This is a genomic window from Pseudomonas glycinis (assembly GCF_054871425.1).
Window position 1 is genome coordinate 338,290 of sequence record NZ_JBTYHF010000006.1, and the last position, 99,056, is coordinate 437,345.

General features: G+C 59.1%; 103 protein-coding genes (1 of these 103 running past the window's edge). 53 read left to right on the forward strand and 50 right to left on the reverse strand.

The window, feature by feature from the left end; genetic code table 11:
* Window positions 1-740, reverse strand: the 5' portion of a protein-coding gene (locus ACYSTU_RS16775; protein ID WP_474320338.1) for an SDR family oxidoreductase. Its footprint begins 25 nt before the window's first position; only the first 740 of its 765 coding nucleotides appear in the window; the start codon lies at window positions 738-740; the stop codon falls past the left edge of the window.
* Window positions 741-856: 116 nt separating this feature from the next.
* Here ACYSTU_RS16775 and ACYSTU_RS16780 point away from each other — a divergent pair, with 116 nt between their 5' ends.
* The 4 genes from ACYSTU_RS16780 to ACYSTU_RS16795 all read left to right on the forward strand — a co-directional run bounded on the left by ACYSTU_RS16780 (window position 857) and on the right by ACYSTU_RS16795 (window position 4,933).
* Window positions 857-1,801 (forward strand): GlxA family transcriptional regulator, encoded by a 945-nt coding sequence (locus tag ACYSTU_RS16780; protein ID WP_016774277.1) that lies wholly within the window; start codon window positions 857-859, stop codon window positions 1,799-1,801.
* Between the two features lie 436 nt (window positions 1,802-2,237).
* A complete protein-coding gene (locus tag ACYSTU_RS16785) occupies window positions 2,238-2,597 on the forward strand; it encodes a DUF6124 family protein (protein ID WP_136493627.1) in 360 nt (119 codons plus the stop codon).
* Between the two features lie 138 nt (window positions 2,598-2,735).
* Window positions 2,736-4,277, forward strand: a complete 1,542-nt coding sequence (locus ACYSTU_RS16790) for a T6SS phospholipase effector Tle1-like catalytic domain-containing protein (protein WP_499000178.1) — start codon at window positions 2,736-2,738, stop codon at window positions 4,275-4,277.
* The gene (locus tag ACYSTU_RS16795; protein ID WP_264364952.1) at window positions 4,277-4,933 is read left to right on the forward strand and encodes a DUF2931 family protein; all 657 of its coding nucleotides are present in this window, start codon (window positions 4,277-4,279) and stop codon (window positions 4,931-4,933) included. The genes ACYSTU_RS16790 and ACYSTU_RS16795 overlap by 1 nt, the downstream gene beginning before the upstream one ends.
* 435 nt (window positions 4,934-5,368) lie before the next feature.
* On the opposite strand, the gene ACYSTU_RS16800 is transcribed toward ACYSTU_RS16795, so the two are convergent.
* Both ACYSTU_RS16800 and ACYSTU_RS16805 read right to left on the reverse strand, forming a co-directional pair.
* Window positions 5,369-6,328: an EamA family transporter gene (locus ACYSTU_RS16800; RefSeq protein ID WP_499000181.1), complete on the reverse strand. Its 960-nt coding sequence runs from the start codon at window positions 6,326-6,328 to the stop codon at window positions 5,369-5,371.
* A 168-nt stretch (window positions 6,329-6,496) separates the two neighbouring features.
* A complete protein-coding gene (locus ACYSTU_RS16805) occupies window positions 6,497-7,423 on the reverse strand; it encodes a LysR family transcriptional regulator (RefSeq protein ID WP_499000184.1) in 927 nt (308 codons plus the stop codon).
* Between the two features lie 112 nt (window positions 7,424-7,535).
* Here ACYSTU_RS16805 and ACYSTU_RS16810 point away from each other — a divergent pair, with 112 nt between their 5' ends.
* The 8 genes from ACYSTU_RS16810 to ACYSTU_RS16845 all read left to right on the forward strand — a co-directional run bounded on the left by ACYSTU_RS16810 (window position 7,536) and on the right by ACYSTU_RS16845 (window position 13,445).
* Window positions 7,536-8,288: a 3-oxoacyl-ACP reductase family protein gene (locus ACYSTU_RS16810; RefSeq protein ID WP_071171903.1), complete on the forward strand. Its 753-nt coding sequence runs from the start codon at window positions 7,536-7,538 to the stop codon at window positions 8,286-8,288.
* Between the two features lie 7 nt (window positions 8,289-8,295).
* Complete coding sequence (locus ACYSTU_RS16815; RefSeq protein ID WP_499000351.1) at window positions 8,296-8,892, forward strand: NADPH-dependent F420 reductase; 597 nt, start codon at window positions 8,296-8,298, stop codon at window positions 8,890-8,892.
* 82 nt (window positions 8,893-8,974) lie between these two features.
* Entirely contained in the window at window positions 8,975-9,340 is a 366-nt protein-coding gene (locus tag ACYSTU_RS16820; RefSeq protein WP_221761470.1) for a nuclear transport factor 2 family protein, read from the forward strand.
* A 107-nt stretch (window positions 9,341-9,447) separates the two neighbouring features.
* Entirely contained in the window at window positions 9,448-9,750 is a 303-nt protein-coding gene (locus ACYSTU_RS16825; protein ID WP_024012559.1) for an ArsR/SmtB family transcription factor, read from the forward strand.
* Window positions 9,751-9,814: 64 nt separating this feature from the next.
* Complete coding sequence (locus tag ACYSTU_RS16830) at window positions 9,815-10,789, forward strand: zinc-dependent alcohol dehydrogenase family protein (protein WP_041480565.1); 975 nt, start codon at window positions 9,815-9,817, stop codon at window positions 10,787-10,789.
* Between the two features lie 28 nt (window positions 10,790-10,817).
* Window positions 10,818-11,159, forward strand: a complete 342-nt coding sequence (locus ACYSTU_RS16835) for an antibiotic biosynthesis monooxygenase family protein (RefSeq protein ID WP_024012561.1) — start codon at window positions 10,818-10,820, stop codon at window positions 11,157-11,159.
* A 164-nt stretch (window positions 11,160-11,323) separates the two neighbouring features.
* The gene (locus ACYSTU_RS16840; protein ID WP_499000191.1) at window positions 11,324-12,025 is read left to right on the forward strand and encodes a DUF695 domain-containing protein; all 702 of its coding nucleotides are present in this window, start codon (window positions 11,324-11,326) and stop codon (window positions 12,023-12,025) included.
* 274 nt (window positions 12,026-12,299) lie between these two features.
* Entirely contained in the window at window positions 12,300-13,445 is a 1,146-nt protein-coding gene (locus ACYSTU_RS16845) for an ATP-binding protein (RefSeq protein WP_499000193.1), read from the forward strand.
* A gap of 39 nt (window positions 13,446-13,484) precedes the next feature.
* Here the strand turns inward: ACYSTU_RS16845 and ACYSTU_RS16850 are convergent, their stop codons facing one another.
* Window positions 13,485-15,341, reverse strand: a complete 1,857-nt coding sequence (locus ACYSTU_RS16850; protein WP_056784851.1) for an ABC transporter ATP-binding protein — start codon at window positions 15,339-15,341, stop codon at window positions 13,485-13,487.
* 299 nt (window positions 15,342-15,640) lie between these two features.
* Here ACYSTU_RS16850 and ACYSTU_RS16855 point away from each other — a divergent pair, with 299 nt between their 5' ends.
* The 3 genes from ACYSTU_RS16855 to ACYSTU_RS16865 are packed head-to-tail and all read left to right on the forward strand — an operon-like array spanning window position 15,641 to window position 17,528.
* Entirely contained in the window at window positions 15,641-16,291 is a 651-nt protein-coding gene (locus ACYSTU_RS16855; protein ID WP_499000197.1) for a hypothetical protein, read from the forward strand.
* The gene (locus ACYSTU_RS16860; protein WP_024012566.1) at window positions 16,291-16,719 is read left to right on the forward strand and encodes a phage holin family protein; all 429 of its coding nucleotides are present in this window, start codon (window positions 16,291-16,293) and stop codon (window positions 16,717-16,719) included. The genes ACYSTU_RS16855 and ACYSTU_RS16860 overlap by 1 nt, the downstream gene beginning before the upstream one ends.
* On the forward strand, window positions 16,716-17,528 hold the full coding sequence (locus ACYSTU_RS16865) for a DUF3618 domain-containing protein (RefSeq protein WP_223630308.1): 813 nt from the start codon (window positions 16,716-16,718) through the stop codon (window positions 17,526-17,528). The genes ACYSTU_RS16860 and ACYSTU_RS16865 overlap by 4 nt, the downstream gene beginning before the upstream one ends.
* A gap of 54 nt (window positions 17,529-17,582) precedes the next feature.
* Here ACYSTU_RS16865 and ACYSTU_RS16870 read toward each other — a convergent pair whose 3' ends face one another.
* Window positions 17,583-18,689, reverse strand: a complete 1,107-nt coding sequence (locus tag ACYSTU_RS16870; RefSeq protein ID WP_499000202.1) for a M20/M25/M40 family metallo-hydrolase — start codon at window positions 18,687-18,689, stop codon at window positions 17,583-17,585.
* Between the two features lie 499 nt (window positions 18,690-19,188).
* Window positions 19,189-20,082: a LysR family transcriptional regulator gene (locus ACYSTU_RS16875; RefSeq protein WP_476308369.1), complete on the reverse strand. Its 894-nt coding sequence runs from the start codon at window positions 20,080-20,082 to the stop codon at window positions 19,189-19,191.
* Window positions 20,083-20,213: 131 nt separating this feature from the next.
* Between ACYSTU_RS16875 and ACYSTU_RS16880 the strand changes: the two genes are divergently transcribed.
* Complete coding sequence (locus ACYSTU_RS16880; protein ID WP_499000205.1) at window positions 20,214-21,425, forward strand: MFS transporter; 1,212 nt, start codon at window positions 20,214-20,216, stop codon at window positions 21,423-21,425.
* Window position 21,426: 1 nt separating this feature from the next.
* Here the strand turns inward: ACYSTU_RS16880 and ACYSTU_RS16885 are convergent, their stop codons facing one another.
* The gene (locus ACYSTU_RS16885; RefSeq protein WP_110599120.1) at window positions 21,427-21,585 is read right to left on the reverse strand and encodes a DUF2986 domain-containing protein; all 159 of its coding nucleotides are present in this window, start codon (window positions 21,583-21,585) and stop codon (window positions 21,427-21,429) included.
* Window positions 21,586-21,713: 128 nt separating this feature from the next.
* On the opposite strand from ACYSTU_RS16885, the gene ACYSTU_RS16890 reads away from it, so the two are divergent.
* The 3 genes from ACYSTU_RS16890 to ACYSTU_RS16900 all read left to right on the forward strand — a co-directional run bounded on the left by ACYSTU_RS16890 (window position 21,714) and on the right by ACYSTU_RS16900 (window position 24,262).
* Window positions 21,714-22,211: an anti-virulence regulator CigR family protein gene (locus tag ACYSTU_RS16890; RefSeq protein WP_016774302.1), complete on the forward strand. Its 498-nt coding sequence runs from the start codon at window positions 21,714-21,716 to the stop codon at window positions 22,209-22,211.
* Between the two features lie 153 nt (window positions 22,212-22,364).
* Window positions 22,365-23,339, forward strand: a complete 975-nt coding sequence (locus ACYSTU_RS16895; RefSeq protein ID WP_499000209.1) for a quinone oxidoreductase family protein — start codon at window positions 22,365-22,367, stop codon at window positions 23,337-23,339.
* Window positions 23,336-24,262: a LysR family transcriptional regulator gene (locus ACYSTU_RS16900; RefSeq protein ID WP_217850111.1), complete on the forward strand. Its 927-nt coding sequence runs from the start codon at window positions 23,336-23,338 to the stop codon at window positions 24,260-24,262. The genes ACYSTU_RS16895 and ACYSTU_RS16900 overlap by 4 nt, the downstream gene beginning before the upstream one ends.
* Before the next feature lie 237 nt (window positions 24,263-24,499).
* Here the strand turns inward: ACYSTU_RS16900 and ACYSTU_RS16905 are convergent, their stop codons facing one another.
* Entirely contained in the window at window positions 24,500-24,976 is a 477-nt protein-coding gene (locus ACYSTU_RS16905) for a PA2171 family ribosome-binding persister protein (protein ID WP_499000211.1), read from the reverse strand.
* Between the two features lie 80 nt (window positions 24,977-25,056).
* On the opposite strand from ACYSTU_RS16905, the gene ACYSTU_RS16910 reads away from it, so the two are divergent.
* A complete protein-coding gene (locus ACYSTU_RS16910; RefSeq protein ID WP_177434000.1) occupies window positions 25,057-25,212 on the forward strand; it encodes a hypothetical protein in 156 nt (51 codons plus the stop codon).
* Between the two features lie 19 nt (window positions 25,213-25,231).
* Here the strand turns inward: ACYSTU_RS16910 and ACYSTU_RS16915 are convergent, their stop codons facing one another.
* Complete coding sequence (locus tag ACYSTU_RS16915) at window positions 25,232-25,447, reverse strand: PLD nuclease N-terminal domain-containing protein (protein ID WP_016774306.1); 216 nt, start codon at window positions 25,445-25,447, stop codon at window positions 25,232-25,234.
* 171 nt (window positions 25,448-25,618) lie between these two features.
* Here ACYSTU_RS16915 and ACYSTU_RS16920 point away from each other — a divergent pair, with 171 nt between their 5' ends.
* Complete coding sequence (locus ACYSTU_RS16920) at window positions 25,619-26,746, forward strand: saccharopine dehydrogenase family protein (RefSeq protein WP_499000215.1); 1,128 nt, start codon at window positions 25,619-25,621, stop codon at window positions 26,744-26,746.
* A 1-nt stretch (window position 26,747) separates the two neighbouring features.
* Window positions 26,748-27,245: a DUF2269 family protein gene (locus ACYSTU_RS16925; RefSeq protein ID WP_122601640.1), complete on the forward strand. Its 498-nt coding sequence runs from the start codon at window positions 26,748-26,750 to the stop codon at window positions 27,243-27,245.
* Here ACYSTU_RS16925 and ACYSTU_RS16930 read toward each other — a convergent pair.
* Window positions 27,228-27,680 carry a thiol-disulfide oxidoreductase DCC family protein gene (locus tag ACYSTU_RS16930; protein WP_056784876.1) on the reverse strand — a complete coding sequence of 151 codons (453 nt, stop codon included), beginning with the start codon at window positions 27,678-27,680 and terminating at the stop codon, window positions 27,228-27,230. The two genes, ACYSTU_RS16925 and ACYSTU_RS16930, sit on opposite strands and share 18 nt — an antisense overlap.
* A gap of 51 nt (window positions 27,681-27,731) precedes the next feature.
* The gene (locus ACYSTU_RS16935) at window positions 27,732-28,652 is read right to left on the reverse strand and encodes an AraC family transcriptional regulator (protein ID WP_499000219.1); all 921 of its coding nucleotides are present in this window, start codon (window positions 28,650-28,652) and stop codon (window positions 27,732-27,734) included.
* Between the two features lie 87 nt (window positions 28,653-28,739).
* On the opposite strand from ACYSTU_RS16935, the gene ACYSTU_RS16940 reads away from it, so the two are divergent.
* Window positions 28,740-29,708, forward strand: a complete 969-nt coding sequence (locus ACYSTU_RS16940) for an oxidoreductase (protein ID WP_499000222.1) — start codon at window positions 28,740-28,742, stop codon at window positions 29,706-29,708.
* Window positions 29,709-30,199: 491 nt separating this feature from the next.
* Window positions 30,200-31,609, forward strand: a complete 1,410-nt coding sequence (locus tag ACYSTU_RS16945) for a DUF1254 domain-containing protein (protein WP_499000225.1) — start codon at window positions 30,200-30,202, stop codon at window positions 31,607-31,609.
* A gap of 26 nt (window positions 31,610-31,635) precedes the next feature.
* Here the strand turns inward: ACYSTU_RS16945 and ACYSTU_RS16950 are convergent, their stop codons facing one another.
* Entirely contained in the window at window positions 31,636-32,511 is an 876-nt protein-coding gene (locus ACYSTU_RS16950; RefSeq protein WP_041480547.1) for a LysR family transcriptional regulator, read from the reverse strand.
* Window positions 32,512-32,609: 98 nt separating this feature from the next.
* Between ACYSTU_RS16950 and ACYSTU_RS16955 the strand changes: the two genes are divergently transcribed.
* Window positions 32,610-33,779 (forward strand): mandelate racemase/muconate lactonizing enzyme family protein, encoded by a 1,170-nt coding sequence (locus ACYSTU_RS16955; protein ID WP_024012582.1) that lies wholly within the window; start codon window positions 32,610-32,612, stop codon window positions 33,777-33,779.
* Window positions 33,780-33,882: 103 nt separating this feature from the next.
* Window positions 33,883-35,190, forward strand: coding sequence for a C4-dicarboxylate transporter DctA (dctA, locus tag ACYSTU_RS16960; RefSeq protein WP_125926098.1), 1,308 nt, complete (start codon window positions 33,883-33,885; stop codon window positions 35,188-35,190).
* 47 nt (window positions 35,191-35,237) lie between these two features.
* Here dctA and ACYSTU_RS16965 read toward each other — a convergent pair whose 3' ends face one another.
* The 10 genes from ACYSTU_RS16965 to xylA all read right to left on the reverse strand — a co-directional run bounded on the left by ACYSTU_RS16965 (window position 35,238) and on the right by xylA (window position 47,608).
* Window positions 35,238-35,642, reverse strand: coding sequence for a DUF1850 domain-containing protein (locus ACYSTU_RS16965; protein WP_499000229.1), 405 nt, complete (start codon window positions 35,640-35,642; stop codon window positions 35,238-35,240).
* Window positions 35,639-37,666 carry a TRAP transporter permease gene (locus tag ACYSTU_RS16970; RefSeq protein ID WP_499000232.1) on the reverse strand — a complete coding sequence of 676 codons (2,028 nt, stop codon included), beginning with the start codon at window positions 37,664-37,666 and terminating at the stop codon, window positions 35,639-35,641. Before ACYSTU_RS16970 ends, ACYSTU_RS16965 begins: the two co-directional genes overlap by 4 nt.
* Before the next feature lie 71 nt (window positions 37,667-37,737).
* On the reverse strand, window positions 37,738-38,688 hold the full coding sequence (locus ACYSTU_RS16975; RefSeq protein WP_499000235.1) for a TAXI family TRAP transporter solute-binding subunit: 951 nt from the start codon (window positions 38,686-38,688) through the stop codon (window positions 37,738-37,740).
* A gap of 83 nt (window positions 38,689-38,771) precedes the next feature.
* Window positions 38,772-40,055, reverse strand: coding sequence for a C4-dicarboxylate TRAP transporter large permease protein DctM (dctM, locus tag ACYSTU_RS16980; RefSeq protein ID WP_041480541.1), 1,284 nt, complete (start codon window positions 40,053-40,055; stop codon window positions 38,772-38,774).
* Window positions 40,052-40,684 carry a TRAP transporter small permease gene (locus ACYSTU_RS16985; RefSeq protein WP_110599141.1) on the reverse strand — a complete coding sequence of 211 codons (633 nt, stop codon included), beginning with the start codon at window positions 40,682-40,684 and terminating at the stop codon, window positions 40,052-40,054. Before ACYSTU_RS16985 ends, dctM begins: the two co-directional genes overlap by 4 nt.
* 62 nt (window positions 40,685-40,746) lie before the next feature.
* On the reverse strand, window positions 40,747-41,742 hold the full coding sequence (gene dctP, locus ACYSTU_RS16990) for a C4-dicarboxylate TRAP substrate-binding protein DctP (RefSeq protein WP_024012588.1): 996 nt from the start codon (window positions 41,740-41,742) through the stop codon (window positions 40,747-40,749).
* 549 nt (window positions 41,743-42,291) lie between these two features.
* Window positions 42,292-43,428: a sugar ABC transporter permease gene (locus tag ACYSTU_RS16995; protein WP_016774325.1), complete on the reverse strand. Its 1,137-nt coding sequence runs from the start codon at window positions 43,426-43,428 to the stop codon at window positions 42,292-42,294.
* Window positions 43,429-44,985: a D-xylose ABC transporter ATP-binding protein gene (gene xylG, locus ACYSTU_RS17000; protein ID WP_499000240.1), complete on the reverse strand. Its 1,557-nt coding sequence runs from the start codon at window positions 44,983-44,985 to the stop codon at window positions 43,429-43,431.
* Between the two features lie 157 nt (window positions 44,986-45,142).
* On the reverse strand, window positions 45,143-46,144 hold the full coding sequence (gene xylF, locus ACYSTU_RS17005) for a D-xylose ABC transporter substrate-binding protein (RefSeq protein ID WP_016774327.1): 1,002 nt from the start codon (window positions 46,142-46,144) through the stop codon (window positions 45,143-45,145).
* A 147-nt stretch (window positions 46,145-46,291) separates the two neighbouring features.
* Window positions 46,292-47,608 carry a xylose isomerase gene (gene xylA, locus ACYSTU_RS17010; RefSeq protein ID WP_016774328.1) on the reverse strand — a complete coding sequence of 439 codons (1,317 nt, stop codon included), beginning with the start codon at window positions 47,606-47,608 and terminating at the stop codon, window positions 46,292-46,294.
* A gap of 175 nt (window positions 47,609-47,783) precedes the next feature.
* On the opposite strand from xylA, the gene ACYSTU_RS17015 reads away from it, so the two are divergent.
* The gene (locus ACYSTU_RS17015) at window positions 47,784-48,959 is read left to right on the forward strand and encodes a XylR family transcriptional regulator (RefSeq protein WP_016774329.1); all 1,176 of its coding nucleotides are present in this window, start codon (window positions 47,784-47,786) and stop codon (window positions 48,957-48,959) included.
* A gap of 12 nt (window positions 48,960-48,971) precedes the next feature.
* On the opposite strand, the gene ACYSTU_RS17020 is transcribed toward ACYSTU_RS17015, so the two are convergent.
* Complete coding sequence (locus ACYSTU_RS17020) at window positions 48,972-50,138, reverse strand: MFS transporter (RefSeq protein WP_223630323.1); 1,167 nt, start codon at window positions 50,136-50,138, stop codon at window positions 48,972-48,974.
* 95 nt (window positions 50,139-50,233) lie between these two features.
* On the opposite strand from ACYSTU_RS17020, the gene ACYSTU_RS17025 reads away from it, so the two are divergent.
* Window positions 50,234-51,127 (forward strand): LysR family transcriptional regulator, encoded by an 894-nt coding sequence (locus tag ACYSTU_RS17025; protein WP_499000245.1) that lies wholly within the window; start codon window positions 50,234-50,236, stop codon window positions 51,125-51,127.
* A gap of 48 nt (window positions 51,128-51,175) precedes the next feature.
* On the opposite strand, the gene ACYSTU_RS17030 is transcribed toward ACYSTU_RS17025, so the two are convergent.
* Window positions 51,176-51,952, reverse strand: coding sequence for an SDR family oxidoreductase (locus ACYSTU_RS17030; RefSeq protein ID WP_499000247.1), 777 nt, complete (start codon window positions 51,950-51,952; stop codon window positions 51,176-51,178).
* A gap of 208 nt (window positions 51,953-52,160) precedes the next feature.
* Between ACYSTU_RS17030 and ACYSTU_RS17035 the strand changes: the two genes are divergently transcribed.
* On the forward strand, window positions 52,161-53,069 hold the full coding sequence (locus tag ACYSTU_RS17035; RefSeq protein WP_499000249.1) for a LysR family transcriptional regulator: 909 nt from the start codon (window positions 52,161-52,163) through the stop codon (window positions 53,067-53,069).
* Window positions 53,070-53,079: 10 nt separating this feature from the next.
* On the opposite strand, the gene ACYSTU_RS17040 is transcribed toward ACYSTU_RS17035, so the two are convergent.
* A complete protein-coding gene (locus tag ACYSTU_RS17040) occupies window positions 53,080-54,519 on the reverse strand; it encodes an HD domain-containing phosphohydrolase (RefSeq protein ID WP_499000253.1) in 1,440 nt (479 codons plus the stop codon).
* 88 nt (window positions 54,520-54,607) lie between these two features.
* On the opposite strand from ACYSTU_RS17040, the gene ACYSTU_RS17045 reads away from it, so the two are divergent.
* Window positions 54,608-55,381, forward strand: a complete 774-nt coding sequence (locus ACYSTU_RS17045) for an alpha/beta fold hydrolase (RefSeq protein ID WP_313872141.1) — start codon at window positions 54,608-54,610, stop codon at window positions 55,379-55,381.
* 26 nt (window positions 55,382-55,407) lie between these two features.
* Window positions 55,408-56,952, forward strand: coding sequence for a GMC family oxidoreductase (locus ACYSTU_RS17050; RefSeq protein WP_499000257.1), 1,545 nt, complete (start codon window positions 55,408-55,410; stop codon window positions 56,950-56,952).
* 35 nt (window positions 56,953-56,987) lie between these two features.
* Here the strand turns inward: ACYSTU_RS17050 and ACYSTU_RS17055 are convergent, their stop codons facing one another.
* Window positions 56,988-57,929, reverse strand: a complete 942-nt coding sequence (locus tag ACYSTU_RS17055) for an aromatic alcohol reductase (RefSeq protein ID WP_499000260.1) — start codon at window positions 57,927-57,929, stop codon at window positions 56,988-56,990.
* Between the two features lie 93 nt (window positions 57,930-58,022).
* Between ACYSTU_RS17055 and ACYSTU_RS17060 the strand changes: the two genes are divergently transcribed.
* The gene (locus tag ACYSTU_RS17060) at window positions 58,023-58,481 is read left to right on the forward strand and encodes a winged helix-turn-helix transcriptional regulator (RefSeq protein ID WP_016774338.1); all 459 of its coding nucleotides are present in this window, start codon (window positions 58,023-58,025) and stop codon (window positions 58,479-58,481) included.
* An 11-nt stretch (window positions 58,482-58,492) separates the two neighbouring features.
* On the opposite strand, the gene ACYSTU_RS17065 is transcribed toward ACYSTU_RS17060, so the two are convergent.
* From ACYSTU_RS17065 to ACYSTU_RS17080, 4 genes are all read right to left on the reverse strand, one after another.
* Window positions 58,493-58,906: a PaaI family thioesterase gene (locus ACYSTU_RS17065; RefSeq protein ID WP_499000263.1), complete on the reverse strand. Its 414-nt coding sequence runs from the start codon at window positions 58,904-58,906 to the stop codon at window positions 58,493-58,495.
* Window positions 58,907-59,025: 119 nt separating this feature from the next.
* The gene (locus ACYSTU_RS17070) at window positions 59,026-59,967 is read right to left on the reverse strand and encodes an AraC family transcriptional regulator (protein ID WP_499000266.1); all 942 of its coding nucleotides are present in this window, start codon (window positions 59,965-59,967) and stop codon (window positions 59,026-59,028) included.
* A 284-nt stretch (window positions 59,968-60,251) separates the two neighbouring features.
* Window positions 60,252-61,076, reverse strand: a complete 825-nt coding sequence (locus ACYSTU_RS17075; protein ID WP_499000269.1) for an oxidoreductase — start codon at window positions 61,074-61,076, stop codon at window positions 60,252-60,254.
* A 188-nt stretch (window positions 61,077-61,264) separates the two neighbouring features.
* On the reverse strand, window positions 61,265-61,597 hold the full coding sequence (locus ACYSTU_RS17080) for a hypothetical protein (RefSeq protein WP_122610114.1): 333 nt from the start codon (window positions 61,595-61,597) through the stop codon (window positions 61,265-61,267).
* 209 nt (window positions 61,598-61,806) lie between these two features.
* Here ACYSTU_RS17080 and ACYSTU_RS17085 point away from each other — a divergent pair, with 209 nt between their 5' ends.
* The gene (locus tag ACYSTU_RS17085) at window positions 61,807-62,193 is read left to right on the forward strand and encodes a MerR family transcriptional regulator (protein WP_016774345.1); all 387 of its coding nucleotides are present in this window, start codon (window positions 61,807-61,809) and stop codon (window positions 62,191-62,193) included.
* Between the two features lie 70 nt (window positions 62,194-62,263).
* Entirely contained in the window at window positions 62,264-62,656 is a 393-nt protein-coding gene (locus ACYSTU_RS17090) for a carboxymuconolactone decarboxylase family protein (RefSeq protein WP_016774346.1), read from the forward strand.
* Between the two features lie 37 nt (window positions 62,657-62,693).
* On the opposite strand, the gene ACYSTU_RS17095 is transcribed toward ACYSTU_RS17090, so the two are convergent.
* On the reverse strand, window positions 62,694-63,608 hold the full coding sequence (locus ACYSTU_RS17095; protein WP_499000273.1) for a LysR family transcriptional regulator: 915 nt from the start codon (window positions 63,606-63,608) through the stop codon (window positions 62,694-62,696).
* 157 nt (window positions 63,609-63,765) lie between these two features.
* Between ACYSTU_RS17095 and ACYSTU_RS17100 the strand changes: the two genes are divergently transcribed.
* Window positions 63,766-64,776 (forward strand): zinc-dependent alcohol dehydrogenase family protein, encoded by a 1,011-nt coding sequence (locus tag ACYSTU_RS17100; protein WP_499000276.1) that lies wholly within the window; start codon window positions 63,766-63,768, stop codon window positions 64,774-64,776.
* Between the two features lie 47 nt (window positions 64,777-64,823).
* Here the strand turns inward: ACYSTU_RS17100 and ACYSTU_RS17105 are convergent, their stop codons facing one another.
* Window positions 64,824-65,519, reverse strand: coding sequence for a glutathione S-transferase (locus ACYSTU_RS17105; RefSeq protein WP_197890407.1), 696 nt, complete (start codon window positions 65,517-65,519; stop codon window positions 64,824-64,826).
* 141 nt (window positions 65,520-65,660) lie between these two features.
* Between ACYSTU_RS17105 and ACYSTU_RS17110 the strand changes: the two genes are divergently transcribed.
* Window positions 65,661-66,236, forward strand: a complete 576-nt coding sequence (locus tag ACYSTU_RS17110; protein WP_476308423.1) for a TetR/AcrR family transcriptional regulator — start codon at window positions 65,661-65,663, stop codon at window positions 66,234-66,236.
* Here the strand turns inward: ACYSTU_RS17110 and ACYSTU_RS17115 are convergent.
* Both ACYSTU_RS17115 and tspO read right to left on the reverse strand, forming a co-directional pair.
* Window positions 66,194-67,177 carry an alpha/beta hydrolase fold domain-containing protein gene (locus ACYSTU_RS17115; protein ID WP_499000281.1) on the reverse strand — a complete coding sequence of 328 codons (984 nt, stop codon included), beginning with the start codon at window positions 67,175-67,177 and terminating at the stop codon, window positions 66,194-66,196. The genes ACYSTU_RS17110 and ACYSTU_RS17115 overlap by 43 nt on opposite strands.
* Entirely contained in the window at window positions 67,174-67,617 is a 444-nt protein-coding gene (gene tspO, locus ACYSTU_RS17120) for a tryptophan-rich sensory protein TspO (protein WP_016774353.1), read from the reverse strand. Before tspO ends, ACYSTU_RS17115 begins: the two co-directional genes overlap by 4 nt.
* A gap of 163 nt (window positions 67,618-67,780) precedes the next feature.
* Between tspO and ACYSTU_RS17125 the strand changes: the two genes are divergently transcribed.
* Window positions 67,781-68,017, forward strand: coding sequence for a DUF6555 family protein (locus ACYSTU_RS17125; RefSeq protein WP_185757840.1), 237 nt, complete (start codon window positions 67,781-67,783; stop codon window positions 68,015-68,017).
* Window positions 68,018-68,059: 42 nt separating this feature from the next.
* Here the strand turns inward: ACYSTU_RS17125 and ACYSTU_RS17130 are convergent, their stop codons facing one another.
* Both ACYSTU_RS17130 and ACYSTU_RS17135 read right to left on the reverse strand, forming a co-directional pair.
* Complete coding sequence (locus ACYSTU_RS17130) at window positions 68,060-68,971, reverse strand: magnesium transporter CorA family protein (RefSeq protein WP_499000283.1); 912 nt, start codon at window positions 68,969-68,971, stop codon at window positions 68,060-68,062.
* A gap of 3 nt (window positions 68,972-68,974) precedes the next feature.
* Complete coding sequence (locus tag ACYSTU_RS17135) at window positions 68,975-70,555, reverse strand: RimK family ATP-grasp domain-containing protein (protein ID WP_499000286.1); 1,581 nt, start codon at window positions 70,553-70,555, stop codon at window positions 68,975-68,977.
* 94 nt (window positions 70,556-70,649) lie between these two features.
* Between ACYSTU_RS17135 and ACYSTU_RS17140 the strand changes: the two genes are divergently transcribed.
* A complete protein-coding gene (locus ACYSTU_RS17140) occupies window positions 70,650-71,744 on the forward strand; it encodes a GNAT family N-acetyltransferase/peptidase C39 family protein (RefSeq protein WP_499000289.1) in 1,095 nt (364 codons plus the stop codon).
* 10 nt (window positions 71,745-71,754) lie between these two features.
* Here ACYSTU_RS17140 and ACYSTU_RS17145 read toward each other — a convergent pair whose 3' ends face one another.
* Window positions 71,755-73,326 (reverse strand): sensor domain-containing diguanylate cyclase, encoded by a 1,572-nt coding sequence (locus ACYSTU_RS17145; RefSeq protein ID WP_499000354.1) that lies wholly within the window; start codon window positions 73,324-73,326, stop codon window positions 71,755-71,757.
* A gap of 160 nt (window positions 73,327-73,486) precedes the next feature.
* Here ACYSTU_RS17145 and ACYSTU_RS17150 point away from each other — a divergent pair, with 160 nt between their 5' ends.
* Window positions 73,487-73,918 carry an HhH-GDP family DNA glycosylase gene (locus ACYSTU_RS17150; protein WP_217863642.1) on the forward strand — a complete coding sequence of 144 codons (432 nt, stop codon included), beginning with the start codon at window positions 73,487-73,489 and terminating at the stop codon, window positions 73,916-73,918.
* A 22-nt stretch (window positions 73,919-73,940) separates the two neighbouring features.
* On the opposite strand, the gene ACYSTU_RS17155 is transcribed toward ACYSTU_RS17150, so the two are convergent.
* The 4 genes from ACYSTU_RS17155 to ACYSTU_RS17170 form a co-directional block, all read right to left on the reverse strand.
* Entirely contained in the window at window positions 73,941-74,081 is a 141-nt protein-coding gene (locus ACYSTU_RS17155) for a hypothetical protein (protein WP_185757841.1), read from the reverse strand.
* A gap of 12 nt (window positions 74,082-74,093) precedes the next feature.
* Complete coding sequence (locus ACYSTU_RS17160) at window positions 74,094-74,414, reverse strand: hypothetical protein (protein ID WP_143170127.1); 321 nt, start codon at window positions 74,412-74,414, stop codon at window positions 74,094-74,096.
* Window positions 74,415-74,448: 34 nt separating this feature from the next.
* On the reverse strand, window positions 74,449-75,330 hold the full coding sequence (locus ACYSTU_RS17165) for a manganese catalase family protein (RefSeq protein WP_016774362.1): 882 nt from the start codon (window positions 75,328-75,330) through the stop codon (window positions 74,449-74,451).
* A gap of 280 nt (window positions 75,331-75,610) precedes the next feature.
* A complete protein-coding gene (locus ACYSTU_RS17170) occupies window positions 75,611-77,149 on the reverse strand; it encodes a methyltransferase regulatory domain-containing protein (RefSeq protein ID WP_499000293.1) in 1,539 nt (512 codons plus the stop codon).
* Between the two features lie 338 nt (window positions 77,150-77,487).
* Here ACYSTU_RS17170 and ACYSTU_RS17175 point away from each other — a divergent pair, with 338 nt between their 5' ends.
* Window positions 77,488-79,407, forward strand: coding sequence for a tyrosine-protein phosphatase (locus ACYSTU_RS17175; RefSeq protein ID WP_499000297.1), 1,920 nt, complete (start codon window positions 77,488-77,490; stop codon window positions 79,405-79,407).
* 36 nt (window positions 79,408-79,443) lie between these two features.
* Here ACYSTU_RS17175 and ACYSTU_RS17180 read toward each other — a convergent pair whose 3' ends face one another.
* Both ACYSTU_RS17180 and ACYSTU_RS17185 read right to left on the reverse strand, forming a co-directional pair.
* Entirely contained in the window at window positions 79,444-80,571 is a 1,128-nt protein-coding gene (locus ACYSTU_RS17180; RefSeq protein WP_499000300.1) for a mechanosensitive ion channel family protein, read from the reverse strand.
* Window positions 80,572-80,736: 165 nt separating this feature from the next.
* Window positions 80,737-81,720, reverse strand: coding sequence for a helix-turn-helix transcriptional regulator (locus tag ACYSTU_RS17185; protein ID WP_499000303.1), 984 nt, complete (start codon window positions 81,718-81,720; stop codon window positions 80,737-80,739).
* A gap of 185 nt (window positions 81,721-81,905) precedes the next feature.
* Here ACYSTU_RS17185 and ACYSTU_RS17190 point away from each other — a divergent pair, with 185 nt between their 5' ends.
* Window positions 81,906-82,730: an AraC family transcriptional regulator gene (locus tag ACYSTU_RS17190; RefSeq protein ID WP_129998497.1), complete on the forward strand. Its 825-nt coding sequence runs from the start codon at window positions 81,906-81,908 to the stop codon at window positions 82,728-82,730.
* 71 nt (window positions 82,731-82,801) lie between these two features.
* On the forward strand, window positions 82,802-83,188 hold the full coding sequence (locus tag ACYSTU_RS17195) for a cupin domain-containing protein (protein ID WP_499000306.1): 387 nt from the start codon (window positions 82,802-82,804) through the stop codon (window positions 83,186-83,188).
* 311 nt (window positions 83,189-83,499) lie between these two features.
* Here ACYSTU_RS17195 and ACYSTU_RS17200 read toward each other — a convergent pair whose 3' ends face one another.
* Entirely contained in the window at window positions 83,500-83,892 is a 393-nt protein-coding gene (locus tag ACYSTU_RS17200; protein WP_039758866.1) for a helix-turn-helix domain-containing protein, read from the reverse strand.
* 214 nt (window positions 83,893-84,106) lie between these two features.
* On the opposite strand from ACYSTU_RS17200, the gene ACYSTU_RS17205 reads away from it, so the two are divergent.
* The gene (locus tag ACYSTU_RS17205) at window positions 84,107-84,568 is read left to right on the forward strand and encodes a Rid family hydrolase (RefSeq protein WP_039759017.1); all 462 of its coding nucleotides are present in this window, start codon (window positions 84,107-84,109) and stop codon (window positions 84,566-84,568) included.
* Here ACYSTU_RS17205 and ACYSTU_RS17210 read toward each other — a convergent pair.
* The gene (locus ACYSTU_RS17210; protein WP_125926186.1) at window positions 84,565-85,572 is read right to left on the reverse strand and encodes a LysR family transcriptional regulator; all 1,008 of its coding nucleotides are present in this window, start codon (window positions 85,570-85,572) and stop codon (window positions 84,565-84,567) included. The genes ACYSTU_RS17205 and ACYSTU_RS17210 overlap by 4 nt on opposite strands.
* A 287-nt stretch (window positions 85,573-85,859) precedes the next feature.
* Window positions 85,860-86,471 carry an LbetaH domain-containing protein gene (locus ACYSTU_RS17215; RefSeq protein ID WP_499000310.1) on the reverse strand — a complete coding sequence of 204 codons (612 nt, stop codon included), beginning with the start codon at window positions 86,469-86,471 and terminating at the stop codon, window positions 85,860-85,862.
* 110 nt (window positions 86,472-86,581) lie between these two features.
* Between ACYSTU_RS17215 and ACYSTU_RS17220 the strand changes: the two genes are divergently transcribed.
* Window positions 86,582-86,881 (forward strand): hypothetical protein, encoded by a 300-nt coding sequence (locus ACYSTU_RS17220; RefSeq protein ID WP_499000312.1) that lies wholly within the window; start codon window positions 86,582-86,584, stop codon window positions 86,879-86,881.
* Window positions 86,882-86,924: 43 nt separating this feature from the next.
* On the opposite strand, the gene ACYSTU_RS17225 is transcribed toward ACYSTU_RS17220, so the two are convergent.
* The 4 genes from ACYSTU_RS17225 to ACYSTU_RS17240 form a co-directional block, all read right to left on the reverse strand.
* Window positions 86,925-87,827, reverse strand: a complete 903-nt coding sequence (locus ACYSTU_RS17225) for a bestrophin family protein (protein ID WP_056784990.1) — start codon at window positions 87,825-87,827, stop codon at window positions 86,925-86,927.
* Window positions 87,828-87,915: 88 nt separating this feature from the next.
* Complete coding sequence (locus ACYSTU_RS17230; RefSeq protein ID WP_499000316.1) at window positions 87,916-88,458, reverse strand: P-loop NTPase family protein; 543 nt, start codon at window positions 88,456-88,458, stop codon at window positions 87,916-87,918.
* 84 nt (window positions 88,459-88,542) lie between these two features.
* Complete coding sequence (locus ACYSTU_RS17235) at window positions 88,543-89,853, reverse strand: NTP/NDP exchange transporter (RefSeq protein WP_499000319.1); 1,311 nt, start codon at window positions 89,851-89,853, stop codon at window positions 88,543-88,545.
* Between the two features lie 57 nt (window positions 89,854-89,910).
* The gene (locus ACYSTU_RS17240) at window positions 89,911-90,957 is read right to left on the reverse strand and encodes an SDR family oxidoreductase (RefSeq protein ID WP_425643269.1); all 1,047 of its coding nucleotides are present in this window, start codon (window positions 90,955-90,957) and stop codon (window positions 89,911-89,913) included.
* A 146-nt stretch (window positions 90,958-91,103) separates the two neighbouring features.
* Between ACYSTU_RS17240 and ACYSTU_RS17245 the strand changes: the two genes are divergently transcribed.
* From ACYSTU_RS17245 to ACYSTU_RS17285, 9 genes are all read left to right on the forward strand, one after another.
* On the forward strand, window positions 91,104-92,036 hold the full coding sequence (locus ACYSTU_RS17245; RefSeq protein WP_499000322.1) for a LysR family transcriptional regulator: 933 nt from the start codon (window positions 91,104-91,106) through the stop codon (window positions 92,034-92,036).
* Window positions 92,037-92,552: 516 nt separating this feature from the next.
* Complete coding sequence (locus ACYSTU_RS17250; protein ID WP_499000325.1) at window positions 92,553-93,446, forward strand: hypothetical protein; 894 nt, start codon at window positions 92,553-92,555, stop codon at window positions 93,444-93,446.
* 37 nt (window positions 93,447-93,483) lie between these two features.
* Window positions 93,484-93,852 carry a hypothetical protein gene (locus ACYSTU_RS17255; RefSeq protein WP_499000327.1) on the forward strand — a complete coding sequence of 123 codons (369 nt, stop codon included), beginning with the start codon at window positions 93,484-93,486 and terminating at the stop codon, window positions 93,850-93,852.
* 14 nt (window positions 93,853-93,866) lie between these two features.
* A complete protein-coding gene (locus ACYSTU_RS17260) occupies window positions 93,867-94,271 on the forward strand; it encodes a hypothetical protein (protein WP_499000330.1) in 405 nt (134 codons plus the stop codon).
* Between the two features lie 354 nt (window positions 94,272-94,625).
* Window positions 94,626-96,164, forward strand: coding sequence for an AAA family ATPase (locus tag ACYSTU_RS17265; RefSeq protein WP_499000333.1), 1,539 nt, complete (start codon window positions 94,626-94,628; stop codon window positions 96,162-96,164).
* Window positions 96,165-96,995, forward strand: a complete 831-nt coding sequence (locus tag ACYSTU_RS17270; protein ID WP_499000336.1) for a hypothetical protein — start codon at window positions 96,165-96,167, stop codon at window positions 96,993-96,995.
* A 286-nt stretch (window positions 96,996-97,281) separates the two neighbouring features.
* Entirely contained in the window at window positions 97,282-97,560 is a 279-nt protein-coding gene (locus tag ACYSTU_RS17275; protein ID WP_499000338.1) for a hypothetical protein, read from the forward strand.
* A 257-nt stretch (window positions 97,561-97,817) separates the two neighbouring features.
* Window positions 97,818-98,390: a hypothetical protein gene (locus tag ACYSTU_RS17280; RefSeq protein ID WP_499000341.1), complete on the forward strand. Its 573-nt coding sequence runs from the start codon at window positions 97,818-97,820 to the stop codon at window positions 98,388-98,390.
* A gap of 199 nt (window positions 98,391-98,589) precedes the next feature.
* Complete coding sequence (locus ACYSTU_RS17285; protein WP_028237301.1) at window positions 98,590-98,967, forward strand: Ltp family lipoprotein; 378 nt, start codon at window positions 98,590-98,592, stop codon at window positions 98,965-98,967.
* Window positions 98,968-99,056: the final 89 nt, after the last annotated feature.

The following is a 99,056-nucleotide window of genomic DNA, read 5'->3' on the forward strand; positions in this document are numbered from 1 at the left end:
AGCAGCGACAGGTTGAATTGCTCGATCAACCCGTGCTCGTTCGCGCCCTGGTTGGCTCGCAGCGGCAAGACTCGATCAACCAGCACTTCGGTGGTGGCGGTTTCCAGCTTGATCAGGGTTTCCTCGATAAACTCGCCCAGCGGCATGGCGCGCTCGTCGCCGCTCTTGTGAATCAGGTCGGTATCAACCCAAGGCGGCGCGATTTCCAGGACCTTGACGCTGGTGTCGCGCAGCATGAAACGCTGCGACAGCGAGTAGGAATGGATAGCCGCTTTGGTCGCTGAATACAGCGCCGTGGTCGCCAGCGGCAGGTAGGCCAGTACCGAGCTGTTGTTGATGATGTAGCCCTCGGGCTGGCGCTTGAGGTGTTCGACGAACGCCGCGCTGACGCGCACTGGGCCGAGCAGGTTGGTCTGCAACAGACCGACGGCCTGCGCATCGTCGTAGTCGCCGGAACCCGCGTTGTCGAAGGGCATGATCCCGGCGTTGTTGATGATTACATTCAACGACGGATGGCGGCGGATGACTTCGGCGGCGACGTCCTTGATCTGCCGCGCATCGTTGATGTCCAGCTGCACGGTGTCGATACCCGGATTCGCTTGGGCAATCTCTGCCAGCAGGGTCTGGCGACGACCAGCGATGATGACCTTGTTGCCGCGCTGATGCAGGGCCTCGGCCAGTGCGCGGCCGATGCCGGAAGTGCCGCCGGTGATGAAGATCGTGTTCGCTTCAAGTTTCATGAGCTGCGTCCCGCGAGTGGATTGATTGGTATGCAAGCCATGATGGAGAAAACCTGCTCCGACCTGAATGACGTATGTGGTAGTGTTTCAGGACATTCAACAAACGGAGCGCGACCATGCATCGAGTCGGCTATCTGCTCTCGGAAGGTTTTCAGGTCATGGCGCTGGCGACCCAGTCGGTGTTCGAGTTCGCCAACATCGTCACCGGCAAAGCCGTGTACAAGGTGCAAAATTTTTCCCAGGCCGGCGGCATCGTCAGCTCCTCGCTGGGCTTGCACGTCGATACGTTGCCGCTGACGCAAGCGGGGCTGGCCGACAGTTGGCTGGTGGCTGGCACGCTGACACCGCTGACGCCGCCCGGTGCTGACGTGCTGCACAGCGTGCGCGGGCTCGCCGACGGCGCACGCCGCGTGGCCGGCATCTGCACCGGCTCGTTCGTACTGGCGCAGGCCGGAGTGCTGGATAACCGCCGCGTGACCACGCACTGGGCGTTCGCCCCGGCGCTGCGCAGGATGCATCCATCGGTGAATGTCGAGGACGACCGCATCTTCATCATCGACGGCCCGGTGTGGACATCGGCGGGCATGACCGCTGGTGTCGACATGGCGCTGGGTATGGTCGAGAAGGATCTGGGCAGCGAAATCGCCCGCTCGGTCGCCCATCGACTGGTGATGCATCAGCGTAGGTCCGGAGGGCAGTCGCAGCATTCGGAACTGCTCTCGCTGTCGCCCAAATCCGACCGCATTCAGAGTGCGCTGGATTACGCGCGCAAGCACCTCAATCGCCCGCTGAGCGTCGAAGAACTGGCCGAAGTGGTGCACCTGAGTCCGCGGCAATTCACCCGCGTGTTCACCGCCGAAACCGGCCAGTCTCCAGCCAAGGCGATAGAGAGCCTAAGGCTGGAAGCAGCGCGTTTGCTGATCGAGCAAAGCAGTCACAGTCTGGATGTGGTTGCCAGAGAAACCGGGTTTCGTGACCGCCGGCACATGCGCGAGGTGTTCATGCGCGGCTTTGGCGTGCCGCCGCAGGCGGTACGGCGGGATTCGCGGCGGATGGTGTGAGGCTCGTGTTGGTTAATCAACGTCCCAATACCAAGGAGCGAGCCTGCTCGAGATGACGTCAGCTCATTCACCACTACATAAACAGAAAACCCTCAGCCCGTTTAAACAGTAACTCCAGCCTTAAGCAAACGGCTACAACGCCTTGCGTCATTCCCTACGACTACGCCAGAATCCGCCGGCTTGTGCGTCTGCCGTTCCCTCCGTAACTTGATTCCTGTCACTGCTCATCAGTGATCGGGTCTGCAAGCCCGTCGGAATCAGTCGCATAGCCCTGCCAAAGGACACTTGTTCGTGTCCGCTCAATGGCGGCTTTGTGCGGGAGACCTTCGGGTCTGCCGGGTTCCTGATTTCCCGGTCTTGCAGACCCGCACACAGCTGCCACCCATCATCTGCAAGTGATGTTGGTAGCTCCAGACGAATAATCAGGAGTTTCACCATGTTCAAAGTCACACCCAATCCCCCAACCACCGACCCCGCATCGCCCTACGAAACCAGCGCCTCGAAAAAGCTTCACGAAGCCGCCGAACGCGCCCTCGATCACTACCTCGGCCCGGCAGACATCCTGGCCAGCACCAACACCCCGGAACAGATGTTCCTCGCCAACCCGAAATACGACACCGAGTCCCTGCTGGCCAATGCCAGCGAATCCCTCGGCTCGGCCACCACCATGCTCTACGACTTCGCCGCGCTGCTCGACAACCCGCGCCGCAAAACCCTGCTAGGCATCGCTCAGGTCGTCATGCTTGGCGAGATCGCGGTAAATCAGGCTTTGGATAAAGTCGAAATAGCCAAATGACCCGCAATGCGACGAGCGCAAAACCTCGTCGCAATCCCCGGGCGCGCCATGGCTGGCACACGGCCACGGCTTGCACCACCCGGGCTCGACTGTCACCCTTCGGGCCGTTCTTCAAGGATCAGAACAAGGAATCAAGGATTGAGTGGTTACGTTCCAAACCCGCCGAAAAACTACCGCTACGAACAAGCCAAACCCGTCGACCTACACGCCCAGCATTGGGCCGAGTATGAGAAACACGGTAAAGAGCCCGCGCGCGAGCCTGAGAAGATAGGCATTGCGTTGAGGATCGGGGTTTTCTTTGATGGCACAGGCAACAATGCGAACAACTCTGCTGCGGGGTTGTTGTGCGGCGCTCAGCATCCGATTGCGCCTGAGGATATACCAGCTAGCTGTATGCCTTACATGAGTGACCCGGATAGTAGTTATGGCGCCGGGCCTACGAATATCAGGAAATTGTTTTCTCTGTATAAAAAGACCCAGAAAGCCGAAGGCGATGGCTTTCTTAAGTACGTCTCAAGCCCAATATATGTCGAAGGTATAGGCACTGAAAGCAATCAGATGGATAGTGCTGTAGGTGCTGGAACGGGGCGAGGTGAGACTGGTGTTACGAGTCGCGTACAAGCGTCCTTCACGCAGATAAAACAAGCTATCGAAGAGGCACTGCAAGAGAACCCCGACAGTGAAATTGCGTCCCTGACGTTCGATACATTTGGCTTCAGTCGTGGGGCTGCTGCTGCACGGCACTTCGCAAATGAAGTGGTGCGGGGTAAGCAAGGAGCTTTAGGAGATCTCCTAAACCGGAACGCCGCAGATTTCAGTCGCACCTTTGATAATAAATACGGAAACGGCATCAAAATGGGTTTCATCGGGCTCTTTGACACGGTGCCCTCAATTGCCGGCTTCACCAATCTTGGCCGGGTGAAAAGTCCTATAGCTCCCGGTGTGAGGCTTTACCTGGACCGTCAATACTTCACGGATGTCGTACATCTCGTAGCGCGTGATGAGTGTCGCGCTAATTTTGCGCTCAGCCGAGTGAAGCCCGCGCACCCTGAGTACACTCTTCCCGGGGTTCATTCGGATGTTGGCGGCAGCTATCTTGATGAAGTAGAGGAACGCGTGCTTGTCAGTCCGATGCAAACTCTCGATGTACCTCGGTACGTAGACGTTTCAACGACGTCGATTTATCACGACGCCGCGCGCGTAAAAAGCGAGTGGCTTGCTAAAGGATGGCCTGCGCATCTGCTGGATATTGTCACCCCGGCTTCCTTCGAAATTCCGCAGGAGCATCAAGACAGGCTTTCACCGGGGCAGAAGCGCGTATATGCCGCTCTACAATTGAAACGTCCGGTGAGTGGTAAACTTTCGAGAGTTTATTTAAGAGTCATGTATCAGCTGGCAAAAGAAAAGGGTGTTCAATTCATTGATATACCGGAAGATGACGAATACTCCGTGCCGGCAGAGCTGCAACCTCTTTGTGACCGATTTCTCACCGGAAACTACAGAACAACTGCTGAAGAAGAGGCTTTGCTCAAGCTGAAGTACATTCATACCTCTGCAAACTGGAATCATCCCCTTGGAAGAAGAGACGGGAGCGGTATTGATGCTGTTTACATCAACGCCCCGACGGAAGACGCGATCCGTGTACAACATCCTCACGTAGCTGATTGGAAGCTCTGGTAATGAAGTCTGTAATCGCTCTGCTTGTCGCCTTATTGTTAATGGGCTGCCAGAGAGGAGGTTTCGAAAGTGGGGAAAATGACCCCAAGTCTCCTTGGTGGCAAATAGGGTTCGTTGAGCCGAATTACATGAAGATCTGGGTTGAGGACAGCTCGGTGCTGGATATCAATAACAGAATGTTTTTCAGAGTCGGTGGAAAATCCGCTCCCGGAGGCGAACCAGAAGATGGGACGGAGTCTGCCCGTGGTTGGGGAACAGTCGGTGGTTCTGGAGTTATGGTTACCGGTGCTGACCTTCCTCGAATGATTTTTGTCCGTTGGCAGTCGATATCGGAGCAGAAAACCTATAAAGGCTTCATAGAGATTCCAGAGGAAGCGAGGCAACTGATGGTGCAGTCCACACATCAGCGGTGCCCGAAGACTCCCGAAAGAACCGCACGTTACTCCGCAACGCTGCTTGTGGGGCTCGCCCCGGGGGGAGTGCTTCAAGCGTGGGTCAGGGACTCCTGCCACCGCCCGATAAAAGTCTCCCATGCTCAAGGCGAACTCGAACCTCTCGGCCCGGAGCAGGGCAAGCATGGCGGGCGCTATGCCTATCCCGTGAGTGAAAAGGCCAAGCGTTACATTGATAAGTTCGGCATCCCGTACGGTAGTTGGTAAATGACGTTGATGGAGCGCCATCTACTTTTCAGGCGCCAGACCGTTTCAATTTCGCTGAGTCGAATTAGCGGGGCGGCGTCTTGAGAATAGAAAAGGCCGACCGTTTCGATGATGTCGACTACGACGCAGGCTATGAGTATCGAGGGTTCAATTACCTGATTCTGGATGGTGTCGATCAGTTTCTCGTCAGAACTTACGATGACCAACCCGGTAGCGCGACGGTTGTACGCCCTGCCATGACCACAAGCACCAGACTCAGAACGCTGGCGGAATTCTTACGAACGGAGCTGGAGGTAACTGCGATTTATCTCTACAAGGGTGAAATAGGAAGCTATGCCCAGGTAGACCTAGAGAGCCTGCAATTCTGCTGATCCGGTATCGAGCCGGGAGCGATAAGCAGGACTCGCCAACCATGAGTCCCGCCACCACATCCCCTCAAACCTCAGCCTTCACCCCAACCTTCACCGGCACTTTGCGATACGTCAGCAAAACAATCCCGCTCACCACAATCACTCCACCGACGATCTGCCCTCTGCTGAGCATTTGATCCAGCACAATCCAGCCCATCAACAACGTCGCCAGTGGTTCGATATTCATCACCGGGGCGTTGCGTGGCATGTCCAGTCGGGGTACGGAGATGAACAACACAATGAAGCCGGTCCCATAGAGTACGACAAGCGTGGCAAGGGCCAGCCAGCCGGTTGAGGTGGCGGGGAGGTTGAGTCCGCCGGGGAGGGCACCGGTCAGGCCGGCCAGGTTGACGCTGCTGAAGACGATGAAGATGGTCAGCAGGCTGCGCACCGAGCCGCGCACTTGCGACAGTTTGTGGTCGGTGATCCACAGCGCGCAGGCGAAGACGCTGGCGGCGCAGAAGGCGAGTGCGACGCCCAGTAGCCATTCCGGGCCGACGCTGGCGCTGTCTGACAGACGTCCGGGAACGTCCAGCACGAACACCAGCCCAACGAGAATCAAGCCCATCAACATCGCGGTGCGCGCGGTTGGGCGTGGGCCGCCCAGCGCCCAGGTCAGCAAGGCCAGCAGGATCGGAAACACGTTGGCCACCAGCAGCGCCAGAGCGACCGGGACCCGCGCGACAGCGGAGTACAGACACAGGCTCTGCGCAGTAATCAGCAGGCCCAACAACAGTTGCCAACGCCACGCGCCCGTCGGCAGGCGCAGGCTTTGCCGCTGCCACAGGACGAGAATGGCCAGCACCAGCAAAGTCCCGCCCGAGCGCATCAGAATCGCCAGCAATACGCCCGCGCCGTCATCAAAAGCCACCCGTGCCGCGACGTGGTTGCCGGCGAACGCACAGCCCATGCACAACAGAATGATCACGGCGAGATAACGGGGGAAGGGTGGCGGTACGGTTGGCGCAAAATCAGGACGGGACATGGCAGCTCTCAAAAATGATAGCCACTCGGGGTGGCTCAGGTTTTTATTATGTTGTCGTACAACTGCCAAGTTTGTACCGTAATCAAGTAGAGGCGGCAAGCTTGAAAGACTTTATAAACCGCTTAGGCGTGGTGCTACTTCGGATTTAGAGGTCGTATGACTTGCCTTTTAAGCCCGAGCATCGAAAAGAGCGGCCCACCCATCCGCTCGAGCCTGACCGACCAGAAAATCCACAAACGCCCGGGTTTTGGCCGGCAACAGTTTCTGGCTGGAAAAGTACAAATAGATCTGCCCCGCATCGACATGCCAACCCGGCAAAACCCTTTCCAGCGTGCCGTCCTGCAGATAAGGCAGCACATCCGGAACCGCCAACAGCGCAACCCCCAATCCCAAGCGCGCGCACTGACACAGCGCTTGCGGATCGTTGACCAACAGGCGCGGCGCCAACTCCAGCGGTGCTCGTTGCCCGTCGGGGCCTTGCAGCATCCAGCTGCGCACCTTGCCGGTCTGCACCGAGCGCATGGCCAGATGATCCAGCGTCGCCAGCTCTTCGATGTGCCGGATGCGCTTGTGTGCCGAGAGGTATTCCTTCGATGCCACCAGAATCAGATGCGCCGGGGCGATGGCCCTGGCCACCACACCTTGCGCCAGCTCGATGCCGCCACCGATGGCCGCATCAAACCCGTCCGCGATGAGATCGACCTGGCGATTGTCGACGTGCCATTCAGGGGTCACGGCGGGGTATTGCTTGAGAAACTGGGGCATCAGCGGCAACAGAAAATCCCTGGCGAAACCGGGTGCTGCGCTCAGACGCAAAAGGCCTGAAGGCTCTCCGGCATTGCCGGCCACATCGGCAATCGCCGCTTGAACAATTTCCAGTCCCGAACCGACGTTGGCCAGAAAGCGTTCTCCCGCTTCGGTCAGCGTGAGTTTGCGCGTGCTGCGCTGAAACAAGCGTACGCCGAGGTTGGCCTCCAGTTGCGCGACATTGCGACTGACCGCCGCGGGAGTCAGGCCCAGGCGCCGCGCCGCCGCAGAGAAGCTTCCCGCCTCGGCGCTGCGCACGAATGAGAGCAAATTGCCTAAGGTTTCCATCTGCGCACCTTCAACGAATAATTGAAAGTGATTCTAGTGGGCTTCCACTACTGGTGGAAGATCAAAAGGCGTTTCATAGCCTCATCAACTCCAACCACCCAGAGGCTCGACCATGAACACTTCCACGCTTCCACTGACCGGCAAAATCGCCATCGTGACCGGTGGCTCACGCAGCATCGGCGCAGCAATCGCCAAGCGCCTCGCGGCAGATGGCGCCACCGTCGCTATCACCTACAACGCATCGCCAGATCGCGCCGAAGCGGTGGTGCAGGAAATCGTCGCGGCGGGCGGCCAGGCTGTGGCGCTGGCGGCCGATGCGGGCAATCCCGAGGCTGTACGTGCAGCGATTGCCGAGGTTGCACAGCGTTTTGGCAAGATCGACATTCTGGTGAACAACGCTGGTATCAGCCTGCTCGGTGCCCCCGAGGACATCGCCTTTGAGGACTTTCAACGCATCCTTGCGGTGAACGTGACCGGCGTCTTCGTCGCCACTCAGCAAGCGCTCAAACACATGGGGCAGGGCGGTCGCATCATTCACATCGGCAGCTCGATGGTGCAATACGCTGCGTTCGCTACCGCCTCCGTCTACACCCTGAGCAAAGGTGCGCTGACCGGTTTCAGTCGTGGACTGGTGCGCGATCTTGGGCCGCGCGGCATCACTGTGAACACCGTCCATCCTGGCCCGACCGACAGCGACATGAACCCGGCCGACGGGCCCATTGCGGACTTCCTACGCCCGAACATCGCCATGGGGCGGTACGGCGAGGGCAAGGATGTTGCCAGCGCGGTGGCGTACCTGGCCAGTGCGGACGCCGGGTTTGTCACCGGCGCAGAATTAATCGTCGACGGCGGCTTCACAGCGTAAGGAGAGCATCATGACTATCAGCATCATTGGTACAGGCTCCATCGGCACCGCCATCGCTCGGTTGCTCGTCAACGCAGGCCTGCCGGTCAGTCTGGCCAACAGCCGTGGGCCGCAGAGCCTTGCCGGTTTGGTCGACGAATTGGGTCCACTCGCACAAGCGGTGACGGCTCAGCAAGCCAGTCAGGCGGACATTGTTTTTCTGGCGGTGAACTGGTCGAAGATCCCCGACGCGGTACGCGATCTCGGGCCTTGGGATGGACGTATCGTGATCGACGCCAACAACCCGATCGAGGCACCACTGTTCAAGCCGTTCGATCTGGGCGGCCAGCCGTCTTCGCAAGTGGTGGCGCAGATGCTGCCCGGTGCGCACATGGTCAAGGCCTTCAACCATTTGCTCGCGGCTCTGCTGAGCGATCCCTCCGCCGAGGGCGGCAAGCGGGTGCTGTTTTATTCCGGTGAAGATGCCGCGAGCAAAACCAAAGTTGCAGAGCTGATTACTCAACTGGGTTTTTACGGCATCGACCTGGGCGGTGTGCAGCAGGGAATGCTTGCACAGTTCCCGGGCGGACCGCTGCCAGCCTTGAACCTGGTCAAACATGGTTGACCGCTGAGCTCGGGCAACCGGGCTTCACATACCAATCGAGGATTCAAAAATGTCTGGCTCAGATTCGCGAAATATCAATGACGTGGAAAACTACGACGCCTTGCTGCGGGCCAACCTGCAGCGCGTGTTCAACGAGCGCGATGCACAGAAGCGCATTGCGGCGGTGCAGGAGCTTTTTGCAGACACACCGACGATGTACGAACCGACTGGCACCGTCACCGGGCGGGCGGCGATTTCAGAGGTGGCCGGTGCGTTGCTGGATCAGTTCGGGGCGGACTTCGCTTTTGTTCCCGAGGGGCCGGCGGTTGGGCATCATGGCTTGGGTTACCTGCGCTGGCATGCGGGCCTGAGCGCTGGGTCAACTGTTGTCAGCGGTGTCGACGTGGCGGAAATCAGCGAAGGGAAAATCGTGCGGTTGTGGGTGTTGCTGGATGCGCCCCAAGGCTGAGCCGCACGGCAGGGTGGCAAATCGGATCCCGTTGCCGCCTGTCGCCGACTGCCAATCAGATCAATATCGCGCATTGACATATCGAAAAATCTCGATATCCTCGGCGCATGGAACTGATCGAAATCTTCAAAGCCCTCTCGAACCCGACGCGCCTCAAGATCCTTGAAGGCCTGAAGGATCCCGTCAAGAATTTCCCCCCGCAGGATGAGGGTGACGTTCTCGTCGAGGGTGTCTGCGTCAGCAGCATCCAGGAAGGTATCGGCCTGTCGCAGTCTACGGTGTCGAGTTACCTGGCCACGTTGCAGCGAGTGGGGCTGGTTGAGGTGCGGCGCATCGGTCAATGGACCTACTACAAACGCAATGAGGCTGCTATCAGCGCGCTTGCAGAGATCATAGGGAAAGAGCTGTAAATTTTTTTTACTCTAGGATATCGAGAATTCTCGATATCCCTCTTTATCGATACGAGGTTTTGCCATGAAAGCGATGATTTTGAAATCCTTCGGCGGTCCTGATTCGTTCGAACTCAGCGACGTTCCAAAACCGGTTCCGCAAGCGGGCCAAGTGCTGGTCCGAGTGCACGCTACTTCCATCAATCCGCTGGATTATCAGGTTCGGCGCGGTGACTATCCCGATCTGGTGCCGCTGCCGGCCATTACCGGTCACGACGTGTCGGGCGTGGTTGAAGCCATCGGGCCGGGCGTCAGCGCTTTCGCGCCGGGCGACGAAGTCTGGTACACCCCGCAGATATTCGACGGGCAGGGCAGCTATGCCGAGTACCACGTGGCTGCTGAAAGCATCATCGCCAGAAAGCCTGCATCGCTGAGCCACCTTGAGGCGGCTAGTCTGAGTCTGGTCGGCGGTACGGTTTGGGAAGCGCTGACCGTGCGCGCCGTGCTCCGCGTTGGCGAAAGCATTCTGATCCACGGCGGCGCGGGCGGGGTCGGCCATGTGGCGATTCAGGTGGCCAAAGCCATGGGCGCCAGAGTGTTCACCACCGTGCGCGAGGCCAACGCCGACTTCGTCCGCAGCCTGGGTGCCGACGTGGTGATCGATTACACCCAAGAGGACTACGTCGAAGCGATCATGCGCGAAACCGCCGGGCATGGCGTTGATGTGGTGTTCGACACCATCGGCGGCGATACCCTGTCTCGCAGTGCCGACGCGCTTGCCCAGCTTGGCCGCGTCGTCTCGATCGTCGACATCGCGCAGCCACAAAACCTCGTTCAGGCCTGGGGCAAGAACGCCAGCTACCACTTCGTTTTCACCCGGCAGAATCGCGGCAAGCTCGATGAACTGAGCGCGTTGGTCGAGCGCGGCCAGTTGCGGCCCCATGTTGGCGCGGTCTATTCCCTCGCCGACATCCCGCTCGCCCACGCTCGACTGGAGAGCGCCAACAACGGTCTGCTGGGAAAAATCGCCATCGCCGTCGAGCCTTCACTCATCGTCTGAATCCGCTCACTGATTTTGGAGAAACATCATGGTTTACGAGATCGCTGTGCTGCCCGTTCACCCGCATCAGACTGAAGCCTTCCGACGCGCATTTGCCGAAGTCGAACCGTTGCTCACCCGCGCCAAGGGATATGGCGGCCACATGCTGGCGCAAGGTATTGAAACCCCCGAGCAATTCAATTTGATCGTGCGCTGGCAATCGCTTGAGGATCACTCGCCGGGGTTTGAAGAAAGCGAAGACCACCAGCGCTTCATGCTGGGTCTGGAGGATTATTTTTCCGCAGAGCCGAGCGTGTATCACATTGAGGGTGGTGCTTTTCCGGGTGGCGATTTTGGCGTACCGGGCAACGGTGCCAGCGTAGGCATCTGAGGGAGTATGTGGCTGTTCATCACAAGCGGCTGTGGCTGGTCGAGCACTGTTTGTGATGAGTTGCCACTTTAATTCCGCTTTGGCCTGTTCATGGGCCAGGGATGGCAGGCAAAATGCGCCGTTTTCCATATGTCTTGTACTACAGCTCATCCAAGGAAGGCCACTTGAAAGTCACTCCCCACGCTTCCCTGCGCCCTGAAATCTGGCCAGCCGTTGTTTTATTGGTGCTGGCAAGCCTGATCACGACCGGCTGCACGCGCTCCCATACTCCAAAACCGGTAGAGCGCGATCCTTGTCTGGATGCCGGTCCAGCGCATACAACGGCCTACGCCAAATGCATGAGCGAGCGGAAAGAGCGCCAAGCTGAAGCGCTCAGAATATTGCTCAGTGATGATCCTGCTGACAATCCGCAACGGCAAGTGGCCGTGCCAGGCGACAGCGATTTCCAACCGTCTGATTTTCCTGACGAGCCAATGCCAGCGAGTTTTCGCATGCCTTCCGACTTGAATCTCAAGGATACCCAGGCATTTCCTTACAAGGCTCGCATCAGCTGGAAATACGTGTCGGATCGCTTCCTGCCGAGTTCGAAGGAATCCGCGCGGATGATGCAGGTGGACCGCCTGATTAAGGCGGCCGTAACGGCGGATGGGTTCGCAAAGTGGGGGTGCACGGTCACCGGCGGAAAGCGTCAGGTGTGGGTTTTCTACACCCTGGACGACGCGGCCTTTGTCAGCCGTGTGCAGGCAGCTCTGGCGCAGACCGGGCCTTATCCGATTGAATTCAGCAGCCGTAAACAGGCAGATGTCAGTGCTGAGGTGCCGAACACCAAGCAAACTCGACTGACGCCCAAGCGATGCCTGGAGTAAAGACTCTCAACGGATAACCTCTTAAAACGGACTTCTCTCATCGCAAGGAGTCCGTAGCCGTAGTCGCTTCAGAGGCGTTCGTTGCGGGCGCAGCGATCATCTCATGCCGACCGCAACCTCTTCAGCACACCGATTTTCCTCCAACGTTAGCCCAGCGCTTTGGTGGTAGGCTGCATCCCCTCAGCCGTACTTTCTGTACTCCTGAATTGCCCTTTCCGAAATCTGCGCCGGCTCAGCTGCTGGCGTTGATGGATTTCCCCTGCGGACTACAGCCATGCGCCTGCCAGATTTCATTCTCGAAAACCTAGAGCCGATCCTGCAGGCCTGGGAAGATTTCGCCCGCACCATCGAGACACCAGGTGCGGAACTCGATAACGTCGCACTGCGCGATCACGCCGAGCAGATGTTGCGCGCCATCGTGATCGATCTGCGGACCAAGCAGACCATGAGCGAACAAATCGCCAAAGCCCAGGGCCAAGCGCCGCGCGACGATGAAGAAACAGCTGCGGAAACCCACGCGGTGACGCGGTTGATGGCCGGTTTTACCATCGATCAGATGGTGTCGGAATACCGCGCGCTGCGCACCAGTGTGCTGACCCAATGGCTGCGTCAGGTCAAGGATGGCAAATCAGTGAATGTCGACGACATGACACGCTTTCACGAAGCCATCGATCAGGCGCTGGCCGAGTCGATTGCCAGCTACTCGCGCGCCGTCGAGGCGTCGCGCAACGTGTTTCTGGGGATTCTCGGCCATGACTTGCGCACGCCGCTGGGGGCGATTCTGCTCGGTGCGGATATGTTGCGTCGTACCGAAGCCACCGACCCGCGCACCGGCAAAGTGGCCAGGCAGATCTACGCCAGCGTGCAGCGCGCCAGCCAGATCGTGGGCGACCTGCTGGATCTGACGCGTTGCCAGATGGGGCCGGGGATTCCGGTGAAAAAATCCCTGATCGATCTCAGCCCTGTGTGCGAGCGGGTGATCGAGGAAATCCGCGCCTTTCATCCGCAGGCCAACGTGCGGTTCGATGCGACGGAAGCGGTGATGGGAGCGTTCGATGGCGCCAGGATGGAACAGGTGTTTTCCAACATCATCAGCAATGCGGTGACCCACGGCGATAATCAGTTTCCGGTTACGGTTGCACTGGAAGCGCGGGAGGATTGCGCGGTGTTCACCGTACATAACGGCGGCGAACCGATCCCGGAGGATGTATTGCCGTTCATCTTCAACCCGATGGGGCGCTTCTCGCAGCGCTCCGTGGTTGATCACGGGCCGGTTGCCGGGCTCGGTCTAGGCCTGTTTATCGCTTCGGAAATCGTCGCCTCGCATGCCGGCTCGATCGAGGTCAGCTCTGACCTGGAAGGCGGAACCGTGTTTCGCGTAAAGCTTCCGGTTAATACCGAAAGCCCCGTCACCATCTAGGCCAATCGATGGAGGGCCGGCCCCGGCCCTCCAGCCTGATCACTCCTCCATCACCTCAACCAAACCCCGATCCTCACCCAGAAAGCCGCCGCTCTGGTGCTGCCACAACCGCGCATAGGTGCCGTTCTTCTCGAGCAGTTGCGCGTGGGTGCCTTGTTCGATGATGCGGCCTTCGTCCATGACGATCAGCCGGTCCATCGCTGCAATGGTCGACAAGCGGTGGGCGATGGCGATCACGGTTTTGCCCTGCATCATTTCATCGAGGCTTTCCTGAATCGCGACTTCAACTTCGGAATCCAGTGCGCTGGTGGCTTCGTCGAGCAGCAGGATCGGTGCGTTCTTCAGCATCACCCGGGCGATGGCGATGCGTTGTCGCTGGCCGCCCGAAAGCTTGATGCCGCGTTCGCCGACCAGCGTGTCGTAACCGCTGTGGCCCTGCTTGTCGCTCAACTGGCTGATAAAACCATCGGCCTGAGCGTTCACCGCCGCGCGGTGGATGTCTTCGTCGGTGGCGTCCGGGCGACCGTAGGCGATGTTGTCGCGGATCGAACGGTGCAACAGCGACGTGTCCTGGGTGACCATGCCGATCACGCTGCGCAGGCTGTCCTGGGTGACCTCGGCTATGTTCTGCCCATCGATGCGGATCTCGCCGCGATCAACGTCATAGAAGCGCAGCAGCAGGTTGATCAGTGTCGACTTGCCTGCACCGGAGCGGCCGACCAGACCGATTTTTTCGCCGGGGCGAATATGCAGGGTCAAGCCGTCGAGCACCTGTCGTTCGCCGTTGTAGTTGAAGCTGACATTGTCGAAAACCACCTCGCCGCCGGCCGGCTCCAGCACTTTGGCATCCGGCGCGTCCTGGACTTTCGGGCCGCTGGTCAGCGTGGCCATCCCGTCCTGGACGGTGCCGATGTTTTCGAACAGCGAAGTCATCTGCCACATGATCCAGTGCGACATGCCATTGATGCGCAGCGCCATGGCGGTGATCGCCGCGACGGCGCCGGTGCCGACTTCGCCCTGATGCCACAGCCACAATGCATAACCGCCAGCGCCGAGAATCAACGCCACCACCAGCGCCTGATTGACGATTTCGAACTGGCTGACCAGCCGCATCTGGCGGAATCCGGTGAGCTTGAAATCTTCCATTGCCGCACGGGCAAAGTGCGCTTCACGCTTGGAGTGCGAGAACAGTTTGACCGTGGTGATGTTGGTGTAGGCGTCGGCAATCCGCCCGGTCATCGACGAGCGTGCATCGGCCTGTTCTTGGCCGACTTTGCCCAGACGCGGGACGAAATACACCATCGCCAGCCCGAACAAAACGATCCACGCCAGAAACGGCAGCATCAGCTTCAGCGCAAAGCCACCAGCCAGCGCAATGATCGCGATGAAGTACACGCCAATGCCGGGGAGGATTTCGATCAAGGTGAACAGCACCTCGCGCACCGACAACGCAGTCTGCATGACCTTGGTCGTCACCCGGCCGGAGAACTCGTCGGAGAAGAACGACAGACTTTGCCGCAGCATCAACCGGTGAAAGTCCCAGCGCAGGCGCAGCGGCAGATTGATCGCAAGGATCTGGTGCTGGACCATCGTGCGCAGCGCCACTAGTCCGATGCTGACTACCAGCACAATGCCGATGCCCCACAACACGCGGCTTTCCTCATCACCAGCAGCGCCGCCGGATTGCCAGGTCGAGAGCAGATCCACCACTTGCCCAAGGAACGAAAACAGCCATGCCTCGTAGATCGACACGCTGGCGCTGAGCAGGGCGAAGGCCAGAATGTAGCCGCGCGCGCCCCGGGTGCACGCCCACAAGAAGCGCATCAGGCCGACTGGCGGTGGCGGCGCCTCGTCGGGCGGGAAGGGGTCGAGCCTTTCTTCAAACAGGCGAAGCATTGCGGTCTCCGAAGTGATCAGGGTGTGGGGATTCTGCCATCTATCGGCGTTGTTGCGGGTTTCAGCGTCGTGTTGCAGATAAATGCTTGTGCCTTGTCTTGACCGCAGCCAGGCGCAGAAGCTCAACGCAATCGTGCCAAGCGCAACCTTTCGTCGCTGATCCAGACCTGATGTCGCACACTCATCAACCTCTTTGAACTCTCGCGCAAGCTGCTCCGTCATCTTCTATGTGGGGGCTCGAGGCAATGTTGCCGTGTAGCTCCGTTTTTCCGTTTTCAAGTCAGAACGCGAGGGGCCACATGAATACTCAAGACAGCAGGGCAGGCTTTGAATCAGGTGATCCGAACAGCAAGCCTGGACAGGGTTTTGAACATTTGAAGGACGACGTCAACGAAGCAATTGGCGGCGCGCGGCAACAGGCCGACGCGCAATTCGGACAGTACCGCGACACCGCGGCCGAACAGATAGAAGCATTGGCCCAAGGCGCAAAGAGCTTCGTCTCGGAGTTGCACGACAAGGACACGCTGGGCATGTCCGACTACCTGACGGACATGGCGGATTCCATGACCGGGCTGGCGGGCAACCTGCGCGGCAAGAGTGCCGAGCAGTTGCTGCACGATGCGGCGGATCTGGCGCGCAGCAATCCGGGGCTATTCATCGCCGGCAGCATCGCCATCGGTTTCGGCCTGTCGCGGTTTCTCAAAGCCGGCACGGCCGCAGCAGCGACGGTCAGCGCCGAGCACGATCCGGCGGCGGGCACGACATCGACGCCACCGCCAGCCGATTACGGTGCGCAGCGACCCTATGAATCGTCAGTACCGTCATCGGCCCACGCCAATCCGGGACTGGCCACCGGCATCACCCCGACCTCGCCCAGTGACAGCGATCACCCCGCTGATTTTGCCGCGGCTTCCGTACCGCACGCACCCGACGCCAAAGGAGAACTGTGATGAACAGAGATGAATCTGATCTGAGCGGGGCAAGGCCCCTCGGCCAAACGGATGACGCTTCGGTGGTCGGTCTGTTGCGACAACTGTCCCGAGAGGTGCCAGCGTTGTTCACCAAGGAACTGGCATTGGCAAAAGCCGAACTGCAGAACAGCCTCAGCACGCTGAAGGCGGGCATCGGTGCGGTTGCCGGTGGTGCGATCGTGTTCCTCGCCGGCTTTATTATTCTGCTGATGTCGGCGGTGTACGGCCTGAGTATGTTCATGGCGCCATGGCTGGCCGCGCTGATCGTCGGCGTGGTGGTGATGATCATTGGCTTCGCCATGCTGCAATCCGGGAAGAAGCAATTCGAGCCATCTCACTTCAAACCTGATCGCACCCTCGACGCCTTGAACAAGGATCAGGAAGCGCTGCGGAGGAAAGTCTCATGAAAAGCGAACTGGATATCGAAGCGGAAAAAAGCCCGGAGCAGATCGAGCGCGAAATCGATGCGCAACGCGCGAGCATCGGCAACATCGTCGATCAACTCGAGAGCAAATTCACTCCCGGGCAAATGATCGATCAGGCCTGGGGAATGATGCAGAGCAACGGCTCGACGTTCTTCACCAACCTCGGCACCAGCGTGCGCAATAACCCGGTACCTGCGGTGCTGACTTCCGTGGGGCTGCTCTGGCTGATGATCAGCCAGAATCGCCCGCCAGTGCCGCAACCGACCTATCGCAGCGGGCCGGATCAGGACAAGGCCGGCGAGTGGGCCGACGGTTTGGCCGACGGCATCGACAGCGCCCGCGCGCATTTGCATTCGACCACTGACTCACTGAAGGACGGCTACCAGACGCTGAAAGGCAAGGCCAGCCACCTCGGGGAAAACGTCGGTGCGGCGAAGGAAAATTTGACCCATGCGATGCATGACGCCAGTGATCGACTGTCGCGTAATTCGCAAGTGCTCGGCCAGCAATTCAGCCACCTGCTCAAGGAGCAACCACTGATGGTGGCTGCCGCCGGGGTTGCGCTCGGTGCATTGCTCGGCGCGGCATTGCCGACTACGTCCACTGAACAGCGCTACATGGGCCGTACCAGCGCTGGCATGGTCGACAAGGCCAAGCAGAAAGCTCAGGAGGGATACGAAGCCGTTCGTGACACGGTGACTCGGACCACTGAACAAACCGAAGTGGAGACCAAGCCGGAAACGGCGCGGCCTTCGTCTTCCGATTTGTCACAGGGGTTGGGTACTTCTTGATGGTGAAAAACAAGGGAGGCCTGCAATGGGCCTCCCTTTTTATTGGACTGCGGGTCAGGTCGATACCTCATTCTGCAGGCCTTTCAAATATTCGACCAACGTCTGCGCGCACGCTTCAATCGCGCCATCCACGACCAGTTCGAACCCATGGGTATTCTCGGTCGGGATTGCGATGCATCCGGCCTGGGCGCTGATGCCTGAGCTCATCACCGCGCTGGCGTCGGAGGCGAAGTCCACCAGCAGGGCGAACTGTGGATCGAAGCCGCAACGCTTTGCTGCGTCGGCCAAGGCCATGACCACGCCGCGCGAGTAATAGCCTTTCTGGTCGCCGGTATCGATGATCGGGTCGACGCTCAATCGCGTTGCGTACTCGCTCATCACCGGGCCGACTTCCACCGCGATTGTGGTGTCGCCGGGCAGGTGCGCAGCGGCGTACATTGCGCCGGCGTTGCTTTCTTCTTCGAGGGTGGTGAAGACAAAGTAGGTGTCGTGCGCCAATTCGGTCGGGCTGCGCTTGAGTTGCTCGGCGGCCTGGAGCATGGCGACGACAGGCGCGCGGTCATCGAGAAAATGCGCAGCGGTGGCATCGCCGACCCGGAACGGCGTACGCCAGTGCTGGCTGAGCACAACCCGAGTACCAGGACGCACGCCCATGTTTTGCAGAGCTTGCGGGTCGTGGCGGGTGATGATGTGCACGTCTTTCCACTCCACCGCGCCGCTCATCACATCCTGGCCCTGCGGCGAACCTGTGGTGGCGTGCATCGAGCCGAATGAGAGCACGCCGGGCAGGGTTTGCGCATCGCCGAGAATATCCACCGGACACACTCCGAAATTCACCGGATTCGCACCGCCGAGGGCAACCACCCGCAACGTACCGTCCGGCTCGACGCGTTTGACCAGCATGGCGATCTCGTCCATGTGGCCCATGATGCGCACAGCGTGCTCGCCGTCCGGATCGGGTTCGCGGCCCTTGAGCAGGCCGATGACATTGCCGGCCCGATCGGTCCAGACCTCGTCGCAATGGCGCCGCAGTTCTTCCATGCAGATCGCCCGGACCTCGTCCTCCTGACCGCCGGGCCCGCGTGCCATGAGCAAACGGCTCAATAATGTTTGGGTGGATTCCTGTGTGTTGCGCGGCAAAGGCGTTTGGTTATCCGACATGCATGCTGACCCTCCTTGCATCGGCGGACGTGTATCGACCGCTCAGAATTTAGGGGGCAGGTTGGCGGGAAAATTCAGATGGGTTGAAGCCTTCTGTTCACCTGCATTCCCTGTGGGAGCGAGCTTGCTCGCGATATCGGTGTGTCATTCAACGTGGATGTATCTGATCTGGCGCCTTCGCGGGCAAGCCCGCTCCCACAGGGATTTTGGTTGCGCTGAAGATTGTGGCCTTGCACCGGACCATTGTGGGAGCGAGCTTGCTCGCGAAAGCGGTGTGACAGGCGATGATGATTTTGAATGTGCCGGCGCCTTCGCGGGCAAGCCCGCTCCCACAGGGATTTTGGTTGCGCTGAAGATTGTCAACTTGCCCGGACCATTGTGGGAGCGAGCTTGCTCGCGAAAGCGGTGTGACAGGCGATGATGATTTTGAATGTGCCGGCGCCTTCGCGGGCAAGCCCGCTCCCACAGGGATTTGAGTTGGATTGAAGAGTTGCGTTTGTCAGCGGTTGTATTTCAGCGCTTCGACAAACGCTGCAAACGCTGCGGAGCTCTGGCGTCTGTTCGGGTAATACAAGTGATAGCCCTGAAACGTTGGGCACCATTCTTCCAGCACTTCCACCAATCGCCCGTCGGCCAGATACGGCGCGACCAATTGTTCGGGCACGTACGCCACGCCGATGCCGTCCACGGCGGCGTTGAGCACATGCATGATGCTGTTGAACACCAGTTGCCCGTCGACCTTCACGCTGAAGTCCTGACCCTGGTGCGCAAACTCCCAGGCGTAAATCGCGCCGGCCGGTTGGTGGCGGATGTTGATGCAGGTGTGCTCCGTCAACTGGTGCGGCGTGGTGGGTGCCGGGTGGCGAGCGAAGTAACCTGGCGAGGCCACCACGGCCAGGCGCCAGTCCGGGCCGATGCGCACGGCGATCATGTCTTTGCTGATCGATTCACCGAGACGGATGCCTGCATCGAAGCGTTCCTTGACCACATTGGTAAATCCGTAATCGACGTAAAACTCCAACGTGATATCCGGATAGTCCTGCAAAAACTTTGCAAGCATCGGCCGAATGCACAACTCAATCTGATCGTCCGTGCAGGAAATCCGGATCGTACCGCTGGGCTTGTCGCGCAATTCGCCGAGGGCTTCGAGCTCGGCGCTGATCTGCTCGAACAGCGGCGCAATTGAGTGCATCAAGCGTTCGCCAGCCTCGGTCGGCGAGACATTGCGCGTCGTACGAGCGAGCAAGCGGATACCCAGACGCTGCTCCAGCGCGCGCACCGTATGACTCAGCGCAGACGGCGTGACGCCGAGGCGGGCGGCAGCCTTGGTGAAGCTTTGCTCCTGGGCCACCGCCAGAAAGGCCTGCAGGTCGTTGACTTTGGCGTTGCTCATTGCTGAATTTTTCTCAAAAGCACATGAAGATTACCGCTACTAATCAAGTTAAGCCTGATCCGTCAAGCTTTGCAGCCTGAGTAACGGGGCAGAAGTGCCTCGATGATTTCTTCTTCAAGACAGGTTTTCGCATGACGGCTCAAGTAATCGACACCCCGACAGCCCAGCCCATCGAAGCGTCCACTGACGGCGAACAACCGGCGTACTGGAGCGGTGTGTTCGCGATGACCTTGTGCGTCTTCGCCCTGATCGCCTCAGAGTTCATGCCGGTCAGTCTGCTCACGCCAATGGCTACGGACTTGCTTATCAGTGAAGGCCTGGCCGGCTATGGCATTGCCATCTCCGGCGCGTTCGCGGTGCTGACCAGCCTGACGATCAGCAGACTCGCCGGCTCGATGGATCGCAAGCGCCTGTTGCTGCTGTTGACGGCGCTGATGTGCGCCTCCGGTTTGGTGGTGGGTCTGGCGCCCAATTACACGGTGTACATGATTGGCCGCGCATTGATCGGTGTGGTGATTGGCGGCTTCTGGTCGATGTCAGCGGCGTTGGCCATGCGTCTGGTGCCGTCCGCCAGCGTGCCCAAGGCATTGGCAATTTTTAACGGCGGCAATGCCCTGGCGACCGTCGTGGCGGCGCCGTTGGGCAGTTATCTGGGCAGTGTGATTGGCTGGCGCGGGGCGTTTTTCTGCCTGATACCCGTGGCTTTGATTGCGCTGCTTTGGCAGTGGATCAGCTTGCCCGCGCTCCCGGCCGCGCCACGCAAAGCCAGCGCAGCCAATGTCTTTGCGTTGTTCAAAAGCCGCCGGGTGGCGTTGGGCATGCTCGGCGCAGGTCTGTTCTTCATGGGCCAGTTTGTTCTGTTCACCTACTTGCGACCGTTTCTGGAGACCGTGACCCGGGTCGACGTTTCGATGCTGTCGATGATTTTGCTGGTCATCGGTATGGCCGGGTTTATCGGCACGGTGATCATCGGGTCGGTGCTGAAGTCAGGTCTGTACAGAGTAGTGATCGCCATCCCGCTGTTAATGGCGATCATCGCGGTGGCGCTCATAGGAATGGGCGGTTCAGTGGTCGCGACGTTCGTGTTGCTGGGCTTGTGGGGATTGATCGCCACGGCGGCGCCGGTAGGCTGGTGGTCGTGGCTGGCGCGCACGCTGCCCGACGATGCCGAAGCAGGCGGTGGGCTGATGGTGGCGGTGGTGCAGTTGTCGATTGCCTCGGGTTCTACCATCGGTGGTCTGCTGTTCGACGGCAGTGGCTATCGGCTGACGTTTTTCGCCAGCGCGGCATTGCTGGTGCTGGCGGCGCTGATGACCTGGCTGACGTCGCGGCAAAAAGCCTGACTCAGCTCTCGGTATTTTCCACTGAAGCCTGCGCGGCTTCGTCTTCCAGCTTCAGGCGATCAGCCTTGCAGATGTATTTGGGCTTTTTCGGCGCCAGTTTGGCGTTGGCCTTCTTGGCTTTTTCCTTGAACAACTGCTGCAGCTTCTTTTGGCGATTCATGATTTTTCGATCGGGGGTGGAGAGGGTGGGAATCCTGACGCAAGGCCGAGTGGTCAGCAAGAAGAAATCCACTAAGCTGAGCACATTCGCCCATACTCTAGAGCATCCCCCAACCGAAGGAATCGCACATGAGAAAAGCTCGCAGATTGATTACCGCGTTGTCTTGCCTCGCGCTGGTAATCGGCAGCACGACGGCACTGGCCGACCCCGGCAATGGCAAGGGGCAGGGTGGTCAGGGCGGCCAGGGGAACGGCAAGGGCAAACCGCAAAACATGCAGGATCACGGCAAACAGGGCGGGGGCGGCCAAGGCAATGGCAACAAGGGCCAGCAACACTCTGGCAATGGTGGCGGCCCGAGTTTCGATCGCGGCAATATTCTCGGCATCATCGATGGTTATCGCGGCGAATACTGGAATCCGGGGCCGCCGCTGCCGCCGGGTATTCAAAAGAATCTGGCGCGGGGTAAACCCTTGCCCCCGGGCATCGCCAAGAAGCTGGACGGGCGAATGCTCGAACATCTGCCTCGTTATGACGGCTACGAATGGCGACAGGCGGGCACTGACCTCATTCTCGTTGCGCTGGCCACCGGGCTGATCTACGAGGTGCTCAACGGCGCGTTCGATTGATTGTTGAAAGAGGAGCGGCAGCACGTGCCGCTCCTTTTTTATGTGTGTATTGCTGCAGCCTTTGCAGCAATGAACTGCATTCAGGCTGGGTTGTTCGTTAAATGCTGCGCTTTCAGACTGAGCTCAACGCTTAACAAATGAATGGAGATGACCATGGCCAACGCAATCCGCTTCACCGCAACGGGCGCACCGGATGTCCTGCAATTGCACGCTGTCAGCGAACAGGCCCCCGGGTCCGGCGAGGTCTGGCTGGAGCAAGCGGCGGTGGGCGTCAATTACCTGGATGTCAGCCAGCGCAAAGGTGCAGTGCCCGTGGCGTTGCCGTCGGGGCTGGGGCTGGAAGGCGCGGGTCGGGTGGCGGCGGTCGGTGCCGGTGTGAGCAATGTCCGCGTCGGTGATCGGGTCGCTTACGCCACCGGCCCCTTGGGCGGTTACGCCTCGGCGCGGCTGTTTCCGGCAGAGCGGCTGGTGAAGATCCCCGATGAGTTGTCGTTCGAAGATGCGGCGGCGGTGTTGTTTAAAGGCATCACCGCGCAGTATCTGCTGAAGGCGACTTACCCGGTCGGGCCGGGCACGACAATGCTGGTTTACGGCGTCGCGGGAGGTCTGGGGGAAATCATGGTGCCATGGGCCAAACACCTTGGCGCAAGGGTGATCGGTGTGGTGTCGAAGCAGGCCAGTGTCGACAAGGCGCGCGCGTCCGGTTGTGACGAAGTACTGGTGTTCGATGCCGAGACTCTCGCCGCCGATGTGGTGCGTATCACCGAGGGGCGCAAGGTCGATGTGGTATATGACCCGATTGGTCGGGTGTCTTTTCAGGCCTCGCTGGACAGCTTGCGCCCACGCGGATTGATGGTCTCGTTCGGCGCGCAGACCGGCGCGCCGGCGGCGGTGGAAATGGCCACGCTGAACGCCAAGGGCTCGCTGTTCCTGACCCGTCCGTCGCTGGCCGCGCACACCGCCACGACAGCTGAATATCAGGAGCGCGCGCAAGATGTGCTGGCCGCTGTTGCCGCCGGTATCATCACGCCGCAAATTCGCGCGCGTTATTCATTGGCTGACGCGGCACAAGCGCACGCCGATCTTGAATCGGGCCGATCATCAGGGGCGATCATTTTAAAACCATGAATCTGGATGTTCTGAGCAACCCGCACAGCGATGAGATCGCTGCTTTCCTGGCCGTCGCCGCGCAAGGCTCGTTTGTCGCGGCGGGGCGTTTGTTGCAGCGTCATCCGACCATCGTTTCCAAGCGCCTTGCGGCGATGGAAAAGCGACTGGGCGTGCGGTTGGTGGAGCGCTCGACGCGACACGTGCGTATCACCGAGGCTGGCCTGCAACTCGAACAGCGCCTGCGCGCAGCCGTCGAGTTGATGAACGAAGCGCAGCAGCAAGCGGTGCAGGGCGCCAGCGAAGTGCGCGGCACCCTGCGCCTGGCGTTGCCGGCGGCGATGGGGCGCTTGTGGCTGGGGCCGCTGCTGCCGGAATTTCTCAAGGCCCATCCGCAGGTTTCTCTGGTGGCCGATTACAGCGAAGGCCTCGTCGACATCATCGAGCAGGGCTTCGACGCGGCTATTCGCATCGGCGAGCTTGAGGACAATCGGCTGATCGCGAAGAAGCTCAGTGACCATCGACGGATTCTCTGCGCATCGCCGGCCTACATCGAGGCCCACGGCATGCCGCAAACCCCGCAGGACCTGCTGCAGCACAATTGCCTGCGCTTCAGCGGGCTGGCGTCTTTCCCGCTGTGGCGCCTGCATCGCGGCAACGAGGTGCAGACCATCACGCCACACGGCAACCTGACCGCCAGCGACAGCGAATCCCTGCTCGCCGCCGCCCGCGCCGACGCCGGCATACTCGGTGCCGGCGACTGGCTGATGAGCCGCGATCTGGCGGCAGGACGGCTGATTCACGTGCTGCCCGACTGGCATCTGGATTCGGCGGGCGGCGTCTATCTGGTCAGGCCGTCATCGCGGTTTCCAGCGGCGGCGGTGGTGGCGTTCAAGGAGTGGATCGAAGCGAAATTCGAGACCGGGCCACCTTGGGCGGTTTGAGCACAACCTGCATCAAGACCGACACTGACCCTGTGGGAGCGAGCCTGCTCGCGAAAGCGCAGTGTCAGTCATGGATGATCTGGTTGACCTGACGCCTTCGCGAGCAGGCTCGCTCCCACAGGTTTCGTGGCTTGCTCAGAAACTCCCGAACGCCAAATATCCAATGTGAGAGCGAGTGCCAATTTGGGCGCACAAAAAAGCCCGGCATCGCTGCCGGGCTTTGGTGTCTTCAGCGCTTTACGCGGCGATCTTGTTGGCCGCCATTTCCTTTTTGTGGTTTGCCTTCATGGCTTCCATTTGCGCACCCAGCTCCTCGAGTTTTGCCTTGCCCAGAAGCTTCTGCGCTTTCGGGAACATTTCCTGTTCTTCCTCTTCGATGTGGTGCTCCAGCAATTCCTTGACCACTTTGACCCGACCGGCAAATTCCGGGGTGCCTGGATCGGTTTCTTTCAGATCAGGCAGTACCAGCGAATCCACGGTGCGGTGCTCTTCCTTGGCTTCGTAATACATGATGTCTTCTTCCTTGCTGCCGGCTTCCTTGAACGCAGGATAGAGAATCTCTTCTTCGAGGCGGGTGTGGATGGTGATTTCCATTTCCAGTTTGCCCAGCAACTCGACGCGTTTTTTCAGCGCGCGGTCGGTGGACTCACTCAGTTGGCTGAGGATGGCTTTGACTTTTTCATGGTCGGCTTTGAGAAGGTCGATAGCATTCATTTTTGAGGCCTCTGCTTTTCACGGATTGAACACAGCGTTCTTTTTTTCGCCCTGCTGTGTATTCAGGAAGAGGCTATCGCATGACTCATGCCAACTCGCCGATCAAGCGCAACCCTTCTAAATCAAGGGCTGGCATCGAAGCAGGCACAATGCTTTCGTGCAGCCTGCAAGAAATCCGCGCGGCGGGCATTGCATATAACAAGCCCGGCAAAAGCCGGGCTGCGGGTGATGCTTGAGACGGGCCTGCGTCGTTGGTTAGCGGCTGGCCTGGGAAGGCGAGCCGCGACCGATATGCTTGGGCCCCGCCAACGCCCAGGCGATCAGGCCGAACAGCGGCACGAACACGATCAGCACGATCCACACGCCTTTATTGCTCGATTTCCCCTCGCTTTTGCGCACCCGGTTGATGGCCCAAAGCTCGATCAGCACGAGAATGACCGCCAATACGATCCACACGGTTTCGATTTGCATAGGCTTAACTCCTGATGGTCTGTGCGTTAGGCGGCGAGAGGTGCGTTGGGTTCATTCTTTTTGCCTGGGACGAGCGGACGCGGTGATACCCGGTTGCAAAATAAATGTCTGGTCGCCGCTGCGCCCTATATCCTCTGCGCCACACGTTTGGGCTGGAACAGGGACAGGGCAATGGCATTCAGGGTGATGGTCGTCGGTGGTTACGGCAATTTCGGCAGTATCGTTTGTCGGCATCTGGCGCTCATGCCAGAGATTGAGCTGCTGCTGTCGGGCCGCAATGCACGCAAGCTGCAACACAAGGTCGAAGAGCTGCAAGCGCAGTCGGGCCGAGCTTGCGAAGGCTGGTGCGGTGATGCGATGGGCGCGGATTTTCAAGCGGCGTTGCGCGCGTTGAATATTCAGTTGGTGGTGCACACCGGCGGGCCGTTTCAGGGGCAATCCTACGCAGTGGCTGAAAGCTGCATCAGCGCCGGGGTCAATTACTGCGATCTGGCTGACTGCCGCACCTTCGTCAACGGCATCGATGTGCTCGACGCCCGCGCCAGGGAGGCGGGTGTGGCCGTGCTCAGCGGTTGCAGTTCGGTGCCGACCTTGTCTTCGGCGATCATCGATCAGCAGCGCTCACGTTTTGCGCGAATCGACTCGATCGAGCATGGCATTTCTTCCTCGGCAAAAATGCCGGGGCTGTCCACGGTCGAAGGCGTGCTCGCCTACGCAGGCAAACCGATCAAACAGTTGAAGAACGGCCAGGCTCACGAAGTATTGGGTTGGCTCGATCTGACCCTGCGCAGCATGCCGCAACTGGGCAAGCGGGTGCTGGCCAATGTCGATGTGCCGGACATGGATATTTTCGCACGCCGCTATGGCGCACAGACGCTGCGCTTCAAGGCAGGCGCCGGCCTGAAGCTCGGCGGTGTCGCCAACGCCTTGCTCGCGCAAGCCTTGCGCTTCGGTCTGGTGCGCGATCATGCGCGCTGGGCGGCGCGCCTGCATCGACTGGGAACGCGGTTCGAACGCTTCGGTGATGGCAAGAGCGCGATGTACATCGATGTTCGCGGTGTCGACGTCGACGGCCAGCCGCTGAGCATGACCGCGCAACTCACCGCACTGAATGACAAAGGCCCGGAAATCCCCAGCTGCGCCGCCGTCGCCCTGGCAATCAAAATGGCGCGGGGTTATGCACCGCAACCTGGCGCGCGGCCGTGTGTTGGCGAAATCAGCGTCGATGAATATCTGGCGGCGATCAACGATCCGGCAAACTTGAGCCTTTCGGTTCAATTCTCCGAGGGACAGCGTTGAGATGCTCTATCTCTGCCTGAAGTACCTGCACGTCATTGCGGCGATTTTCCTCTTTGGTTTCGGCATGGGCTCCTACCTGTACCTGATCGCCGCCAGCCGCAGCGGCAACCCGCAAGTGATCGCCCATGTCGCACGAATGGTGGTGCGCTTTGATACGTGGATCACCACGCCGGCCGGGTTTGTGCAGGTCATTACCGGCTACCTGCTGATGCGGCTCTCGGGGCTTTCGATGAGCACCGAATGGCTGCTGACTTCGCTGATCATTTTCTTCTGTGTCGGCGCGTTGTGGCTGCCGGTGCTGGTATTGCAAAAGCGTTTGCAGAGCATGGCGCTGAGCGCGGGCGAAGGTAGCCTGCCTCTGGATGATCGCTACGCGAGCACGTACCGCTGGTGGTTCTGGATGGGCGTCGCCGGGTTCGCCGGAATGTTTGTCATCGTGCTGATGATGGTGACGAAGATGACGCCGCTGCAACTGATCGGGTCAGCCGTGGGCTTTTAGAAAACGGCTTTCATGATCCGCAGTCGGCAGCAGACAAGTGTCGTACTTGCCGAACAGCCGATAGCGGTTCAGCGCGATGCGATCGTAAGCCCAGTCGCGCAGACGACGCGGGAAGATGCGCAGCAGTTTCAGCGGCTGCCAGCGCATTGGCAGTTGCCCGACCACTTCCAGGAATGCATCTGATCGCTCCCAATAATTGCGGTCGCGGATCACCGCCATGGTGTCGAACTCGTCCAGGGGCAAACCGGCCCACGCCAGCAAGGCCTGGCCCTCGGGCGATTGCACGGTCGCCAGACGCACATGGCGCTGGTGGTCATGGCGAATCAGAAACCGCGCCCAGCCGTTGCACAGTTTGCACACGCCATCGAACAGCACCACGGTTTCGCCGGGCTTGAGCAATGGCGCGGGGGTGGGGCGGGTTTTCATGGCAGGCATCGGCGGATGTCCTTGGCGGCGGGTGTCGCGATCATAACCTCGATCGTTGGGCTACAGGAGTGGATCGCGCCGGTATTGCCCCGGCGATATTCCGTGCACGCGGCGGAATGCAGCGCCAAACGCCGCGTCGGACAGATAGCCCAGTGAAGCAGCAACGGTCGCCACAGTGTCCCGGCCATTGCGCAAGCGAAACGCGGCGACGCGCATCCGCCAGCGCGTGGCGTACTCGACCGGCGCTACACCCATGCAATTTTTGAATAACGCGGCGAAACCCGATCGCGACATGCAGGCCATCTCGGCCATTTGCGTCAGGCGCCAAGGTTTTTCCGGGGCACCGTGAACGGCGCGTAAGACGCCGGCAATCGCCGGTTCCCGTAGCCCGCCCAGCCAGGCCAATTGTTCGGCATCCGCGCTGTTGATGTGATGGCGCAGCGCATGGATGAAGATCAGCCGCAGCAGGTCGTTGCACATCGCCTGCGAGCCGGCCTGATGGGATGGCCACTCGCGCTCCAGTTCATCCAGCAGCCAACCGAACGACGAGGCGCCTGTGGCCTCGGCGCGAATGATCAGCGAGGTCGGCAGCACGTCGAGCAGTTCGGTTGCACCGGGTCCCGATAGCGACACACTGCCGCCCAGCAACTCGACTTCCTCGCCGACGCCAAAGGTCGCCGAGGCGCCGTCATGGGCAAAAACCTCCGCTGCATTCACCGCCTCGATGTCGGGGCCGCTGGCCAGAATGAACGGCGTGCGCGACACCACAAAACAGTCGCCGGCCTGCAACAGGCGCGCCGGCACGCCTTGCATGCGCAGCCAGCATTCGCCTCGTCGCACAACGTTGAATTTAAGTTCGATGGGTTGGAAACGCAGCGCCCAGACACCGCCCGCTTGCAAGCGAACCGAGCAGGCTGCGCGCAGTTCCGAGAGTGCCAATACGGCAGAAAGTGGGTCGCCAGCAGGATTTTGGATGATCACGACAGAAACCTGGATTTATCAGACTGGTTCATCCCGAGAGCTTAGCCAAGAATGAAGGCCTTCGATAGCTCACTCAGGATTACGCCCATGGCCACGCTTCAACAACCTGTGCAATCACCGTTCAACGCCGCCAGCACAGCGGCTGAAGTCATGGCGGGCATCGATCTGCGCGGGCAGCTCGCTGTGGTCACCGGCGGCTATTCCGGCCTCGGTCTGCTGACGGTAAAAAGCCTCGCGGCGGCAGGGGCGCAAATTATCGTGCCGGCCAGAGATACCGCGCGAGCTGAGGCTGCATTGGCTGGAGTGGACGGTGTCCGCGTGATGCCCATGGACCTCATGCAGGCCGAGTCGGTGGCGGCGTTCAGCCACAGCGTGGTCAGCGCGGGTCAGCCAGTGTCATTGCTGATCAACTGCGCCGGAATCATGGCCGCGCCGTTGCTGCGCGATGCCGATGGCCATGAAAGCCAGTTCGCGACCAACCATCTCGGTCATTACCGCCTGACCTGCGGCCTCTGGCCCGCGCTGGTCAAGGCTGGACAGGCGCGGGTGCTGTCGGTGTCATCGCGCGGGCATCAGATTGCCGGAGTCGACTTTGATGACATCGATTTCCTGCAACGGCCGTATGACAAATGGGTCGCCTATGGCCAGTCGAAAACGGCCAATGCCTTGTTCGCCATGGCGCTCGATCGTCGCGGGCGCAGTCATGGCGTTCGCGCGTTTTCATTGCATCCAGGGCAGATTCTGACGGATCTGGCACGGCACTTGAGCACGGCGGAACTTGCCGCATTCGACGCCGTGGATGAACACGGTCGACCACGGTTGGATGCCCACAACGGGCTGAAAACGCTGGAGCAGGGCGCGGCGACGGGGTTGTGGTGTGCGACAAGTGCGTTGCTTGCGGATTTGGGTGGCGTGTATTGCGAAGACTGCAATGTTGCGCCGATCAATGAACCGGAAGCAGGCCGCAAGGGTGTTGCGAAATGGGCGGCGGATGCTGAGCTGGCTGAGCGACTTTGGGCGGTTTCGGAGCTATGGACGGGGCTCACGGTCGCATAAATCGAGTCAAAGGCCAAAAGCCCCTCACCCTAACCCTCTCCCGGGGGGAGAGGGGACTGACCGAGGTGTTCAGTAGAAATTCGCCGACCTGAAATACCGGGTCGAACTCAGGTTTTGAACAGCACCCAAATCGGCTCTCTTATTCTCCTCGGAGGGAGAGGGGACCGACCGAGTGGTTTAGCAGAGAAATTCGCCGACCTGAAATACCGAGTCGAACTCAGTTCTAGAACAGCACCCGAATCGGCTCCCTCTCCCTCGGGAGAGGGCTGGGGTGAGGGGCTGCCGCGCCGCCGGAATCAAGTCGACCCCAAAAAGTGCTCGTCACCCGCCTCTGAACGGGGCGGCTTTTCGATCCGGCCATCCAGCTGTCGCCCACATGAATATTCCCGCGCATCAGTTTGACGGCTGCCGACTCTGTGCCTACGGTTCTTTCACGCCTCAGTCAATCGGCCGGTTTTCGGCACGTCGATCTCCGTGAAAGGATTCTGATCATGTCCCCACCTCGCAAGCTGCTGTTTTGTGCCCTGCCACTCTGTGTTGCACTGGGCGGCGTGATGCCGGCGCAGGCCGCGGCACCGGATTTGCTGCTCAGCACGCCGGCGACACCCGACGCTGTCGAAAAAGGCATGCACGCCGATGGCTACAGCCTGGCGATTTCGGCTTACAACTGGGGTTATCCGCTGGTGCGCATGGAACGGGTAGCGCGCGAGTACACCAGCGTTCCGAGTCCCAAGCCCGCCACCAGTTATCGCGCCGGTCTTAATCAGATCGGCTGGGCCACAGCTTTGGCCTCACCGTCGGCCAAGGACATGCCCACCGCCAACAACGACACCTATTACATGAGCGCCGTGCTTGATCTGACCGAGCCCTACGTACTCAGCGTGCCTGATACGCAGGACCGTTATTACGTGGTCGATGTGTTCAACATGTGGCAGGAACTGGAGCACTACGTCGGGCGGCGCACTACGGGCACCCGGGCCGGCAAGTTTGTGCTGGTGCCGCCGGGCTGGACAGGCGAGTTGCCCAAGGATGCCAAGCGCCTTGACGTTTCGACCGGAAAAATCTGGTTATGGGGCCGCATGCAGGTCAAGCAGGGCGAAGACGTTGCACCGATTCTGGCGTTGCAGAAGCAGTTCAGTGTCGCGCCCCTCAGCGGCAAGGCACCGGCCGCCCAGACCCTGCCAGCATTACCGCAGACGGAAGATTCGCTGGGCTTCTTCACGGAACTGGCCGCGGCATTGAAGGATAACCCGGTGAAGCCGGCCGACGCGGCGTTGTTCGTCCAGTTCGCCCGTATCGGTCTGACCGACAAAGGCTTCTCGCCGGAAAAACTCGATCCGGCCACGCGCAAAGGCCTGGAAGAAGGTTTGAAGGTCGCGCCGTACGTGGCCATTGCCTCGCTGGCCAGCACTTCGTCGATTCGCAACGGCTGGAACTGGGTGACCGGTCTCGACAGCTTCGGCTACAACTACCCATTGCGCGCGATGGTCGCGGGGCCTTATCTCGGCGGCCAGGGTGAACGCGAAGCGATGTACCCGATCCGCTTCACCGATAGCAAGAATCAGCCGCTCACAGGGGCTCATCGCTACGAAATCAAGCTGGCCTCAGCGCCGCCGGTCGACGCCTTCTGGTCGCTCACCATGTACGACGCCAACGACAAAATGCTCGTCGACAACCCGATCAACCGCTACAAGGTCGGCACCGACACCCAAGGCCTGAAGGTCGCCGCAGACGGCTCGATCACCATTCCGATCTCGCATGACAAGCCAACAGGCGAGCACGCAGCCAACTGGTTGCCGGCGCCCAAGGGCGGCTTTTATGTGCTGTTGCGCCTGTATCAGCCCAGGGAAGATGTGCTGTCCGATAAATGGAAGCTACCGCAGTTGAACCGGGTGGATTGAGCATCTGCCCGTTATCGCTAGCGGTGTCAGCCGCCCAGCTTCGCCCAGAATTCCTCGGCCGAAGGGCTGATCGGTGCCGTCGGGCGAGTCAGGTGTATTTCCAGTGGAATATCCCAACTTTCATCCAGTGCCCTGACCAGACGCCCATCAGCCATTTCCTGTTCGGTCAGGCTTTTTGGCAGCCAGGCCACGCCTTTGCTTTCCAGCGCCATCGACATCAGCACTGCGGCCAAGTGGCTGCTGAACAACGGTTTCAAGTGCAGATAATCAGCCTTGCCATGCAACCTGTGGGCGACGATTCGGCCCAGGCCCGATTCGTGGGTGTAGGCCAGATAGGGCAGGGTTTCAGGCGACGTGCCGAACTGTGCTGAAGCACTCGCCAGCGGCACAAGTACGTCCTCGCCAACCTTCTTGCCAATGAACTGATCCGGCGCCAGTAACGGCGGAACGTCGGGGTGGCGATGGCATAGCAGGAACTGCACCTGGCCATGAATCAGCATCTGTTCGCACACGGCCATGCTGTCGGAATGCAGGCGAACCGCATCGATCGGCGCGCCACTTTCGGCGCTGCGCAACCAGCGTGGGAAGAAGGTGAATGACAGCGAATGAGTGGCGGCGAACTGCAAGGTTTTCGCCGCCATGCCAGCCACTTCCTGGGCCTCGGAGCGCATGCGGTAAAGGCGTCTTGCCGCTTCCTGGGCGCTGGGCAGAATCTGCCGGCCGGCCTCGGTCAACGTCGCGCCTTGCGGGGTGCGCACGAACAATTCGACACCCATCCAGTTCTCCAGCGAGCGCACTCGGCGACTGAACGCCGGCTGCGTCACATGGCGCGCTTCGGCGGCCCGGACAAAGCTGCCGTACTCGGCCAGTGCTGAAAAATCCTCAAGCCAAACCAGTTCCAAGGGCAATGCCTCCTGTGCATAGGGCGCGGCATTAATAGCATTGGGCGGGTGTCGTCGCAAAGCATAACGTTGGGTCACCACAACAAGAGGAACCCGTCATGCGTATCGTCGATATCCGTGAAAAAACCGTCTCCATTGCTTCCCCGATCGCCAATGCCTACATCGATTTTTCGAAGATGACCTGCTCGGTCGTCGCGGTCATTACCGACGTGATTCGCGACGGCAAACCGGTCATCGGTTACGGCTTCAACTCCAACGGTCGCTACGGCCAGGGCGCGTTGATGCGCGACCGTTTTCTGGCGCGGATCACTGAAGCCGACCCGGAAACCCTGATCGATCACGAGAACAATAACCTCGATCCGTTCGCCATCTGGAAAACCCTGATGACCAACGAAAAACCGGGCGGCCATGGCGAGCGTTCGGTAGCGGTCGGCACCATCGATATGGCGGTGTGGGATGCGGTGGCGAAGATCGAAGGCAAGCCGCTGTATCGCCTGCTTGCCGATCGTTATCGCAACGGTGTGGCCGATGACAAAGTCTGGGTGTATGCGGCGGGTGGTTATTACTACCCGGGCAAGGACCAGAGCAAACTCAAGGCCGAAATGCAGAGCTACCTGGACCGTGGCTACGACGTGGTCAAGATGAAGATTGGCGCGGTGCCGCTGGACGAAGATATCCGCCGCATCGAAGCGGTGCTCGAAGTGGTGGGCGACGGCCAGCGCCTGGCGGTCGACGCCAACGGCCGCTTCGATCTGCAGACCGGTATCGCCTACGCCGAAGCGATCAAGAAGTACAACCTGTTCTGGTACGAAGAAGTCGGCGACCCGCTGGATTATGCGCTCCAGGCTGAGTTGGCCAATCACTACGAACTGCCGATGGCCACCGGCGAAAACCTGTTCTCTCACCAGGATGCCCGCAACCTGTTGCGCCACGGCGGCATGCGCCCTGACCGCGACTACCTGCAATTCGACTGCGCGCTGTCCTACGGTCTCGTCGAGTACATGCGCACGCTGAAAGTGATGGAAGAGCTGGGTTGGTCTTCGCGCCGCGTGGTGCCGCATGGTGGTCACCAGATGTCGTTGAACATCGCCGCCGGTCTGCACTTGGGCGGCAACGAATCGTACCCGGACGTGTTCCAGCCATTCGGCGGGTTTGCCGATGGCATTCGCGTGGAAAACGGCTACGTCGGGCTGCCGGATATCCCGGGTGTCGGCTTCGAAGCCAAATCTGCGCTGTATGCCGTCATGCGCGAACTGGGCGAGGGCTGATTCGGTTTCACCTGCGGCCTCGTTTTGCCGAGGCCGCAGCTTCAGGCGTCATCCTCGACGCCAAAGCCACATGCCCACCACAACAATAAAATGAGGTGCTTCCGTGGAAACTTCAAAATCACGCTGGTACAGCCAGCTCTATGTGCAAGTGCTGATCGGCATCGTCATCGGCGCTGCCATCGGATACTTCGTGCCCGACATCGGCGCCAAGCTGCAGCCGTTTGCCGACGGTTTCATCAAGCTGATCAAGATGCTCCTGGCGCCGATCATTTTCGGCACGGTGGTGGTCGGCATCGCCAAGATGGGCAGCATCAAGGAGGTCGGACGGATCGGTGTGAAAGCGCTGATCTACTTCGAGATTCTTTCCACCATCGCTCTGGTGGTCGGCCTGATCGTAGTCAATGTGGTCAAGCCCGGTGCCGGCATGAACATCAACGCCGGAACCCTCGATGGCAGCGCTGTCAACAAATACAGCCAGGCGGCGAGCGAGCAGGGCGGTCTGGTCGAGTTCTTCCTCAATATCATTCCGCATACCTTCCTCGGCGCTTTCTCCAATGGCGTCATGCTGCAAGTGATTCTGTTGTCGGTGCTGATGGGCGTCGCCTTGGTGCAAATGGGCGAAACCAGCAAACCGCTGATCAACACCATCGATCTGTTCCTGCAAGGTCTGTTCAAAATCGTCGCGATGGTCATGCGTCTGGCGCCGTTGGGCGCGGGGGCTGGCATGGCGTTCACTATCGGTAAATACGGCATCGGCACTCTGCTGTCGCTGGGGCAGTTGCTGGTCGCGCTGTACATCACCACGCTGATTTTCATCGTCGTTGTTTTGGGGGCGGTGGCGCGATGGTCGGGCATGCCGCTGATGCAGTTTTTGCGTTATTTCAAAGATGAAATCCTGATCACCCTGGGCACCTGTTCGACCGAAGCGGTGCTGCCGCGAATGATGGTCAAACTGGAAAAGCTCGGCTGCAAGAAATCCGTGGTCGGCATGGTCCTGCCGACGGGCTACACCTTCAACGCGGACGGCACCTGCATTTACCTGACCATGGCGGCGATCTTCATCGCCCAGGCGACCAACACGCCGCTGACCTTCATGGATCAGATGATTCTGCTCGGCGTGTTCCTGCTGACCTCCAAGGGCTCGGCCGGTGTGGCGGGGGCAGGATTCGTGACCTTGGCGGCCACGCTCACCACCATTCACTCCATTCCTCTGGTGGGCCTGGTGTTGCTGTTGGGCATCGACCGCTTCCTCAACGAGGCGCGAGCGGTGACCAACCTGATCGGCAACGGCATTGGCACCATTGCCATTGCCAAGTGGGACAACTCCTTCGATGTCGAAGCGTGCGAGCGGGAAATCGCCGCCATGAAGCACGCCAAGGCCGAACGTAAATCGTTGCTGGCGCACAAGTAATCCGCGAAACGTGGCGATGTTGGCGACAGCTCGCCACGGCTTCCTGGCTAACCATCATGCGATGACGAAGTCATTTCGCAACCCCACAGCTGCAAAAACGGCTGGCTGATCCTGGCCGGCCCAACCCATCGGCTGACCAATTCGCACTTGCCATCCATGCATAACTGGTAATCACCGGCCTCCGGGGTTCGGCCCAATTGCAGTGGTTGCAGCGGCGGCAAGTGGCGTCGGAAATGCCAACTGCCGTTCTCCAGCCGGGCATCGTCGGGTATTTCCATGCCCGCGCCGTTGCCGCGAACCCTGGCCTGCTCAAGAACCAGCCCTTGGGCCGTGACGCGGTAGTCTTCCTCCCAGCGGATCTTTTCGATGCTGTGGTTCCATGCCAGGGTGAAGTTCGCTACCGGCAACTGTGCCCAGATACTGCCGGCCAGACCCAGGCACAAGCCGATCATGCATTGGCCGTTGCTGCGCGCCGCGAGCGCCAGACGTGTTGCACGATTACCAGAATCCCGAGTGCGAAGCCGATTTCATCGGTCACCGGCAGTGCCACGATCAGCAGGGCGCCGGCGCCGAGACTGAGCACCCGTTCCCAGATCAGCATTTTCTGTTGCAGAAAACCGGTAGACGCCATGCCCCAGAGACCAACCGCCAGAAGAGTCTTGATCAGCATGTAGGCAGTTGCCCACAAGTTGTCGCCTTGCAGCATCAGCGCCGGGTTGTAGACCGCCATGAACGGGATGACGAAACCGGCCAGCGCAATGCGCACGGCCCACAGGCTGATCTTGAAGCCGCTTTCCTTGGCGATCGGTGCGGCGGCAAAACAGGCGAGGGCGACCGGCGGGGTCAGGTCGGCGAGGATGCCAAAGTAGAACACGAACATGTGCGACACGATCAGTGGCACGCCCAGCTCCAGCAGGGCGGGCGCGGCGATCGAGCTGGTGATGATGTAGTTGGGAATGGTCGGAATGCCCATCCCCAGCACCAGGCAAGTGATCATCGTCAGGATCAGCGACAGCAGCAGGTTGTCGCGGCCGATGGCGAGAATGTAGCCAGCGAACGTCGAAGCGACGCCAGTGAGCGAAACGATGCCGATAATGACGCCGACCAGTGCGCAGGCGATGCCTACCGGTACCGCGTGGCGGGCGCCCTCGACCAGCGCGTGCAGGCAGATCAGCAGCGTTTCGCGACCGCCCTTGATGAAAGCGCAGACCAGCACCAGGACGGCAATGACCGCGAAAATCACCGCGATGCCAAGCTGGAAAAAACCTGTGCAGAGCACGCCCAGGGCAATCCAGAACGCACAGCGCAGGCCAAAGCTGTGCACCCGGAAAATGATCGCCGAGCCAAGAATCACGATGGCAGTCAATGCCAGGCCTACCATGCCCGAGAACAGCGGCGTGCGCCCGGAAAACAGCAGGTAAACCAGGACCAGCAGAGGAATCAGCAAATACCAGCGGGCTTTCACCGCGCCCCATGCGCTGGGGCATTGGTCTTTGGGCAGACCCTTGAGGTTGGAGCGCTTGGCTTCCAGATGGACCATCCAGAATACCGAACCGAAATACAGCAGGGCCGGTATCAGCGCTGCCTTGGCGATCTCGACGAAGGGCACGTTGATGGTTTCAGCCATGATGAAGGCGACCGCGCCCATCACCGGAGGCATGATCTGGCTGCCCATGCTGGAGGTGGCTTCCACGCCGCCGGCGAACGCGGCGCGATAGCCAAAGCGCTTCATCAGCGGAATCGTGAATTGGCCGGTGGTGACGACGTTGGCGATCCCGGAGCCGGTGATCGTCCCCATCAAGGCCGACGAGGCCACGGCCACTTTCGCCGGGCCTCCCAGCTTGTGACCGAACAAGCCCATGGCGAAGTCGGTAAACAGCTTGATCATGCCGGCTTGCTCAAGAAACGCGCCAAACAGGATGAACAGGAAAATGTAGGTCGCCGATACGTAGGTCGGCGTGCCGTACAGCCCTTCGGTGCCGAACGACAGTTGATTGATGATCTGGTCGAAACCGTAGCCGCGATGGGCCAGTTCGCCGGGCAGGTATTCCCCGAACAGGCCGTACGCCAGGAACAGCCCGCAAATCACCGGCAGCGCAATGCCCATCACCCGTCGCGCGGCTTCGAAGACCAGGGCAATCAATACGATGCCGATCATCAGGTCGGCCGAGGTGAGGTCACCGGAGCGCTGGATCAGATCGGCCTCGAACACCCATTGATACAGCGCGGTAGCGATGGCGGCCAGGCTCAGCAGCCAGGCCAGCGGTTGCCACGGACGGTCTGCGCCGCGTACGGGATAACTGAGAAACACCACCCACAGCAGGAAACCGACGTGCACCGCACGCAGCACCTGGCTGGAGAGAGGAGAAAAGGCTGCGGTGACGATCTGGAAAATCGAGAACAGCAACGCTACGTAAAACAGGGTTTTCGGCCAGTCTCGTGGGTTCGCGGAAATACCGTGATGCTCGTCACTCATTGGCTGCCTTCCTCATGACCACACAAAGGAATCGACGCTGCAGTGGCCGTCACGCCACTGCGCACAAGCGCTTATAAAGCGCCTTTTTCCTTGTAGTAGCGTTCGGCGCCGGGGTGCAGCGCGATCGGCAGGTTTTTCGCAGCCGCTTCCAGCTTGATGTCCTTGGCCGCCGAATGGGAGTTACCCAAGCGCCCCAGGTTTTCGAACAGCAGGCGGGTCATGTCATAGACGACGTCATCCGGCAGGTCGGCGCGGGTCACCAGAATATTGGTGATTGCCACGGTGGGCACGGCTTCGGCCTGTCCGTCGTAGGTGTTGGCCGGGATCATTGCGCTCTGGTAGGCCGGATTGCCGATTTTTGCCACCACTTCACTCGGGATCGCCACGTAGTTCAGCGGCATCACCGACGACAGGTCACGAATGGCGGCCATGCCCAGTCCCGACGATTGCAGGGTGGCGTCCAGTTGCCGGTTCTTGATCAATTCCACCGATTCGGCAAACGGCAGATATTGCACCTTGCCCATGTCCTCGTAGGTCAGGCCGGCCGCTTTGAATATCGCCCGCGCATTCAATTCAGTCCCGGATTTTGGGGCGCCCACCGAGATGGTCTTGCCCTTTAGATCGGCGAGGGTTTTGATCCCCGACTCTTTGCTGGCGACGATTTGAATGTAATTGGGATAGGCACCGCCCAAGGCGCGCAATTTGGTCAGTGGGGCTTTGAAACCGGCGTCCTCCACGCCGTTTTTGGCGTCGGCCACTGAGTCGCCCAAAGCCAGGGCCAATTCGCCGCGACCGGCCTGTAGCAGGTTGAGGTTTTCTACCGACGCTTTGGTGGCCTGCACCGATGTCTTCGAGCCGGCAATACCGTCGCTGTAGATTTGCGACAGACCGACCCCGATCGGGTAGTAAACCCCACTGGTTCCGCCGGTGAGGATATTGATGAACACGGGCGCGGCCTGCGCAGCACTGCTAAGGGTCAGCGTGGCGGCGGCCAGCAGGGCAAAGCGTGTTTTGACTCGCATGGGGGCACTTCTCCGTCTTGTTATGGTTTTAAGCAGAGTGATTGCACTCTAGCCGGTCCCGGCTGAACGTGATCGTCACGACGTCAGTTCATCCCCAGCCAGTTCGGCAGCACCAGTGAGATCCATGGCACGTAAGTAATCAGGATCAGGAACAACAGCAAAATCGACAACCACGGCATTGCGGCTTTGACTGTGGCGGGCAAGGACATGCCGGTCACCGCCGAGGTCACGAACAGGTTCAGGCCCACCGGTGGCGTGATCAGGCCGATCTCAAGGTTGACCACCATGATGATGCCGAGGTGAATCGGATCGATGCCCAGTTTCATCGCGATAGGAAAAAGGATGGGCGCCAGGATCAGGATGATCGCTGACGGTTCCATGAACGCGCCGGCAATCAGCAGCACAATGTTGACCACCAGCAGGAACGTCACCGGCGTCAGGCCGGCGTCGATCACCCAGGCGGTGATTTGTTGAGGTAACTGTTCGGTGGTCAGCACGTGGGCGAACAGCATGGCGTTGGCAATGATGAACATCAGCATGATGCTCAGCTTGGCCGAGTCGAGCAGAACCTTGGGGGTCTCGCGAAAGGTCAGATCCTTGTAGACGAACAAAGCGATGAAGGCCGAATAGACGGCTGCCACTGCGGCAGCTTCGGTCGGGGTGAACATGCCCGAATAGATGCCGCCGAGGATGATCACCATCAGCAACAGGCCCCATATTGCCTGGCGTGCCGTACTCAGAAACTCGCGAAGCGTCGCACGCGGCAAGGCGGGGAGATTTTTCTTCACCGCGACGATGTAGATCGCCACCATCAACGCCGTGCCCAGCAGCAGGCCAGGCACCACGCCGGCCATGAACAGCTTGCCCACGGAGGTTTCTGTAGCGGCGGCGTAAACCACCATCACGATCGACGGCGGGATCAGGATGCCCAGCGTACCGGCGTTGCAGATGATCCCTGCGCCGAACGCCTGCGGATAGCCGGAACGGACCATCCCGGCAATCGCAATCGAGCCCACCGCAGCGACCGTGGCGGGACTTGAACCGGAGAGGGCGGCGAACAGCATGCAGGCCAGCACCGCCGCGATGGCCAGGCCGCCGCGAATATGCCCGACACAGGCGTTGGCGAAGTCGATCAGCCGGCGGGCGACGCCGCCGGTGGTCATGAAGGCCCCGGCCAGCAGGAAAAACGGAATGGCCAGCAGCGTGTAGTGTTCCGAGGTCTCGAACAGTTTGATCGCCAGCGAGCGCACCGAGTCGGGACTGAAGAAAATGATCGTCAGGGAGCCGGCCAGGCCCAGTGAGATGGCGATCGGCACGCCGATGAACATCAAGGCGAACAGGGCCACGAACAGGAAGGCAATGGTCATGGCTTGTCTTCCTCGTGTTCGGCAAGTTTCAGCGCGTCGGCCGCTTCATCGGCCAGGCCGAGGCCGGTCTGACGGTTGAGCAGGATGCGCAAGAGAATTTCAGCGAAGCGGATGAACACCAGCGCGAAGCCCAGCGGCACGATCAACCCGATATGCCACTGCATGACGCCGAAATGGCCGAGATCCTCTGCACCGATACCGGCGTTCATCAAGGTTTCGATCCATTCGAAGCTGGCGACGGCCAGCAGCCCCGCGTAGGCCAGACAGCACAGGCAGGCGAGGATGCCGATGTAACGCTGTACCGATCTGCGCGCCAGTTTGACCAGTGCGTCGACACCGATATGCCCGGCGGTGCGCACGCCATACGCCAGGCCGAAAAAAATCAGCCAGCCGAACAGCGCTTTGGTCAGGGCGGTGCTCCAGGTCATGGCCTGCGCCATGCCCATGATCTGATCGCCAACGGCGAACAGCGGAACACTGGCCGCCGGCCAATGATCGGCGAGCCAGTAAAACAGGCTGTAGAAGTTGTTGAGGATCACGTAGACAAACGTGACGAGGGTCATGGCCGCCAGAAGGAAGACGATGAAGCCTTCCTCGAAGTGTTCCCAGATTCGCCGAAGCGCTTTCATGGATGGCATCTCACGTCGAGTGAAGACGGGCAGGCGCCGACGCAGCGGCGCCTGCCTTGCGATTATTGCGCCTGGTTTGCGGCTTCGGCGGCAGAGATCAGCTCAGCGCCGATTTCGCCTTCGAACTTCTTCCACACCGGTTTCATCGCGTCGCGCCATTGCGCACGTTCTTCTGGCGTAAGCGTGATGATTTCCGTGGTTTTGGCTGCAAGGATGCGCTGTTTGTCACCCTCGTTCAGTTGCTGGGCTTCCTTGTTCACGTGGGTGGTGACTTCCACGACGATCTTGTCCAGTTCGCTGCGCACGTCGGGCGGCAGGCCGTTCCAGAATTTGGTGTTGGTGATCAGCATGTAGTCCAGTACACCGTGGTTGGATTCGGTGATGTATTTCTGCACTTCATGCATCTTCTGGCTGTAGATGTTCGAGTAAGGATTCTCTGCGCCGTTGACCACACCGGTCTGCAGGCCTTGGTATACCTCGGCAAAACTCATCTTGCGCGGATTGGCGCGCACCGCCTTGAACTGCTCCTCCAGCACCGCCGAGGCCTGCACCCGGAACTTCAGGCCGCGCGCATCCGCCGGTACACGCAGTGGCTTGTTGGCCGACAGTTGTTTCATGCCGTTGTGCCAATAAGCCAGGCCGGTGATGTTTTTGCTTTCCATGGATTTGAGCAGGCCCTGACCCTGCGGGCTCAGTTGAAAGCGGTCGACAGCGTTGATGTCATTGAAGAGGAAGGGCAGGTCGAACAACTGCACTGACTTGGTGTACTGCTCGAACTTGGCCAGCGACGGCGCAATCATCTGTACATCGCCGAGCAACAGGGCTTCCATTTCCTTGCCATCACCAAAGAGCGAGGAGTTGGGATACACCTCGACTTTGACCTTGCCCGGCAAACGTTCCTCGACCAGTTTCTTGAACAGCAACGCACCTTGCCCCTTGGGCGTCTGGTCAGCGACCACATGCGAGAACTTGATGATCACCGGGTCTGCCGCCATGGCCGGGTTCATGCTGCTTACCGCCAAAGCGCAGGCAAGTGCGCTGAACAGAGATCTGAGCATCTGGGTGATTCCTCTTGTTTTTATTGTGATGACCGCTCGACGCGCTGAACGCGTTCAAGTGCCGAGACATGTTCAAGTCTAGGCAGAAATATCTGATTTGCCGGGGAATTGACGAGAAAGGGCAAAACACTGTCAGAAGGCCCGACTGTCAACTGTCACAGGAGAAGTTACTGGCCGTCTTTCTGGGCGCGGATTACCAGCAAGCCGGCAATCAAAATCAACGCCATTCCTGCCCATGTAAAAATATCCGGGACCTCGTGGAACACCACGTAACCCCAAAGACAGGCAAAAACCAGGTAGGCGTAATCAAACGTGCCGATCAGTGCCGTGGGCGCGATTTGATAAGCCTTGGCGGTAGCGGTGTTGATGGAGATCCTATCGCCACCCGGCCACGCAGTGATAAAGGCTCACCTCCATAAAGGGTGGAAAAAAGCGCAATGAACAGGGGCGTCGTGTAAATCGCCACGGCAGCGACTGATAATGGAATCAGCGGTAATGCCGTGTAGTAGGTTACCCACATCAACAAAATCCTCCAGGTCGGCCCCGCGTTCAACGCCGCGCCGTGCGCGTACTCACATCCACCCAGACCGCCAACACCAGAATGCTGCCCTTGACGATCATCTGCCAGTAGCTATCGACGTCGAGCATGGACATGCCGTTGTCCAGACTGGTGATCACCAGCGCGCCGAGGAGGGCGCCGTAGACGGTGCCGGAGCCGCCGCGCATGGAGGTGCCGCCGATGAAGCAGGCGGCGATGGCGTCGAGCTCGCCCATGCTGCCGGCGGACGGTGAGCCGGCGGCGAGGCGTGCGGTGTTGACCACGCCGGCGAGGGCGCACATCACGCCCATGATGCCGAAGATCCACAGCTTGACCGCCTGCACATTGATGCCTGACAGGCGCGTGGCTTCCATGTTGCTGCCGACCGAATAGACCCGGCGGCCGAACACGGTCTGGCTGGTGACGTAACTGAACACCCCGAGCAGAATCAGCAACAGCAGCACCGGCACGGGAATGCCGTCATAGCTATTGAGGGTCTGAACAAAACCGGCCAGCACCGCGCCGATCACCAGCACGCGCACAACATCACGAACCAGTGAATGCGCCGCCAGGCCATGCAGGGCGCGATTGCGTCGTTGTTTCCAGGTCAGGAACACCGTCAGCACAAACAGCAGCACACCCAGGCCAGTGCCGATCGCGTGGGGCAGATAACCTTGGCCGACATAGACCAGCTCCGGCGATACCGGGGCGATGGTGGTGCCGCCGGTGATCCCCAGCAAAATCCCGCGAAACGCCAACATGCCACCGAGGCCGACGATAAATGACGGGATGCGCAAGTACGCCGCCATGTAGCCGTTGGCGAGACCGATCATCAGGCCGCACAGGGCAACCAGACTCAGATTCGCCAGCAGCGGAATGTGATAGACCACATCGAGTATCGCCGCGAGGCCGCCGAGCAGGCCGAGCAATGAACCCACCGACAAATCGATCTCGCCGCTGATAATCACCAGCACCATGCCGCAGGCGAGGATGCCGGTAATCGACATCTGCCGCAGCAGGTTGGAGAGGTTGCGCGGGGTGAGGAAGCCGCCCTCGGTCTGCCAGCTGAAGAACAGCCAGATCAGCACCACGGCGAATACCAGCGCGAGCATCTTGTAGCGGGTGAACAGTTGTTTGACCTGATTCATTTACGCGGTTTTCCGATCATTATTGTTATGGCTGCCCGGCTGGCTGAGGGCAGCGGCGAGTACCTGTTCCTGGGTCAGCTCATGGTTGACGAAATCGCCGCGCAACTGGCCTTCGCCGATCACCAGCACGCGGTCGGAGACGCCGAGCACTTCGGCCAGTTCCGATGAAACCATGATGATCGACACGCCTTCGGCGGCCAGCGCGCCCATCAACTTGTAGATCTCATACTTGGCGCCGACGTCCACGCCTCGGGTCGGCTCGTCGAGAATCAGCACGCGCGGTTTGGCCAGCAGCATCTTGGCCAGTACGGCTTTTTGCTGATTGCCGCCCGACAGGCTGGTGATCGGCAGGGACGGACTTGCGGTCTTCAGATGCAGGCGGGAGATTTCCCGGTCGATGCAGCCCAGTTCGGCTTCGGCATCGATGCGGGTCATTTTCGAATAGCTCTCGAGCACGGCGAGGGTGATGTTCTGGCCGACGCCGAGGTCAGGAATGATGCCCTGGCGCTTGCGATCTTCAGGCACCAGGCACAGGCCGGCGCGGATCGCTTTCAGCGGCGTGCGCGTGTCGATCGGTCGGCCGTCCAGCCAGACTTCGCCTTCATGACGTCCGGGGTAGGCGCCGAACAGTGCGGTGACCAGCTCGGTGCGGCCGGCCCCGACCAGCCCGGCAATGCCAAGAATCTCGCCGCGCTTGAGGCTGAAGGAAATGTCGTCGACCCGTTTGCGCTTGGGGTTGTCGACGTCGTAGCAAGTGATGTGGCGCGCCTCGAAAATCACCTCGCCAATCTCATGCGGCTCGCTGGGGTAGAGGTTGCTCATTTCGCGGCCGACCATCTGCGTGATGATCTGTGGAATGTCCATGTCGGCCATGGCGGTGGTGGCGATGTGTTTGCCGTCGCGGATCACCGAAATGGTGTCGCACACGGCGGCGACTTCATCGAGTTTGTGCGAGATGTAGACGCAGGCGACCCCCTTGGCTTTGAGGTCGCGGATGATGTCGAGCAGCACTTCGATTTCCGAGCGGCTCAGGGCCGAGGAGGGTTCGTCGAGGATCAGCAGAAGCGCCTGTTTGTTCAGGGCCTTGGCGATTTCCACCAGTTGCTGATAACCACCGCCGTACTGCGAAACCGGCAGCGAAACGTTCATGTCCGGCACTTTCAATTCACGCATCAAGGCTTCGGCGCGGTGGATCATCGCCGGGTAGTTCATGCGCCCGCCCGGCAGCGTCAGCTCATGGCCCATGAAGATGTTTTCCGTCACCGACAGGTCCGGCACCAGGGTCAGTTCCTGATGGATGATGACGATGCCGGCGGCTTCGGTTTCGCTGATCGATTGCGCCCGGAGCGGTTGCCCGTCCCAGAGGATTTCGCCGTCCCAGGTGCCATGGGGATAGACCGCCGAAAGGATCTTCATCAGCGTCGACTTGCCGGCGCCATTCTCGCCGCACAGGCCCACGCATTCACCGGGCCGGACCTTGATGTCGATGCCGTTGAGCGCTTTGACACCGCCGAAGGTTTTGACGATGCCGTTCATTTGCAGCAGATAGTCGGACATGGAAAAGGCTCGTATACCAGGAACTCAAACACCACTGAACCTGTGTGGGAGCGAGCCTGCTCGCGAAGGGGCCTTTTCAGCCAGAGCTTTACTGACTGACACTCCGCTTTCGCGAGCAGGCTCGCTCCCACAGGTCTGATCAAGATTTACGACCGGATCACTGCCCGGCAATCTGCGCCTTGGTGTAGAAGCCGTCCTGTTCGAGCAAGTCGATGTTGTCCTTGGTCAACGGCGTTGGCGTAAGCAGGATGGTGTCGACCTTTTTGCTGCCGTTGTCGTACTGCGAGGTGTAGGCCGGTTTCTCGTTGCGTGCCAGTTGCACCGAGAGCTTGGCCGCTTCGGAGGCGATGAGTTTCAGCGGTTTGTACACGGTCATGGTTTGCGTGCCGGCGATCACGCGTTTGACCGCTGCGAGGTCGGCGTCCTGACCGGAAATCGGCACCTTGCCGGCCAGTTGCTGCGCGGCCAATGCCTGGATGGCGCCGCCAGCGGTAGCGTCGTTGGAGGCGACGATGCCGTCGATTTTGTTGTTGTTACGGGTCAGGGCGTTTTCAACGATGCTCAGCGCTTCGGTCGGGTTCCATTCCTTGACCCACTGCTGGCCGACGATCTTGATATCGCCCTTGTCAATGGCCGGTTGCAGCACCTTCATCTGGCCTTCACGGAGGATCTTGGCGTTGTTGTCGGTGGGCGCGCCACCCAGCAAGAAGTAATTGCCCTTGGGCGCCGCTTTCAGCACGCCGCCGGCCTGCATTTCGCCGACCTTTTCGTTATCGAAGGAGATATAGGCGTCGACATCGGCGTTGAGAATCAGCCGGTCGTAAGACACCACTTTGATCCCGGCTTTCTTCGCCTCGGCCACGGCGTTGGTCAGCACTGTCGCGTTGAAAGGCACGATGACGATCACATCGACGCCGCGAGAGATGAGGTTTTCGATCTGCGAAATCTGCTTCTGCTCGTTGGCGTCCGCCGATTGCACGAAGACTTTGGCGTCCATTTTTTCCGCCGCCGCGACGAAGTAATCGCGGTCGCGCGACCAGCGTTCCAGACGCAGATCGTCAATGGAGAAACCGATTTTCGGGTGGGTGGCGTCGGCCATTACCGGCAGGGCCAACAACGCCAGGGCACTGGCCAACAGCGTACGTTTCAAGTTCTTCATGGTGGTGCGTCCTTTTATTTTTGTTGGAAAGACACGGCCTGACGATGAATCGGGCTGGTAGAACTGTAGAGAATCTGCCGACGCAGCAGGCACAGAATTGTCGTGCAATTGTCACAGCGTTTTTGCGTCGGCAGCTTCCCTTGGCGATCAGCGATACAGGTAACGGTTGACGATGTTTTCGAGCATTTCCTGGCGGCCGCTGACGGCTTGCGGGTTCAACTCGTTGGTAAACGCGTGCTCTGCCAGTGACTCAAGATTGAAGTCTCCTGCCATCACCGCTTGCCCGAACGGCTGACGCCAGCCGGCGTAGCGTTGGTCCTTGAGGGTTTGCAATTGATCGTTCTCGACCATCGCGGCGGCGCGTTCCAGCGACAAGGCAAGAACGTCCATGGCGCCAACGTGGCCGTGGAACAGGTCGATCTCGTCGAGGCTCTGCCGGCGCACCTTGGAGTCGAAATTGAAGCCGCCATTCTTGAAACCGCCGGCCTTGAGGATTTCATAGGTCGCCAGGGTCATTTCTTCGACGCTGTTGGGGAACTGGTCGGTGTCCCAGCCGTTCTGCGGATCGCCACGGTTGGCGTCGATGCTGCCGAAGATCCCCAGCGAGGCAGCCGTGGCGATTTCGTGATGAAAGCTGTGGCCGGCCAGGGTCGCGTGGTTGGCCTCGATGTTGACCTTGATTTCCTTCTCCAGGCCGTACTGCTGGAGGAAGCCGAACACCGTGGCGCTGTCGTAATCGTATTGGTGCTTGGTCGGCTCCTGCGGCTTGGGCTCGATCAGCAGGTCGCCGGTGAAACCGATCTTGTGCTTGTGCTCGACCACCATGCGCATGAAGCGCCCGAGTTGTTCGCGCTCGCTTTTCAGATCGGTGTTGAGCAGGGTTTCGTAGCCTTCACGACCGCCCCACAGCACGTAGTTGGAACCCTTGAGCCGATGGGTGGCGTTCATCGCGCTGAACACTTGCGCGGCTGCGCAGGCGAACACTTCCGGATCGGGATTGCTCGCGGCACCGGCGGCGAAACGCGGATTGCTGAAGCAGTTGGCGGTGCCCCAGAGCAGCTTGATGCCGCTTTGTTCCTGATGCTGTTCGAGGCGGTCGATCATTTGCGCGAAGTGTTCGCGGTACTCCTTCAGCGAGTTGCCTTCGGGGGCGACGTCCGTGTCGTGAAAGCAGTAGTAATCGATGCCCAGTTTGCTGAAGAACTCGAATGCGGCTTGAGCCTTGCCGATAGCCAGTTCCATCGGTTCGCCACTGCGTTGCCACGGGCGTTTGAAGGTGCCGGCACCGAACACATCGGAGCCCGGCCAGACGAAGGTGTGCCAGTAGCAGGCGGCCATGCGCAGGTGTTCGCGCATGGGTTTGCCGAGGATCAGTTTGTCGGCGTCGTAGTGGCGGAAAGCGAGGGGCGAATCACTGTTCGGGCCTTCGTAGCGAACCGGCTCGATATTGGGGAAATACTGCATGGACCTTGTCCTTGTTGTTCTTGGCGGTGTCTCGATACTAGCAACGGCCCCGTGCCCGCTGATTATGAAAAGCCTCAACTGCGAGTGCGATTTTGCGTATTGAGCTTCAGCGCTCGCGGGCCTAGTCTGTGTCCATCGTCGCCGCGACGAAGTGACCCGGAACAGCCTAAAAACAATGAAAAGCCTACCGCCCGTGCACCGCATCGCCCTGTTGTTCAACGGCAGCAAGATCTACGACCGTGGAATCATCAGCGGCATCGGCAACTACCTGAGCAGCACCCGCGCTTCCTGGGACCTGTTTCTGGAAGAGGACTTTCTCTGCCGCCTGAAAGGCATCGAGCGCTGGCAGGGTGACGGGATCATTGCCGACTTCGACGATCCGCTGATTGGCGAGGCGCTGGCCGACATTCATTTGCCGGTGGTAGCGGTGGGCGGTTCCTACGAGGATGCACGCGCTTATCCGAAAGCGATTCCCTACGTTGCCACTGATAACAACGCACTGATCACTCTGGCTTATTCGCATCTGGTCGAGGCGGGATTGCAGCGCTTTGCCTGTTTCAGCCTGCCGGAAGCGCAGGCCAATCGCTGGGCGCAGGAGCGGGAAAAAGCCTTTCGCAAACTGATGCAACGAGACGGCCTCCACGCCGAGATCTATCGCGGCATGGGCACCAGCGCGCCGCTGTGGGACAGCGCCGTCGAACAGCTGATCGCCTGGCTGCACAGCCTGCCCAAACCGATCGGCATCATCGCCGTCAGCGACGCCCGCGCCCGGCAGTTGCTGCAAGCCTGCCTGACCGCCGGCATTGCCGTGCCGGAGCAGGTCGCGCTGATCGGCATCGATAACGACCCGCTGACCCGCAGCCTGACTCGCGTACCGCTGAGTTCAGTGATTCAGGGCACCGAAACCATGGGCCGCACCGCTGCGCAATTGCTGCACCAGATGCTCCACGGCATGCCGTCCACCGGTACGCAGATTCTGATTCCGCCGGACGCGGTCAACGTGCAGGTGTCGAGCCTGCATCAACCGCTGGGCAATCCCTACGTCATGCAAGCGCTGCTGTTCATCCGCCAATATGCTTGTCAGGGCATCAAGACCGCGCAAGTGGCGGCCTATGTCGGGGTGTCGCGCTCGTCGCTGGAAGCGCATTTCCGCGCTGAGCGCGGTTGCAGCGTGCATGACGAGATTCTGCGTTTCAAACTGGCGGCGGCTACCAGCGGTTTGAAGAACACCGATGCGGCGATTGCCGACATTGCCCAAGCCTGCGGCTTCAAGTCTGCGCAATATCTGCACACGGTGTTCCGTCGCGAGTTCGGCTGCACGCCCCGCGAATATCAGCAGGGCGGGGCGTAGCGCTGCGAAGACTTACGCCAGCGCAGCGGCACTGGCTCTGGAGCGCCAGGCGAACGTCAGCACCATCAGCAGGCCCAGACCAGCCATCGCCGCGCCGGCCAGGGAAATCGCCGGATAACCCAGCCCGGCATTGATCACCGCGCCACCCAGCGCCGCGCCGATCGCGTTGCCAAAATTGAACGCACCGATGTTCACCGCCGAAGCCAGATTCGGCGCGTCCTTGGCGGCTTCCATCACGCGCATCTGCAGCGGCGGCACCAGAGCGAAGCTGGCGATACCCCAGATCAGAATGGCCACCGCGGCCGGCAGCGGCCAGCGCATCAGCACAGTGAATGCGAGCAACACCACAATCAATGCGCTCAGCGACACGATCAGGGTGCGGTCGATCGAACGGTCGGCAGCCTTGCCACCCCACATGTTGCCCAGGGTCAAACCGATTCCGAACAACACCAGCATGGCGGTGATGAACGCGGCGGAGGCCTGGGTTTCGCTGCTGAGGATCGGCGCGATGTAAGTGAACACGGTGAACATCGCACTCGAGCCGACCACGGTCAGGGCCAGTGCGGCCAGCACCGGACCGCGGCCCAATACTCGTATTTCCGCCAGTGCACCCGCGCCTTGCTCTGCTTTCAGATTGGGCAGGGCGAACCACAAGGCGATCATGGTCAGCACGCCGAGACCGGTAATGCCCCAGAACGCCGTGCGCCAGCCGAACAGCTCACCAAACCACGCCGCCAGCGGCACGCCGCCGATAGTCGCCAACGTCAGGCCCATGAACATCGCCGCCACGGCGCCGGCACGTTTTTCCGGCGCGACCACACTGGCGGCGACCACAGAGCCGACCCCAAAGAATGCGCCGTGATTGAGCGAGGTGATCACCCTGGCGACCATCAGGCTGTAGTAGTCGGTAGCCAGCGCCGACATCAGGTTACCCAGGGTGAAAATCGCCATCAGCCCGATCAGCAGATAGCGCCGCGGGATCTTGCCAGTGGTCAGGGTCATCAGCGGCGCGCCGAGCAGCACGCCCAAGGCGTAGGCACTGACCAACAACCCCGCAGCGGGAATGGAAACGCCGAGATCGGCAGCGATGCCGGGCAACATGCCCATCGGCGCGAACTCGGTGACGCCGATGCCAAAGGCGCCGACAGCGAGTGCAACAAGTGGTGGATTGATACGCATGGAAAGTCTCCTCATCTATGCCGCCAATGCTACGATCCATCGTTTTCAGGCGGTAGATGGCGATTCTGGCAATCACCTTTGCGTAAGAGGCACGAATGGACTTCAACGGTAGATCAGGGGAAATGAGCGTGTTTGTTACCGTAGCGCAGGAGGGCAGCCTCTCAGCAGCTGCGCGCGCGTTGGGGCTGACGCCTTCGGCGGTCAGTCGGATCATCGCCCGTGCTGAACAGCGACTCGGCACTCGTCTGTTGCTGCGCACCACCCGCGCGCTGACGTTTACCGCCGAGGGCGAAGCCTTCCTGCGCGGTGCCCGGCGGATTCTCGCCGACATGGACGAGGTCGAAGGGGCCATTACCGATCAAGGCGTACCCAAGGGCCGCTTGCGTGTCAGTGCCGCCCTTGGCCATGGACGGCTGACCATTGTGCCGCTGGTCGCAGCCTTCACCGCCCGTTACCCGAACATCGTCGTCGACCTCAGCCTTGGCGACGAAGTAGTCGACATCCTCGCCGGCCAGGCGGATGTCGCCATCCGCTTCGGCCATCTGCCCGACAGCCCGTTGACCGCACGCCGACTCGGCCACACCGGCCAGGTCGTGGTCGCATCGCCCGATTACCTGAAACGCCACGGCACACCTCTCGAACCGGAAGACCTGCTCAAGCACAACTGCCTGCGCTTCAACTTCCGCCGCGCCGAAGCCAACTGGCCGTTTATCCGCGACGGCAAGGAGTTCTCGCTGAAAGTCAGCGGCAACATCGAATGCAGCAGCGGCGAAGCACTGGCCCAGTTCGCCAGACTCGGCGCCGGTATTGCGCGGATTGGCGAGTTCACCGTCAGGGAAGACTTGCAGCGCGGCGCGCTGATCCCGCTGCTGCAAACGTTTAACCCGGGCGATGAGGAACCGATTCATGCGGTGTTCGTGGGCGGCGCGGCGATGCCGGTGCGGGTGCGCTTGTTTGTGGATTTTTTGCTGGAGCAGCATCGGATGTAAGCGTGCCGGTCGGATTCAGCGAGTCGTCCTTGACCCGCAGGCTGGCGGCTAGATTGTCGGGATGGTCCCGCCGTCGATCACAAATTCACTTCCTGTGATCGACGCCGCTCGCGGCGACGCCACAAACCCGATCAGCTCAGCCACTTCAGCTGGCGTCGATGGGCGGCCGAGCGGGATACCGCCCAAGGCTTGCATGATGATGTCCTTGCCACCCTGATAGTCAGTGCCTGCCTCCTGCGCGAGTCGCTCGGCGAATGCCACCGATGCTTCGGTTTCTACCCAGCCCGGGGAAACCCGAACCACACGGATCCCTTTGGGCGACACCTCTTTCGACAGGCTCTTGCTGTAGGTCGACAGCGCAGCCTTGGCCGCCGCGTACGCTGTGGTGGATTCCGGCAGTGGCAGTCGACTCTGGATGGAGGTGACATGGATCACCACGCCATCCCGACGCTCGAGCATGCCCGGGAGCAGGGCGCGATCGAGGCGCACCGCTGGCAGCAAATTCAGATTGAGCTCGCGTTGCCACTGCTCCTCGTCCAGCGCTGCAAAACCACCACCGGGGGCCGACGAGCCACCCAGGACATGAACCACTATGTCGACGCCGCCCAGTTGCTGTTGGACCGCTGCGATGAGTACGTCACAACCTTCCCGGGTCGAAAGATCAGCCGCGACCAGCAGTGCGCCCGGCATTTGGACGTCCACTTGCCGAGCCGAGGTGATGACTTTCGCGCCCTCGGCTATGAACCAATCCACAACGGCTTTGCCGATTCCTTTGGTACCGCCGGTGACGAGGACCCGCTTGCCAGTCAATCCTGAATTCAGCATGGCGAAATCTCCAGCGCTCGGAATTGATGGGGCGCGTCGTAGATTTCTTTCTCGTCGATGACCGTGACATGCGTCTGCACGACGGCGGGATGTTGAAGGTTCATTGGCTGACTCCTGATTGATTAACTGGAGTTATCTTGCTGCGCCACAGATAGTTTGTTCAACTGGGACAAACCTTAATGACCTATCCCGAAAAACAGGACAATGCATGGTTCAGGATCGCTTGGCCCTCAATGAACTGGACGCCGTCATAGCCGTGGCTCGAAGGGGGTCGTTTCGCCAGGCCGCCATTGATCTCGACGTCTCCACCACCGCGCTGAGCAACACCATTGCGCAACTGGAAGCGCGCCTCGAAACGCGACTGTTCAACCGCACCACCCGCAGCGTCGCCATCACCGAAGCGGGGAGAGTGTTTCTCGAACAGGTGGGGCCAGCCTTGCAGGATTTGCGTGCGGCACTCGACGCAGTGCGCTCGCAGAACGCTGGGCCCTCGGGCACGTTGCGCATCAACGCCTTCGCCAGCGCTGCGCGTTCGGCGCTGCTGCCACTGGTGATCGAGTTTTTGCAGCAGCATCCGAAAGTCCATATTGACCTTGTAACCGAAGGCCGGCTGGTGGATATCGTGGCTGACGGCTTCGATTTCGGCGTGCGCTCGGCAGGCCTGGTGCCCAACGACGTGATTGTGGTGCCTGTCGGCCCGCCGCAACGTTACGCGGTGGTCGGTTCGCCGGGTTATTTTGCACAACACGGCAAACCGCGCACGCCGTCCGATCTGCCCGGGCATCGATGTATCCGTGTGCGACTACCGAACGGGGCGATTTTCCCCTGGTATTTCGAGCGGGACGGAGAAGTTACCCGTCTGGATGTGAACGGTCCGCTTACGCTGGATGAATCGAGCGTGGTCAAGGTCGCGGTGCAGGCGGGCATGGGGCTGGGCTTTTTCATGGAGCAGGACGTTCGTGACGAAATCCGCACCGGCGAGTTCGTGCAGGTACTCGAGGACTGGACGCCGCCCCGAGACAGGTTGTGCCTGTACTACCCGAACCGCCGCAATCCCTCTGCGGCCGCCAGGGCATTCATCGAACTGGCTCGCGCCAGGCAGGCTGATCAGGCTTGACCGGGTGGACTCAGGCGATCAAGCCCAGTGTCAGCCCCTTCAGAGTGGCGGCTGCCCGGGTCGAACATTGCAGTTTGCGAAAGATGCTTTCCATGTGCGTGCGCACCGTGCTCGGACTGATAGCCAACAGTTGCGCGACTTGTTTGTTGCTGGCGCCACGGCTGATCTCCAGAAGAATGCGGCACTCACGGGCTGTCAGCAGCGAAGGCTTGGGTTGCCGCAGGCGACGCTCGCCACTGGCGGCAGCAATGACGGCTTCGCAGACATCGTTATCGAACAGGCCACGGCCAGCATCCTGTTTGAGTAGCGTGGCTGCTGCGGCTTCGTCGTGGGCTGTTCGCCAAGGCCGGGCTTGCCTCAACGCTACCCAGGCAACCGAGGTGGCGAACAGCCGATGTCCGGCATTCAGTGCATCACCCGCCACCCCGCGAAAATAGCCGCTGCCGTCGAGTCGTTCATAAGCGTGGGTGGCTATCTCGGCGGCCGCGGCCAATTCCGCTACCGGTCGGAGCGCCTGTTGCGTCCAATAAGGCACCAGGCGCACTCGCTCTGCCGCACCGTAGGGCAGCGGCCCTGGGCTATTCCAAAGATGATTGGAAACGGCTGCGCGGCCGAGACCGTAAATCAGCGCGGACTTGCCAATGTGTGTCAGCGTCGGCTCACTCAGCCCCCACAGGCGCGCAGCTTCCATGGCAACATGCGCGACCTGACGCGAATGCCCGGCCAGCCATGGCAGCTTCAAGTCAATGATGTCTCCGACCAAAGTCAGTGCGACATGACGCTGCTCAGGCGCGGGTTCAACTTTTGTGCAAAGCGTTTCCAGATCCGCCAGCCAGTCCTTGGCATTGGCCACCAGCAACGACACCAGCGACGCTGGATAGCGCCGATCCGACTGCTCGTTGATCCAGCGCAACGCCGCGTCCAGGCCGTGAGCGCGAGTGAGAATATCCAAATCACCGGCCATGACCACCTGATAGGCGACCTCCGGGATGTGTTCATGGCTTACGCCCAACGGTCGGCCAGTGCCGTCGTAAGTTTCGAACACCCGACACAGGCCCGCTTCGACGGCGGTTCCGAGCTGGAGGGTTTTGGCGATTGCACCGGACACTTCACAGTGCACCACGGCCAGCGGGGTTGCCTGATGCACCGCGTTCATCTGCTCATTGCCCAGGGTCAGATCGAGCATTGCGCGGCGACCATCGACGTCGTCGCCCAGCAGGTCGGCAAAGCCTTCGGCATTGGCCGTGCACCCAGACCAGCGCAGCAAGGCAATCTGCTCTGCAACCTGCAGATGCTCACCGTCGCCGTGGCATGCCTGCGCGAGCATCCGCGCCAAAGCGGCAACGCGCCGGGAGTGACCGAGCGGTTGCCCCATGCTGAGGTCACCGACCTGGGCGATGGTTGCCAATGCGCCGTCCAGTGAGATGTCCAGTTGCAAGCCACTATCCATGAAAAATGCCCCGGGGTCGGATAATTGACCGATGCCCACAACGCAGGCCAGTCAGCAGAATCTGAACTCCCGAACAGGAGCTCATCCAATGAAAACAATCAAATCGAAATTCGCCACCGTCGCCTTTGCCCTGGCCAGTACCTTCATGGCCGGCGCCAGCCACGCGCAGGATACAACGCCTTCGGTGGTGATCGTACACGGCGCCTTCGCCGACGGTTCCGACTGGGCCAAAGTGGTGCCACTGCTGCAAGCCAAAGGCTTGGCCGTTACCGTTGTGCAAAACCCGCTCACCTCGCTGGCCGACGACGTTGCCGCCACGCGCCGCGCGCTGAACAACCAGCAGGGCAAGGTGGTGCTGGTCGGTCACTCGTGGGGCGGCACGGTGATCACCGAAGCCGGTAACGACCAGAAAGTCAGCGCGCTGGTGTATGTCGCCGCCTTCGCGCCAGAGGCCGGGCAAACCAGTGGCGAACAGGGTAAAGGCGCACCGACGCCGCCGGGCATCAGTCAGATCAAGGCCGACGGTAACGGCTTCCTCTATCTGACCCCCGAAGGCATGGCCAAGGACTTCGCTCAGGATCTGCCGGCCGCGCAAACTGCCGTCATGACTGCCACGCAAGGGCCGATCAAGGCCTCGGCTTTCGAAGATAAAACCACCGTTTCGTCCTGGAAAACCAAGCCGTCCTGGTACCTGCTCGCTACCGAAGACCGGATGATTCATCCCGACGTCCAGCGTTCTGCCGCCAAGCGTATCGGTGCGACCCTTGCAGAGGTGCACGCCAGCCATGTCCCGCAGCAGTCGCAGCCGGCGCAAGTCGCGGCGGTGATTCTCAAAGCCGTGCACAGCGTTGCTGAACAGTGATCGCGGCAGCGAAGGGGAGCGGGCGTATGGACCCTCGAAGCGATCACAACTATGACTTCATTGTCTGTGGTGCCGGCACGTCGGGCTGCGTGGTCGCTGCGCGGCTTGCCGATGAGTCAGGCGCACGGGTTCTGCTGATTGAGGCCGGCGAAGACTATTCGGGCCCCGAGGTGACCGAACCGGCGCAATGGCCGCTGAACCTCGGCTCTGCGCGCGACTGGGCATTCGAGGGCCAAACCGATCCACGCTTGAACGGTCGACGGCTACCGTTGAGCATGGGCAAGGGGCTCGGCGGAGGTTCGAGCATCAACGTGATGGTCTGGTCGCGCGGCCATCGCGCCGATTGGGAGCATTTTGCTGCCGAGTCTGGCGACCCGGCCTGGGGCTACGCATCGGTGCTCGATTACTACCGCAGGATCGAAAACTGGCAAGGCAGCCCGGACGCCACCCGGCGTGGTTCAGGTGGGCCGGTACATGTCGAGCAGCCGGCCACACCTCAACCCCTTGCGTTGGCAACGCTGGAGGCGGCCGGCGATCTGGGCATCCCTCGATTCGACAGCCCCAATGGCGAGATGATGGAAGGCGCAGGAGGGATCGCTGTCACCGACTTGCGCATCAAACAGGGCAAGCGCGAGTCGGTTTACGACGCCTACATCCGGCCACGCTTGCACTGTCCGAACCTGACGGTGCTGACCGGGGCGTTGGTGATCCGCGTGTTGCTGGTCGGCACCCGTGCCGTCGGTGTCGAAGTGTTGATCGCCGGCGAGCGGCGGCGCTTTCATGCCGCAGCTGAAGTCATTCTGTCCATGGGCGCGGTGCAATCACCGAAAGTGCTCATGCAGTCGGGCATCGGCCCGGCGGATGAACTGCGAAAACACGGCATCGCACCGGTCGTTCATTTACCCGGTGTCGGCGAGAATTTGCAGGATCACCTGGCTTTCGGCTGTACGTGGGAGTACCGACAACCCCAGGCGGTCGCTGGCAGCGGATGCGAAACCACCTTGTACTGGAAAAGCGACAGTCGCCTGGAAGCCCCGGATCTGTTGCAGTGTCAGCTGGCATTTGCGGTACCGTCTCCGCCTGAGGTCGCCATTCAACCGCCGGAACATGGTTGGACGATGTTCGCCGGGTTGGCCAGACCGGCCAGTCGCGGACGCCTGCGGCTATCGGGTGCAGGGCCGCTGGGTGCACCGATCATTGAGCCGAACTCCCTGAGCGAGCCCGAGGACATGGCCGCAGCCCATGCGTCGATCGAACTGTGCCGGGCGCTCGGCAACAGCCAGGCCTTCGATGGGCTGATCAAGCGCGAAGTCGTGCCCGGGCCGAGAGAACACCGCGCTATGGAACAGTTCATCCGCAACTCGGCGATGACCTACTGGCACCTGTCGTGTACGGCAAAAATGGGCCGCGATGCGCTGTCGGTGGTTGACCACCAATTACGCGTGTACGGGATCGACGGGCTGCGCGTTGCAGATGCTTCGATCATGCCGCGCATCACCGTTGGCAACACGATGGCGCCGTGCGTCGTTATTGGTGAGCGGGCAGCGGAGCTGGTGCTTGCGGGAGTATAAAGCGCCCACAACGCCCCGCTGCGCAAAATCTGCTTTCACTCGTTCGCAAGATTTTCCCGCGCCCACTGCTCGGCCGTCGTGACCTGTATCGCCCGCTGCTCATTGAACGTGCCCGCTTTCGGCCACGCCACACCTCGACCTTGGGCAAACACCGCGCGGTATTTTTTGATGTGGTGAGTGGGGTCTTTTTCCAGTTCCTGCATCAGGTGCGGCACCGTCCAGACGTTACGCTTGAAGGGCCGTCCGAGCACGCGTTCGAGAAGGCCCGCGACCTGATCATAGGTCAGCGTGTCGCCCGACAGATACACGATCTCGTTGCGAAAAGGCGGTTCGAAGAAAACGATTTCTGCAGTCAGTTTGCCGATGTCGTCCGGGGTCGTCAGCGTCACGCTGGTGTCCAGGCTGCCCAGGGCGTTAACGGTGTCGTTGTCGAAATCAACGACTTCAAACACCGGCTCGAAGAGGAAACTGGTAAACATGCCGGTCGAGATGATCACCCATTCGGTTTTGTCCTGCGCGCGCAGCAGTTCGCGCACGTCGAGCTGAGCATCGAACAGATCCTGCGGACTGCCCCGGCCGATCACTTCGAAGTCCACGCCAAACTGCCAGGGAAAGTAGCGTTTGATGCCCGACTTGAGCGCAGCGGTCGCCAGCTTCATCGGCGTCTCACGACCAGCGACCATGCCGGCGCAGCCGATGACGGCATCGAAAGGTGCGAAGACTTCGGCCAGTTGGTCGATCGAATCGTTGACCAGATCTGCCGCCACCATCTGCACGCCGAGACTGCGCAGTTCATCGATTTCGGCTTTCTTTGCCGGCAACTGACTGTCGATCGTCGAGGCCCTGAGCAGGACGCTGATCGTGCTGCCGGGCGAGCGCTTTGCCACTCGCGCAAGGTTGCGCAAAACCGGCAGGCCGAGCTCGCCTGCGCCCAGGACAAGAATGGATTGCGGGGAAGGGTGGCTCAATTCGGTCATGATGTCTCCTGAGATCTGCATGTAAGATCGGCAAATGCTGGCACGATCGGGCAGCACTCAGAAGAAGGCACACGCGTGATACCAAGTGAAGAAATGACTGATCAGCAAGCGCTCAGTGAGGCAGAAGCAATCTGCCAGACGCTCAGACGAGACGATGATGGCGTGCGCCGCGAAGTGCTCGCGCACGCCGGCAGTCGCTGGTCTTTGGGCATCCTGCATGCCTTGGGGGTGTACGGCACGATGCGTCACGCTGAGATCAAACGGCAGATGACCGGCGTGACTCAGCGCATGTTGACCAAAACCCTGCGTGCGCTGGAACGCGACGGCCTGCTGACCCGGCGCGAGCTCGACCAGGTGCCGCCGCACGTCGAGTACGAGCTGACGCCATTGGGCATGGGCTTGCTGGTGCGGATGTCGCCGATCTGGACTTGGGTGGTGGAAAACGTCGAGGGTTTCCGCCAAGCGCGACGCACGTTCGATAGCCAGGTCGGCAAAAAACCCTCATGGCAAATTCCTGTTCCAGCGCGGGATGATTCTGAAGCGTCAGACTGAGGTTTCGCGCTTCAGCTCAGCGGCACCGCGAACACGGCACTGGCGCGCGCAACCGTTCGCTCACCGACGTGCAGACTGACGCCAGCAAACGCCAGTTGGCGGCCCTTTTTGGAGTGTTCAAGACGCACTTCGAGCCACTCGTTGATTTGCACCGCACCGAGATAATCCAGGGTCATGCTCGCGGTGATCAACGGCTGCGGCGGATCGCTGGAAAAGGCCATGGCGTAGCCCATCCCGACATCGGCCAAAGTCGCCAATACACCACCATGCAAAGTGCCGCGACCATTGGCATGGCGGGAGTCGGTCAGTAAACCCAATTCCAAGTGCAGCCCCTGACCCCTGGCGTAGATCGGGCCGAGCAGATCCAGCAACGGACTGCTGCGGGTGAATGGAATAAAACCTTCGGGAATGGCCGTGGTGTTCATGATCCCATCCTGATGCAGGTGGCTGACCTGTGTGATTGGGCGAGGAAACGCAGGAGGGGGCAAGCACTATGCGGATGGGGAATTTGCTGCGATAAGTGCGCGGAGCGTGGCACTGAAAATCAATGCGAAGACACAAACGGCGAAGCACTCGTCGGTGCCGGCAGCGCATAGGCCTGTTTCATCCACGCAACTTCCGCTAGCGGTGTGCGGCCGAAGAGGCGTTTGAAGTCGCGGCTGAATTGCGAGGCGCTTTCGTAGCCGACCAGAAATGCAGTTTTTGCCGCAGTCAGGTCGTTGCGCAGCATCAGCAATCGCGCCTGGTGCAATCGCGTCGACTTCAGATACTGCATCGGCGAGGAATCGGTAACCTTGCGAAAGTGCAGATGAAAATTCGGCACGCTCATTTGCGCTTCTTCTGCCAGGGTTTCTACGTCGAGATGTTGCTGATAGCAACTGTGGATCTTGTGGATGGCGCGGGTCACTTTGCCGAACTGGCCTTGTTGGGCGATGGCGGCGCGCAGGGTGCCACCTTGTTCGCCGGTGAGGATACGGTAGTAGAGTTCGCGCAGCATCGCCGGGCCGAGGATTTGCGCGTCGGCATCGTCGCTCATCACTTCAAGAAAACGCAGGGTTGACCGGCGTAGCGGTTCGTCGAGCGGCGAGGCGTACATGCCCATCGGTTGGGATCTGGGGAAATCCCACAGTTCATCGACCTGCTGAATCAGCTCGCCAGCCAAAGCGAAATCCAGGCGCACGTACACCGCGAGCATTGGCTCGGCTTCGCTGGCGTCGGTTTCCATGGTGAAGGGTACCGGCACCGACACCACCAGATAATGCTGGGCGTCGTAGACATAGATCTCGTCCCCGAGATAGCCGCGTTTGCGCCCCTGACAAAGGATCACGATGCCGGGTTCGTACAACACCGGCGTGCGGGTCAGCGGTCGGTTGGAACGCAGGAAACGCACATCGTCCAGCGGGCTCAGGTTGTAACCTTCCAGCGGGGCGAGCTTGCTCATTAGCTGGACCATGCGCGCTGTGATTAGGTCTTTCGGTTTCGGCATGGGCTGTGGGTTTCCTTGTGAAAAGGCGGGTTTGAACCTGTCTGGCTGATTGGCGGGGTGTCAGACAGAGCCCTCACCCTAGCCCTCTCCCAGAGGGAGAGGGGACTGACCGTGGTGTTTGATCGGGATCTGCCGACCTGAAATATCGCGCCGAATGCTGACCGCGCTGTTCTAGAGTAATAAGCCCTGCGGAAATCTTCGAGGCAGGCTCAGGAGTTGAATCCACCCGCGATCGGCTCCCTCTCCCTCCGGGAGAGGGCTGGGGTGAGGGTGCTTTTGATCTTTCAGCCATCCGTCGAGCGGCTAAGCGCTGCCCATTGCTCAATACTCTCCGCCGTCTGCTGCAACTTGTCACGCACCAGCACCAGCGCATCACTGCCCAATAGCAGGTGAGCCGGCGGGTTTGGACTGTCGATGATCGTCAGCATGACCCGTGCAGCTTTCTGCGGATCGCCCAACTGATGGCCACTTTTCTCCTCCCGGGCCTTGCGCACCGGATCGAAGCTTGCATCGTAGTCACTGATGCTACGCGGCGTGCGTTGCATCGAGCGGCCTGCCCAGTCGGTGCGAAATGACCCCGGCGCCACAGCGGTGACAAAAATATTGAAGGGCGCAAGCTCCTTGCTCAAGGTGTCGGAGATGCCCTCCAGAGCGAACTTGCTGCCGCAGTAATAGGCGATCCCCGGCATGGTGATGTAGCCACCCATGGAGGTGATGTTGAGGATATGCCCCGCGCGGCGCTGGCGGAAATACGGGACGAAGGCCTTGGTCACCGCCACCGCGCCGAACACGTTGACGTCGAATTGGCGGCGCAGTTCCTGCAGCGATGACTCTTCGAAAATCCCCTCATGGCCATAACCGGCGTTGTTGACCAGCACGTCCACCGGGCCGTGGCGATCCTCCACTGCCGCAACCACCTTATCGATGGCATCGAACTCGGTAACGTCCAGCAGCACCCCATGCGCGCGGTCGGGCGACAGCGCTTCGAAGGCTGCCAGAGCGGATTCACTGCGCACTGTGCCGATAATCCTGTGACCTTGAGCGAGCGCTTCCTTGGCCAGCGCCTGGCCGAAGCCGCTGCTGACACCGGTGATGAAAAGGGTCTTCATGAATTTGTACTCCAGCAGCAATTGGAGAGGCCATGCTAGGGCGGATAACGCTGGCGGACGATGCCGAATCGGATCGAAGTATTGCCTGTTCCTATCAATAGAGTTTTCGATCAGGTCTTGCCTCAAAAGACGGAAAAGTCCTGCAGGTCTCAAACCCGCAGGACTTTTCCTGTCTCGGCAACACGCGCTTAAGCTGCGCGACGACCCGGTGTACGGTCCGATCCATCAGCGGCGAGGGCCTCACCCAGTGGGGTGCGGTCTGAGCCGTCAGCAGCGATGGCCTGGCCTTGCGGGGTCTTGTCATAACCGTCTTCAACCAAGCCTTGTTCCTCGAGGCGGTTGCGGCCGTTTTCAGCCAGAGCCTGGCCCTGCGGCGTACGTTCCGAGCCATCGGCAGCAACAGTCTGCTGTGGTTCGTTGACCTGGGTGAAGAAACGATCTTCCTGATTGCTCGGTACGGCGAATGCGCTGGCGCTGAGGGCGAAGGTGGCGACGGCGATCAGTTGGCTTACAGTTTTCATGGCGGTGACTCCGGTCAAATTTCGATTGAGGTCCGGGTCGTTCAGATCAGTCTCTGGTTAACCCGTTGCAGTGGTGTGTTCTGCATGGGTTCAGATTAGGGGGCAGGTCGGTGTCGGCGTTAAGCGGATACTGTCGGCGATTTGCCTGATTCTGCTTGATGGAAAATAGCCATTGACTTAGAGCGCACTCAAACCTTTACGGTGATGACATGAATCCAGAACTGACAATTTCAAAGTTGGCCAAACGCCTTGATTTGAGCGCTCACACGATCCGCTATTACGAGCGCATCGGGCTGTTCGATCCGGTTGGGCGCGGTGGCAATGGCCACCGGGTGTACGCCGAGAAGGATGTGCTGTGGGCCGAGTTTCTGCTCCGGCTGAAGGCGACCGGAATGCCGATCCAGCAAATGCTGCGGTATGCCGAATTGCGTCGATCAGGCGACTCGACCCTGGCAGAACGCCGCGAACTTCTCGAGCAGCATCGCCGGGACGTGCAAGCGCAGATCAGCCAGTTGAGCCAGTCCCTGGAGGTTCTGGATAACAAGATTCAGATCTACCACCAACTCGAGCAAAAGGAGCATCACCATGATCCGTAAACTTCCCGGATTCAATCGTTTGCTGTCCGCCACATTGATTGGCGCCAGCGTGACCAGTGTCGCAGCGCCGGTGGAGATGACCGATCGTCGAGCGCGCGGAGAAGCCGCTCTGACGCAGATTACTGGCGGACCTGGTCAGGCAGTGGTTGATTCATTGAAGGATACTGCTCCAGAGCTTGCGGACTGGATTCTGAGTTTTGCCTACGGCGATGTCTTCGCCCGCCCCGGGCTCGATCACTGCACTCGTGAGCTGGCAACCGTTGCGGCATTGACCGCACTGGGCAACGCCCAGCCACAACTGAAAGTGCATATCGGCGGTGCCCTGAACGTCGGGTGCACACCGGAGGCGGTGGTCGATGTGATCTTGCAAATGACCGTATACGCAGGATTTCCCAGCGCCTTGAACGGTATAACGGCTGCGCGTGAAGTCTTTGCTGCTCGCGGGATCAGTGTTAAATCCTAGGTGCGCACGCTGCAGAAACTGCGCGATAGAGCCAGATTCAACCTTCCACCCACCCCGCATACAACTGCACAAACCGCACCTGCAACCATTCGATAAACACCTGCACCTGCGCCGGCAAATGCGTGCGGCTCGGGTACAGCAGCGATACCGGCCGAGGCAGCGGGCGCAGCGGTTGCAGAATTTCCACCAGAGCACCGCTAGCCAAATGCTCGGCGACCGCGATGCCCGGCGCCTGGATAATGCCGAAGCCCGACACGCCACACTGCACGTAAGCGTTCGACTCGGTGACGGTAATGCCTTTGCGGCTGACGTAGCTTTTCTGTTTGCCCTCAACTGAAAACTGCCAGGGCAAGGTGCGGTTGTTCTGGCCCGAGAGAAAGTTCACGCCTTGATGGTTCGCCAGATCTCCAAGCGTTTCCGGCGTGCCGTGGTCGCGCAGGTATTCGGGCGCGGCGCAGGTGACCATGGTCGCCAAGGCGATAGGGCGGGCGATCAGGGTTGAGTCGGGCAGCTCGCCGATGCGCAGCGCACAGTCGATGCCTTCGCCGACCAGATCAACCGCACGATCGGTGACGCCCAGCACCATGTCGATGCCGGGGTAGGTGTCGGTGAATTCGCGCAGGCTCTTGATGAGTTCCAGTTGTGCGAACGCAGTGGGGATATCGATGCGCAGGCGGCCGGACAGCGTGGCTCCGGTGCGATCGAACATCGTGGTGGTGGCGGTGATCTCGGCGAGGATTTCCTGTACCCGCTGATAGAAAAGTTCACCCTCGGCAGTGAGTGCGACTTTCCTCGTAGTGCGCTGGAACAGGCGAACGCCCAGCGATGTTTCCAGTTCCTGAATATAGCGAGTGACCTGCGGCCGGCCGATATCCAGCGACTCGGCGGCTTTGGTGAAACTGCCCAGCTCCGCCAGCCGGGCGAACAGGCGCATCGATTGCAGTAATTCCATGACTTTTCCGCTGAGCTTCAGTATCTGGATTTGTTGCCTGAGAATAGAACAATCCTGTCTGGTTCCAAGCATTTATTGCGCTGCTGTAAAAGCCAATCATGGCCCCAAGGCAAACCTGCTGAGGGTTTGCGGCCAATAACGCATTTGGAGACTCACCATGAAAGCGTGGTTACTGAAAGATTTCGGGCTCGACAATCTGCAACTCAGCGAGACGCCAACGCCGCAGCCCAAGGCTGGCGAACTGCTGGTCAAGGTCGGCGCCGTGTCGCTGAATTTTCGTGACAAGGCGATCGTTGACGGCATCTATGAGCCGCACATGGTGCCAAAACCGTTGATTCCGGTCAGCGATGCCGTCGGCACGGTGGTTGCGATCGGCGACGGCGTGACACGCTTCAAGGTCGGCGACCGGGTCAATTCGCATCTGTACTCGCGCTGGCTTGACGGCGAGCCGGGGCCGAACGAGCCGGATTACTGCTTCGGTTCGCCGCTGCCCGGTGGCCTCGCCGAGTACATGATCATTCATCAGGACAGCGCCGTCGGCGCGCCGGCCAACATGAGCGATGAACAGGCGGCGACGCTGCCGATCGCCGCACTCACCGCGTGGTATGCGCTGGTGGATTTCGGCGCTATTCAACCGGGCCAGACTGTGTTGGTGCAGGGCACCGGCGGCGTATCGATTTTCGCCGTGCAGATCGCCACCGCGCTGGGCGCCAAGGTCATCGCAACCTCAAGCAGCGATGAAAACCTGCACGCGGTAAAACGTCTGGGCGCGGTCGCCGGTATCAACTACCGCAGCACGCCGAACTGGGCGGACGAGGTGCTCAAACTCACCGAGGGCAAGGGTGTGGACCTGCTCCTTGATGTGGCGGGAGGCAATGGCATCAATCAGTCGGTAGCAGCGACCAAGGCCTCGGGGCGGATAGCGCAGATCGGCTTTCTGACAGGGCAGACTGTCGAGCTGAACCTGATGCCGCTGATCTTCCGCCAGACCACCATTCGCGGCATCGCGGTGGCACCGCGTTCATCGTTCGACCGGATGAACGTGTTCCTCGCCGAGCACGACATTCGCCCGGTGATCGACCATGTGTATCCGTTCGAACAGGCGCGCGAGGCCTATGAGCATCTGGCGAAGGGGGCGTTTGGCAAGGTTGTGATCAAGGTAAGCTGACAACGAAAAAGGCGCCGATCAAGGCGCCTTTTTGCTGGTCTGGTTTTTTACGGTTCGCCGCGCTCAACCATCGCGCGCCATTGCTGCACACTCGGACGTTGCTGCATGCGCGCGTGCCATTCGCGCAGTGCCGTGCAGTCTTCCGGGACTTCCAGCTCAACCAGCGCCGAGAAGATCATCCCGCCCAACACGGCGATGTCCGCCATGGAAAAACTGGTGCCGGCCACGAACGGCTGATCACGCAGCAAGTCGTCGAAATAGCGCATGCCGCGCACAGCCTTGTCCCGCATGCGCATGCCCCATTCAGCGTTCTGGTACAGCTCCACTTCCGGGCCAAGTCCTGGGGTTGCATGGTGGAAATACACGCTGACGGCATCGAGAAATTCGATCTCGGCACGTTTGGTCAGCATGTGGATTCGTCCTTGCTCAATCGGTGTGCGGCCGGTGAGGACAGGGTTGCCATCGAGAACGTCCAGGTATTGCGTGATGGCCGTGCATTCGGCGAGCAGCGTGCCGTCTTCCAGCTCCAGCACTGGCAGCGTTCCGGAGTAGTTCAAGCGCAAGAACTCGGGGTTCTTGTGTTCGCCTTTCCACAGATTTACCGAGACGAATTCGGTGCGGGCCAATAGCGATTTTTCCGCCAGGGCGATGCGCACGCGGGCCGGGTAGGGGCCGTTGTACCAGTCGTAGATTTTCAATGCGGAAATGGAGTGAGCGTCGTTTTGAGTCGAGTTAGCGGTCATTTCAGTTGCTCTGCCTGTCAGTTGGTAGGCAGAGACTGCGACCAGAATTTATTCTTGTCAATCCCCTACCTGCCAATTGGCAGGTAAATCTTTCGCGGGTACACTCCGCCCCATTGACCGATAGTCAGCGAGGACACAGACATGAGCGTGAACGCACGCGAAGCGATTCTGGACGCCGCCAAAACAGCGGCGCAGACCCACGGCTACAACGGCATCAACTTCCGTAGCATCGGTGCAGTGGTGGGTATCAAGAACGCCAGCATCTACTACCACTTTCCCAGCAAGGCCGACCTCGGCGCGGCAGTCGCCGAGCGTTACTGGCAAGACGCGGCCAAGGCGCTGGACGACATTCGTGAGGCCAATCCCGAGCCGCATCAATCCCTGAAGTTGTACCCGTCGATCTTCCGCACTTCGCTGGAAAACGGTAATCGGCTGTGCCTCGTCAGCTTCATGGCTGCCGAATACCAGGATCTGCCAGACCCGGTGAAGGACCAGGTGAAGAAATTCGCAGAGGTCAACATTGAGTGGCTGACCCAGGTGTTGATCGCTGCAGGAGCTGCCGACGAAGACAGCTGCGAGGCGCGGGCGCGGGCGATTTATGCAGCGGTGGCTGGTGCGCAGTTGATTGCACGCAGCCGAGGGGATATTGCGTTGTTTGATGAGTTGATCGGCAGCTACGAAAGCGCGGGGCTGATTTCGGCGGATTTCGCTGAGTAGCTTGCCACTCGTGCCGAAATCCACTGCCTGCTGTAAGCCAGCACATGGTCAGCAGTGGCGGTGGGGAAGTGGATGAAGCCATGCGGACATTCCGGCAGCACGTACATCTCCACCGGCGCCGCGTGTTGCCAGCGTTCAGCGATGAGCCGCGTGTCATCCAGCAGCGGATCGAGGTCACCGGCAAACAGCAGTGCTGGTGGCAGTCCGCTGAAATCGCCGTACAGCGGCGACAGCGGTGGCTGGCGTCGTTGTTCGTCGCTGATATCCGGCGTGAGCAGGCGCAACGCTTCGACCATGCCGGGGCCGTCGAGCACCAGAGTATCGGCGGATGCGGTGCGTACGCTGGGCGTGCCGGTCAGGTCGTAGACGCCGTAATACAGCAGCGCGCCGCAGATCCGTTGCAGCAGTTGCGGCGAAGATTTGAGCGCGAGCAGGGTGGCCGCCGCCAAATGCCCGCCGGCCGATTCACCGACGACGACTACGGGCAGCCCGGCAAATTCGCCATCGTTCAAGATGCCGCGAGTGGCCCGTAGACAGTCCTCCAGCAAGCCCTCGATTGGCGTCGACACCGCCAGCCGATAATCAACCGACACCACCGCCACGTCGCAGGTGTTGACGATGGCGATGTTGAAGTTGTCGTTCATCTGCGCATTGCCGATCACCCAGCCGCCACCATGGAAATCCAGCACCACGCCTCTGGTTTTGCCCTTGGGGCGGATGATGCGCACGGGCACCGTGTCGATGATCTTGCGTTCGGCGGTCAGCCCATGCTGGCGCAGCTTGCCGTCGCCGCCGAGCTGACCCGCCCGCAGCAACGCCTGAATCAACCTCGGGGTAAGGCGATTGCGGATCTTGAAACGCGGCAGCCAGGCGAGCTTTTTGTTGAACGCGCGAACCTGCGCCAGTTCGCGCTCGCCTTGCGGCCATGGGAAGTCGCTCACAGGCGATTCTTCATCAGGATCGAGGCGTTCAGCGCCGCCGCGACGCATAGCCACGCCAGATACGGGAACAGAATCAGCCCGGTGACCACGTCCAGTTGCAGGGCGAGCACGACCATCACCGCGACCACCACCCACAACACCGCCAGAATCACCAGCGCCGCCAGCACCTGATGCGCGCCGAAGAACACCGGCGTCCACAGCGTGTTCAGGGCGATTTGCGCGGCCCACAAGGCCAGCACCGTTTGGCTGCCGGGGATCAGGCTCAGGCGATAACCGGCCCAGGCCAGCAGCAGGTAGATGATCGTCCACGCTACGGGAAAGGCCCAGTTGGGCGGGGTGAAAGAGGGTTTGGTCAGCGATTCGTACCACGGGCCGGGTTTGAACATCACGCCAGTGGTTGCCGCCGCCGCGCAGGCCAGAAGGAAGATGAAAAAGGTCATTGCCAGTCCTTAGCTGTGATCAGCTGTTATGGAGAGTTAAGAAGAGGACGCTTCGCTGCGCAAAAAGTTTGTTCGCAAACGCAAAATGGCAGTCAGGTTGAACTAAAAACTGACCGTCGCGTCAGGATAAACACTGCCTTTTCTCACCGACGCGGACGACATCATGTACACCTATCACATCGAATACCGTTTCAACGGCGAGCCTCGTACTTATCTGCTCGAACTCAAGGAAGCGCAACTGGCCGAGCACGACGCGGCGATGCATCTGCTGGAACTGCATCTGGGCGATGCGGAAAACAGCCTGGTCATGCCCACGGCGGATTCGACGCCAGAACAGATTCTCGAGCAGGCTGAGCGGGTAGGGATTACCGATATCCGGGTAGTCAGCCGGACCAATTGACCTTCGGGTGCGGCGCAGGCGTTAGCAGAATGTGCTCTGAATTCAGGCCATGCGCCGCAATACCAGCACCATCCCCGCACCCACGAGGCCCATGCAGGCGATCAGCACGGGAAAGGACATCCACCAGGGAACGCCGGACGTCATCATGCTGAACTCCGACATGCCACCGATGCCGGCGATCAGGTTCAAGGGAAGGAACACGACGTTGATCAGCGTCAGCTTGCGCAGGGCCCGGTTCATGCTGTTGTTGGCAAGATTGCCGTGGGATTCGATGAGGTTGGCAAACACCTTGGCGTGAATTCTGGCCTGCTGGAAGCTTTGTTCGTTTTCCACGATTAGATCATTCAGCGCAGCCAGTTGACTGTCGCTGAAGCCCTGACGCTGGCCGTGGTTGCGCAGCAGCGTCAGCACCGCTCCGTTACTTTGAATCGCATTGACGTAGTACACGAGGCTTTCGCTCAGGTTGTACATCTGCGCCAATTGCTGATTGTCCATCGCCCGGGTGAATTGCTGCTGAATCTCCCGCGCGATCTGTTTGACCACGCGCAAATGCCCGAGATAGTGGTGAACGCTTTCGGCGAGTAACGCCATCAGCACGTCCAGCGGCCCGGTCATTTGCGCATCGTGCTCAAGACCCGAGAGCAGCGAGTTGCTCGCGCAGATGACCACCAGGCGTTTTTCGCTCAGCACCACTCCGAAGGACGAAACGTTGAATGCGCGCCCGTCGAAGCTTTCCGGGCGCTTCCATATCATAAACAGGTGATCAGGCTTGACCTCGATGCGGGCTACTTCGTCAGGGTCCAGCGACGACTCTATCGCTTGTGGGCCAATGCCCAGGCGTCTGTGCAGATCCAGTTGCTCGGCTGCGTCCGGGGCGACACACAGCCAGACAGTCGCCTGTTCTCCAGATGTCCTGTGCAGGGCGCCGCAATCAATGCCATAGCCTTCAATCATTGCTCACCACGCTTGGCCACGGTGTTTGAGCTCGAGCCTTTGCGTGAACGCTTGCAGCACGCGCCGATAAAGTTCGTCGCCCAGCACCGCGTCTTCGATACCCGCATCGAGGTTGGGGTTGTCGTTCACTTCGATGACCAGGACCCGATCGCCCGCCTGCTTGAGGTCGACGCCGTAGAGGCCGTCGCCGATCAGCCGCGCAGTCTGTACGGCGAGCTGCACGACTGCCGGCGGAGCTTGCTCGACGGGCACCGCCTCGCACATCCCGTTGATCTCGCCGGGCAGCGCCTTGTGGTTGTAAATCTGCCAATGCCCCTTGGACATGAAGTATCTACAGGCATAAAGCGCCTCGCCATTGAGCACGCCGACGCGCCAGTCGTACTCGGTGTAGCAGTACTCCTGCGCGAGCAGCAGCACCGAGTGTTCGAATAACTCCTGTGCGGCAGTGGCCAGCGCTTGTGCATCGGCGACCTTGATCACACCCCGTGAAAAACAGCCATCGGGGATTTTCAATACCAAGGGAAAACCGAGGCGACGCCCTGCGTTTTCGAGCTCCTGCGGACGATCCTTGTAGAGTATTTCCGTTGCCGGCATGCCCAGCCCGCGACGCTTGAGCAGGTCGGCCAGATAGACCTTGTTGGTGCAGCGCAGGATCGACGACGGATCGTCAATCACCACGAGGCCTTCGCTTTCAGCCTTCTTGGCAAACCGATAGGTGTGATCATCCACTCGCGTGGTTTCGCGAATGAACAGCGCGTCGAATTCAGCAAGACGCGCGTAGTCTTTTTTCTCGATCAACTCGACATCGATACCCAGCTGTTCGCCCGCAGCGATGAAACGCTGCAATGCCTCGGGATTAGAAGGCGGCAGGGCTTCGTCAGGATCATGGAGGATGGCCAGGTCGTAGCGGGCCACACGTTTGGAGGCCGGCTGACGCCACGTTCTGCGATTGAAGGCATCCAGTGCGTCAGCGAAGACATGCTGCTGTTCGTCGCGAAGCTTGTGCAGCGCCCCGGCCTTGATGCCTGCGATCTGCCAGGTCTCACCACGGCGGAATTCCACCAGCAGGATAGGGCAGGGGAACGCCTCGAACAGCTGACGGCCGATCTCTTGCAGCGGCTCGATCGAGGCCTTGCCGAAGTACAGCGACAGCGTGAAGGCCTCGGTTTCGCCGTACGGGTGGTTGGCAAGCGCCCGCTCCAGGGTGCGTTGCAGATCATTCAGCCCGACCCCGTAAAGCGCTTTGCGCGCCAACTCGCTGACGGTGCGCACCGAGGGAAAAACCTTGTGCCCACGCGCCTCGGCGAGCAATGAGCAGTAATAGCCCTGACCGAGGTATTTGTAATTGCGGCAGAGGTTGATGACCTGGGTGCGATGAGGAAAATCATCGCTGTGTTCAAGGTAATCCTGCGCCAGCATCAGGCTCTCGCTGGGCAAGTAATCAGCCCAGTCATCCTTGCGTTCGACCAGGATGAGCAATCGACTTCCCGAGGGTTTGAGACTGGGAGGTTCCTCGCTGAGGGAGATTGTCGAATGCTCGGTTTTGTCTAATACTTCGTTCACGTTGGCTTGCACCGCTGACATGAGTAATGAATCCCTGTTGAAGAAGACGCCGCTTCAATAAATCACGGGCCTTTCGGTCTGTCCCGGTTCGTTACTCAAACTTTACGGTGCGGTCATGTCTTTTGATTTTCGCTTTGCATCCACGGACGATATCGACGATCTGGTCGAATTGGAGCGGGTGTGTTTTACCCTCGACCGGTTGAATCAGCGCAACTTCAGCTGGATGCTCAGTCGAGCCAATGCCGCGTTGATTGTCGTTACCTCAGGCGCAATCCTTTGCGGTTACGCACTGGTGCTTTTTCACCGTGGCACCTCACTCGGACGCCTGTATTCGATTGCCGTCAGGCCTGCGTGGCGCGGGCATGAGCTTGGCCAGCGTCTGCTGGAACAGGCCCAGGCCTGCGCATTGGCGCGCAACTGCGCATGGCTGCGTCTGGAGGTGCGCGCTGACAACAGCGCTGCCATCCGCCTCTACGAAGCCAACGGCTATCAGCGCTTTGCCAGCGTCGAGGACTACTACGAGGACCACTGCGAGGCGTTGCGCTACGAGAAACGCATCCTGCGCGAAACACCTGCCCCCGCACGTCAAGTCCCGTATTACCAGCAGACCACCGAGTTCACCTGCGGCGCCGCGTGCTTGCTGATGGCGATGTCTGCCATCGATCAGACCCGTGCCATGACCCGAGCGGAGGAAATCCAGCTGTGGCGCGAGGCAACCACCATTTTCATGACGGCGGGGCACGGTGGCTGCAGTCCTCAGGGCCTGGCATTGGCGGCCTGGCGGCGCGGTTTCGATGTGCGCCTGGAAGTCAGTCACGCGGGCTCGCTTTTTCTTCACGGCGTACGCAGCACGGAGAAGAAGTCGATCATGAAACTGGTCGAGGACGGCTTTGCCCAAGACCTGGCTGCCACGCAAGTCGAGCAGGTGCTGGGTGAATATCTGCAGATCGGCGAGGCGTTGGCGGCCGGATACAAACCGCTGGTGCTGATCAGCAGCTACCGATTCACCCGCTTGAAAGCGCCGCATTGGGTCATCATCACCGGGTGCGACGAGGACTTCGTTTACTTGCACGATCCTGATGTCGACCACAGCAAACTCAAGCGCGGCCTGGACTGCCAGCACTTGCCGGTCAGTCACCACGAATTTCTGCGCATGACGGTGTTTGGCGTGCAGCGGGTTCGCGCTGCCGTGATGCTGCGCTCCCGTTGAAGAGCGGTGGCTAGGCGCCGAGCACTTCCTCGCCGATACAGTAGCGATCCCTGCCTTTCTGCTTCGCGGCATAAAGCAGTTTGTCAGCCGACTCGATAAGAGTGGCGGGGCTCACTTCATGTTCGGCCGGCTTGCCAACCGCAATACCTGCGCTGGCGGTGACGTGACCCAGCGGATGGGCTTTGTGCTCCATCCGCAAGGATCGAATGGCCTCAAGAATTTCCTGCGCCACAAGCGCCGCCCCGCGAATATCGGTGTTGGGCAGCAGCACGGAGAACTCCTCGCCGCCATAGCGCACGGCGAGATCACCCGGCCGTTTTACTGCTTGCGCAATCGCCTGGCCGACGGCGCTCAGGCAATCGTCACCCGCCGCGTGCCCGTAGCTGTCGTTGTAGAGTTTGAAGTGATCGACATCGATCATGATCAGTGAGATCGACGAACCCTGACGTCTGGCCAGGCGAATTTCGTCAATCAAAGCAGTGTCCAGTCGCCGACGGTTGGCCAGCCCGGTCAGGCTGTCGGTCAAAGCCATGTCCTTCATGGCCTGGTGTGCCCGGCGCAGATCCTTTTCCATCACCATCCGTTGACGCAGTTGCCTCAAGACGATCAGTCCGAAGACCGTGAACGCGGTAATCACCGACATCAACACGAAACCGGTTTTGATCAGGTCCCAGCGCCACGGCGCAATGATCGATTCGCGGGAAAGGCCGGTTTCGACCACCAACGGATAGGTGCTCAAAGCTCTGTAACCATACAGACGCTGGGTGCCGTCGACGACCGCTCGGACCTCGGCGATCCCTTGACTGGAAAAGGGCAGGTAGTTCTTGAACACCTCACTGTCGGCGAGGCTCTGACCGATGACCGAAGCGATGAAAGGACGACGCACGAGAATGGTGCCGTTGCGCAGCGCCAGCACCAGGGCACCCTTGTCGTCGATCTTGAAATCGCCGTAATAGTCGACGAAATAACTGACCTTGATCGTCCCCAGCAGCACGCCGGCGAAGGAGCCGTCCGGGTTATTCAAGCGGCGGGAAATCGGGATGATCAGGTCGTCGGTGGATTTGCTCTTGACGACATCACCGATACGCACATTTCGATCAGTGTTGGCGCGGTGATATTGGAAGTAGTCGCGATCGGCATTGTTCGCCGGGTCCGGGATCATTTCCTTGTCGGTGACAATCCATTTGCCGTCCGGGCCGTAGATAAACAGTCCATGTAACTGCGGCATCAACTTGGCTTGTTGGACCAGCAAGTTGTGGATGCGCGGTACGTCTATGATTTGCAGGCCATCACCTTCGACGCGCTCGCCCAGGGCGGCGGTCAGCACATCGACCTGGCGGATGGCGTCTTCAGCGTGTTGTGCGGTTGCCCGCGCGAGGTTGGTGACCGAATCACGCGCCGACGAGAAGGCTGCATGATAGTCACGCCAGGTTCGCCATCCCTCCACGCCGAGAAACGCCAGAATGACCGTCAGCATGAAGATGACTGTCAGGCGGAAAGCGGCGATCTCGCTGGCAGCTTTGATGGGAGCGGTTTGTGCGGCGTCATGCCCCTTGGTTTTGGGCATCTTACGACCGAGCATTTGAGGGTCCTTATGCTTGTCATCTCTCATCTCTTGAAAGATGACCATCCTTTTCCACCTGGAATTCAATTTACTGCCTTGGCCAGGCGGTCGCGATTGAATCGTTCCAAGCCGTGCCGGGTCAACATCTGTAATTGAAGCGCGCCTTGAGGTGAGACTTGTGAGCGAAATCATCACCGCCGGTGACTTGAACATCGACCTGCACAATGCCAACGAAACCGGCCTGTTCAAATGGCTGCTTGCCAGTTTTCTGATGGGCAAAAGGATTCAGGGCGCCATCGCCGCCAAGGCGTATCAAGTCATAGTAGAGCAGCATCACAACGACACCCCGCAAAAGCTCGCGCAGTGCACACACCGTCAATTGGTGTCGATGCTGGGGCAGGCGCGTTACGTTCGCTACGATGAAAGCACGGCGTCGCGACTGCTCGCGCTGGCCAACAAGCTCAACAGCGAGTACGCCGGTAAGGTGAGCAACATCGTGGCGGCGAGCGCGGATCGTAAGGCGCTGGAGAAGCGCCTGTCCGAGTTCGAGGGGATAGGGCCGAAGACCGTTGAGATCTTCATGAGAGAAGCGGCGCCGGTGCTGTTTTGAATGCCCGATAGCGAAACCAGGCTCACATCGCAAAGAAGGTTGCCGCCAGTTCGCTCATCAGGATCAGCGTTCCGCCGGCGAATATCGCACAGCCCAGCAGAAACTGGAGTCCCGGGGCGACACCCAGGCTTGAGGGGAAACTCAGGTTTTTATAAGTTCTCATGTCGCGCTCCTGTTACCGATGAAAACTTTCCGCCCCGTCGATTGAACGGTTGCGCTGCGCCAATACGCGCTTGGCGACCACCGGCATCGTGGGCAAGGCGTCGTCGACGGCTGGATGTGCGTCCGCTGGCGGGACGGCAGTCTCCTCAGCGAAATTATTCGGCAGCAGGGTGCCCAGGCCAAATACATTCACCGCCATGCTGACTTTCAATCCCCGACAGGCCTGTTTGCAGTCCAGCTCAAAACCGGCGTATGCGTGCTCCATCAAACGTTGAAAATGTTCAGAGGTCAGTGCCGAGACTTTGCTGTTTTTCATGTTGATCACCTTGAGCAAGTGGCGACCCCGATCCGGGGCCGCCGGACGGGGTTCAGACATCTTTGCCTTGCACGTAACCGGAGCCCAGATCAGCACCGGTCACCGGCTCGCTGAGTGGGTCAGACGCCGTGCGGATCTTCATGGCTTCCAGGACCTCTGCGTCGTCAGCAGGGAGGCTGACGGTCGCCAGACCGTCACCGCCGTCAACTGCCGGCTCTGGAGTTTCCACGTACTCCCACGCACCGCCCTCGTTCCACGGACCACGAACGTTGGGCTCGCCAGACATATTGAAGTACTTGTTGGTGAACTCCGGCATGCCCGGCAGTTTGCCCTGCGGGAAGTTCGGCTGGATCGAATGCAGGGCTTTTTCGAAGGACTGTTGATGGGCGATTTCCCGCGTCATCAAGAAGCCCAGCGCCTCTTTGACACCCGGATCATCGGTGATGTTGATCAAGCGTTCGTAGAGAATTTTCGCCCGCGCTTCGGCTGCGATGTTGGATCGGAAGTCGGCGGTCGGCTCGGTGATCGAGTCAACGTAGGCCGCCGTCCACGGCACACCAGCCGAATTGACCAGAGGCGCGCCGGCACCATAAAGCAGGCTGGTGATATGCGAGTCATTGCCGGCGCCATTCAGCGCGCGGTACAGCTCGCCTTCCTCTTGAACGCCCTCTGCCAGTTGGCCCTTGGCGCCTTTGTTGAGCATGACGATGATCGAGCCGACCACCTCAAGGTGACTCAACTCTTCGGTGGCGATGTCCAGCAGAAGGTCTTTGCGCCCCGGATCTTCTTCAGCCAAGGCTTGGGTGAAATAGCGCGCTGCCGCAGCCAGTTCGCCATTGGCGCCCCCGAATTGTTCCAACAGCAGATTGGCCAGACCCGGGTTGGGCTCGGCCACTCGAACGGTGTACTGAAGTCGCTTGTTATGTATGAACATTCAAATTTTCCTCAGACCAGGCTATCGCGCCTTGCCCTTGTGGGCGTTGGCGCATGCATAGTTTGTGAGGAGGGCGCGCAGCAGAAATTTCGTTTTTTGCCGAGTGGCAGGACGGGCGGCAGAGGGCGGAAAGTTCCGCAAACAGGACGGTTGGCTTAGCCACGTTCCTCGACCAATGTGGGAGCGAGCCTGCTCGCGAATGCGGTACGTCAGTCACCGATTTGGCGGCTGATCCAGCGCTTTCGCGAGCAGGCTAGCTCCCACCTTGGTTCGTTTGCAATCAAGCGATTTTAAGCGCCCTCAGCACCACCAGCGTCTGCTCGGCAAACACCTGCGCCTGTGCGGTCAACGCAGCGATATTGGCTTCGGCAGTGAGCAGCGGCTGGCCATTGTCGACCAGCACTTCACCTTGTTCGCTGATCACCCCCCACGCCAGTTGCGCCCATTCGGCCGGCTGCTGTTTGCCCTGTTTGATCGAGATCAGGAACAACTGCTGGAAGCGGCTGACCGTCACGCCACCGCCGGTCACCGGGCTGGCCAGGGTCTGGATGTTGGCGCCGTACAGCGAGCGTTTGCACAGTTGCAGATTGAGCGCGGCGCAGCGACCGCTGACCTGCGACTCGGCGGCCTCGCTCTGGCACGGAGCGACCGCGCCCATACCGATCAGCACGGCCAGGGCTTGTTCGAGGTCGTCGTAAGCCATTGCAGTCTCGGAGAGCAATTGGCGCATGGATTTGGCCGCGTAGTTCTGCGCCGCCAGGGCATCGAGCACCGGGCCGTAGATTTCCGCTTGCAGGGTCGCTTCGCCGGCAGGCCCGGTGACCGAACCCGCGACAGTTTCCCAGGGTTGCAGCAACGCGAAACGGCTGTGCAGCATCCTCGCCCGGCGTTCGGCAGCGGACAGGCGCGTCGCGCCACGCACGTACAGATCGCGGCGGAAGTGCTGGTTGACGAAGTAGTCCCGCGCTTGCTCGCGCATGATCGGGTGTTCGATGGTTTCCAGAAAGTCCATGCCTTCGGCGCTCAGGTTGAGCGGGTCGATTGAGTCCAGCGGCACTGCCGTGGTGGCGTAGTCGAGTTTGGCCGGGGCCAGCGCGTCGACCATGTCGGCGAAGTACATGCAGTTCCAGTCGCGGTTGAAATATTCGTGGGCGACGTAGTGACGATCCTGACCCTTGATGCTCTGCAGCCGCGCGCCGAGGCTCGGTGCCCCAGCGGCATACTTCGGATTGGCCGCGAGCAGCGCTTCGGAAAACTCCAGTGCGGCGTCAATACGCTCATCGGAGCGCGCCGAGGCGTTGGCGAAACGGTCATGCAGGCTGAACAGATTGCGCAGCGGCGCCGACGGCGACCAGCCGGGGAAGCAGTTGTAGCTGACGTAGAGCATGCCGCCCGGTTTCAGGTGACGGCGGGCGAATTCGACGATCAGCTTCTGGTTGTCGCGGCTCACCCAGGTCCAGATACCGTGCAGGCTGATGCTGTCGAACTGCGGCAGATCGTTGCGCGCCAGCAGTTGTTCGAAGCTGTCGTCATACAGACGCGCGCCATTGTTGGCGGCAGTCGCGAGGTCGATGGCATGGGCGGCCATACCCGGGTGAAAGTCCGTACCGACAAACGAACCCGGGTTGGCGGTGGCGTGGATGTTGATCGACACGCCCTGACCGAAGCCCAGTTCGCAGTGCACGCCGTCGGTGCTTTCCAGCGTGGCGAACCCACGCAACAACAGGCAGTAACGCAGGAACACCGGATTGATCTCCCGGCTATAGCTGTAGGTGTAGCCTTCGTCGGTGAAATAACCTTCGTTCCAGGCGTTGCTCATGGGTACAGCCTCTTGTTCTTGAAAGTGATGGCAGTCTTATAAGGGGTTGGCATTGCCCGCGACAAATTGAAAAAACGGATACTTCCCCAAACCCTGTGGGAGCGAGCCTGCTCGCGAAAGCTTTTTTTCAGTTTGAATATAATCGGCTGACACGCCGCTTTCATGAGCAGGCTCGCCGCCACAGGGATCTTCAACATATCCAAGCAGGATTGATGGACCGATCACGCACTCCACGGCCCATTCGCGCAGGCATTTTGTAGCCAGCCGAAACTGTCATATTCCCTCCCACTCGTCTGCCCATAGTGACCAGCCCAACGCTGATTTCATGAGGCTGCACTGTGTTCCAACGTCTTCTGTGTTCGCTGTCCGTTCTGAGCCTGTCCATCGCCGCTGCCCACGCGGCCGAGCCTGTCACCCTTGATACGCCGCGCTTGTCCGGCATCGACAACTTTCGCGACATCGCCGGCATCACCACCGCGTACTCCACCGCCCACGACGGCGTTATGCGCAGCGGCGTGTTCTACCGCTCCAACGCATTGACGCCGTCGGCGGCGGATCTGGCGACACTCAATGGCCTCGGCATCAAAGCCATTTACGACTTGCGCACGCCCAGCGAAATTGCCGCTACGCCCGACACGATGATCACGGGCGCGGCCTACCGCAATATCGACATCATCGGCAGCACCACCTCGGGTGCGGACATCACCAATATCTCGTTCCACAGCGCCGCCGAAGCGGTGGCGATGATGGAGGACACCAACCGCGCTTTCGTCAGCGATGCCGGCATGCGCGGGCAGTTCGGCCAGTTGTTCAATGAGTTGGCCAGTGTCGACGCCGCGCAGCTGTTCCACTGTACCGCCGGCAAGGACCGCACCGGCTGGACCGCCGCCGTGTTGCAGAGCATCGCTGGCGTCGATGAGGCGACGATCATGGCCAATTATCTGGCGACCAACGACTACACCGCCGCCCGTGTCGCCGCGACCCTGAAAGCGCTGCCGCCGAGCATGGCCGCTGTCTACGGGCCGCTGCTCGGGGTGCAGGCCAGTTACTTGCAGGCCGGTCTCGACCAGGTCGCCGCTGAGTACGGCAGCATGGACAACTACCTCAAGCAGGGCCTCGGTCTGTCCCAGGAAACCATTTACGTACTGCGCGGCAAACTGGTCGAGTACAACAGCTTGCCGGGGCAGGCCGGGCTGGTCGGCAACGCCGCCGCTGGTGCCGAATTGCTGCGGCAGTTGCAGAACTCCGAGCTGTCCGGTACCTACAGCGCCTATAACTACTACCTGCAATCGGCGATCGACGCCGGCACTCTGGGCGGTGTCGAATCTCAAGTCGGTGGACAGGTCCACGCTGATGCGGCCAGCTATCTCTTGCGGCAGAACGCGATGATCGAACAAGCCGCCGCACCGTTCGCCAGTGGCAGCGATTTGAAGGTTGGCCAATACCGCCTCTGGAGTACCGCGCTTGCCGGCTACCTCGGCACGGACGGCTCGGCCCATGCCGAGAGCAGCAACGAACACAGCCAGGGCCTGATGCTCGGCATCACCCAGCGCTTCAACGAACAACTCAGCGCACGCGGCGGCTTTGGCTACAGCAAGGGCAGCGTGGGCGGCGCGGGAGGCGAGGCCGATACTGACTTCACCTTCCTCAACCTCGGTGCGCGTTACGGCCTCACCAGCCTTGAGCGCGGCATGTTTGTCGATGCCAACGCCAGCGCCGGTTACGTCGACTACGACAGCAAACGCGAGCTCGGCGGTGGTCTCGGCACTGCCAAGGGCGACACTCACGGCAATCTCACTGGCGCGACCGTGGCGTTGGGTTATCGCCTGCCGCTCAGCAGCGTGATTGTCGAACCGAGCCTGGGCTTTCGCGTCAGTCATCTCGACTTGCAAGGTTTCAAAGAGAAGGGCAGTGAGCTGGCGCTCGACGTCGATGGCATCGAGCAGACCCGCCGCAGCGCAGTGGCCAATCTCGACGTGTCATTTGCCCCGGTGACGATGGGTGCGTGGCAGTTGGTCCCGGGTGTTCGCGTGGGCTATGAACGTGCGCTCGGCAATCAGCAAGTCGACAGCGAAGGCCAGCTGCTGGGGCTGGATATCGAGCAGCGCGCGGCGTTCGACAACCGCGACCAGTTCAGCGGCGGCGTTAATCTGATGGCCAACCTCGGCGCCCTGAGTGTAGGCGCTGAGGTCGGCGCCAACGGTGGCGGTGACAGCCATGGTTTCAATGGCGGACTCAAGGCCAGTTACGCGTTTTGAACACAGCGAGCCCGGCAAATTGCCGGGCTCTTGCGCTCAAGCATGCTGCGCACGCGAAGGTTGCGGTGTGCGTGCCGGTGGCGCGGTGGGTTCGGGCAGCGAGGCGACATGCACGGTGCGCGCCGGGAAGGCGAACGTCGCGTCCAGCTCGGCCACCGCTTCCATGATTGCCAGATTGATGCGTTGCTGCACGTCCATGTAGACGTTGTAACTAGCGTCCAGAACGATGTACACCGTTTCGAACTCCAGAGCGCTCTCACCAAAACTGCGGAAATGGCAACGGTCGAAGCGTGCCTGTTTTTCGTTCTTGATGATGCTTTCAACGCGTTGAGTGATCTGGCGGATCTGTTCGCTGGTGCACTCGTAAGTCAGACGAAACTCGAACACCACTCGACGTTCCTGCAAGCGTTTGTAGTTCTGAATGGTGCTGCCGATCATGTCGGCGTTGGCCATGACAATCTGCTCACCGCCGAGACTGCGGATGCGCGTGGTCTTCAGGCCGACGTGCTCGACCGTACCGGCCAGCGTGCCGACGACGATGAAATCGCCCACCTCAAACGGCTTGTCGACGGCAATCGACAGCGAGGCGAACACGTCGCCGAGAATGTTCTGCACCGCCAGCGCCACCGCGATACCGCCGACACCGAGGCTGGCCACGAATGCAGTGATGTTGACGCCCAGGTTCGACAGCATCGCCAGCAGAATCACCGCCCACAGCAACACCTTGACGCCCCACAGGCTCAGGGTCGCCAGGGCGCTCGCCTGAAAAGTGCCGGTCGCGTTATGCCGCGAAAAATAACGATGCAACCCCAGCGCCAAAGCGCGGTTGGTCCACAGGCCGACCTGCAACGCCGCCACCACGAACCACAAACTGCTGACCCGCCCGAGCCAGCGCTCGGGCAAATCCAGCAAGCCGATGCCGACCAGAATCGATGCCAACAGCAGCAACGTGGTGCTGGTCGCCGCCAGCACTTCGCTGGCCATGTAAGTCAGATGCCCGTTGCCGGCGCTGGCCCGCGCCTGCACCTTGCGGAAAACGAAGCGGATCGCTGTGGTGGTCAGCAGATAACTGAGCGTCGCGGCGAGAAATGCCAGCACCCAGTTCGCCAGTGAAATTCCTAAAATCGTGTGAGCCGTGAAAAAGCCGATGAAATCCTCGGTCATGGAAACCCCCTTGCGAAGCCTGCACCGACGCGCGCAGAAACGCACCGTCGGTCGCAGCCAGGTAAACGCCGCTTGAATCGGCGGTGCCGTCAAACGACCTGTCTGGGTTAGTCGCCCTGAGATTCCTGCTGTTCAATCAAATGCAGGTTTCACCGGACCGAATGGTCAACGCCTGGCCTTCAACTCCGCTGGGCTTACGCCGTAAGCACTCTGAAAATACTGACAAAAGCGCCCGACATTGCTGAAGCCAAAACGCAACGCCACCTCCGTCACAGAGCCTGCATGCCCGCGCGCCAACGCCTCATATGCCCGCTGCAAACGCACCTGCCGCTGATACGCCACGATCGACATCCCGACAAAACGCCGAAAACCTTCCTGCAAGGCGCGCTGGCTGACATGGCTCAACCGCGCCAGATCCACGCCACTGACCAACTGCTGCGGATGCGCCTGAATAAACTCCATCGCCACCTTCACATGTCGCGGCGCCACACACGGCGCCGGCCCCCGTAAAGCCTCGGTGAAATTGTGCGGCCACGCCTCCAGCACCGCATCGATCAACATCTCGCGCAACCGTGACGGCATCAACGTGCCGCTGTTGATCAAGGCATCGAACTCAGTGCCCGTGGCCAGATCAATCAACGCCTTGAGGCCCTGAAATACCGGGGTATTCAGATCCACGCTTGGCTCAAACACGATCTTCTGCACGACCGGTTTCTCCAGCAGCGCCGACAACCGCTCGGTGAGCTGCTGACGATTGATCGAAATCCCGTGGTGCGCGTGATCGTCCACAAAGCGCATCGAACGGATGTCCGCCTTGTCGATTGCCAGGCCGACATGCTCCATGCCGATGGACTCGGTGGCGTGGTTGAAAACGATCTTGCCGGCGGTGGGGATGACGAAAGTGATTTCGTTCTGCGGGTCGGGGAGGGTGACGCTGAAATCGCCGTGGTAATGCATACGCCGAAAACTCACCCCGTCGTGCCGCCCGTAGACCCCGCCGATGATGATGTTGGAGGGCGGCGGCGGAGTATCGGCGTAGCGGTTGCCGAAGAGCCTGGAAAACAGGGCGCCGAAGTCGGAAGAGGTGAGGTTGTCGGAGCGCAGGATGATCTTTTGGCGGAGTGGGGAGGTGGCGGTGATGGGCGGCATTTTGGAATGCGGGCTCTTGGGCGACGGAAGGGACTGGTAGAGCCTAGGGAACAGGCGTGACGGTTCAGTGACAGGACTGGAACCATGGACTGCTTTCAGGCAAAAGCAGACAGCCAATACTTGCACTTGTATATTCTCGGCAGACGGATCACCACGACCGAACAGACTCGGGAACGTACGCATTCATGGATAGGAAAAAAGGCCAACCAGACAGCACTGACTGGGTCATCCGCAGTGTTCAACCAGGAGGAATCGAGCGTATTGAAGCGTGGTTCGGCAGCCACGGCTACGATCCTCATCGACATGACACCTACTCCATCGGCCGCACGTTGGCGGGCGTCCAGAGCTTTCACTATGTAGGCTCGTTGCGCCACGGTATCCCCGGCAATACGCTCGTGCTTCATCCAGACGAACTTCACGATGGCATGGCCGGGACTGATGCAGGCTTTCGTTATCGGATGGCTTACATTGATCCGGCAATGATTCAAAACATCCTGGGTGGCGAGCCCTTGCCTTTTATCACGGGGGGGCTTTCAAACGACCCACGGCTGTTACATGCCAGTGAAACATTTGTGCAAGCAGTGGATCATCCGCTGGAAGCATTGGAGCAACAGGACGCGCTGTATGACTTGGCAATGGCGTTGCGTGCCGTCGCGGGCAAGCCGCGCGGGCGCAAGCGCCTGGATTACCGCGCAGCCGAGCGTGCCAGAGCGTTCATCCTGGAACACTTGGATTCATGCATCACGCTGGAGATGCTCGAGTGTGCCAGCGGGCGCGAACGCTGGAGCCTGTCACGCGACTTCAGAACGCTTTACGGTACGAGTCCTTACCGATTTGTCACCCTGCGCCGCCTGGACCGGTTCCGCTCATTGGTGGTTGAAGGTTTTACCCTGGTCGATGCAGCGCTCGTCGCGGGGTTTCACGATCAAAGTCATATGACGCGACATTTCACCCGCTGTTACGGCATCCCGCCCATGCGCTGGCTGGAACGATTGCGCGCCGCACGCTGAGTTGCAGGATCGTACAAGAGACCCTATTCCTTGCTCTATAGGCTGGCGACTTCAACCACAGAGGATTCGTCATGGCAGAGCTCCGTCATCAATATTCATCAGTTCCTGTAAACCTGGCACATAAGGCTTCGCTGATCGAACAACAATGGAGTCCCAGGGTTGTGGCAGAGATGAATGACTACCAGTTCAAGGTTGTGCGAATCGAAGGCGAATTCATCTGGCACTCGCATCCTGAGACCGATGAAGCATTTCTTGTTTTGGAAGGCACCTTGCGCATTGATCTGCTGGAAGGCTGTGTCTATGTGAATCCAGGTGAACTCTATGTGGTACCCCGCGGCGTGGAACATCGCACGGCTGCCCAAGGTGAAGCCAAGCTGATGATGGTCGAGCCGCGAGGCATCTTGAACACGGGGCATGAAGATGGCGAAAGAACGGCTTTGAACGACGTCTGGATATAATCCAACGCACATCCTGTGCAATGTCTGCGCAGAGTTGCAATTGCTGACCTGACCAGCAGCTATGAGTTAAAAGCGAGTTCTGACTTCTCATGCAAAGATTGTTATGAGAAAGGACCATGGACTTGATTATCGATTTGATAGGTCATCGGATTGGCGTGTTCGTGTTGGACTTAATGAATGACGGCCGTTTCAAGGTAGAGAGTGGTTTAGCATGGGGTTGTCGTCGGCGGACTGATTCTGTTATCTCCATTCGCAGCATTCTGGGGTTAAATCTGCAAGTACGAATTAGCCCCGTTATGCAGCTCATCAAATCACAGCGCAGGCGATTGACTGTTCTGTTTCCAAGCCCTGGGAGTCACGCCTTCGGTTTGCACAAATGTTCGACTGAAGTGAGACTGATCAAAGAAACCACATTCTAGTGCGATCTCTGCAACCAACAATCTTGACGTCTGAAGCAGCTGCTTGCCCCGTAGAATCCTTTGCTCTCGCATCCATTCTTTGGGTGAGACGAGAGTGCTTTTTTTGAACTGACGAGTGAAATGGCTGCGCGACAGCGCACACGCCTGTGCGATAGCTGCCACGGAGATATGTGCGTCCAGGTTATCGAGCATCAGCTGCTTGGCGCGCTGGATCTGCCAGGGTTTCAATTGTCCGGTTTGTTTAGCCGGATCCTTTTGTGAGGACGCGCATGTTTCCTTGTTCATCCTGATTCCTTTTTCCCATTAGCCGGTTGATCAGCTCAATCCAGCGGTCAGTCGATGGGAAAAATCTAACGGAAGGCACGACGGGATGGGGGCGCAATTTTGCGCTACTGGAGGCGCAAAAATGCACATTCCCGGTCGCGTTCCCGATGCTAGCCTTTGCCTCCCGACAACTCGAATCGACATCATTCGATTCGTCATCTGCAAGGAGAAAGCAATGGCTGCCTCACAACCGCACGGCAAAAACACCGCTTACTGGGGAGTCTCATGGGAGGAGGGCTACGGCTATCCCCAGGCCAGAAAAGTCGGAAACGAGATCTATATCTCGGGTCAGTTCAACCACGATGAGGAGGGTAATCTCGTTGCTCCCGCGCCCCTGAATAGCGAGGGTAAACCCAGCGATTTCTCGTCGATAGGAGAGCAAATGCGCGCCTCCTACGACAATATCGCCAAGCTGCTCGCGCTCTATGGAGCAACCCTTGATGATGTCGTCGAAGAAACGCTGTACGTATTGGATATGGACGCGGCATTCGCCGTCGTAGGTGATGTGCGCAAAGCCGCATATCGCACTGAGCGGCCACAGTGCGCGAGCAATATCATCGGTGTATCCAGGTTGGCTCAACGTTCACAGCTGATTGAAATTGTCTGCAAAGCTGTCATCGGATCTCGCGCCGACTAAGAGACGCTCCCGGTTTCGCCCTGCGCAACCGGGAGATCCAATTGCCCTTCGATCAAAGGCTTTTGATGCGCTACGGCTGCTGCACAAAAAGTCATGAATGCTTTGACTCTCCATGACTTTCGAATGTCCTGATGCGTAAGCAGCCAGAGCTCGTCCTGTAGTTCGCGCACAACTGGCCCTACGCGTGTTAACCCAGGCGTAATGTCTCCCAGCATGCACGGAAGAAAGCCGTAACCAAGTCCTGCCGCAATAGCGACGCTCGCGGCCGCGACGGAGTCCGTACGATAAGAAATACAGTCGGCGCCGATTCTGTCTTCGACGTAGCTTTTGGCCTTCAGTCCACATAATCCTGCGGAATACGACACCCATCGCTGGCCTTCTGCGAAGGGGGTAGTAGTCGCGTGTTTTATGCTGCCATAAGGCGCCCATGCGATCGAAGCGAGCTTGCGCCCGACGAGACTTTCGGCAGGTTTTTTGGTCGCTCTTACCGCTACGTCAGATTCATCGCGGGCGAGACTTAACGTCTCGTTGCCGACCAGCACCTCGATGGCAATTCCTTCATTAAGCGCCTTGAAGTCGGCGATGATCGGTGTGAGGAAATACAAAAGCAGGGAGTCGCTGGTAGTGATCCGAAGCTTTCCCTGTGGCCCTTGACCTGCCCGAGAAACCCGACGTGTAACGCTGACGATATCAAGCTCGACGCGTTCGGCGAGCGCCCTTAACTCGATGCCTTCTGGCGTGAGCATGTACCCAGAGCGACGGTGGTCAAATAGGGCGACCCCAAGTGTCTTTTCCACTTGAGCCACGCGACGCGATACGGTGGATACATTGATCCCCAACCGTTTCGCTGTCGTGGCTCTATTACCGCATTCGCTTAGCGTTTTGATGATTCGCAAGTCGTCCCAAGAAAGCTGACTTACAGCATCGCTTAAATTCTGGGTGACGCCGGTTGGTACGGGCGGAGTGGTTGAAGCTTTTTTTGATGACGGTTTCACGCCAAGCATCCCAAACTTAGATTGCTCATCATACGAAATGGCTGGAGGTGAACCAAGAAATCGCGTGCACAAGCAGACTTTGCCCAAGCATTCTGATTGAACAAGGTGTCAGTCGGTGGGGTGGCGAAGGTCGGATTTTTGCTATTGGCCGATTTCGGCCCAAAGCGGTCATCCTTTGTGCAAGAGGTGTTTGGGATCTGGGCCAGGAAAAATCGATGTTATGAAAGCGGGCATAACGGACGCGCCTATGAAGATGGATGCCATTGGCCGAAGACGTACTCTCGCCAAAATTGGTTTCACTCATAAGCAAACTGATCAATCAACCCCAGACGAGGAACACGTGTGTGGGGCCGCAACAAAGCGCCAGGAGCAATCACAGCATTTGCGCCAATCTTGCAGCCGTCACCCACCAGCGCTGCGAACTTGCTGACGCCTGTGTCGATCACCTGATCTTCATGGCGGATCCTGATATCAGCCCCGTCCAGTTCGTTACGATAGTTGGCGATGATCGCGCCGGCTTCAATATTGACCGCTTCACCAATCAATGAGTCGCCGACGAAGTTGAAGTGGGCAAGCTTGCTGCCATCGAGCATGAAGGTACTTTTCAGCTCACAGCTGGGGCCAACAATGCAGTTTCTGCCCAGGTAAACGCCTCCACGGAGGTAAGCGCCCGCTGCTACGAGACAGCCCGCGCCGATGATGATTGCGCCTTTGAGAACGGCGCCTTGCTCAACGATGGCGGTTTCATGAATCGCACAATTGTTGTGGCGCCGGTATCCCGGGCCGAGCGTTTCAAGCAATTCCAGAATCCGGCTCTCGCAATCCTGAACCACCGCCCAAGGGGCAGCGGAGTCCACGCCCAGTAATGGCCATTGAGCGATGTAATCTTCGATTTTTGGCGATTTCATAAGAATCTTCCGAACAAGTGAGAGTGGGGCGTGGGTGGACTGTCGACGACTTGAACGACTCGCTATGCCTGCCAGTCGTACCTGTACAAGCATTTTCAAGGTACGGCGCAATGGATAAGACAATCACCGTGGATCAACTGGCAACCACTGATCTTGGATCAATCAACGAGATATGGCTCGGCGGGACCCATACCCAGTTATGCCTATGGCGTGCTGAAAAAGTCTTCACCCACGAAATGCTCAGCGAGGGAACCCATGATCAGAATGTCCGACGCCTGTGCTTGCAGTTGGTTGACCCTGACGATCGAGAGGCAGTGGCACGTGTTGAGGCGGTAGCGCGCGAACGACTCGAAGAAATGGGCAAGCAGGGCGAGTTTTACCCGGCCGAGGAGGCGGACACTCGTCAATAGCTGCTCCGCATCTGATGAAAAGCGCTGCTGCTAAAGCAGCGCCTCAAGCGTGCTCTTCAACCCTGCGTACATCCCCCAACGAATCACGCTGCATTGACTGCAAATTCTTTTCGATGGTTTCGCACAGCGCTTCCATTTGAATCTGGTGTTCGCTGTGGCGAAACGGGCTTTGCAGATCGGTGCCGATGCGCTCGATGGCCAGCAGCATGAACCCGACCACAGTCGACGCCAGCGGCGTGAACCAGCCGAGGGATTCCACCAGACCTATCGGGACGATCAGGCAGAACAGGGAAATGAACAGCCGTGGGAAATACACATAAGGGTAGGGCAGCGGGGTATTGGCGATCCGCTCCATGCCGCCTTGGCTGTTGGACAGATCCACCAGCGTCGACTCGAGCCGCGCCAGGCGAATACTGTCCAGGTGCCCGGCCTTGTATTCGCGAGCGAGCAAAGTCGCCGAGCCGGTGAGGATATCGTTGGCAAAGTTATTGGTCGTGCCACTGCGGGCGAATTCTTCGGCGGGAATAAACGCCCGCACCTCGTCGGGACATGGCTGGCCTTGCAGATGCGCGGCGAGGCAATTTACGTAAGCGACGTGGCGGCGCAGCAGCGTGGATTTGACCGGGTTCACCTCGCCACCAGCATCGTCCAGCAGCGTCAGCACCTGCCTGGCAAAGCTGCGGGAATTGTTGATCATCGATCCCCACAGCGTCCGCGCTTCCCACCAGCGGTTGTAAGCGCTGCTGTTGCGAAAACTGATCAACACGATCAACGCCGAACCGAGCAAGGTCAGCGGCATCAACGGCAGGTTCAGCTTGGCGTTGAGAAACAGCATGAAGTCGACGGTGACGGCGATGTCCCAGAGCAGCAACCAGAACAAAGACCAGCCCACGTAACCCAGGGTCTTGATGATCAGACGGTATTTTTTGACGATGGCAGCTTTCAAACGGAAACCTCGTGGCGAGCAGTTTGCTTAAACGCTTAAGCTCGGACGATGCCTGGCACCGGCAGTTCCCTGGTGGAGCGGTCAGCCGTCAGTCAGTCTGCAAAGACTGGCCCTGTGCATGGCGAATGCTTTCGAGAAAAATCCTCGTCTCTCGATTGGACCGCAGATGAACCACCCGGCAAGCCGATGGCGCCGTTGACACGAATTGGCGCATTTTGGCTCGCGAGGTTTTTCTCGTCCGCCACATGAACTTTAGAAACTCCGGCAGATTCGCCAGCTGTTCGGGGCAGTTTTCCGGCAAGTCAGGCCTAGACTGACCGTGGTTGAGCAGCGTTCTACGCAGGACGCGCAAGAATCGAAGCGGTGGCGAACGATCGATCCAGATCAGCAGATCTGCACGGGCGATGCGATTTTCCCAAGTGGTTGAATGGCCACCTTCGAATATCCAGCGATCACGCGCCTCGACCTCCAGGCAGAGTCGGGTCTTCTCATCCGGGCTTCGCTCGATCCAGCCTGGCTGCCAATGGATCTTGTCGATATGCACGACCGGCAACCCCGTGCGCTTACCCAGCTTGCGTGCCAACGTACTTTTGCCAGACCCAGGCTGACCAACAATCATCACCCGTTGCATCGAAGCTCCTTCTCGCTCTGCAAGCTGATTTTTTGGGCGGGCGATTCTACGGCAATGCCTGTCTCAGTCAATGACCGTTAAACGCTAGGCGGGGTTTTGCCGCGCCGCCGACAAATTGGCTCGGCGGTCCGCCCGCTCGCCGAGCCGCCACCCCAGCAGCCCCCACAGCAGTGCACACAATGCGCCGACCAGCGCCGCCATGCCTGCACCTTGGCCGAGGGCGTCCAGCGCGCTTTTCGCCCAGGCACTGATGGCATCGCCGGCGCGGTAGACCACGGTGTCGATGAAGTTCTTTGCCTTGTACTTGCTTTCGGCATCGAGCGGGGCAAACAGCATCTCTCGGCCTGGGCGCACGAAGGCGTACTCACCGATGCGGCGCACGATCATCAGCGCGGCGATCAGACCAAAGCCGGGGGCGAAGATCAGCCCGATAAATCCCGCGCACATGACCAGCGGCACCATGGCCAACAGCACGCCGACGCCGAGCCTCTGCGCGAGGCGTCCAGTGATGAACAGCTGACAGAGCAGGGCGCCCGCCTGCACGACAAAGTCGATGATGCCGAACACGCGCACCTGCGCCTCGCGGTCCGGGAAGTGTTCGGCGACGACGCGTGCCTGCTCGAAGTAAAGGAAGGTGGAGACTGTCGCCAGCAGCACCACAAAGCCGCAAATGCCGAGCAGATAGGGTGATTTCAGAACGGCCGTAATACCGCTGAACGGATTGCCCGGCAACGGCCTGCGAGGGCTTTCGCTCGGCGCGGCATCGGGGCGTCCTGCGCCACCCCGTTCACGCCAGCGCATCAGCTGGCGCTTGAACCACATCGCAGCGGCCAGCAGAGCAGCGGCCAGCAGCATCAAGCCGGACTCGCCCAGCGGACCGATCAGCAAGGCGCTTAGCGCAGGGCCACTCAGGCCGCCGACGCTGGCGCCCGCCGCGATGAACGCGAACAGACGTTTGGCCTGGGCACTGTCGAAGACATCGGCCATCAGGCTCCAGGCGACCGATACGACAAACAGGTTGTAGACCGATATCCACACGTAAAACACGCGCGCCAGCCAAGGGCTTTCCTCGCCCAGGAACAAGGCGGCGAACAACAGCAGATTGGTGCAGAAGAATCCGTATACCCAGTCCACGAAATGCAGGCGCGGCACGCGTGCGCTGAGCCAGGCGAACAGCGGCACGGCCGCCAGCATGACCAGGAAGGTCGCGGTGAACAGCCACTGCAAGTTCTCCACGCCGGCAGTGATGCCCATCGATTCGCGGATCGGACGGAGCATGAAATAGCCGGCGAACAGGCAAACGAACAGCAGAAAACCGTTGAGCGCAGGGCGCAGCTCGTGAGCCTCGGCATTGATGATGGCGCCGGCGCGGTGGGCAAGAAGAGACGTATCCATGTTGCGCTCCTGTGGGAGTGGCGGGGCAATGGCACGGGGCCTGCCCGTGCCTGGCGGTCAGCGGTAGGTGACGCCGGTCAGTCGCTCGGAGAGTTGCCACAGTGTCGCCGAATTCGAGCGATCGGCAGCGGCCGGCGGCATCTTGGCGAAGCCCAGCGGCCCGCGCTTTTCGTTATCACCGGTTGGGCCGTAGTAGGCGCCGCCAACCGCCTCCAGCGCCGTCGCCGCATACAGCGTGGGCAGCGCGCCCTGCGCTGCGGAATGATACAGGTCCCGCTCTACAGCCCATTGTTTGCCGAATTCACTGTCCAGGCCAGGCCCCCGGGCGATCAGCTCCGTCACGGCAACGCCGGGGTGCGCGGCGATGCTGCGTATCCCCCAACCGGCGGCATCGCTGCGCTGCTGCAGCTCAATACTCCACTTTAGAACCGCCAGTTTCGATTGGCTGTAGCTGGCGAAAGGGTCGTAACTGCGCTCAGCCTGCAGGTCATCGAAGTTCAGGCTTGCGCGCCCGGCGGCAATGCTCGACAGGCTGACCACCCGACCATCGTCGCTTTTGCGTAGCAGGGGCATCAGCAGGCCGGTCAGGGCGAAATGCCCCAGGTAATTGGTCGCCAGTTGCATCTCGTAGCCATCGGCGGAAACGCCTCGAACAGGCGGCGACATGATCGCAGCATTGTTGATCAGCACGTCGAGCCTCGGCAGGCGCCCTTGCAGACGGTTGGCGAGGTCGCGCACCGATTGCAGATTGGCAAGGTCCAGCGTTTCGAATTGCACGCGCGCCTCGGGCACGGCTTGCTTGATTTTCGTGATTGCTTCGCGGCCGCGCTCGGCGTTGCGTGCGGCGATGATCACCTCGGCACCGGCGCGCGTCAGGGCCAGCGCGTCTTCATAGCCCATGCCGCTGGTCCCTCCGGTCACCAGCACAATGCGGCCTTTCTGGCTGGGCATATCGTGGGTTGACCAGTCCGGCTTCGGCTCCGTTCGGGAAGTCGCCTGCGCAGCCAGTGTGCCGGCCATCGCGGAAATGGCGAACAGCATTCGGGCGGCCATGAGGAGGCGTTGGGTCGCGGTATTGCTCGGCGCAGCGGGTGAATGGCTCATCGGGGGATTCTCATTCGCGTGACAGGTTCCCGGTTGGCGGGGGCGAGTGAGCAGTATCGGTGTACGAATGCGCGAGGATAAGTCGGGCATTGGTGGATGGCCCGTACGGCATGGCGTACAGTCAGCCGCTTACAGAGGAAGCGTCCATGCGTAAACCAAACCTTACCGATGTGTCGATATTTGCTGCGGTGGTCGAGGCGGGGGGATTTCGTGCTGCCGCGCAAAAGCGGGGCTTGTCCGCCTCATCGCTGAGCGATTGCATGCGTCGGCTGGAAAGCGACCTGGGCGTGCGCCTGCTCAATCGAACCACGCGCAGCGTCACGCCGACGGCCGCCGGCGAGCGATTGCTCGAGCGCCTGCGCCCGGCCTTGCAGGAAATCGACGCCGCTTTCAACGATCTCGACGACGACGCTCAGCGCCCGGTCGGCACGCTCAAGCTCAATGTGCCAGTGCCGGTGGCACGTTTTCTGTTGCCCGACCTGCTGGCGCGTTTTCTGCGCCTTTATCCAGGGGTCAGTGTCGAAGTCGTCATGGATAACACCTTTGTCGACGTCAACGCTGGCGGGTATGACGCCGGCGTGCGCTATGAAGAGAGCCTGGCCAAGGACATGATTGCCGTGCCCATCGGCCCGCGTCGCCAACGCTTCGTTGCAGCCGCCGCCCCGCGCTATCTGGCTGAACGCGGTACGCCTACTCACCCCGAAGAACTGCCGAGCCATGACCTGCTTGGCCATCGGTTCGAGAGTGGCAAAGTCGGCGTATTCGAGTTCCATCGAGACGGCCGTATCGTGCGTATCCCGCCTCAGGGGCAACTGCTGACGTCGTCGCACGATCTGAAAATTCGCTCGGCCATCAACGGGCTGGGCATCGTCTATACCTTCGAGGACTTCCTGCGCGAGCCGCTCTCCGATGGTCGACTGGTGCCGATTCTCGAGGACTGGTGGCAGGCCTTCGACGGCCCGTTTCTTTACTACCACGGCCGCCGTCACATGCCTTCGCCGCTGAGGGCGTTTGTGGATTTTTTGCGGGGGGAAGGGGAGATTGCGGAGAGTTCAGGTGTATTCGGCGCTGTTTTGTGAGGCTAATGCATGGTCTGCCAGCAGGGCGCGCATGGCGACGGGCAGCAATCGGCCAATAGCTGCCAGTTGTATCCGGCAGCAACCGGCCCAGAGTATGTAAAAACGCTTCGTCAAAATTGAAGTGCGCGCGTCTACGTTAAATCTGACATTTATCGACAAATCAGCAGATGTGGATTCACGCAAATGCGCGATTTTCGCTCCAGTTTCGAGTACACGTCGCGCTCGAAAACGTTTTTACACAGCCTCGGCCAATAGCTGTCCTCCATTACAAGGGTTTCTCTGGCGTTTCGCTACAAATTGTCTCTGGGGTATTAATGAAAACGGTGTGAGTCCGTAAAGCGATCATGGAGCAGCGTTATCTTGTGTTAATGTGCCATCACTATGAATTGGCTAAGGAGGGTGGTCATGGGTTGGAAGGGAACAGTACGGTCGCTGCAAGCGTCAGCAAGAAGATCAGAGCGCAACGCTCATCGTCGGCAGCGTGATCTCGAGCGGCAAAGCAAGGAGTACGCTCGAATGGAAGCGCTTGAACAAGCCGCGCACGAGGTCGACGTGTACGAAAACTATCTCGAAGTCCTTCTATCCATGCACAAAGAGTGTGGTGAGGAGGTTAACTGGAGACAGATGCGGTCCAAGCCTGAGCCTACAGCCCCGCAGTTAAGTGACTTGCTAGAAAAAGCTGCTTTTGAAAAGTATGCACGCTATAGCCCAAACTTCTGGGGCCGCTTGCTGAAGTTGGAAACGCGTCAGCGGGCAGCTCTAATGTCCAAGGTTGAGGCCGCCAAAGTGATGGATTCAGACCGCTACCTGGCAGAATTCAGAGAATGGGAAATAAACCATTCTGAGTGGGCGCAGGAAAAAGATTTGGCTGAGCGTATTCTCAATGGTGATCGCCAGGCTAAGCTGGATGCGATCGAGGCATTGGAGCCTTTCGCAGAGATTGCGCAATTAGGATCAGCTATTCAGTTGGTTGCTCATGAAAGCGGTACAGTCGAATGTCGGTTATCCGTTCACGGGGCCAGCGTCATTCCGAAAGAAATAAAATCTCTGCTAAAAAGTGGAAAGCTGTCGACCAAGGCAATGCCAGTCGGACGTTTTAATGATTTGCATCAAGACTATGTGTGCAGCTGTGCATTACGAGTGGGACTCGAACTCCTAGCAATATTGCCCGATGAGATTGTGATCGTCACCGCAAATGATAAGGTACTTAACGGTTCAACTGGTCATTTAGAGGAACTACCTATTTTGAGTGTTGCATTCTCGCGCTTTACTTTAGGCTCTCTAAATCTCGTAGCTATCGATCCATCAGATGCCATGAAAAATTTCGTCCATAACATGAGTTTCAAAAAAGGCGGTGGTTTCATGCCGGTCGATGTAGTCGACCCGGCGAGATTCGTTTTACTGCCATAACCCTTCACAACCGACTTAATAATCTGAGAATAGTATTATGACTCAAAAAATTCGATTAAATGGTAAACGGTTGATTTCGACATTTAACCTCATTATTCCTGGTTCTATGAAATGTGAGATAGATATTGAGTTAGGGCCAGAATATGGAGGGTCTTTAACTACGCTTCCGTTGACCATTATGTTTCAACAGGCCGCAGGGACACAAAACGTCACCTTTACCCGAGAGAATGGCCGCTCATTGATGACGCTGATTAACTGGAGTAATTCTTTGGGGACGGCATTAAATACCCCTTACGAACTTGCCAAAGTTAATAACTCAGGCGTGGTGGAGATGCTAATGGTAAACACAAGCATTGCAGGGACCAATCACTTGATCTTACAGCTTTGGTGGCGTGAAGGTATTTAGGGGGGGGCAAAAATATGGAAAGCGATGAGGCAGGTGACGTTGCTGCTCCAAGGGTTATTATTCCTGAGTCGAACGGAATCAACTATACTGGAATATCCCAAAACACGGATACTCATGTTATAAATATTACCGAGGACAAGCTATATCGAATAATAAAAGACTATCATCAAGGACTAACTAGATCAAGGGACTGGGTGACTTATTTAGGCATACTCCTAAGCCTGATGGCTTCATTGACCGCAAGCAGCTTTAATGACTTTGTCTTTGCTGCGAATACGTGGAAGACGATATTTATATCTGCAGCTAGTATTGCTGGGTTCTTCACAGCTGCAAGTATTTGGAGAAGGGTGCATGATAAGCCTGTGACGGCGAAAGCTCTAGTTGAAAAAATCGCTGGGCGCATAAAGCTCGATGAGTAGTACGTGTAAAATTACCATGCTTTATTGGCGCGTACAAACTTAATAGCAGTTTCCGACCGAAAGTGGCTGGACGCCGATGACATCTATCGATCAGAAGCTGTCAGCCATAACCGGTTATCGCGAGCGAGGTAAGGCCTCCCGTAGATGTAAAAAATGGCGTTGGATAGCTACTGGTGCGCACGTGTCGTCACTTGCTAGTGCGACGAAGTTCAAGGTTTTTCGCGAATTGGAAGATATGGAAGGAACATATTCCAATTAGTAGGCAAGGCGGAGCGCTGGAGTTGAGCGGCGTCGAATGAGACGATGGGCAGGCGTCAAATCCTTAATCGTGAATAACATATAAAAGGGAAGTTTGTGTACAGAATATTAGTAGAGAGTGACTATAATAAGCACCCATCGTCAGGCTGGATTTATTTGTTGCCTAGCAGTTGGGACGATTATAGTTTCAAGACAACATTTTCAGTGTCTGTGCTCTGCCAAGGTTCGGTGCTCCGCCTTGGTGAAGTAAAAATCGGGTATGAAGATCAACCGGCTGGATGGACTCGGGATGCCCTTAAAGGTAAAGAGCTATTAGGTCTTCCAAAGAATTTTTTCTCGATAGGCCAAGATATTGCCTATTATGAAATTCTACATGAGAACTTTAGTCTAAGCGATGTTAATAATATATTGGAATCAATGCGTGACGCCTCGTGGATGGATGCGATATTACGCCAGTCGCAGAAACATGAGGTTTTCCGTTACTCACTATTAAGAACGGTGGGCCTGGCAGCTTTTCCTCAATATAAAAGAATTGCCAGAGGGCTTCCGCCCCTCACTTCTTACAAGTTTTCCTATAACTACTCAAAAAATGATGGCAGCAATATAGCGTTAGGTTTTAACGTTGAGCCTGGCTTGATGCCGCCAACTAACATACATGTTCTTATTGGAAGGAATGGAGCTGGCAAAACAACGATCCTTAACTCTATGGTTTCAAGTATTGTTAATAGAGCTCAGGATTGCAATGGAGGTTTTCTGGTAAGTGTGGCAGGATTGTATTCAGAAATGCCCGAGCAGTATTTCAGTAGCGTGGTTTCTGTTTCTTTCAGCGCATTTGATACGTTCATGCCACCCGATAATCGTCAAAATAGATCTGAAGGCGTAGCTTACTTTTATATCGGTATGAAGCGTAGAGTTATTTGCGATAACGGAGAAATTTCCGCGATAGCAAAGGGGCCCTCAGATTTCCTCGCTGAAACATTAGAGTCTATTGAGTCCTGCTGGAGCCAAGAACGAAAGCGCAGTAGGTGGGTCGCAGCGATCAAACGACTAGAGTCAGATTTGAATTTTGCCGAAATGAACCTAGCCGAACTTTCCTTGCAGCCTTTTGAGTGGGTTAAAGATAAAATTATTGAAAAAATAAGAAGCGCCAGTTCAGGCCATTTTATAATTTTGCACACAATTACGCATTTGGTTGACGTAGTAGAAGAAAAAACGCTTGTCCTGATGGATGAGCCAGAGACCCACCTACACCCACCGCTGCTTTCTGCATTCATGAGGGCGTTGGCTGATCTCCTAATGGATCGCAACGCTATTGCTCTTATCGCCACACATTCACCAGTGGTCTTGCAAGAGGTGCCAAATTCATGTGCTTTCGTATTGACGCGAAACGGCGATCAACAGCGGATTGATCCGCCCGAAAGAGAGACTTTTGGGGAAAACGTTGGGGCACTCACCAAATCAGTATTTGGGTTAGAATCAATAAAGTCCGGGTTTCATGATATTTTAGCGAGCTCAGTACAAAATGGACAGTCATTCGAAGAAATTCTATCTGACTATTCCGGACATTTAGGGCTGGAAGGGCAGTTAATATTAAGAGCAATGCTTGAGTCGAAAAGTCAGTCGGGGATTGAGTGAATGAATATCCTGCCCAAGCTGAATATTAACTCAGTTGACGTTTTCGATGCCTGTGTTAGCAGTATTAAAGATGCCGGGCTTCGAGCCAGATTCGTTGACTCAAAGAACGATATCCTAGCTGAGTTTCGGAGTTATGTCGGCCACGCAGCGATGGAGAATTTATCATGCTTGAAATCCTGCGAACATGGGAAAGACTGGCAAACTATAATTAACTCTCTAACTAAAGGTCACTTCAAACAGCTTTACACGCAGTGCATGGTTGGTCCCGATAGTAATGGGAGAGTTTATTATGACAAAATTCTAAACAGTATACCTCTTAGTATGTGCCCGCTGTGTGATTTGACTCATGTCGACAGTGTTGATCATTTTGCCTGTAAGTCTCGATATCCAATTTTTTCTGTTCTTGTAGATAACCTAGTGCCAGCTTGTATGAAATGCAATAAAAGCAAGGGGACTTCTGTAATATCAAAAAAAAATGAATCTTTACACCCGTATTTTGAGCATTCAATTCTCTCTAGCGAACCATGGCTCTATGCTCAGTTGAAAGGGGGCGCACTACCAGTGGCGAAGTTTTTCGTAGATCCCCCAGCGCATTGGTCTCCAGAATTAAAGAAAAGAATAACGAATTATTTCCAAGATTTGGAGCTTGAGAGTCGATATGCAAAGCGCGCAGCATCCGAAATAGCAGACTTGCTTAGTTATAGTGAAGATTTATCTTCGAGAGCTAAGGAGTTTGCCAGGATAGCTGTAGTTGAACGAGCGAATAAAAAAAATTTATGGAAAGCAGCTTTATACGAGGCTTTGGCATCTCAATATAGCAGTACGCTATGAGCGAAAGGACTTAACAAGTATGTAGGTTTTGCGCGAACTTTCAACCTGGCAGATTATTCTCCCTAGAGCTTGCTCGGCGGATCGTCAGGAGAGACACCTCATTCTCTGAGAGGCTGCGCTTGCCCGAAAGCAGGTGTTCGTGAGCGGCAGCTAATGGCCGATTGCTGCCCTTCAGGTGTCTTAATATTGCCCGTCAAGAAGCTTGCTTGTGGCCTAGCTTGAGGCGTCCATGGCCGTGGACTTATGAACGCTTTATCAATGCAGCATCGAGGTCGAGGAAAAGATCATGAGCAGTGACAAAAACGAGCACAAAATCAGTCTGCCCCCCGGCTCTAGATTTCGGCGACAGGCTGGTCCGTATGACTTAGATACCGGCCGTCCGTGTTACGCCGTCCAGGTAAACGCGCCGGATGAGCAGGCGAGACGCCAGGTCGAGGACAACTCACAGATCATGGGCACTCCTGGCAAGCACTTTTATGTGTGGGATATCAAGAACGGCTCGACTTTGCCTGTTTTCCTGACCCTGACAGTGGATGGAGTGACGGTAGGTAAGGACAACGACTGACAAACTGTTCGAGGAAACCGAAGCATGGAGCCCCGTCATACGCTGATAGCTTTAGGTTTGATTATCGCCGCGATAATCGCGGCGAATACTTCAGCCTGCAATCCACCGGCACATACAGCATCCTCGACGCAGCAAGCGAAGCAGATCTGCGATGAAGTTTACGATGACAGCGAGGACGCTAGCGGATACGGCGATTGCGTCAACTCAGCCAAGCGAAGCCTCGAAAATACTAATTGACGGAAAAAGGAAACTCCGCATTGAAATATCTCATCGTTTTAAGCGTCACCGCGCTTTTGGCCGGCTGTGGTCAGGAATCCAAGCCAGCAGCTGTACTTCACCTTGCTCCGATCACACCTGGTGCCATTCCCGAAAAGATCGGCGGCTGCGGGGAAGGTTGTAAGAAACTGGACAAGTTTGCTAAGTGGCAACCGCTGCTCGCTCCGCTGGTTGAAATGCACCGCAGGCAGGAGAAGTGCTCCTCAGTTGAGTATGCGATGCCCAATACCGACTCTGACCCAGTGGACCCGAAGTTTTATGTACAGTGCAAAGATGTGAGAAGCGGCCAGCTTTACAACACCTTCTACACTCGGACACAGATCGAGATGGGCACGCCGGCTACGAGTGAGCCGGTTTCCCGTGCGTATGCTGAACCTCTTTGTGCAGGCCAATTGGCTGAGAAACTGCCCGGCGCTACAATTGCCAACCAAGGCTTTTACGAAGCTCCGAACGGCTCAGTACGTCTAACCTATGTCTTAAAGGTAAATGGCGTCGACAAGAAGGCGGCTTTTCTAGTTAGCCACGAGTCTGTTGAGTTCAACGTCGTCCGGTAGCTCAGTAATCAAGGAAAAAATGACTCTCGCAATAAACGTGATTCTTGGCCTATCGCCGCAGCTGCAGGCACTGGTTGACCAGATGAAAGCCGAGGAAATTCGCTCAGTCCCCTCGAAGGGACGTGTCATGTGAAGTTGAGCCGTAAGACAAGAATTTTAAGGCCGTTAGAGGCGCTGCATGGGTTCTGGAGATATTCCGATGAATTTTTTGAAAGTAATATTGGCTGTCACTTTTTTTGCTGCTGCTCCCTCATGGGCTGGAGATTTGACTGGACCTCAAAATAATGCAGTCAGATCTGCGAAGCAATATCTCAGCATGACGGGCTTCTCACGGAATGGGCTTATTCATCAGCTTTCATCTGATGCTGGAGAGGGTTTCGACGTTTCTGACGCTACGATAGCAGTGGACAGCATGAACATTGATTGGAACCAGCAGGCGGTGAGGTCTGCGAAGCAGTATCTCAATATGATGGGGTTCTCGTGCAAAGGCCTCATTAAGCAACTTTCCTCGAGTGCTGGAGAAAAATACACTGTGGACCAAGCAACCTACGGGGCAAAACATGCAGATGGTTGCTGAAAAACGGCGTGCTTTAAATCGCCCCTAGTTTCGTAGACGCCATAAAGCTACAAGGAAGGGTTGCTAACCCTGCATAACTGTCCGCTTTT

Bases quoted from the DNA above. Each gene is read 5' to 3' on its own strand.
- ACYSTU_RS16785 (WP_136493627.1), top strand. From the start codon at position 2,238: ATGTTCAAAGTCACACCCAATCCCCCAACCACCGACCCCGCATCGCCC.
- ACYSTU_RS16865 (WP_223630308.1), top strand. From the start codon at position 16,716: ATGAAAAGCGAACTGGATATCGAAGCGGAAAAAAGCCCGGAGCAGATC.
- ACYSTU_RS16890 (WP_016774302.1), top strand. From the start codon at position 21,714: ATGAGAAAAGCTCGCAGATTGATTACCGCGTTGTCTTGCCTCGCGCTG.
- ACYSTU_RS17170 (WP_499000293.1), bottom strand. From the start codon at position 77,149: ATGAGCAACGCCTGGAACGAAGGTTATTTCACCGACGAAGGCTACACC.
- xylF (WP_016774327.1), bottom strand. From the start codon at position 46,144: ATGAAGAACTTGAAACGTACGCTGTTGGCCAGTGCCCTGGCGTTGTTG.
- ACYSTU_RS16915 (WP_016774306.1), bottom strand. From the start codon at position 25,447: ATGCAAATCGAAACCGTGTGGATCGTATTGGCGGTCATTCTCGTGCTG.
- ACYSTU_RS17125 (WP_185757840.1), top strand. From the start codon at position 67,781: ATGTACACCTATCACATCGAATACCGTTTCAACGGCGAGCCTCGTACT.
- ACYSTU_RS17240 (WP_425643269.1), bottom strand. From the start codon at position 90,957: ATGAGCCATTCACCCGCTGCGCCGAGCAATACCGCGACCCAACGCCTC.
- ACYSTU_RS17205 (WP_039759017.1), top strand. From the start codon at position 84,107: ATGGCTGCCTCACAACCGCACGGCAAAAACACCGCTTACTGGGGAGTC.
- ACYSTU_RS16805 (WP_499000184.1), bottom strand. From the start codon at position 7,423: ATGGAAACCTTAGGCAATTTGCTCTCATTCGTGCGCAGCGCCGAGGCG.
- ACYSTU_RS17185 (WP_499000303.1), bottom strand. From the start codon at position 81,720: ATGCCGCCCATCACCGCCACCTCCCCACTCCGCCAAAAGATCATCCTG.
- ACYSTU_RS17105 (WP_197890407.1), bottom strand. From the start codon at position 65,519: ATGACCGCTAACTCGACTCAAAACGACGCTCACTCCATTTCCGCATTG.
- ACYSTU_RS17045 (WP_313872141.1), top strand. From the start codon at position 54,608: ATGAAAACAATCAAATCGAAATTCGCCACCGTCGCCTTTGCCCTGGCC.
- ACYSTU_RS17070 (WP_499000266.1), bottom strand. From the start codon at position 59,967: ATGCCGAAACCGAAAGACCTAATCACAGCGCGCATGGTCCAGCTAATG.
- ACYSTU_RS17085 (WP_016774345.1), top strand. From the start codon at position 61,807: ATGAATCCAGAACTGACAATTTCAAAGTTGGCCAAACGCCTTGATTTG.
- ACYSTU_RS16910 (WP_177434000.1), top strand. From the start codon at position 25,057: ATGACTCATGCCAACTCGCCGATCAAGCGCAACCCTTCTAAATCAAGG.
- ACYSTU_RS16900 (WP_217850111.1), top strand. From the start codon at position 23,336: ATGAATCTGGATGTTCTGAGCAACCCGCACAGCGATGAGATCGCTGCT.
- ACYSTU_RS16825 (WP_024012559.1), top strand. From the start codon at position 9,448: ATGGAACTGATCGAAATCTTCAAAGCCCTCTCGAACCCGACGCGCCTC.
- ACYSTU_RS17030 (WP_499000247.1), bottom strand. From the start codon at position 51,952: ATGCTGAATTCAGGATTGACTGGCAAGCGGGTCCTCGTCACCGGCGGT.
- ACYSTU_RS16970 (WP_499000232.1), bottom strand. From the start codon at position 37,666: ATGAGTGACGAGCATCACGGTATTTCCGCGAACCCACGAGACTGGCCG.
- ACYSTU_RS17140 (WP_499000289.1), top strand. From the start codon at position 70,650: ATGTCTTTTGATTTTCGCTTTGCATCCACGGACGATATCGACGATCTG.
- ACYSTU_RS17215 (WP_499000310.1), bottom strand. From the start codon at position 86,471: ATGAAATCGCCAAAAATCGAAGATTACATCGCTCAATGGCCATTACTG.
- ACYSTU_RS17075 (WP_499000269.1), bottom strand. From the start codon at position 61,076: ATGAAGACCCTTTTCATCACCGGTGTCAGCAGCGGCTTCGGCCAGGCG.
- ACYSTU_RS16870 (WP_499000202.1), bottom strand. From the start codon at position 18,689: ATGTCGGATAACCAAACGCCTTTGCCGCGCAACACACAGGAATCCACC.
- ACYSTU_RS17095 (WP_499000273.1), bottom strand. From the start codon at position 63,608: ATGGAATTACTGCAATCGATGCGCCTGTTCGCCCGGCTGGCGGAGCTG.
- xylG (WP_499000240.1), bottom strand. From the start codon at position 44,985: ATGTCCGACTATCTGCTGCAAATGAACGGCATCGTCAAAACCTTCGGC.
- ACYSTU_RS17135 (WP_499000286.1), bottom strand. From the start codon at position 70,555: ATGTCAGCGGTGCAAGCCAACGTGAACGAAGTATTAGACAAAACCGAG.
- ACYSTU_RS16835 (WP_024012561.1), top strand. From the start codon at position 10,818: ATGGTTTACGAGATCGCTGTGCTGCCCGTTCACCCGCATCAGACTGAA.
- ACYSTU_RS17285 (WP_028237301.1), top strand. From the start codon at position 98,590: ATGAATTTTTTGAAAGTAATATTGGCTGTCACTTTTTTTGCTGCTGCT.
- ACYSTU_RS16905 (WP_499000211.1), bottom strand. From the start codon at position 24,976: ATGAATGCTATCGACCTTCTCAAAGCCGACCATGAAAAAGTCAAAGCC.
- ACYSTU_RS16860 (WP_024012566.1), top strand. From the start codon at position 16,291: ATGAACAGAGATGAATCTGATCTGAGCGGGGCAAGGCCCCTCGGCCAA.
- ACYSTU_RS17130 (WP_499000283.1), bottom strand. From the start codon at position 68,971: ATGATTGAAGGCTATGGCATTGATTGCGGCGCCCTGCACAGGACATCT.
- ACYSTU_RS16975 (WP_499000235.1), bottom strand. From the start codon at position 38,688: ATGCGAGTCAAAACACGCTTTGCCCTGCTGGCCGCCGCCACGCTGACC.
- ACYSTU_RS17190 (WP_129998497.1), top strand. From the start codon at position 81,906: ATGGATAGGAAAAAAGGCCAACCAGACAGCACTGACTGGGTCATCCGC.
- ACYSTU_RS16855 (WP_499000197.1), top strand. From the start codon at position 15,641: ATGAATACTCAAGACAGCAGGGCAGGCTTTGAATCAGGTGATCCGAAC.
- ACYSTU_RS17270 (WP_499000336.1), top strand. From the start codon at position 96,165: ATGAATATCCTGCCCAAGCTGAATATTAACTCAGTTGACGTTTTCGAT.
- ACYSTU_RS17040 (WP_499000253.1), bottom strand. From the start codon at position 54,519: ATGGATAGTGGCTTGCAACTGGACATCTCACTGGACGGCGCATTGGCA.
- ACYSTU_RS17180 (WP_499000300.1), bottom strand. From the start codon at position 80,571: ATGACCGAGGATTTCATCGGCTTTTTCACGGCTCACACGATTTTAGGA.
- ACYSTU_RS17245 (WP_499000322.1), top strand. From the start codon at position 91,104: ATGCGTAAACCAAACCTTACCGATGTGTCGATATTTGCTGCGGTGGTC.
- ACYSTU_RS17020 (WP_223630323.1), bottom strand. From the start codon at position 50,138: ATGCGTATCAATCCACCACTTGTTGCACTCGCTGTCGGCGCCTTTGGC.
- ACYSTU_RS16795 (WP_264364952.1), top strand. From the start codon at position 4,277: ATGAAGTCTGTAATCGCTCTGCTTGTCGCCTTATTGTTAATGGGCTGC.
- ACYSTU_RS16945 (WP_499000225.1), top strand. From the start codon at position 30,200: ATGTCCCCACCTCGCAAGCTGCTGTTTTGTGCCCTGCCACTCTGTGTT.
- ACYSTU_RS17230 (WP_499000316.1), bottom strand. From the start codon at position 88,458: ATGCAACGGGTGATGATTGTTGGTCAGCCTGGGTCTGGCAAAAGTACG.
- ACYSTU_RS17195 (WP_499000306.1), top strand. From the start codon at position 82,802: ATGGCAGAGCTCCGTCATCAATATTCATCAGTTCCTGTAAACCTGGCA.
- ACYSTU_RS16985 (WP_110599141.1), bottom strand. From the start codon at position 40,684: ATGAAAGCGCTTCGGCGAATCTGGGAACACTTCGAGGAAGGCTTCATC.
- ACYSTU_RS16800 (WP_499000181.1), bottom strand. From the start codon at position 6,328: ATGTCCCGTCCTGATTTTGCGCCAACCGTACCGCCACCCTTCCCCCGT.
- ACYSTU_RS17100 (WP_499000276.1), top strand. From the start codon at position 63,766: ATGAAAGCGTGGTTACTGAAAGATTTCGGGCTCGACAATCTGCAACTC.
- ACYSTU_RS17250 (WP_499000325.1), top strand. From the start codon at position 92,553: ATGGAAGCGCTTGAACAAGCCGCGCACGAGGTCGACGTGTACGAAAAC.
- ACYSTU_RS16830 (WP_041480565.1), top strand. From the start codon at position 9,815: ATGAAAGCGATGATTTTGAAATCCTTCGGCGGTCCTGATTCGTTCGAA.
- ACYSTU_RS17275 (WP_499000338.1), top strand. From the start codon at position 97,282: ATGAGCAGTGACAAAAACGAGCACAAAATCAGTCTGCCCCCCGGCTCT.
- ACYSTU_RS17255 (WP_499000327.1), top strand. From the start codon at position 93,484: ATGACTCAAAAAATTCGATTAAATGGTAAACGGTTGATTTCGACATTT.
- ACYSTU_RS17145 (WP_499000354.1), bottom strand. From the start codon at position 73,326: ATGCTCGGTCGTAAGATGCCCAAAACCAAGGGGCATGACGCCGCACAA.
- ACYSTU_RS17235 (WP_499000319.1), bottom strand. From the start codon at position 89,853: ATGGATACGTCTCTTCTTGCCCACCGCGCCGGCGCCATCATCAATGCC.
- ACYSTU_RS17220 (WP_499000312.1), top strand. From the start codon at position 86,582: ATGGATAAGACAATCACCGTGGATCAACTGGCAACCACTGATCTTGGA.
- ACYSTU_RS17055 (WP_499000260.1), bottom strand. From the start codon at position 57,929: ATGACCGAATTGAGCCACCCTTCCCCGCAATCCATTCTTGTCCTGGGC.
- ACYSTU_RS17080 (WP_122610114.1), bottom strand. From the start codon at position 61,597: ATGAAAACTGTAAGCCAACTGATCGCCGTCGCCACCTTCGCCCTCAGC.
- ACYSTU_RS16880 (WP_499000205.1), top strand. From the start codon at position 20,214: ATGACGGCTCAAGTAATCGACACCCCGACAGCCCAGCCCATCGAAGCG.
- dctP (WP_024012588.1), bottom strand. From the start codon at position 41,742: ATGCTCAGATCTCTGTTCAGCGCACTTGCCTGCGCTTTGGCGGTAAGC.
- ACYSTU_RS16895 (WP_499000209.1), top strand. From the start codon at position 22,365: ATGGCCAACGCAATCCGCTTCACCGCAACGGGCGCACCGGATGTCCTG.
- ACYSTU_RS16925 (WP_122601640.1), top strand. From the start codon at position 26,748: ATGCTCTATCTCTGCCTGAAGTACCTGCACGTCATTGCGGCGATTTTC.
- ACYSTU_RS16955 (WP_024012582.1), top strand. From the start codon at position 32,610: ATGCGTATCGTCGATATCCGTGAAAAAACCGTCTCCATTGCTTCCCCG.
- ACYSTU_RS16845 (WP_499000193.1), top strand. From the start codon at position 12,300: ATGCGCCTGCCAGATTTCATTCTCGAAAACCTAGAGCCGATCCTGCAG.
- ACYSTU_RS16885 (WP_110599120.1), bottom strand. From the start codon at position 21,585: ATGAATCGCCAAAAGAAGCTGCAGCAGTTGTTCAAGGAAAAAGCCAAG.
- ACYSTU_RS17035 (WP_499000249.1), top strand. From the start codon at position 52,161: ATGGTTCAGGATCGCTTGGCCCTCAATGAACTGGACGCCGTCATAGCC.
- ACYSTU_RS17060 (WP_016774338.1), top strand. From the start codon at position 58,023: ATGACTGATCAGCAAGCGCTCAGTGAGGCAGAAGCAATCTGCCAGACG.
- tspO (WP_016774353.1), bottom strand. From the start codon at position 67,617: ATGACCTTTTTCATCTTCCTTCTGGCCTGCGCGGCGGCGGCAACCACT.
- ACYSTU_RS17025 (WP_499000245.1), top strand. From the start codon at position 50,234: ATGGACTTCAACGGTAGATCAGGGGAAATGAGCGTGTTTGTTACCGTA.
- ACYSTU_RS17210 (WP_125926186.1), bottom strand. From the start codon at position 85,572: ATGCTTGGCGTGAAACCGTCATCAAAAAAAGCTTCAACCACTCCGCCC.
- ACYSTU_RS17050 (WP_499000257.1), top strand. From the start codon at position 55,408: ATGGACCCTCGAAGCGATCACAACTATGACTTCATTGTCTGTGGTGCC.
- ACYSTU_RS16780 (WP_016774277.1), top strand. From the start codon at position 857: ATGCATCGAGTCGGCTATCTGCTCTCGGAAGGTTTTCAGGTCATGGCG.
- ACYSTU_RS17015 (WP_016774329.1), top strand. From the start codon at position 47,784: ATGAAAAGCCTACCGCCCGTGCACCGCATCGCCCTGTTGTTCAACGGC.
- ACYSTU_RS16850 (WP_056784851.1), bottom strand. From the start codon at position 15,341: ATGCTTCGCCTGTTTGAAGAAAGGCTCGACCCCTTCCCGCCCGACGAG.
- ACYSTU_RS16875 (WP_476308369.1), bottom strand. From the start codon at position 20,082: ATGAGCAACGCCAAAGTCAACGACCTGCAGGCCTTTCTGGCGGTGGCC.
- ACYSTU_RS17165 (WP_016774362.1), bottom strand. From the start codon at position 75,330: ATGTTCATACATAACAAGCGACTTCAGTACACCGTTCGAGTGGCCGAG.
- ACYSTU_RS17200 (WP_039758866.1), bottom strand. From the start codon at position 83,892: ATGAACAAGGAAACATGCGCGTCCTCACAAAAGGATCCGGCTAAACAA.
- ACYSTU_RS16920 (WP_499000215.1), top strand. From the start codon at position 25,619: ATGGCATTCAGGGTGATGGTCGTCGGTGGTTACGGCAATTTCGGCAGT.
- ACYSTU_RS17110 (WP_476308423.1), top strand. From the start codon at position 65,661: ATGAGCGTGAACGCACGCGAAGCGATTCTGGACGCCGCCAAAACAGCG.
- dctM (WP_041480541.1), bottom strand. From the start codon at position 40,055: ATGACCATTGCCTTCCTGTTCGTGGCCCTGTTCGCCTTGATGTTCATC.
- xylA (WP_016774328.1), bottom strand. From the start codon at position 47,608: ATGCAGTATTTCCCCAATATCGAGCCGGTTCGCTACGAAGGCCCGAAC.
- ACYSTU_RS16995 (WP_016774325.1), bottom strand. From the start codon at position 43,428: ATGAATCAGGTCAAACAACTGTTCACCCGCTACAAGATGCTCGCGCTG.
- ACYSTU_RS17260 (WP_499000330.1), top strand. From the start codon at position 93,867: ATGGAAAGCGATGAGGCAGGTGACGTTGCTGCTCCAAGGGTTATTATT.
- ACYSTU_RS17065 (WP_499000263.1), bottom strand. From the start codon at position 58,906: ATGAACACCACGGCCATTCCCGAAGGTTTTATTCCATTCACCCGCAGC.
- ACYSTU_RS17155 (WP_185757841.1), bottom strand. From the start codon at position 74,081: ATGAGAACTTATAAAAACCTGAGTTTCCCCTCAAGCCTGGGTGTCGCC.
- ACYSTU_RS16940 (WP_499000222.1), top strand. From the start codon at position 28,740: ATGGCCACGCTTCAACAACCTGTGCAATCACCGTTCAACGCCGCCAGC.
- ACYSTU_RS16965 (WP_499000229.1), bottom strand. From the start codon at position 35,642: ATGATCGGCTTGTGCCTGGGTCTGGCCGGCAGTATCTGGGCACAGTTG.
- ACYSTU_RS16930 (WP_056784876.1), bottom strand. From the start codon at position 27,680: ATGCCTGCCATGAAAACCCGCCCCACCCCCGCGCCATTGCTCAAGCCC.
- ACYSTU_RS16810 (WP_071171903.1), top strand. From the start codon at position 7,536: ATGAACACTTCCACGCTTCCACTGACCGGCAAAATCGCCATCGTGACC.